This window comes from Salinivibrio sp. IB574, assembly GCF_001996205.1.
GTDB lineage: Bacteria > Pseudomonadota > Gammaproteobacteria > Enterobacterales > Vibrionaceae > Salinivibrio > Salinivibrio proteolyticus.
Genome location: NZ_MUFN01000004.1, coordinates 1 through 115,343, shown reverse-complemented (window position 1 = coordinate 115,343; position 115,343 = coordinate 1). Strand labels below are relative to the sequence as shown.

Annotated in this window: 105 protein-coding genes and 1 pseudogene (1 of these 106 running past the window's edge); 59 read left to right on the top strand and 47 right to left on the bottom strand. The window is 49.3% G+C overall.

What is annotated here, in order from left to right; translation table 11 throughout:
• Positions 1-612: the 3' portion of an L-threonine dehydrogenase gene (gene yiaY / locus BZJ17_RS03275; protein WP_077639758.1), read on the top strand. 537 nt of this gene lie to the left of the window's left edge; 612 of the gene's 1,149 nt are visible here — the last part of the coding sequence; its start codon lies off the left edge, out of view; its stop codon occupies positions 610-612.
• 82 nt (positions 613-694) lie between these two features.
• Here the strand turns inward: yiaY and BZJ17_RS03270 are convergent, their stop codons facing one another.
• Positions 695-1,708, bottom strand: a complete 1,014-nt coding sequence (locus BZJ17_RS03270) for a 2-hydroxyacid dehydrogenase (RefSeq protein ID WP_077454924.1) — start codon at positions 1,706-1,708, stop codon at positions 695-697.
• Positions 1,709-1,877: 169 nt separating this feature from the next.
• Entirely contained in the window at positions 1,878-4,052 is a 2,175-nt protein-coding gene (locus BZJ17_RS03265) for a TonB-dependent receptor (protein WP_198534080.1), read from the bottom strand.
• Positions 4,053-4,205: 153 nt separating this feature from the next.
• On the opposite strand from BZJ17_RS03265, the gene BZJ17_RS03260 reads away from it, so the two are divergent.
• The 4 genes from BZJ17_RS03260 (at position 4,206) to glpD (ending at position 9,540) form a co-directional block, all read left to right on the top strand.
• Positions 4,206-4,928 (top strand): riboflavin synthase, encoded by a 723-nt coding sequence (locus BZJ17_RS03260; RefSeq protein WP_069587489.1) that lies wholly within the window; start codon positions 4,206-4,208, stop codon positions 4,926-4,928.
• A gap of 293 nt (positions 4,929-5,221) precedes the next feature.
• Complete coding sequence (locus BZJ17_RS03255; protein WP_077639756.1) at positions 5,222-6,100, top strand: MIP/aquaporin family protein; 879 nt, start codon at positions 5,222-5,224, stop codon at positions 6,098-6,100.
• Between the two features lie 65 nt (positions 6,101-6,165).
• Positions 6,166-7,686, top strand: a complete 1,521-nt coding sequence (gene glpK / locus BZJ17_RS03250) for a glycerol kinase GlpK (protein WP_069587491.1) — start codon at positions 6,166-6,168, stop codon at positions 7,684-7,686.
• 312 nt (positions 7,687-7,998) lie between these two features.
• Positions 7,999-9,540 (top strand): glycerol-3-phosphate dehydrogenase, encoded by a 1,542-nt coding sequence (glpD, locus tag BZJ17_RS03245; protein WP_077639755.1) that lies wholly within the window; start codon positions 7,999-8,001, stop codon positions 9,538-9,540.
• A gap of 94 nt (positions 9,541-9,634) precedes the next feature.
• Here the strand turns inward: glpD and BZJ17_RS03240 are convergent, their stop codons facing one another.
• From BZJ17_RS03240 to BZJ17_RS03230, 3 genes are all read right to left on the bottom strand, one after another.
• Positions 9,635-10,495 (bottom strand): DMT family transporter, encoded by an 861-nt coding sequence (locus tag BZJ17_RS03240; RefSeq protein WP_069587493.1) that lies wholly within the window; start codon positions 10,493-10,495, stop codon positions 9,635-9,637.
• A gap of 95 nt (positions 10,496-10,590) precedes the next feature.
• Positions 10,591-10,872, bottom strand: a complete 282-nt coding sequence (locus tag BZJ17_RS03235; RefSeq protein ID WP_077639754.1) for a hypothetical protein — start codon at positions 10,870-10,872, stop codon at positions 10,591-10,593.
• Positions 10,873-10,923: 51 nt separating this feature from the next.
• The gene (locus tag BZJ17_RS03230; RefSeq protein ID WP_077454929.1) at positions 10,924-11,499 is read right to left on the bottom strand and encodes a BON domain-containing protein; all 576 of its coding nucleotides are present in this window, start codon (positions 11,497-11,499) and stop codon (positions 10,924-10,926) included.
• A gap of 239 nt (positions 11,500-11,738) precedes the next feature.
• Between BZJ17_RS03230 and BZJ17_RS03225 the strand changes: the two genes are divergently transcribed.
• Positions 11,739-13,121, top strand: a complete 1,383-nt coding sequence (locus tag BZJ17_RS03225; RefSeq protein WP_108743768.1) for a sigma-54 dependent transcriptional regulator — start codon at positions 11,739-11,741, stop codon at positions 13,119-13,121.
• Here the strand turns inward: BZJ17_RS03225 and BZJ17_RS03220 are convergent.
• Both BZJ17_RS03220 and BZJ17_RS03215 read right to left on the bottom strand, forming a co-directional pair.
• The gene (locus BZJ17_RS03220) at positions 13,064-14,704 is read right to left on the bottom strand and encodes a diacylglycerol kinase family protein (protein WP_157893151.1); all 1,641 of its coding nucleotides are present in this window, start codon (positions 14,702-14,704) and stop codon (positions 13,064-13,066) included. The genes BZJ17_RS03225 and BZJ17_RS03220 overlap by 58 nt on opposite strands.
• Before the next feature lie 152 nt (positions 14,705-14,856).
• The gene (locus BZJ17_RS03215; RefSeq protein WP_077639752.1) at positions 14,857-15,837 is read right to left on the bottom strand and encodes a rhodanese-related sulfurtransferase; all 981 of its coding nucleotides are present in this window, start codon (positions 15,835-15,837) and stop codon (positions 14,857-14,859) included.
• 228 nt (positions 15,838-16,065) lie between these two features.
• Between BZJ17_RS03215 and BZJ17_RS03210 the strand changes: the two genes are divergently transcribed.
• Positions 16,066-17,448, top strand: a complete 1,383-nt coding sequence (locus tag BZJ17_RS03210) for an amino acid carrier protein (RefSeq protein WP_198534078.1) — start codon at positions 16,066-16,068, stop codon at positions 17,446-17,448.
• Here BZJ17_RS03210 and BZJ17_RS03205 read toward each other — a convergent pair.
• The 4 genes from BZJ17_RS03205 to BZJ17_RS03190 form a co-directional block, all read right to left on the bottom strand.
• Positions 17,412-18,371, bottom strand: a complete 960-nt coding sequence (locus BZJ17_RS03205) for a chemotaxis protein (RefSeq protein ID WP_077639751.1) — start codon at positions 18,369-18,371, stop codon at positions 17,412-17,414. The genes BZJ17_RS03210 and BZJ17_RS03205 overlap by 37 nt on opposite strands.
• 227 nt (positions 18,372-18,598) lie before the next feature.
• Entirely contained in the window at positions 18,599-19,855 is a 1,257-nt protein-coding gene (locus BZJ17_RS03200; protein WP_077639750.1) for an FAD-dependent oxidoreductase, read from the bottom strand.
• Positions 19,852-21,231, bottom strand: a complete 1,380-nt coding sequence (locus BZJ17_RS03195; protein ID WP_077639749.1) for an NAD(P)/FAD-dependent oxidoreductase — start codon at positions 21,229-21,231, stop codon at positions 19,852-19,854. Before BZJ17_RS03195 ends, BZJ17_RS03200 begins: the two co-directional genes overlap by 4 nt.
• Positions 21,224-21,565 (bottom strand): (2Fe-2S)-binding protein, encoded by a 342-nt coding sequence (locus tag BZJ17_RS03190; RefSeq protein ID WP_077639778.1) that lies wholly within the window; start codon positions 21,563-21,565, stop codon positions 21,224-21,226. Before BZJ17_RS03190 ends, BZJ17_RS03195 begins: the two co-directional genes overlap by 8 nt.
• A gap of 336 nt (positions 21,566-21,901) precedes the next feature.
• On the opposite strand from BZJ17_RS03190, the gene BZJ17_RS03185 reads away from it, so the two are divergent.
• From BZJ17_RS03185 to BZJ17_RS03175, 3 genes are all read left to right on the top strand, one after another.
• Positions 21,902-23,338, top strand: coding sequence for a coniferyl aldehyde dehydrogenase (locus BZJ17_RS03185; RefSeq protein WP_108743767.1), 1,437 nt, complete (start codon positions 21,902-21,904; stop codon positions 23,336-23,338).
• Between the two features lie 149 nt (positions 23,339-23,487).
• Entirely contained in the window at positions 23,488-23,991 is a 504-nt protein-coding gene (locus tag BZJ17_RS03180) for a hypothetical protein (RefSeq protein ID WP_077639747.1), read from the top strand.
• Between the two features lie 376 nt (positions 23,992-24,367).
• Positions 24,368-25,951: a S8 family peptidase gene (locus BZJ17_RS03175; protein WP_077639746.1), complete on the top strand. Its 1,584-nt coding sequence runs from the start codon at positions 24,368-24,370 to the stop codon at positions 25,949-25,951.
• Positions 25,952-26,034: 83 nt separating this feature from the next.
• On the opposite strand, the gene rihA is transcribed toward BZJ17_RS03175, so the two are convergent.
• Positions 26,035-26,973, bottom strand: a complete 939-nt coding sequence (gene rihA / locus BZJ17_RS03170; RefSeq protein WP_077639745.1) for a pyrimidine-specific ribonucleoside hydrolase RihA — start codon at positions 26,971-26,973, stop codon at positions 26,035-26,037.
• 489 nt (positions 26,974-27,462) lie between these two features.
• Here rihA and BZJ17_RS03160 point away from each other — a divergent pair, with 489 nt between their 5' ends.
• The 4 genes from BZJ17_RS03160 (at position 27,463) to BZJ17_RS03145 (ending at position 31,370) form a co-directional block, all read left to right on the top strand.
• The gene (locus BZJ17_RS03160) at positions 27,463-28,710 is read left to right on the top strand and encodes an HAAAP family serine/threonine permease (protein WP_077639743.1); all 1,248 of its coding nucleotides are present in this window, start codon (positions 27,463-27,465) and stop codon (positions 28,708-28,710) included.
• 313 nt (positions 28,711-29,023) lie between these two features.
• A complete protein-coding gene (locus BZJ17_RS03155) occupies positions 29,024-29,761 on the top strand; it encodes a nucleoside recognition domain-containing protein (RefSeq protein ID WP_077639742.1) in 738 nt (245 codons plus the stop codon).
• Positions 29,758-30,225, top strand: a complete 468-nt coding sequence (locus tag BZJ17_RS03150) for a YjiG family protein (RefSeq protein WP_077639741.1) — start codon at positions 29,758-29,760, stop codon at positions 30,223-30,225. Before BZJ17_RS03155 ends, BZJ17_RS03150 begins: the two co-directional genes overlap by 4 nt.
• An 8-nt stretch (positions 30,226-30,233) precedes the next feature.
• Complete coding sequence (locus BZJ17_RS03145; RefSeq protein WP_077639740.1) at positions 30,234-31,370, top strand: M20 family metallopeptidase; 1,137 nt, start codon at positions 30,234-30,236, stop codon at positions 31,368-31,370.
• A gap of 111 nt (positions 31,371-31,481) precedes the next feature.
• On the opposite strand, the gene BZJ17_RS03140 is transcribed toward BZJ17_RS03145, so the two are convergent.
• The 3 genes from BZJ17_RS03140 to BZJ17_RS03130 all read right to left on the bottom strand — a co-directional run bounded on the left by BZJ17_RS03140 (position 31,482) and on the right by BZJ17_RS03130 (position 35,100).
• The gene (locus tag BZJ17_RS03140; RefSeq protein WP_077639739.1) at positions 31,482-32,903 is read right to left on the bottom strand and encodes a sensor domain-containing diguanylate cyclase; all 1,422 of its coding nucleotides are present in this window, start codon (positions 32,901-32,903) and stop codon (positions 31,482-31,484) included.
• A 193-nt stretch (positions 32,904-33,096) separates the two neighbouring features.
• Complete coding sequence (locus BZJ17_RS03135; RefSeq protein ID WP_077639738.1) at positions 33,097-33,711, bottom strand: bifunctional 4-hydroxy-2-oxoglutarate aldolase/2-dehydro-3-deoxy-phosphogluconate aldolase; 615 nt, start codon at positions 33,709-33,711, stop codon at positions 33,097-33,099.
• A gap of 9 nt (positions 33,712-33,720) precedes the next feature.
• Positions 33,721-35,100 (bottom strand): GntP family permease, encoded by a 1,380-nt coding sequence (locus BZJ17_RS03130; RefSeq protein WP_077639737.1) that lies wholly within the window; start codon positions 35,098-35,100, stop codon positions 33,721-33,723.
• 152 nt (positions 35,101-35,252) lie between these two features.
• Between BZJ17_RS03130 and BZJ17_RS03125 the strand changes: the two genes are divergently transcribed.
• Together BZJ17_RS03125 and edd are read left to right on the top strand one after the other, a co-directional pair.
• Positions 35,253-35,774, top strand: a complete 522-nt coding sequence (locus tag BZJ17_RS03125) for a gluconokinase (RefSeq protein ID WP_077639736.1) — start codon at positions 35,253-35,255, stop codon at positions 35,772-35,774.
• Positions 35,771-37,564: a phosphogluconate dehydratase gene (edd, locus tag BZJ17_RS03120; protein ID WP_077639735.1), complete on the top strand. Its 1,794-nt coding sequence runs from the start codon at positions 35,771-35,773 to the stop codon at positions 37,562-37,564. The genes BZJ17_RS03125 and edd overlap by 4 nt, the downstream gene beginning before the upstream one ends.
• A 21-nt stretch (positions 37,565-37,585) precedes the next feature.
• Here edd and BZJ17_RS03115 read toward each other — a convergent pair whose 3' ends face one another.
• From BZJ17_RS03115 to hmpA, 6 genes are all read right to left on the bottom strand, one after another.
• Positions 37,586-38,587, bottom strand: coding sequence for a substrate-binding domain-containing protein (locus tag BZJ17_RS03115; protein WP_077639734.1), 1,002 nt, complete (start codon positions 38,585-38,587; stop codon positions 37,586-37,588).
• A gap of 221 nt (positions 38,588-38,808) precedes the next feature.
• Positions 38,809-39,222 carry an alternative ribosome rescue aminoacyl-tRNA hydrolase ArfB gene (arfB, locus tag BZJ17_RS03110; protein ID WP_077639733.1) on the bottom strand — a complete coding sequence of 138 codons (414 nt, stop codon included), beginning with the start codon at positions 39,220-39,222 and terminating at the stop codon, positions 38,809-38,811.
• Positions 39,223-39,316: 94 nt separating this feature from the next.
• Entirely contained in the window at positions 39,317-40,012 is a 696-nt protein-coding gene (locus BZJ17_RS03105) for a pirin family protein (protein ID WP_077639732.1), read from the bottom strand.
• Positions 40,013-40,164: 152 nt separating this feature from the next.
• Positions 40,165-42,033 carry a DUF4105 domain-containing protein gene (locus tag BZJ17_RS03100; protein WP_077639777.1) on the bottom strand — a complete coding sequence of 623 codons (1,869 nt, stop codon included), beginning with the start codon at positions 42,031-42,033 and terminating at the stop codon, positions 40,165-40,167.
• Between the two features lie 104 nt (positions 42,034-42,137).
• Positions 42,138-42,620, bottom strand: a complete 483-nt coding sequence (locus tag BZJ17_RS03095) for a DUF3015 domain-containing protein (protein ID WP_077578440.1) — start codon at positions 42,618-42,620, stop codon at positions 42,138-42,140.
• A gap of 186 nt (positions 42,621-42,806) precedes the next feature.
• Positions 42,807-43,991: an NO-inducible flavohemoprotein gene (gene hmpA, locus BZJ17_RS03090; RefSeq protein ID WP_077639731.1), complete on the bottom strand. Its 1,185-nt coding sequence runs from the start codon at positions 43,989-43,991 to the stop codon at positions 42,807-42,809.
• Between the two features lie 108 nt (positions 43,992-44,099).
• On the opposite strand from hmpA, the gene nsrR reads away from it, so the two are divergent.
• The gene (gene nsrR, locus BZJ17_RS03085; protein ID WP_077639730.1) at positions 44,100-44,525 is read left to right on the top strand and encodes a nitric oxide-sensing transcriptional repressor NsrR; all 426 of its coding nucleotides are present in this window, start codon (positions 44,100-44,102) and stop codon (positions 44,523-44,525) included.
• A gap of 29 nt (positions 44,526-44,554) precedes the next feature.
• Complete coding sequence (locus BZJ17_RS03080; protein WP_077639729.1) at positions 44,555-46,366, top strand: ABC transporter transmembrane domain-containing protein; 1,812 nt, start codon at positions 44,555-44,557, stop codon at positions 46,364-46,366.
• On the opposite strand, the gene BZJ17_RS17030 is transcribed toward BZJ17_RS03080, so the two are convergent.
• Positions 46,363-46,536 (bottom strand): DUF6435 family protein, encoded by a 174-nt coding sequence (locus BZJ17_RS17030; RefSeq protein WP_106406577.1) that lies wholly within the window; start codon positions 46,534-46,536, stop codon positions 46,363-46,365. The genes BZJ17_RS03080 and BZJ17_RS17030 overlap by 4 nt on opposite strands.
• Before the next feature lie 291 nt (positions 46,537-46,827).
• Here BZJ17_RS17030 and BZJ17_RS03075 point away from each other — a divergent pair, with 291 nt between their 5' ends.
• The gene (locus tag BZJ17_RS03075) at positions 46,828-47,193 is read left to right on the top strand and encodes a diacylglycerol kinase (protein WP_077639728.1); all 366 of its coding nucleotides are present in this window, start codon (positions 46,828-46,830) and stop codon (positions 47,191-47,193) included.
• Entirely contained in the window at positions 47,190-48,842 is a 1,653-nt protein-coding gene (locus BZJ17_RS03070) for a phosphoethanolamine--lipid A transferase (RefSeq protein ID WP_077639727.1), read from the top strand. The genes BZJ17_RS03075 and BZJ17_RS03070 overlap by 4 nt, the downstream gene beginning before the upstream one ends.
• A gap of 86 nt (positions 48,843-48,928) precedes the next feature.
• On the opposite strand, the gene BZJ17_RS03065 is transcribed toward BZJ17_RS03070, so the two are convergent.
• From BZJ17_RS03065 to BZJ17_RS03030, 8 genes are all read right to left on the bottom strand, one after another.
• Positions 48,929-49,336, bottom strand: a complete 408-nt coding sequence (locus BZJ17_RS03065) for a hypothetical protein (protein WP_077639726.1) — start codon at positions 49,334-49,336, stop codon at positions 48,929-48,931.
• Positions 49,337-49,448: 112 nt separating this feature from the next.
• Positions 49,449-50,225, bottom strand: a complete 777-nt coding sequence (locus tag BZJ17_RS03060) for a transporter substrate-binding domain-containing protein (RefSeq protein WP_131826793.1) — start codon at positions 50,223-50,225, stop codon at positions 49,449-49,451.
• Between the two features lie 224 nt (positions 50,226-50,449).
• Entirely contained in the window at positions 50,450-51,187 is a 738-nt protein-coding gene (locus BZJ17_RS03055) for a transporter substrate-binding domain-containing protein (protein WP_077639724.1), read from the bottom strand.
• Positions 51,188-51,548: 361 nt separating this feature from the next.
• The gene (locus tag BZJ17_RS03050) at positions 51,549-52,328 is read right to left on the bottom strand and encodes a transporter substrate-binding domain-containing protein (RefSeq protein WP_131826792.1); all 780 of its coding nucleotides are present in this window, start codon (positions 52,326-52,328) and stop codon (positions 51,549-51,551) included.
• A gap of 217 nt (positions 52,329-52,545) precedes the next feature.
• A complete protein-coding gene (gene gcvP / locus BZJ17_RS03045) occupies positions 52,546-55,410 on the bottom strand; it encodes an aminomethyl-transferring glycine dehydrogenase (protein WP_077639722.1) in 2,865 nt (954 codons plus the stop codon).
• Between the two features lie 15 nt (positions 55,411-55,425).
• Positions 55,426-55,803, bottom strand: coding sequence for a glycine cleavage system protein GcvH (gene gcvH / locus BZJ17_RS03040; RefSeq protein ID WP_077454958.1), 378 nt, complete (start codon positions 55,801-55,803; stop codon positions 55,426-55,428).
• A 97-nt stretch (positions 55,804-55,900) separates the two neighbouring features.
• A complete protein-coding gene (locus tag BZJ17_RS03035) occupies positions 55,901-57,199 on the bottom strand; it encodes a serine hydroxymethyltransferase (RefSeq protein ID WP_077639721.1) in 1,299 nt (432 codons plus the stop codon).
• 28 nt (positions 57,200-57,227) lie between these two features.
• The gene (locus BZJ17_RS03030; protein ID WP_077639720.1) at positions 57,228-58,628 is read right to left on the bottom strand and encodes an L-serine ammonia-lyase; all 1,401 of its coding nucleotides are present in this window, start codon (positions 58,626-58,628) and stop codon (positions 57,228-57,230) included.
• A gap of 654 nt (positions 58,629-59,282) precedes the next feature.
• On the opposite strand from BZJ17_RS03030, the gene BZJ17_RS03025 reads away from it, so the two are divergent.
• Both BZJ17_RS03025 and gcvT read left to right on the top strand, forming a co-directional pair.
• A complete protein-coding gene (locus tag BZJ17_RS03025) occupies positions 59,283-59,885 on the top strand; it encodes an XRE family transcriptional regulator (RefSeq protein ID WP_077454961.1) in 603 nt (200 codons plus the stop codon).
• Positions 59,886-59,967: 82 nt separating this feature from the next.
• Entirely contained in the window at positions 59,968-61,083 is a 1,116-nt protein-coding gene (gcvT, locus tag BZJ17_RS03020) for a glycine cleavage system aminomethyltransferase GcvT (RefSeq protein ID WP_077639719.1), read from the top strand.
• A 70-nt stretch (positions 61,084-61,153) separates the two neighbouring features.
• On the opposite strand, the gene BZJ17_RS03015 is transcribed toward gcvT, so the two are convergent.
• Positions 61,154-61,501, bottom strand: a complete 348-nt coding sequence (locus BZJ17_RS03015; protein WP_077481653.1) for a carboxymuconolactone decarboxylase family protein — start codon at positions 61,499-61,501, stop codon at positions 61,154-61,156.
• 242 nt (positions 61,502-61,743) lie between these two features.
• On the opposite strand from BZJ17_RS03015, the gene BZJ17_RS03010 reads away from it, so the two are divergent.
• A complete protein-coding gene (locus BZJ17_RS03010; protein ID WP_077639718.1) occupies positions 61,744-63,060 on the top strand; it encodes a methyl-accepting chemotaxis protein in 1,317 nt (438 codons plus the stop codon).
• On the top strand, positions 63,060-63,683 hold the full coding sequence (locus tag BZJ17_RS03005; protein WP_157893150.1) for a methyl-accepting chemotaxis protein: 624 nt from the start codon (positions 63,060-63,062) through the stop codon (positions 63,681-63,683). The genes BZJ17_RS03010 and BZJ17_RS03005 overlap by 1 nt, the downstream gene beginning before the upstream one ends.
• 83 nt (positions 63,684-63,766) lie before the next feature.
• Here BZJ17_RS03005 and BZJ17_RS03000 read toward each other — a convergent pair whose 3' ends face one another.
• Complete coding sequence (locus BZJ17_RS03000) at positions 63,767-65,152, bottom strand: multicopper oxidase family protein (protein WP_077639776.1); 1,386 nt, start codon at positions 65,150-65,152, stop codon at positions 63,767-63,769.
• A gap of 149 nt (positions 65,153-65,301) precedes the next feature.
• The gene (locus tag BZJ17_RS02995) at positions 65,302-66,075 is read right to left on the bottom strand and encodes an EAL domain-containing protein (protein ID WP_077639716.1); all 774 of its coding nucleotides are present in this window, start codon (positions 66,073-66,075) and stop codon (positions 65,302-65,304) included.
• 202 nt (positions 66,076-66,277) lie between these two features.
• On the opposite strand from BZJ17_RS02995, the gene BZJ17_RS02990 reads away from it, so the two are divergent.
• Positions 66,278-66,898 carry a DNA-J related domain-containing protein gene (locus BZJ17_RS02990; RefSeq protein WP_077639715.1) on the top strand — a complete coding sequence of 207 codons (621 nt, stop codon included), beginning with the start codon at positions 66,278-66,280 and terminating at the stop codon, positions 66,896-66,898.
• A 55-nt stretch (positions 66,899-66,953) separates the two neighbouring features.
• Here the strand turns inward: BZJ17_RS02990 and BZJ17_RS02985 are convergent, their stop codons facing one another.
• Together BZJ17_RS02985 and BZJ17_RS02980 are read right to left on the bottom strand one after the other, a co-directional pair.
• Positions 66,954-67,250 (bottom strand): DUF406 family protein, encoded by a 297-nt coding sequence (locus tag BZJ17_RS02985; RefSeq protein ID WP_077481948.1) that lies wholly within the window; start codon positions 67,248-67,250, stop codon positions 66,954-66,956.
• 248 nt (positions 67,251-67,498) lie between these two features.
• Complete coding sequence (locus BZJ17_RS02980) at positions 67,499-69,154, bottom strand: AMP-binding protein (protein ID WP_077639714.1); 1,656 nt, start codon at positions 69,152-69,154, stop codon at positions 67,499-67,501.
• Between the two features lie 365 nt (positions 69,155-69,519).
• Here BZJ17_RS02980 and BZJ17_RS02975 point away from each other — a divergent pair, with 365 nt between their 5' ends.
• The 3 genes from BZJ17_RS02975 (at position 69,520) to BZJ17_RS02965 (ending at position 72,593) form a co-directional block, all read left to right on the top strand.
• Positions 69,520-69,984 (top strand): TetR family transcriptional regulator, encoded by a 465-nt coding sequence (locus BZJ17_RS02975; RefSeq protein WP_198534076.1) that lies wholly within the window; start codon positions 69,520-69,522, stop codon positions 69,982-69,984.
• A gap of 347 nt (positions 69,985-70,331) precedes the next feature.
• Complete coding sequence (locus BZJ17_RS02970; protein ID WP_077639712.1) at positions 70,332-71,177, top strand: magnesium transporter; 846 nt, start codon at positions 70,332-70,334, stop codon at positions 71,175-71,177.
• Positions 71,178-71,405: 228 nt separating this feature from the next.
• Entirely contained in the window at positions 71,406-72,593 is a 1,188-nt protein-coding gene (locus BZJ17_RS02965) for an acetate kinase (RefSeq protein ID WP_069586940.1), read from the top strand.
• 32 nt (positions 72,594-72,625) lie between these two features.
• Here the strand turns inward: BZJ17_RS02965 and BZJ17_RS02960 are convergent, their stop codons facing one another.
• Complete coding sequence (locus BZJ17_RS02960) at positions 72,626-74,620, bottom strand: LTA synthase family protein (protein ID WP_077639711.1); 1,995 nt, start codon at positions 74,618-74,620, stop codon at positions 72,626-72,628.
• An 11-nt stretch (positions 74,621-74,631) separates the two neighbouring features.
• A complete protein-coding gene (locus tag BZJ17_RS02955; RefSeq protein WP_077639710.1) occupies positions 74,632-75,141 on the bottom strand; it encodes a cytochrome b/b6 domain-containing protein in 510 nt (169 codons plus the stop codon).
• Between the two features lie 207 nt (positions 75,142-75,348).
• On the opposite strand from BZJ17_RS02955, the gene BZJ17_RS02950 reads away from it, so the two are divergent.
• The 7 genes from BZJ17_RS02950 (at position 75,349) to BZJ17_RS02920 (ending at position 81,712) form a co-directional block, all read left to right on the top strand.
• On the top strand, positions 75,349-75,966 hold the full coding sequence (locus BZJ17_RS02950; protein WP_077639709.1) for a thermostable hemolysin: 618 nt from the start codon (positions 75,349-75,351) through the stop codon (positions 75,964-75,966).
• Positions 75,950-77,455: an AMP-binding protein gene (locus BZJ17_RS02945; protein ID WP_077639708.1), complete on the top strand. Its 1,506-nt coding sequence runs from the start codon at positions 75,950-75,952 to the stop codon at positions 77,453-77,455. The genes BZJ17_RS02950 and BZJ17_RS02945 overlap by 17 nt, the downstream gene beginning before the upstream one ends.
• An 8-nt stretch (positions 77,456-77,463) precedes the next feature.
• Positions 77,464-78,156 carry an iron-containing redox enzyme family protein gene (locus BZJ17_RS02940; RefSeq protein WP_077600536.1) on the top strand — a complete coding sequence of 231 codons (693 nt, stop codon included), beginning with the start codon at positions 77,464-77,466 and terminating at the stop codon, positions 78,154-78,156.
• Between the two features lie 9 nt (positions 78,157-78,165).
• Positions 78,166-79,002: an SDR family oxidoreductase gene (locus BZJ17_RS02935; RefSeq protein WP_077639707.1), complete on the top strand. Its 837-nt coding sequence runs from the start codon at positions 78,166-78,168 to the stop codon at positions 79,000-79,002.
• Entirely contained in the window at positions 78,989-79,633 is a 645-nt protein-coding gene (locus tag BZJ17_RS02930; protein ID WP_077639706.1) for a tetratricopeptide repeat protein, read from the top strand. The genes BZJ17_RS02935 and BZJ17_RS02930 overlap by 14 nt, the downstream gene beginning before the upstream one ends.
• Positions 79,630-80,286 carry a response regulator gene (locus BZJ17_RS02925; protein WP_077639705.1) on the top strand — a complete coding sequence of 219 codons (657 nt, stop codon included), beginning with the start codon at positions 79,630-79,632 and terminating at the stop codon, positions 80,284-80,286. Before BZJ17_RS02930 ends, BZJ17_RS02925 begins: the two co-directional genes overlap by 4 nt.
• A gap of 64 nt (positions 80,287-80,350) precedes the next feature.
• Complete coding sequence (locus tag BZJ17_RS02920) at positions 80,351-81,712, top strand: ATP-binding protein (RefSeq protein ID WP_241836748.1); 1,362 nt, start codon at positions 80,351-80,353, stop codon at positions 81,710-81,712.
• 344 nt (positions 81,713-82,056) lie between these two features.
• Here the strand turns inward: BZJ17_RS02920 and BZJ17_RS02915 are convergent, their stop codons facing one another.
• A complete protein-coding gene (locus BZJ17_RS02915; protein WP_077639703.1) occupies positions 82,057-82,578 on the bottom strand; it encodes an HPP family protein in 522 nt (173 codons plus the stop codon).
• Positions 82,579-82,681: 103 nt separating this feature from the next.
• Between BZJ17_RS02915 and BZJ17_RS02910 the strand changes: the two genes are divergently transcribed.
• The 3 genes from BZJ17_RS02910 to BZJ17_RS02900 all read left to right on the top strand — a co-directional run bounded on the left by BZJ17_RS02910 (position 82,682) and on the right by BZJ17_RS02900 (position 84,963).
• Positions 82,682-83,209: a TetR/AcrR family transcriptional regulator gene (locus BZJ17_RS02910; protein WP_077639702.1), complete on the top strand. Its 528-nt coding sequence runs from the start codon at positions 82,682-82,684 to the stop codon at positions 83,207-83,209.
• A 113-nt stretch (positions 83,210-83,322) separates the two neighbouring features.
• Complete coding sequence (locus BZJ17_RS02905) at positions 83,323-83,991, top strand: transporter substrate-binding domain-containing protein (RefSeq protein WP_077639701.1); 669 nt, start codon at positions 83,323-83,325, stop codon at positions 83,989-83,991.
• Between the two features lie 306 nt (positions 83,992-84,297).
• The gene (locus BZJ17_RS02900; protein ID WP_077639700.1) at positions 84,298-84,963 is read left to right on the top strand and encodes a transporter substrate-binding domain-containing protein; all 666 of its coding nucleotides are present in this window, start codon (positions 84,298-84,300) and stop codon (positions 84,961-84,963) included.
• Here the strand turns inward: BZJ17_RS02900 and clcA are convergent, their stop codons facing one another.
• Both clcA and BZJ17_RS02890 read right to left on the bottom strand, forming a co-directional pair.
• A complete protein-coding gene (gene clcA, locus BZJ17_RS02895) occupies positions 84,964-86,355 on the bottom strand; it encodes a H(+)/Cl(-) exchange transporter ClcA (protein WP_069587953.1) in 1,392 nt (463 codons plus the stop codon).
• Positions 86,356-86,740: 385 nt separating this feature from the next.
• Positions 86,741-88,030: an alpha/beta fold hydrolase gene (locus BZJ17_RS02890; protein ID WP_077639699.1), complete on the bottom strand. Its 1,290-nt coding sequence runs from the start codon at positions 88,028-88,030 to the stop codon at positions 86,741-86,743.
• 33 nt (positions 88,031-88,063) lie between these two features.
• Between BZJ17_RS02890 and BZJ17_RS02885 the strand changes: the two genes are divergently transcribed.
• From BZJ17_RS02885 to BZJ17_RS02870, 4 genes are all read left to right on the top strand, one after another.
• Positions 88,064-88,516, top strand: coding sequence for a MarR family transcriptional regulator (locus tag BZJ17_RS02885; protein WP_241836747.1), 453 nt, complete (start codon positions 88,064-88,066; stop codon positions 88,514-88,516).
• An 18-nt stretch (positions 88,517-88,534) separates the two neighbouring features.
• Positions 88,535-89,593, top strand: a complete 1,059-nt coding sequence (locus BZJ17_RS02880) for an HlyD family secretion protein (protein WP_077457822.1) — start codon at positions 88,535-88,537, stop codon at positions 89,591-89,593.
• A gap of 11 nt (positions 89,594-89,604) precedes the next feature.
• Complete coding sequence (locus BZJ17_RS02875) at positions 89,605-90,642, top strand: DUF2955 domain-containing protein (protein ID WP_077639697.1); 1,038 nt, start codon at positions 89,605-89,607, stop codon at positions 90,640-90,642.
• 262 nt (positions 90,643-90,904) lie between these two features.
• Complete coding sequence (locus tag BZJ17_RS02870; protein WP_077639696.1) at positions 90,905-92,395, top strand: methyl-accepting chemotaxis protein; 1,491 nt, start codon at positions 90,905-90,907, stop codon at positions 92,393-92,395.
• A 75-nt stretch (positions 92,396-92,470) separates the two neighbouring features.
• On the opposite strand, the gene BZJ17_RS02865 is transcribed toward BZJ17_RS02870, so the two are convergent.
• Positions 92,471-93,364 carry a LysR family transcriptional regulator gene (locus tag BZJ17_RS02865; RefSeq protein WP_077639695.1) on the bottom strand — a complete coding sequence of 298 codons (894 nt, stop codon included), beginning with the start codon at positions 93,362-93,364 and terminating at the stop codon, positions 92,471-92,473.
• 146 nt (positions 93,365-93,510) lie between these two features.
• Here BZJ17_RS02865 and BZJ17_RS02860 point away from each other — a divergent pair, with 146 nt between their 5' ends.
• The 12 genes and pseudogenes from BZJ17_RS02860 (at position 93,511) to BZJ17_RS02805 (ending at position 103,422) form a co-directional block, all read left to right on the top strand.
• Positions 93,511-94,659 carry an S-(hydroxymethyl)glutathione dehydrogenase/class III alcohol dehydrogenase gene (locus BZJ17_RS02860; RefSeq protein ID WP_077639694.1) on the top strand — a complete coding sequence of 383 codons (1,149 nt, stop codon included), beginning with the start codon at positions 93,511-93,513 and terminating at the stop codon, positions 94,657-94,659.
• Between the two features lie 38 nt (positions 94,660-94,697).
• Positions 94,698-95,534 (top strand): S-formylglutathione hydrolase, encoded by an 837-nt coding sequence (gene fghA / locus BZJ17_RS02855; RefSeq protein WP_077639693.1) that lies wholly within the window; start codon positions 94,698-94,700, stop codon positions 95,532-95,534.
• Positions 95,535-95,642: 108 nt separating this feature from the next.
• Positions 95,643-96,260: a DJ-1/PfpI family protein gene (locus BZJ17_RS02850; RefSeq protein WP_077639692.1), complete on the top strand. Its 618-nt coding sequence runs from the start codon at positions 95,643-95,645 to the stop codon at positions 96,258-96,260.
• Between the two features lie 542 nt (positions 96,261-96,802).
• Positions 96,803-97,126 (top strand): hypothetical protein, encoded by a 324-nt coding sequence (locus tag BZJ17_RS02845; RefSeq protein WP_077639691.1) that lies wholly within the window; start codon positions 96,803-96,805, stop codon positions 97,124-97,126.
• Positions 97,127-97,299: 173 nt separating this feature from the next.
• The gene (locus BZJ17_RS02840) at positions 97,300-97,800 is read left to right on the top strand and encodes a DUF4365 domain-containing protein (protein WP_077639690.1); all 501 of its coding nucleotides are present in this window, start codon (positions 97,300-97,302) and stop codon (positions 97,798-97,800) included.
• On the top strand, positions 97,797-98,930 hold the full coding sequence (locus tag BZJ17_RS02835) for a hypothetical protein (protein WP_077639689.1): 1,134 nt from the start codon (positions 97,797-97,799) through the stop codon (positions 98,928-98,930). Before BZJ17_RS02840 ends, BZJ17_RS02835 begins: the two co-directional genes overlap by 4 nt.
• Positions 98,931-99,575: 645 nt before the next feature.
• A complete protein-coding gene (locus tag BZJ17_RS02830; RefSeq protein WP_077639688.1) occupies positions 99,576-100,307 on the top strand; it encodes a hypothetical protein in 732 nt (243 codons plus the stop codon).
• Between the two features lie 141 nt (positions 100,308-100,448).
• Positions 100,449-100,910 (top strand): hypothetical protein, encoded by a 462-nt coding sequence (locus tag BZJ17_RS02825; protein WP_241836746.1) that lies wholly within the window; start codon positions 100,449-100,451, stop codon positions 100,908-100,910.
• Positions 100,911-101,089: 179 nt separating this feature from the next.
• Positions 101,090-101,860, top strand: a complete 771-nt coding sequence (locus BZJ17_RS02820; protein WP_077639774.1) for an alpha/beta hydrolase — start codon at positions 101,090-101,092, stop codon at positions 101,858-101,860.
• Between the two features lie 72 nt (positions 101,861-101,932).
• Positions 101,933-102,464 (top strand): annotated as a pseudogene (locus BZJ17_RS02815) (DUF6817 domain-containing protein).
• Positions 102,465-102,608: 144 nt separating this feature from the next.
• A complete protein-coding gene (locus tag BZJ17_RS02810) occupies positions 102,609-103,052 on the top strand; it encodes a nuclear transport factor 2 family protein (protein WP_241836744.1) in 444 nt (147 codons plus the stop codon).
• Positions 103,053-103,206: 154 nt separating this feature from the next.
• The gene (locus tag BZJ17_RS02805; RefSeq protein ID WP_077639772.1) at positions 103,207-103,422 is read left to right on the top strand and encodes a TIGR02450 family Trp-rich protein; all 216 of its coding nucleotides are present in this window, start codon (positions 103,207-103,209) and stop codon (positions 103,420-103,422) included.
• Positions 103,423-103,486: 64 nt separating this feature from the next.
• Here BZJ17_RS02805 and BZJ17_RS02800 read toward each other — a convergent pair whose 3' ends face one another.
• Positions 103,487-104,182: a VC0807 family protein gene (locus BZJ17_RS02800; protein WP_077639687.1), complete on the bottom strand. Its 696-nt coding sequence runs from the start codon at positions 104,180-104,182 to the stop codon at positions 103,487-103,489.
• Between the two features lie 341 nt (positions 104,183-104,523).
• Between BZJ17_RS02800 and pnuC the strand changes: the two genes are divergently transcribed.
• The 3 genes from pnuC to BZJ17_RS02785 all read left to right on the top strand — a co-directional run bounded on the left by pnuC (position 104,524) and on the right by BZJ17_RS02785 (position 106,821).
• Positions 104,524-105,258: a nicotinamide riboside transporter PnuC gene (gene pnuC / locus BZJ17_RS02795; RefSeq protein ID WP_077639686.1), complete on the top strand. Its 735-nt coding sequence runs from the start codon at positions 104,524-104,526 to the stop codon at positions 105,256-105,258.
• A gap of 11 nt (positions 105,259-105,269) precedes the next feature.
• On the top strand, positions 105,270-106,001 hold the full coding sequence (locus BZJ17_RS02790; protein WP_077639685.1) for a nucleoside phosphorylase: 732 nt from the start codon (positions 105,270-105,272) through the stop codon (positions 105,999-106,001).
• 139 nt (positions 106,002-106,140) lie between these two features.
• Positions 106,141-106,821 carry a Crp/Fnr family transcriptional regulator gene (locus tag BZJ17_RS02785; RefSeq protein WP_077639684.1) on the top strand — a complete coding sequence of 227 codons (681 nt, stop codon included), beginning with the start codon at positions 106,141-106,143 and terminating at the stop codon, positions 106,819-106,821.
• Positions 106,822-106,891: 70 nt separating this feature from the next.
• On the opposite strand, the gene BZJ17_RS02780 is transcribed toward BZJ17_RS02785, so the two are convergent.
• The 5 genes from BZJ17_RS02780 to BZJ17_RS02760 form a co-directional block, all read right to left on the bottom strand.
• Positions 106,892-107,860 (bottom strand): calcium/sodium antiporter, encoded by a 969-nt coding sequence (locus BZJ17_RS02780; protein ID WP_077639683.1) that lies wholly within the window; start codon positions 107,858-107,860, stop codon positions 106,892-106,894.
• 229 nt (positions 107,861-108,089) lie between these two features.
• Positions 108,090-110,054 (bottom strand): ATP-binding protein, encoded by a 1,965-nt coding sequence (locus BZJ17_RS02775; protein WP_198534074.1) that lies wholly within the window; start codon positions 110,052-110,054, stop codon positions 108,090-108,092.
• 255 nt (positions 110,055-110,309) lie between these two features.
• Positions 110,310-111,332 carry an NADP-dependent oxidoreductase gene (locus tag BZJ17_RS02770; protein ID WP_077639681.1) on the bottom strand — a complete coding sequence of 341 codons (1,023 nt, stop codon included), beginning with the start codon at positions 111,330-111,332 and terminating at the stop codon, positions 110,310-110,312.
• 70 nt (positions 111,333-111,402) lie between these two features.
• On the bottom strand, positions 111,403-112,560 hold the full coding sequence (locus tag BZJ17_RS02765; protein ID WP_077639680.1) for an iron-containing alcohol dehydrogenase: 1,158 nt from the start codon (positions 112,558-112,560) through the stop codon (positions 111,403-111,405).
• Between the two features lie 191 nt (positions 112,561-112,751).
• A complete protein-coding gene (locus BZJ17_RS02760) occupies positions 112,752-113,357 on the bottom strand; it encodes a TetR/AcrR family transcriptional regulator (RefSeq protein ID WP_077639679.1) in 606 nt (201 codons plus the stop codon).
• A gap of 1,108 nt (positions 113,358-114,465) precedes the next feature.
• On the opposite strand from BZJ17_RS02760, the gene BZJ17_RS02755 reads away from it, so the two are divergent.
• The gene (locus tag BZJ17_RS02755; RefSeq protein WP_069587868.1) at positions 114,466-114,765 is read left to right on the top strand and encodes a hypothetical protein; all 300 of its coding nucleotides are present in this window, start codon (positions 114,466-114,468) and stop codon (positions 114,763-114,765) included.
• A gap of 188 nt (positions 114,766-114,953) precedes the next feature.
• The coding region (locus tag BZJ17_RS02750; RefSeq protein ID WP_077639678.1) for a hypothetical protein at positions 114,954-115,343 on the top strand (390 nt) is incomplete at its 3' end.

The window sequence follows — 115,343 nt, the reverse complement described above, 5'->3', positions numbered from 1 at the left end:
CTGGCTAAACCGGCGTCATTAACGGCGGCAACCGGTATGGATGCATTAACCCATGCGATTGAAGCTTACGTATCGACCGCCGCTACGCCGATCACTGACGCAGTTGCACTGAAAGCAATGACACTGATTCAAGAAAACCTGCGCACTGCAGTGGCTGACGGCCAAAACCTAGAGGCGCGGGAGCAGATGGCCTATGCACAGTTTATGGCTGGTATGGCATTTAACAATGCGTCTTTGGGCTATGTGCATGCGATGGCGCACCAACTGGGTGGATTTTATGATTTGCCGCACGGGGTGTGTAACGCCGTTCTATTACCCCATGTGCAACGCTACAACGCGCAAGTGTGTGCCGAGCGCTTACGAGATGTGGCCACGGCAATGGGCGTCGATACGGAGAGTATGAATGCCGAGGAAGGCGCAAAAGCCGCCATTCAAGCCATTCAAGCATTGGCGACCGATGTTGGGATCCCAGCGGGTTTGCGCGAACTTGGCGCTAAAGAAGAAGACATTGATGTGTTGACCAAAAACGCCTTGAATGACGCGTGTGGTTTCACGAATCCGAAGCAAGCGACGCACGAGGAAATCGCCAAAATTTTTATGGAAGCGATGTAGTTTCCTAGGTATCACAGCAACACTAGAAAGGCCTGATTATTCAGGCCTTTTTTCTTTCTATACGGTAGACGTTTAGAACAAGTTAGTCACTGCGATCTTCGACGTCTGCAATTTGGTTTTCGCAACACTCGCCGTTCAGGACGGTATGAATATTAGTGAGTGTGGTATCTGCGATATTGTGCAGTGCCTCTTTGGTGAGAAACGCTTGGTGTCCGGTAAATAACACGTTATGGCATGCAGAGAGGCGACGGAATACATCATCAACAATTACATCATTAGACTTGTCTTGGAAAAATAGCTCCCGTTCATTGTCATACACGTCAAGACCAAGCGCACCGATACGGCCTTGCTTGAGGGCTTCAATGGCAGCCACTGAATCGAGCAATTCACCGCGGCTGGTATTGATCACCATCACTCCCTTTTTCATTTGAGCAAAAGCACGCTCGCCGAGTAGATGGTAGTTGTCTTTGGACATCGGGCAATGCAGAGAAATCACATCACTTTCGGCAAACAGTGTTTCTTTCGAGACGTATTCGCCACCGAGTTCAATCGCAAGGGGGTTAGGATATGGATCGTGGCACAACAAACGCATACCAAGCCCTTTTAGGATCCGTAGGGTTGCGATCCCAATTTTACCCGTACCAATGATCCCAGCCGTTTTGCCGTGAAAGTTAAACCCGACTAAGCCATCGAGTTCAAAGTTGGCATCGCGTGTGCGTTGGTAGGCTTTATGAAAGCGTCGGTTCAAGCACATCATCATGCCCACCGTGTGCTCCGCGACCGATTCGGGAGAATAGGCAGGCACGCGAACGACGGTGATCCCCAACGATTTTGCGGCCTCCAGATCGACGCGATCGTAGCCAGCGCATCGCAACGCCACCAGTTTGATATTGGCATCACTTAAAATCTCTAGCACTGGGCGGGAAAGATCATCATTAACAAACGCGCAAATCGCCTCCGCCCCTTGAGCCATTTTGGCGGTTTTGGCGGTGAGCTGAAAATCATGAAACTCGAGTGTGTAACCAAACGCTTGGTTAGCATGAGCAAAGGCGGCCTTGTCATAAGATTTGGCACTAAATACGGCAATGGTCGTCATGTGTTGCCTCCGAATAAGTCGGGGGGAGGTAAAGAAGCGTTATAAATACCGTGATTTGGATCCAAAATAAACCATGAGATTTATCAGGTTAAAAGTGTTGATGTTAGTCCAAACGATTAAAAGCCGCGCAGGCGGCTTTTAATCGGCTATCTCGCAGTAGAAGGATAGGCTAGAACTTAATGGTGGCGTTTATGCGTACATCGCGTCCCGCAGCGGGCACACCGGCAGACAGATAGGGTGTGTAATACTGATCGGTCAGGTTAGCGATGGTGGCGCGTAGCGTAAAGTCGTCTCGAGGCGTCCATTCTCCATAGAGGTTTTGGAAGAAGTAGGCGTCGCTCGCCACATTGGCTGTATGCAGTGAGGGGTTCTCTGGAATACGGTCTTGCTCATCCCAGTATTGGCCTTGCCATGCAACTTCAATCGTATCGGTTAGTTGATGACCCACGCCGAGTGAGGCGCTGAGGGGCGGGTTGTCATACCAATACTCGTCGTCGCCGGTACTGTCACGTAGCGAGCCTTTGTGTTTGCCGCGCACCATAGAGACAGAGGCATCTGTAAACCAATCGTTGAGACGATACTGCACTTGCGCATCAAATCCGTAAGTATAGAGTCCGTCGAGATTGGTGTAGTAGCCTTCTTTCTGTTTGGTCGCATTGACCCCACGACGCTGCGCAACGTCATGAATGACATCATTCCAAAACAGTGTCACCTCTGTTGCTAGGTGATCCCCTTCGAACAAGGCATTCTGACGCTTATCAGACACGCCCAATAAATAGGCATTGATACGAGTGACTGAGAGATCGCGGCTGGTGGCAGCGCGCTTGGACGCTCTCGAAAACTGCACTGTATAGAGCTCATCAATGGTCGGTGCCTTTAAACCATAGGCATAAGCCGCTTTTATTTGCGTGGCTGGACTCAGATCGTAGGTCAATGCAATACGCGGCTCCCAACCTTGATGTGAGACCGCACTGTAATCGTGTCCAACGGATGGGTCATTATAGTCTGGCGCGGCGTTTGGTACCCCTTCGGAACGAATATGGCTGTAGCGCAGCGATGCGGTGAGTTCGAGATCTGGGGTAATAAAGTACTTATCTTGAACGAACACACTGGCGGTTTGTTGTTCGCCCGAGGGCTCAAAGGATGGCGTAAAGTAGCCATAGTTCTTTTCTGGCTTTTTGCGATAAGTATGGTTGTAAACGTGCGAGTTTCTGTCTTGGTTCTGGTACTGCGCCCCCACCATGACTTCGTGATCACCGAAGTGACTGGTATTGGTTAGCTCGGCAAACCAGCGCTCATAGGACAACCAGACTTGGTGGCCATATTGGCCTGATGTGATGTAAGACTGATAGGTACTATCCGGGCGTTCCCAATAGCGATGATTCTGTGAGTGTGCAATGACGACACTGGTATCAATGTAATCATTATAAGGCTGGTAGTGGTAATTTAAGGTGCTGGTATATTCGCGATAATGATTATCCACTGAGGCGGCATACAGCGCGGCATCGTAGCTACCATACTTTTTAATTTTGTAGGGCGTTACCGATGGCATGGCTCCCCGTCGGTTTGCCCACGGTTTTCGCCCTTGGTCATCATAGCGCGTATGGCTGAACATCATATTGTGCGCGTCGGATTGGTAGCGAACTTTACCCAGCAAACTGTGTTGACGGTAGCCAGAGAAGGTAAAAACGTCACCGTTGCCTAGCTCGATATCATCGGCATCACGTCGAGAGCCATGCAATAGCACGGACCACCCAGAGTCAGACGCACCATAGGTGGTGACACTGCGCTTCCATTGATGGTTCACACTGTTGAAACCCACTTGCGCCATGGCGCCAATCGACGAATCTGGATCAAGAAAGTCAGTGGCCTCTTTCGTTTCCATCACAAAACTGCCTGCGAAAGCGCCGAGGCTGGCGCGAACGTTATGGTCGCCTTTGATAAGGCGTACCGAACGTAGCAGTTGAGGGTCAAGAAAAAAGCTACCATAGCGATATTGTTGAAAGCCGACGGGGGCGCCATCGACACGGATCGAGAGCGCGGAAGGGTGTGAGAATCCCCAGACATTAATGCGTTCACTACCCGGGCGCGCGCCACCATCAAGTGATACGCCCGGCATTTTCATTACCAGCTCACCGATGTTGTGGGCTTGTTCGCGTTGAATATCATCCAGCTCTAACGTGGATTTTCCCGGGGAGATAAGGGTAATTGGGTGCTTTAGCTGCTCGCCTTGTACTTTGACGGTCTCAATCTCTTTGGGAACAGATGTGCCGTCGGTACTCGCGGCTTGGGCACTCATGGAAAGCGCTGCCAAGATGGCAAAGCGTAAAAGAGGATACTGCATGCTCATAAAACTTTACTGACGCATAAAAGCGCGCACTATACGCCTAACTCGTCAATCTGGCAATGCTAATGATAGTGATTATCACTTATTGAGTGAGTGGCGAATACAGCGACTTCGCAGTATGATGAGCCAAAATTAACGATAGGAACGGCTATGTTTACTGGGATTATTCAAGCGGTCGCGACCATTGAGCGCTGCCGCGATCAGGGTGGATTACGAACTCTGGATATCCGCTTCCCCGCTGGATTTTGCGAGGGGCTTGAAATTGGTGCCAGCATCGCTATCGATGGTGTGTGTTTAACGGTTACTGAGCAGCTTGATGAAACCTTGGTACGGTTTGATGTGATGTTGCAAAGCCTTGCCGTCACCACATTAAAAGCGGTAGACGTGGGCGACACGGTTAATGCTGAACGCGCGGCCAAAGAAGGGGCAGAAGTGGGCGGGCACCCGTTATCTGGCCATATTGATTTCAATACTACCGTTCTAGATGTTCAACAGATTGACGATAACTATCGCATTCGCGTCTCTGTGCCGCATGAATGGATGAAGTACATCTTCCCGAAAGGCTACATTGCGCTCAACGGGGCCAGTTTGACGGTATCTGACGTCAATAAAAACGATGGTTGGTTCGAGGTGTGGCTGATCCCAGAGACGCGCAGGATGACAACATTCGAGGCCAAACAGGCGGGAACAGCGATCAATGTTGAAATTGAACGCGGCACGCAAGTGGTGGTTGATACCGTGCGAGATGCCATTGACGAAAAGATGGGCGCGTTGATGCCTTTGTTTGAGCGATTTTTAGCCGCGCACAACGCCGATATCGATGCGATTGGCCATGCGGCGCAGCAAGCCTTGTCCAAGTCGGACGACCAATAAACCATGGTGTTTTCCGCACCGCTAGTAGGAGAGCCGAGGCTCTCCTTTTCTTTTGGTGAGATGTTGACCGATTTTACGTGGCGTTAACGTTATCCACTCCTCCGATCTGCTCAAATTGTGCGCGAACCTGCTCAAATGATGATGTGCTTAACAAAAATGTCAGCAACAATTCATCGATATATGCTCGAACGCTCATTTTTGTTGTTATTTTGTTTTCGAGATGATGAGAGTATGCAAAATGTTAGTGTGGTTTTGAACGTGTAACCCTACTAACAGTGACAAGGATAATCATCATGAACAAAAAAGCGTCGACTTTATTGGGAGAGTGCGTCGCCGAGTTTATCGGCACGGGCTTGCTCATCTTCTTTGGTGTGGGCTGTGTCGCCGCCCTGGTACTGACAGGCGCCGACTTCGGCCAATGGGAAATCAGTATTGTGTGGGGCTTCGGGGTAGCGATTGCCATTTACTGTACCGCGGGCGTTTCGGGTGCGCACATCAACCCGGCTGTCACCATTGCACTGGCTGCTTTTCACGGCTTTGAAAAAAGCAAGGTCGTGCCTTATATCGTTTCACAAATGCTCGGTGCTTTTGCCTCGGCGGCACTGGTCTACAGCCTTTATAGCAACCTCTTTGTCGAGTATGAACTGGCCAATAACATTGCACGCAGTAGCCCTGAAGCGCTAGCCACCGCGGGGATTTTTTCAACCTATGCGCATCCTGCTATTTCCTTTATGGGCGCGATGGCCGTTGAATTTGTGATTACTGCAGTCCTGATGTTTGGCATCTTGGCGTTAGGTGATGAAAACAACGGTGCCGCGCGTGGGCCAATGAACCCATTGCTGATTGGTATCCTGATTGCGGTTATTGGTGGCTCACTGGGTCCATTGACCGGGTTTGCCATGAACCCCGCACGTGATTTCGGTCCGAAATTCTTTGCTTACCTAGCTGGATGGGATTACGCCCTAACCGGTGCGCGTGATATTCCTTACTTTATTGTTCCCATCGTTGCGCCAATCTTAGGTGCTTGCTTCGGTGGCTGGTTGTATCCAAAAGCGATCGCGCCTTATCTACCTCAAGCGGGTCACGGCTGCACGATTCCAAATCAGTGTGAAGACGATGAAGAAGCACTGGTGCAGGCGAAAGAAACTGACGCACGCGAAGTGAATGCATAAACAATACGGATGGCGCCGATTGGCGCCAAACCGACTAAAATAACAGAGAACAAAAGGATCATATTATGTCTGAGCAAAAGTACATCGTCGCCCTTGATCAAGGCACCACCAGCTCTCGTGCTGTAGTGATGGATCATGATGCGAACATTGTCGGTGTCTCTCAGCGCGAGTTTACCCAAATTTACCCGCAAGCAGGTTGGGTTGAGCACGACCCAATGGAGATCTACGCGACGCAAAGTTCAACGCTGATTGAGGTCTTAGGTAAGACCGGGATCCGCAGTGATGAAATCGCCGGTATCGGTATTACTAACCAGCGTGAGACCACGGTGGTATGGAATAAGGAAACGGGCAAGCCTATCTACAACGCCATTGTTTGGCAGTGTCGTCGTACCGCTGAGATCTGCGAAGAGTTACGTGGTCGTGGGCTTGAGTCCTATATCCGTGATAATACGGGTTTGGTGCTTGACCCTTACTTCTCTGGTACCAAGGTGAAGTGGATCTTGGACAACGTTGAAGGGGCCCGTGAAGACGCTGAAGCCGGTAAGTTATTGTTTGGTACCGTTGATACCTGGCTGGTCTGGAAGATGACACAAGGCCGTGTTCATGTTACCGATTATACCAACGCCTCTCGAACCATGTTGTTTAACATCAACGACATGTGTTGGGACCAAAAAATGTTGGATGAACTGGGTATTCCCGCATCAATGATGCCAGAAGTACGCCGCTCTTCCGAAGTGTACGGTCAAACCAACATCGGGGGTAAAGGCGGCACGCGGATCCCGATTGCAGGTATTGCAGGTGATCAACAAGCGGCCTTGTTTGGTCAGATGTGCGTTGAGGCTGGCCAAGCGAAAAACACCTATGGTACGGGCTGTTTCTTGCTGATGAATACCGGGCAGGAAAAAGTCACTTCTAATCACGGCTTGCTGACGACGGTTGCATGTGGTCCACAAGGCGAACCTGCTTATGCGCTAGAAGGGGCGGTGTTTATGGGCGGCGCCTCGATTCAGTGGCTCCGTGATGAGCTAAAAGTGTTAGAAGACGCTCATGACTCTGAATACTTCGCGACCAAAGTCGATACGTCAAACGGTGTCTATGTTGTGCCTGCCTTCACTGGTCTTGGCGCGCCATACTGGGACGCATATGCTCGAGGAACTATCGTTGGCTTAACACGTGGTGTTAACTCTAACCATATTATCCGTGCCACCTTGGAAAGTATCGCTTATCAAACACGTGATGTGTTGGATGCGATGCAAGCAGATTCGGGTATCAAGCTTGCAGCACTGCGCGTTGATGGCGGTGCGGTGGCGAATGATTTTCTGATGCAATTCCAAGCCGATGTCTTGGATACCGAAGTGCATCGCCCTGAAGTAACCGAAGTCACCGCACTGGGTGCCGCTTACCTTGCCGGTATGGCTGTAGGCTTCTGGGACGGCTTGGACGAGCTAAAAGACAAAGCGAAACTGAATCGAAGCTTTGAGCCTCATCAGGACGAAGAAAAACGTAACCGTCGCTACCGTGGCTGGAAACGCGCGGTGAAATGTGCGCAAGCTTGGGCGTCGCTGCACAACGAAGACGAAGATTAATCCTCGTTACCTCTCCTCAAGGGCGCGCATTCGCGCCCTTTTTTTATCATTCCAGCTGTCGCTTTCATGCATGTCTTAACGTCTACAAAAACAGACTGATATAGACAACCTTCCCGTCAAAACGCGCTCGACGCTACGTAATAAGCCAGTATTTAGTTTACATATCATTCAGGCTGTTAACTATTATTCTACATTAGTCACAGACGATAGGTTTTTTTCGAACATTTTTAGTGACCGAAAACGAAAGTTGATATACAGTTAAACCCATAAATAAATGTTCGTTCGCTCAAAAAGGAACAAGGTCGACTAACAATGACTACGCCAACTACTCATAACGAAACTTTACTCGATATTCTGGTCGTCGGAGGAGGCATCAATGGTGCGGGTATCGCAGCCGATGCAGCAGGCCGTGGTCTGAACGTCGGCCTGTACGACGCAAAAGATTTTGCGTCAGCGACGTCTTCTGCAAGCTCTAAGCTAATCCACGGTGGTTTGCGCTATCTAGAGCACTACGAGTTCCGCCTTGTGTCTGAAGCCTTGGCTGAGCGCGAAGTCTTGATCAACAAAGCGCCGCACATTGCTTTCCCAATGCGCTTTCGTTTGCCGCACCGCTCCTATTTGCGTCCCGCGTGGATGATTCGTTGTGGTCTGTTTCTCTATGACCATCTTGGTAAACGCTCTACGTTGCCCAGCAGCCATAAAGTGAATCTGGCCAAAACTGGCTATATGAAAGACGAAATGAAGATTGGCTTCGAATATTCGGATGCATGGGTGGATGATGCGCGCCTGACATTGCTAAATGCGCAATACACCCGCGAGAAAGGCGGCGAAGTACGTAACTACTGCCAAGTGGTCGCGGCAGAGCGTGAGAATACGATTTGGCGTGTCACCTTGGAAGATACCCACACGGGAGAGCGATTCGAGCGTAAAGCGAAAGCCTTGGTGAATGCGACAGGCCCGTGGGTTAAGCAGTTTTATGATGATAGCCTGCACGAGAAATCACCGCGTGGTATTCGTATGATTAAAGGATCACACATTGTGGTGCCACGCATTCATCAAGACCCACAGGCGTACATCTTGCAGAACAACGATGGTCGCATTGTGTTTGTAATCCCTTATTTGGATAAATTCTCGCTGATTGGCACCACAGACGTGGAACACAAAGCCGATCCGCGTGCGGCGAAAATTGACGATGCCGAAGTGGATTATTTGGTCGATGTGGTTAACCAGCACTTTACCAAACAATTGTCTCGAGACGATGTCGTTTGGAGCTACAGCGGTGTGCGTCCATTGTGTGATGATGAGTCTGATTCACCGCAGGCGATCACACGGGATTACACCATTGAACTGGAGCAACAGGGCAATCAAGCGCCGCTCGTATCGATTTTCGGTGGTAAACTCACCACTTACCGGAAGTTGGCAGAGTCAGCCATGCGTAAACTAGCGCCTTTCTTTGACAAGATGGGTCAGCCTTGGACCGCAAATGGTACGCTACCGGGCGGCGACTTTAGCTGCACACGCGAACAGTTGTCAGCATCGTTTATGCAGCGTTATCCTTGGTTAGCGCAAGTGACGGCACAACGTTTTGCAGATACGTATGGCACACGTACACACCAAATGCTCGCTGGCTGTCAAAGTGAAGCGGACATGGGTCGTCGATTTGCAGACGGTGTGTATCAGGCTGAGCTGAACTATCTGATTAAGTATGAGTTTGTTCAGCATGCCGAAGATGCATTATGGCGTCGTACCAAACTTGGCTTGTATCTCTCCGAAGAACAACAAGCCGCGATTGCGGATTATATTGAGCAACAGCGAGGCAGTGTGCGTACCGTTCCGCTCAGTGAAGCGAGCTAACACGACCGGATTGCAACAAGACTCGAACTAAGATGAAAAAGGTGCCATGACGGCACCTTTTTTAGTTTACCCACCTGTCGGCTTGTCTATTTGTTTAATGGGTGCGTGAGCGTCTTGCAGATAATGTGCTGCCGAGTGATGCGGTAATCACCATACCAATGGCGAGCCACTGACGAAGCGCAAGCTGTTCGTCGAGCACCAACAAGCCCGCCATCGCTGCCACGGCAGGCTCTAAGCTCATCATGACACTAAAAGTTTGCTTGGGCATATTACGAAGGGCAATCATCTCTAACGAATAAGGGATGGCGCTAGAGATCAACGCGACAGCAATCCCTAAAGGCAATAAATGCCATTGCAAAATGGCGCCATCGGTCGCGATATAACCGGCTGGTACCAGATACAAAGCGGCAATACTCATGCCCAATGCCACTGTGCCACCACCGGGCGCAAGGTTGCCTGCTTTTTGGCCAAAAAGGATGTAGCCTGCCCAACAACCTCCCGCAGCAAGCGCGTAGGCGACGCCAATCGGATCAAGTGCATCCACACCAGAAAGATCGGGTAAGAGGGTGATGACTCCGCCCACCGCTAAGATAACCCACAGACTATCACGCGCTCGCCGAATGGACAGCAACGCCACGAGTAACGGGCCAGTAAATTCAAGTGCTACCGCAATGCCAAGCGGGATCCGCTCAATGGCAAGATAGAGCAGTAACATCATGCCGCCAAGACAACTGCCGTAGACGATGATGGCTCGCCAATGTCGGCCTCGCGGCCATTGGCGCCAGGGCCGAAAGACAAGGCAGAGTAGCAATGCCGAAAAGCCGACACGTAATGCTGATGTGCCTACCGGACCTACCAGAGGAAATAGCTGTTTGGCAAACGAAGCGCCAAATTGAATGGCACACATTGCGCCAAATACGCTTAAAATCGCTATGAACAGTGCGGGAGCCTGCATGATTGTTCCTCCTTGCCCTCAACAAGGCTCACCTTAACATAGCGACATAAAAAAGCCGCCCCCGAGGAGCGGCGTTTATTGCTTTCATGGCAGAGTTAGAATTTCTGCTTGGCAGAGTCATAGGCACTTTTTAGTGAACCGAGAGCTTGCTCTGCCCCTTGTTTTATTTCATCCCATGCCTCATCGCTTGCATCTTGCAATTCATCGATGCGCGTTTTTGCTTGTGCTTTGCGGGCGCGTAAATGCTCTATGGTTTCGCGATATTCCGCTTTTGCATGCGCGGAGGCAACATCAGCCTTTGCTTCAAGTTTATCAATTTCTTGGTTCCAGCTGTGTAAGCGTTCATGGAACGTATCAATCATCTCTTGGCGGCGCATAACACCTCCTCGGTTAAGTCAGTGGCATTTGGTGACGCTTAACGTCATTGCTTATGCATTTCCGGTTATCTCAAGCTTATCAACGACACGTTCCACGTCTTGTGCGTTTTCCGCCATTAATATGGCTAAATCGCGGGCCGCATCGCTTTTCACCTCGCCAGAGAGTGTGGCAACGCCATCATCAACAGACACTTCGATGTTGGTGCCGCTGATGTCTGGGTCGAGTAGCAAGCTTGTCTTCAGTGACGCCGCAATTTTGGTATCGACCACGGTCTGGCCGAGATCGGCGGCTTGGCTTGCTTGTTGCGAAACAGTGAGTTCGTTTTTAACCCCGGACACGCCGTCTATTTTTTCGACCAATCCACTGGCCAAGCTTTTATCCAGCTCAGTATCCACTTGACCTGTGAGTATCACCACACCTTGCTCTACATCTGTGTCGATATCGAAATTATTGAGGTTTGTGTTCACCAACAGCATGGTTTCAGCTTTACCGTCAATCCAAGCGTCTTTGGCTTGATCTTGCCATTGATTGTTGCTGCTTGCATGCGCGCTTGTGGCACCCAGTGCAAGTGCAAACCCCATTGCGACAAATAAAGGATGAAATCGACCTTGCGGAGTCGTCTTCATTGAACCCTCCTTATTTGATGAATTTGAGCAACCTCGTGGTGTTGCTGAAAGAATCTATTGCGAAGGCCATGCCAAAATTGCAATTGCCTGAAAAATATATAGTTTTTATTTTTTCTTGCTGAGGGCTAAGTCAAGCGAGCTGTAATTTTTACATATAAACCTGTAAAAATGACTTTCATTGTTGAGAGAGCTGTCCGCCTATGGCACGGTAACGAAACACCCATCAAGGAGGCTCGGTGATGTCTCGGATTTCTGTCGCGCTTTTGTTAAGCGAGCAAGATATAAACTGGATGAGCGACATACTGCGTCAGGCAGATGCCGACACGACACGAGTTACGGACGTGAAGCAGGGACTTCAGGCGTGGCAAGCCGCGCCTGCGGATCTGGTAGTGTGTGATCTTGATGAATTGGGAGACGATGCGGAGCTTATCTGGCAACGGATGGAACAATCACCTGACACCGAGTGGCTTTTACTCAGCCGTGGCGACCCGCATCCCGACTGGAATGCCAAGGCGCAACAATGTGTCGCGACGGTTTTTCGTCGGCCCGTGGATCCCGAGTTGGTTCAAGCGTTTATTGATGACACGCTGATGCAGCAAGGACAATCTTGTAGAGCGAGCAAACCGATATTGACGAGTCAAGCGAACCAGTTCGGATACTTGCTTGGCAGTTCAGCGCCCATGCGGCATTTGTACCGAGTCTTAAAACGGCTGGGTCCGACCGGTGCCAATGTATTGGTTGTCGGCGAGAGCGGGGTGGGTAAAGAGCATGTCGCGAAAACCTTACATCGATTAGGTTGTGACCCTAACGCCCCCTTTATGGCGATTAACTGCGGAGCCCTGAGTCCTGAGTTGATAGAGAGTGAGTTGTTTGGTCATGTGAAAGGCGCATTTACAGGGGCACACCAAGACCACGCGGGTATTTTTCATCAAGCAGAAGGCGGCACCGTCTTTCTTGATGAAATCACCGAAATGCCGCAGGCGCTGCAGGTAAAGTTGCTACGTGTGTTGGAATCCGGAGAATATCGCCCAGTGGGCTCGACACACAATCAACGCGCCAATGTTCGTCTTGTCGCGGCGACTAACCGCGACCCACAACAAGCAATCGCATCCTCACGATTGCGTGAAGATATCTACTATCGCTTAGCTCAGTTTGTGGTCAATGTGCCACCCCTTCGGGAGAGAGAGGGAGACATTGAAGCACTGACGACCCATTTTTTAGCTGAACTCAATCATCAATTCCACACCCAGAAGGGGATCGATCCTCAAACGATAAAACGCTTAAATGCCCACCGTTGGCCCGGCAATGTTCGCGAACTCAAGCATGCGATTGAGCACGGCTATTTGCTTTGTGCTGAGACGATTTTGCCCGATGACTTACCGCAAGCGGTGAGCACGCCTACCAATGCACCGACGGCGATCATGTTACCCGCATCGCTTACGTTAGACGCGCTAGAGCGCTTGGCCATTACCCAAACCTTGGCCCGTTGTGATGGCAATAAAACGCGCACGGCTGAAGTGCTTGGTATTAGCCCTAAAACGCTATACAACAAACTGAATCAGTATCAATCAGTCTCTTCGTCCTCAACAGCGGGAGAAAGGATCGATAGCGACCGTGGCTGAATACGAATGTCGAGCTTACGGTCGCGATAAATTTCCCCATCGATGACATAGTAGGTGGTATGCGGAAAGCGCACGGCGACATGGGTAGCCTGTTGATGATGCGTGAAGCGACCGACGGGTGTGTCGAGTAAGCTGGTAAGGGCGAGCTCAGCGAGAGAGAGAACCGCACCAGTCTTGGTTGCCGATGGAGTCAACCAAGTGACGTCGAGCTTGCCATCCGCGTGATTCGGTTGACCACGGCCTTGGGCAAGTAAGGTTGTCATTGGAGCGGCATTGGCAATGACCATGCTGGTGGTTTCAATGGTTTGAGAGGGCTGCTTATCGATACGAATCGATAAGGTCATTTTGGTATTTTGATTTGCCGCACCCAATAAGCCTTGCAAATAGGCCCATTGCCCACTTTGGTTTTTTTGTTCACGCGCCGCATAACGGATCATTTGTTGCTCAAAGCCAACACCTACAACCAATAACGCGATACGGCCATTGCAACGCGCGGTGTCGATGCGATTAGGGATGCCATCAAGAATCACCTCACAAGCGGCATCAATGCTGAGAAATTTCGATTTTATCCCCCAAAGTGCATGACAAAGCGCATTGGCGGTGCCAAGCGGCAGCACCCCGAGCGGCGTGTCGGTGTTGACCAGCGCACGCGCCACTGCATTGACTGTGCCATCCCCGCCTGCGGCAATCACGACATCGGCATGGTGTGCCACGGCGCGACACGCGAGTTGATAGGTACGCCGATTGTGGCGAGTGTGATGGACCACCACGCGATAGTCTTCGCCTAAATAGTCTTGAATATACTGTTTGTGCTTTTGCCACTTACCACCGCCTGCTGCTGGGTTGGCGATAATCCAAGCAATGGGTCGATCAAGTCTTAGTGCACCGTCTTGCTGGAAGCGCGACAGTGCTCGAAATTGGCGCCGATTAAGCTGTGCTTTGGGACGTATTGAGCGGATACTGTTTAGTACGCTGTTTAGGTTTTTGTCCGGCTCAAGGGCCCATAAATATGCCGCAGCCACCATCACAGAGCGACCACGGCCTAACGCACAGTGCACCACCACGGTCTCGCCACGCATGCGTTGCTGATGAATCCACTGCAACGCTCGCATCAGTTGGCTACGGGAAGGATACGCATGGTCGAGGACAGGCACCGAGAGGTAACTGATTTCACGGGTCTCGCTAAAACTGTTTAAGCTCTCAAATTCAGCAGTAACGTCCAAAATGCCGCCAATGCCTTGAGTTTGAATGTAGTTCAGATCGTGACGAGTCAGCCGCGCGCCAACATAAAGCCCGGATGCAATTTTTTGAATAGCAGGCTCGGTATCACGATGACGTGCCCAGCGATTATAAAGGTGCGTGCAAACGAAAAATGGCGCAAATAGTCCATGGATGAGGGTTGGGAGTTGGCCAGTGTATCGCTTGCGGAAAAGGCGTGGTTGATTACGCCAGTATGCAAAACTGACGGCAATAAAGGCAATGCCACTCCAAAGCAGCAGCACATCGAGAGCAAGCCAAGGTGTCCAAACCGTCACTAAAACGAGCGCAGCGCCGATGAGCGCGTAGAGTGGGCCAACGATCACATGTTCTCCTTGCAGGCCATCCGTGTGCGTATCGGTATGATTCGCTTAGGTATCGTCAATGACGACTATAGCCTAGCAGGAGAGGAGATAGAAACGAAAACGGCACGCTATCATTGCGTGCCGTGTAAAGTCTCGTATCAGTTATGGACTGATTAAACGTCTTTCTTCTGTGCTTGTTTCTTTTGCTTTTTCATCGCACGCCGCGCTTCGATGATATGTTTTGCTTCGCCGCCCACGTGTTGCTCTCCACGCTCGCGAGCCAGTTGCACTTGGCGTTCGCGCTCACGAAAACGCGCTTTCTGCTCCTCGGTATGTTTGTCATAACATTTCGGACAGGATACGCCTTGCTCATAGTGTTCGCTTTTCATATCGGCTTTGGTGATCGGTAGGCGGCATGCATTACACATGGCGTACGATCCTTTCTCGAGCGAATGATTTACCGCCACGCGGCCATCAAACACATAGCACTCGCCATTCCAAAGACTCTTACTCTCAGGCACTTCTTCGAGGTATTTTAGGATCCCACCTTCCAAGTGATAGACCTCGTCAAAGCCTTTTTCCTTCAAAAAGGCCGTTGATTTTTCGCACCGAATGCCACCGGTACAGAACATGGCGACTTTTTTATGCTTGCTTGGATCGAGGTGCTTTTCTACATACTCGGGAAAATCACGGAAGCTTTCGGTGTGAGGGTTAATCGCGCGCTCAAAGGTCCCGATTTCAATTTCGTAGTCGTTCCGTGTATCAATGATCAGTACCTCAGGATCGCTAATCAGATCGTTCCATTCCGTCGCCTTCACGTAGGTACCGACTGTATGGCGAGGATCAATCCCCTCAACACCCATGGTGACGATTTCTTTTTTCAGCTTTACCTTGGTGCGATTGAAAGGTTGGCTGTCTTCAAAAGACTCTTTGTAGTCAATGTCCGCAAGGCGAGCATCGTTTTTAAACCAAGCAAACAGGGCATCAATGCCTTCGCGGCGGGCGGCGACGGTGCCGTTAATCCCTTCTTTAGCGAGCAGTAGCGTGCCGCGCACTTGGTTTTTTTCCATCACCTCTTGCAGCGGGGTACGAAGATCTTGGTAGTCATCAAGGGTGACGAACTTATAAAGCGCACAAATAACGTAGGCGGACATGTTGTTTCCTCTTGCTGGCTGGAGCGTAAATCCAGTGCATGGGTTGTGGGTTCAAAAGACGCGCGAAGTATAGCGAATGGCACTGGGGCTAAACACCGGCGAAAAGTAAGGTTAAACGTTTTGTGCCCGTGTTGCTTTGGTTCAGTGCGGGTCGGTTAATTTATTTGTGTTCAAATCAAAGTGCTGCGGTAATTATTCACCGTAGTGCATTACGAAAGGATGCGAGACATGATTGAAGAATGGATTAAYGCCTTTGTAGGCTTTATCTGGGGAAAACCGATGCTGATCTTACTGGTCGGTGGCGGATTGTTTTTCACCCTATACGGAAAGCTCACACCTTTTCGTTATATGGCGCATAGCGTCAAGCTATTAACCGGTAAAGTGGATGATGGCAGCGGTCATGGTGATTTATCTCATCGCAAAGCCTTAGCGGCAGCACTGTCCGGTACGCTAGGTCTTGGCAATATCGCGGGTGTCGCGCTGGCGCTGAGTGCTGGGGGACCGGGGGCGGTTTTTTGGATGTGGCTTACGGCGTTACTGGGGGTATCGACTAAGTTTTACACCTGCACACTGGGAGTCATGTACCGTCACAAAGACGCCAAGGGAAATGTACACGGTGGCCCCATGTATACGGTTCAGCATGGGTTGGGCCCGAAGTTTAAATGGTTGGCGGTGATGTTTGCCATTGCGGGTCTGATGGGATTTGTGCCGTCATTTCAGATCAACCAACTTGGCGCTGTGGTGCAAACTCAACTGTTTCCGGGGGTCGCTTGGTTAGAGAGCAGTGCCTTCTCGTGGGGAATGGGTATTGTTCTCGCCGTGTTCGTCGGCATGGTGATTTGGGGTGGCCTTAAGCGCGTCGCTGACGTCGCTGGGGCTTTGGTGCCTTTGATGGCGGGAAGCTATATGGTCATGGCGGTAGCCGCGTTGGTGCTTAATGCGGAACGCGTGCCCGGTGTGTTCCAGTCTATATTTGCCAGTGCTTTTTCACCGGATGCGATGTTTGGTGGAGTACTGAGTGTGATCATCATCGGTGTGAGTCGTGGTGCCTTTTCTAATGAGGCAGGGATTGGCACTGAAGTCATGGCACACAGTGCGGCTAAAACCAACGAACCCGTGCGTGAAGGTTTGGTCGCGAGCTTAGGTCCTATCATCGATACCTTAATTGTTTGTAGCTGTACCGCTTTAGTCATTCTCGTGACTGGTGTGCTCGATCAAGCTGAGGGTATGCAAGGCGTAAGTTTGACCATGGCGGCTTTCAAAGCGGCGTTTGGTGCGCCAGGCGCGTGGTTGCTCGCTGCACAAGTGCTGATCCTCTCTTTTACCACCGTCTTTACCTTCTGGTATTACGGCYATAAGTGTTTTGTGTATTTGTTTGGCGAAAAAGCCGGCCAGTACTACAAGTATCTGTATCTCTCACTGGTCGTTCTGGGGGCAGTGGTATCACTGGATGTGGTGTTCTTGTTCTTGATCGGTGCGTACGGATTGATGGCGGTGCCGACCATGGTCTCTGGCCTATTGTTAGCGCCGAAGGTAAACCAAGCCGCAAAGGCCTATTTCAGTGGCCGACGTTATCAGTCGCATAGCGGATCACAAGCCACTAACCTTTGAATTAATTTAACAACCAAAAGGCTGCCTAGACGGGCGCGGTTGTCTTCACTCATGATGGAGGAGAACATCACGATAGGCATGGTTTTGTAGGTGTCATTATCGCGTAAGCGCTTGACCAAGTGCATACCATCCATGCGTGGCATCTCGACATCTGAGATAATGGCATCCACAAATTCAGTGATTGCCACACCTTCTTCTTTCGCAATTTTCTCAAACTCCATCAGCTTCTCGAAGGCTTCGCCACCGTCTTTCGCAGACAAAATATTGTAGCCCGCTGAACGTAGCGTATTTTCGATCAGGCTGCGGATAAAGGCAGAGTCATCAACCACCAATACGGTTTTTGCTTCTCGCTTTTTCGCACTGGTTTCGGAAATATTGACGCTGCGGTCTTGAGTTACATCATATTTCTCCATGCTCAACTCTGGGTTGATGTCGGCGATGATTTTTTCAAAGTCGAGAATCATGATGAGGTTGTTGTTTTTACGAACCACCGCGACCACGCAGTCTTGTTCTCCAGCTTCGAGGAATTGACTGGGTGACTCTACTGCTTCCCATGAGATACGGTGGATGCGACTAATACTGTCGATCAAAAAACCGTTCGTCATGTTGTTAAAGTCGGTGACAATCACAAACTTATTGTCTTTCTCAGGGCGGGTTGGCACCCCTAGCCACCCTGCAAGATCAATCAAGGGAGTGAGTTTTTCACGAGAAGAAAACACGCCAATCATATGAGGCTGTGCATTGGGGTAATCGGTTGTTTCAGGCACTTGAATGACTTCACGGACTTTAGCGACGTTGATGCCGTAGTAACAGGTTTTAGTACTGCCGTCCGGAAGTTGTTTCATAAGGTGAAACTCGATGATCTCGAGCTCGTTAGTGCCACTTTCCGTCAGTATTGCGTTCTTTGATGGCTCGTCGTTCATGCCTACCACATTTCCTATCGATAACAGCGAAGATTGCTGACAAACACAGCGATAAAACCAGTATAAGCCTGTGATCAATAAAGCGACAATATTTGCCAAATAATCGAACGGCGTTCTGTGGTCTATCACGCTAAATTCGGCTTGGAAATCAGCGCTAAGTTACAGCTTAGTAACAAAAAAAGCCTGCACTGAGGCAGGCTTTAGTGATTGGGACCACGTAATAGGAATTAAGGTAACGCAACTTCAAGATGATAGTTACCGATCATTTTTCCTTGGTCGTCCAAAAAGCGCGTGTAGGAGAAGGGCTCGAGATCAATGGTCGTTGGCAGACCACGGACCACTTCATTCATCACCTTTCCGGTGATGGCAGAGGTCAACATACCGGTACGGAAATGCCCGCAAGCATTGAGATAACCGTCAATACCCGGCACTGCACCAAGAATCGGCAGTTCATCCGGTGAGCCCGGGCGCAAGCCTGCCCAGCAGCGCTTGATATTCATCTTTTTCAGCTCGGGGATAGACTTCATAGCGCCTTGTGCCAGCTGCTTGATGTACTTCATGTCTGTGGTGGTATCAAACCCACGCTCTTCGGTGGTTGAGCCAATCAAGACTTCGCCGTTATCTTTTTGGGCGATGTAACAATCACTGGTGGTTAAACAGCCATTTAAAAGCTTGGGTAGCTTCTCGGAGACGATCACTTGGCCTTTGACTGGGAAGACAGGCATTGGCATACCCGTTGCCCACAAGCTGAGTTTTTCCGCCCATGCGCCACCGGCGTTGATCATGGTGCCACAACCTAGCTTACCGTTTTCTGTCTCAACCGCGACAACCCGGTTACCTTGTCTCACCACGCCCGTGACTTTGGTATTGAGATATAGCTCGACACCGTTCTGCCGTGCTGCTTCCAAATAGGCCTCGTTGAGGCGATAGGGGTTGATTTGGTGATCCCCCTCAAACTCCATCGCACCAATTGCAGCGCGCGATACATTAGGCTCTTGGGCATGAAGGTCGTCTTGAGACACCCAGCGTACATGCTCTTGGCGATCAGGAATGGCGGCCGCAATATGTTCGGCATAGAGTTTGTCGTATTTATCAAACATGACAAACTTCAGACCGGTACGCTCAAACTTAAAGTCCACACCGTGATGCGTCATCAGGTCATCATACAATGCCGGATAGAGCTGGTTAGACAGCATCGCCATATCGAAGAACGGCTTGGGCATAATGTGCGGTTTGATCTCTGGTGATCCCCCTTCACCGCTTTCCTGCATCTGCTTAGAAAGGGTTTTAAACAGAATCACACCGCAGCCAAGGCCGGTTGACTCGCCCATCGCCCATAGGCCACCGGCTGACGCACGCGAGGCATTTCCGGGGTATTTATAGTCCACAACGGCGATGGATAAGTCGCGCTCGCGGCTTAAATGGTAAGCCACTGATGCGCCGATCACGCCGCCGCCACAAATTACGATGTCGTACTGTTTCATGCGTCATCCTCCAACGCAGCAAAAGGAATAGGGTCGAGTGGGAATCGAGGGCGAATCAAAGGCTGAGGCGACGTCGTGCTCTCATTGAGCCGATCGTAGCAATAGTGCGCACAGGTTTTTCCTTGGCAGTCACCCATGGTAACGCGGGTACGCATTTTCAACGTAATCACATCCTTGACGCCTTGATTGATGGCGTTATCAATGTCCGCCTTTTTCACTTGTTCGCAGCGACAGATCACTGTGTCTTTTTCCGGCAAACTGAGCAGGCCTGGGCGACGGTAGCCTGCCGTATCAAAGCCTTTACGGAAACGGTAGCTCTTTTCGAGCTGATGACGCAGAGCCTTAAACTCATTGTCAAGATTAGGCATTGAAATATTGCGTGCCTTCAGTGCGGAGTACGCCGCAATCTTTCCTTCCAACATGGCGGCTTCTGCGCCGGCAAATTTTACGGTATCACCTGCGCAGTAAACGTTGTCGACACTGGCTCGTTGCCACTCGTCCACCACGGGGATCGCCCCGCTCATGTGATCGTACTGCATATCTAGTCCCATTAGTTGTGCTAGCTGAGAGCGTGCCGCAAAGCCGTAACCCACACCAAGTACATCAGCATTTATGGTTTCGGCACGGCTAACATCTGGGTGCCAGTCTTTACTGTAGGGGGCTACTGTGACTTGCTCGACCTGAGGGTCACCTGAGGCTTTGACTACGCCCCAACCGTAATGCATCGGGATATGGTGGCGTTTGAGATACATCATCATGGACAGACCATCTAGCGCGAGCTGTGGACGGTTGAGGAGGGCGAGCGTTTCACGTGCCAAGTCTTTGAATGGTGCCGCTTCATAGATACCCGCGATATCACAACCGGCTTTGTGAAGCTGACAAGCAACTAAGACAAGCAAAGGACCTGTCCCCGTGATCACGCAGCGGTGACCGGGACGGACCAAGCCGCTTTTTATTTGAAGTTGGATACCCCCGAGAAGCATTACCCCAGGCATATCCCAGCCGGGAAAGGGAATGCTTCGCTCTTGGCAACCGGTGGCGAGGATCAACTGCTCATAGTCAATCGTTGATAGCGTGTCTTCATGGGCAGTGAGGAGGTGTTGGTCCGCCATTGGCCCCAGTACCCGCGTCAAACTGCGCAGGTCAATCAAATCCTGATGCTGGCGATATTGTTCGCGCAGGGATTGTGACGTGGCCTTCCATTTATCATCCAAATGAGGCAGCGCATCAGTATCCCGCCATGGACCACGGTAGACGACGCCACCGGGTTTGGGCGCTTCATCAACAATAATACTCGCGACCTTGTGCTTGGCCAGTGTGACCGCGGCAGACAGGCCGGCAGGTCCAGCACCAACAATAACAACCGGTTTAGACATGGGTTTCTCCTTGCTCGACGGTACTGCTTTCAAGATCCTTGCTCTCAACTACAATGTTGGCTTCAGTGCGGACATCCATATTGGGTTGCACGGCGACTTGACATGCACGTTGTTTATGGCGGCCGTTGATTTCCAGCGTACAGCAATGGCATACGCCCATGCCGCAGTAGGCACTGGCTAATCGGCCATAATCATTTTTAGATAGCGCACGGATATTGCTCGCAAGCAAGGTGCTGAGCACGCTTTCTCCAGCGATGGCAGGAACCGTCTCGCCATTGACACGGATCGAGAAGGTTTGACCAACTGCATCGGTAATGTCTTGTGATCGTTTCATCGTTTTAATTTGCTCATTGGTATGTTGTCGGGACAGTGATGACACCTACTCCACCTGTTTAAGTGAAGGGACCTTATTGTCTTATTTGTTAGGCGAGGCGTATGTTATAGCTGAGTCGTGAAATGCGTGTTACTTTTTGTTTCGTTTTCGTTATTCCTCACAAAAATTAAGGAAAAATAAAAACTATTGTGATCATTATCATGATATCGATCTGTTTTATTGAGTGATGTGAAAGTGAACACTCGATGTGGGGAAGTACGTGCTATTGCGTGAAAGGATTGGTTATGTCATCAATGAGTGATGAGGAGCAGCAATAGTGATAATCAGGAGACGCGAATGACGGAGTCAGGATCTCAATGGTTGGAAGATGTAAGAACGATGCGCGAAACGTTCGATGCACAGAAAGCGCAAGCCTCTCAGACACCATTTTTAGATTATCCTTATCGGCGAGATGCGCTACTGCGCTTGCGTCAGGCCATCAAGAAAAAGTCATCTGCGTTACAACAAGCTTTGAGTGATGATTACGGTTATCGAGCCCCCGTTGATACTGAAATAGCCGACATTCTTCCTTTACTGCACCAAATTGATTACACCCGTCGTCGATTAAAACGATGGATGAAGCCGCAAAAGCGGCGTACCGGGATAACTCTGCTGGGAACGCAATTAGTGGTGCATCAACAACCCAAAGGTGTAGTTGGGATTATCGTGCCTTGGAATTTTCCGATCATGCTGGCCGTGAGTCCGCTGATTTGCGCGGTGGCGGCCGGCAATCGGGTAATGCTTAAGCTTTCGGAGTTCACGCCTAACACCAATCGAGTATTACACGCGTTAATCGCTGAGGTGTTTAGCCCAACTGAAGTGGCTGTGATTGAAGGGGAAGTTGAAGTATCACGCCGTTTTACCGAGTTAGAGTTCGACCACCTCTTTTTTACCGGCTCAACCCAGGTCGGACGACAAGTCATGCTGTCTGCGGCTGATAATTTGACACCAGTGACCCTCGAATTGGGAGGCAAGTCACCGGTAATTATTGATGATCAGATTGATATAGATATCGCGGTGTCGCGGCTTATTTATGGTAAGTGTTTAAACGCCGGGCAGATATGTGTTGCTCCCGATTATGTGCTTTGCCCTGAGCATCGCCAAGAGGCCTTTATCCACGCCTATCAACGGGCATTTCGAGCTCTATACCCTGACTTTGAAACCAATCCGGATTACAGCCAGATCATTAATCAAACTCAAGCGACACGGCTACAAGAAACACTCCAAGATGCCCTTGATAAGGGGGCGCGTCGCTGGTGTGCACTCGACCAACAAACCATGCCGACCGCAGAAAAAAGACGTTGGCCGACCCAGTTGTTGACCCAAGTCACCGATGATATGCGGGTGATGCAAGAAGAGATTTTTGGCCCGCTTCTGCCTGTGGTTACCTATCAAGATTTCTCTGAGGCGTTGAGTTATATTCAGGCGCGCCCGCGACCGCTCGCTTTGTATTTGATGAGCAATGACGTGAAGATACGCACGCAAGTCACCACACAGCTTCACGCCGGCGGGATGGGGATTAATGAAACCTTGTTTCATGTTGCTGCCGAAGATGCGCCTTTTGGCGGCATTGGCGATTCCGGCATGGGGCATTACCACGGCATTGAAGGCTTTTATACCTTTAGCCACAGTAAAACCGTCCTCACCCGCGATAAATGGGACACCAGCTTTTTAGTCAAACCGCCGTACAACCGCTGGTACAAACGCTTAATGCGCTGGTGGCTGATGCGGTAAGCCTGCAAATTTGCACGATAAGGCGTTGCGACATGAGTACTTTCCCCAGTTACTGAACGCATCACTAAACTTTTCTGAGAAATTGATCTATATCTTTGGTTGTTACATAACTGTTAAAAGTGGTGCGAAGCAACCAAAGGAGCGACACAATGGCGTTTTCAGTACAACCCGATTCCATGTTGCCAGACATTGGCGATCATGAGCGCGCGATGGTTGAGCAAGAGGTAAAGCTCGCAGTGACCGATGTAAACGGACAATCGTTGGGGTATTTGGCGATGGTGCCGGATGCGCAGCGTTTCCTGACTCTGACTCAAGACACCAATGAGGCCTTAAGCTTTATCAAGACGCCCTGCAGTGTTAATGCAGGTTACTATCAATGGTCGTTTTTTTATGATGACATTGAGTATGGGCTGGATTGTTTAATTGATCCGGACAGAAACAAATGTCGACTCTATGCCAATGATCATGCCGCGGCTGCACCATCATGGAAGTTGGGCTATGACAAGGAGCTGGGTCCTCTTATGATGGCAGCTCCTATCTCTGCGATTGGTCCCGGTACACGTGTTGCAGTGACGTCTGAAGACGCAAGTGTCCCCAATGTTCTTGTGGGCGCGCTCGAAGGAGGTGTATTAATTCATGAAGAACCAAACTAACCCTCTCTAAATCAAGTTGTTACCTTTTTCTTCGCCAGCGCTTAGCCGCTGGCTTTTTTGTTGGGTAATGCTCACTGTCTGTATACGAGAATGAATCAGGTTTCATCTCATTTGTGCAACATGTCAAAAATAATAGATCTAATTTGTCTGACATGTGAGACATAAAGATCTGCATCGAGCGTGCGAATTTGCATTGTAAACAAAAGGTTAAATAAATTGTAAATAATAATATAGTCAATAATGCTGATTGATTACTCAAATAAAGCAAATCCCACTGCAGAAAAAATGCTTTTTGATGCATAGCTTTATAAGCGTGCTTGTTGTTTTTTGTAGGCAATTATGACTTTCTACGTTTAACCATTGTAAGGAATACAATATGTTAAAGCATGTTCTTAGCTGCTGTATCGCATCTGCACTCGTGACTGCTTCACCCTCTGTGCTCGCAAAACAAGAGGACGGTAAACAAGCGATTGCTCAGCAGCAAACGCTAGCTCCATTAGTGGTTGCATCAGACAAGCAGGGTATTGAGGACCAATACATTGTGGTGTTTAAGCAACCAATGACACTCAGTGATGATCCACAAGCGTTAAAAACCTTCACACAGCAAACGGTTTCCAGCATGGTCAACCAACACGCGGTTAAGGTTGAGAAAGTGTTTGATCGCTCGCTGAGTGGTTTCGTGGCCAAATTAACACCAGAGCAATTGCGTGCGCTACGCATGGATTCACAAGTTGATTTTATCGAACAAGATAAGACGATTTCCTTGGACCCGGTGATCACCCCAAGCGCCAACCAGAGTAACCCAGTTTGGGGGTTGGATCGCATTGATCAACGTAACCTGCCTTTGGATAACAATTACAGTACCAACTTTGATGGCACAGGTGTGACAGCGTATGTGATTGATACTGGCGTGACAACGTCACATGTTGAGTTTGGCGGTCGTGCTCGCTCTGGCTATGATTTTGTTGATAACGATAATGACGCCTCAGACTGTAACGGTCACGGTACCCACGTGGCCGGTACTATCGGCGGTAGCCAATATGGTGTCGCCAAAAATGTCGACATCGTTGGGGTGAGAGTCCTTAGTTGTAGCGGCTCAGGTTCAACGTCCGGCGTGATTGGCGGTGTTGACTGGGTGGCAGCCAATGCCAGTGGACCGTCAGTGGCAAATATGAGCTTGGGTGGCGGTGTATCAACCGCACTGGATAGAGCGGTTGCCAGTGCCGTGCAATCGGGTGTGAGCTTTATGTTGGCAGCAGGGAATTCCAATGCCGATGCATGTAATAGCTCTCCAGCGCGTGAGCCAAGCGGTGTCACCGTGGGCTCTACCACCAGCAGCGATAGCCGCTCAAGCTTCTCAAACTGGGGAAGCTGTGTCGATGTGTTCGCGCCGGGCTCTCGAATCAAGTCAGCATGGTATGACGGTGGCTATCGCACCATCAGCGGGACATCGATGGCGACCCCTCATGTTGCGGGTGTGGCGGCTTTATATTTGCAAGAAAACAGCAACCTATCTCCTGCGCAAGTAGCAAGCTTGATCAGTAATCGTGCCAGCATGGGTAAGATCAGTGACACGCGTGGAACGGTCAACAAATTGCTCTATAGCCAAGCTGACAGTAGCTGTGAGCCGGATTGCGGCCCGACGCCAGATCCCGAAGGTGAGCTTAAAAATGGTCAGCCGGTTTCGGGCATCTCTGGTGGCCAAGGAGCGCAACGCTTTTTCTACGTGGATGTAGAAGCCGGTCAGCGCCTGAGCGTGAATATCAGCGGTGGGTCGGGTGATGCAGACTTATATGTTCGCTATGGTGCTAAACCTACGCTGTCGAGCTGGGACTGCCGTCCATATAACTATGGCAACAGTGAAGTGTGCACGGTGCAGAGCACCCAGAAGGGACGTTATCATGTCATGTTAAATGGTTATACCGCCTTTAGCGGTGTAAGCGTCACAGCACGATATTAGTAGCTGGTGCGCGCAGTTGGCGCGACCATGATGACTCATACTAATCAGACAGCGCGGCAATCGCCGCGCTTTTTTGTGTACGCCTATTGGCTGTATTGGGTTAAACAATCGCACAGTAACGAGATAAAGCCTTCACGGTTGACCTTCATCGCCACATCAGCGTTAGCGGCATGCCCGGTCACTCGATAGCGATCAACCACAGTCATTCCGGTGGTGAGTTTGCCTTGTGTTTCTATATCTACCCATACGGATTCACAATCGAACAACTCAGGTTTGATAAGCCAAGCAATCGTGCAAGGATCGTGGAGGGGAGAGCCGTCGAGTTGCCACTTAGGATCGCGGTGATAACACATAAAGAATTCCAGCCAGCCTGCGACAGTTTGTGCCACGGGATTATCAATGGCGCGGATCGTGGCGACGTCGGCATCTTTGACCAAGGCTTGGTGGGTCACATCCAAGCCAAACATGGTGATAGGGATCCCTGAGTGGAACACACGGTGAGCGGCTTCAGGGTCAACATAAATATTAAACTCGGCAGCCGGAGTCCAATTCCCCAAGGTGACCCCTCCGCCCATAAGAACGATACGCTTGATGCGATTGGCGAGGTGCGGATAAGTTGCAAGCAATAGCGCGACATTGGTTAGCGGACCGGTGGCGACGACGGTTATCGGTTGATGGCTAGCTTCTAACACGCGTGCCATCACACTGATGGCATTATCGGGTTGAGCGTCCATCGCGGGTGCTGGCAGTTCAGGGCCATCAAGGCCTGATTCACCGTGGACATTATTCGCCACCACAAGGTCGCGCAGCAGAGGCTTATGGGCTCCCCCTGCGACAGGAATGTCGTGGCGATTTAATAAGGTGAGGATCCGTCTGGCGTTGTAAAGCGTCTTATCCAGCGTCTGATTGCCGGCACAGGTGGTAATGGCCTTAATAGTGAGCTGATCGAGTGCACAAGCCATCACCAGCGCGATAGCATCATCGTGTCCCGGATCGCAATCAATGATAATAGGTTCACCCATTGCACACTCCTTTTCATTGTGTGTTCGGTTGCGGCGTTTCGCGGTCTGGCGTTGGCAGTGATTGTGCTGATTGGGGCCAGCCACTCATTTCATGATTTGATCACGCTACGTGTGATTTCGACTGGTGACTGTGAGCTAGCTCGTTCTATTGAGATTGGCTGGTTGAGGTTTGTAACAGATGAAAAAGATATCATCAAAAATGTGATGCCTAGAGTAACATTATGTCAACATGTCATGAACGAAAATGTGGTAGTTACATCATTTTGCAAACAATCCAATCAATCTAAACATTGGTAATAATTTGGTCTGTTAATCCACAATTAAGCCATTAATTAAGAATAATATGTTGGTTATTAAAAATATTGCCAGTTTATGTGACAAGTTTTTAACAAAACAATTAGTACATATATCTATTACATCTATGTGATATATCCGGTCGAACTCGCTACTATGCAACCGCACAAAATATTATAAATAAGAGAGTTTGACGTGAACCAAACTATAGAAGTCTCCGAAAAGAGTGTATCCACTCGCTGGACCCAACATGACACCCACTGGGCGCTCAGCCTATTTGGCACCGCTGTCGGTGCTGGGATCCTGTTCCTTCCCATTAACCTTGGTATGGGTGGGATCTGGCCGTTAATCATCATGGCGGTGCTTGCTTTCCCCATGACCTTTATGGCGCACCGCGGGCTTGCACGTTTTGTGCTCTCCTCTCGCCATAAAGATGCAGATTTTACCGATGTGGTCGCCGAGCATTTTGGTGCCAATGCGGGCCGGATGATCTCGGTGTTGTATTTCCTTTCTATCTTCCCCATTTTATTGATATACGGCGTCGGATTAACCAATACGGTAGACAGCTTTTTAGTCAATCAACTGGGATGGGTATCCCCTAATCGTATCTTATTATCTGGTGTGTTAGTGGCGGGCATGATTGCGATCATGCTGGGTGGAGAGCGCCTCATGCTGCGCGCTTTCGCCGCTATGGTGTACCCCTTGGTGGCTATTTTGGCATTTTTGTCGTTCTATCTTGTACCATCGTGGCAAACGCCTAACTTGACCCTACCGCCGATGAGTGAACTAGGCATGAACCTGTGGCTTGCGGTGCCTGTGGTGATTTTCTCGTTTAGTCATGCAGCGGCGATTTCAAGTTTTGCTAACATTCAGCGTCGCCACTATGGCAATGATGCACAAGGCAAGTCAGAGCAAATTCTTAAGCGCGCGGGCGTGATGTTAGTTGCTTTTGTGCTCTTATTTGTCTTCTCGTGCGTGCTGACACTCACGCCAGCACAAATGGCGGAAGCGAAAGCGCAAAATGTGTCTGTGCTTTCTTACCTTGCTAACGTCACCCACAACCCCTTTATCGGTACGCTGGGCCCGCTTGTCGCATTCATTGCGATCACATCGTCGTTTTTAGGGCATTTCCTTGGCGCGCGTGAAAGCTTGAATGGTTTGGTCACCAAACATAGCAAGTTGACCTACAAGCAAGCTGATAAGCTGGGCGTTGTGGTGATGTTCTTTGCCATCTGGTGGTGTGCGGTGATTAACCCCAGCATACTTGACATGATGGGGGCATTATCAGGCCCTGTGATTGCGATGATCCTCTTTATTATGCCCACTGTCGCGGCTTATAAAGTCAAAGCATTGGCGCATTATCGCGGTAAAGTAGGCACTTACTTTATCTTTGTCACTGGTATGCTGGCAATTTCAGCGCTGCTTTATAACCTGATGGGTTAAAACGGTACGCTGTCGCCCGACGAAAAGCGCCTTAGGGCGCTTTTTTATTAGCTTTACTTATGTATTTCTAGTGAATATCTTATCCGAATCGATATGCGCGCATCCTTTAGTAGTGACAGATAAACCTAATAAAATCAGCCGTTAGTGTCACATTCATCATGATTTAGCTTGGCTTAATTTGTTAGGTTTTGAATCAGCCCATATTATGTAAATCCCATCTCTCTTCTTGCACAATAGGTTGATAATTATCAACTTTCATTTCTGTGTCTGCCTCGATGATAAGCCCAATGTTGATTGAGCATGAGGGCGGTTTATGACACATCCAACTGAAACAGAAAGACAAGTGACATGGGGGTGTTACTTGGCATTGATCTTCGCGGTCGTATTTTTCTCGGGGTTGTTGCAATCCAATCAATGGTACGGCGTGTTTGATTTTACTACCTTGAACGGATCCTTCGGGCAGGTGGCTTATCAAGCGACAGCGGCGGCGGATGGGTCGGTGGAGGTGGCAACGACGTCACTTCGCGGCAAAGGCGGGAGTGGTGCACGAGACGGTTTTATTTTTGCGCTGACCCTTATTCCCACGGTGATGTTCGCACTCGGTATGATCAGTGTGCTTGAGCACTATGGGGCACTTGATGCCGCGCGCAGACTCTTAACCCCACTATTGAAACCCGTATTGGGCATCCCCGGCAACTCAGGATTGGCATTAATTGCCTCTATGCAGAGTACAGATGCGGGGGCGGCGATGACGCGTCAACTCAAAGATGAAGGTTACTTGACCAAACGGGAAACGGATGTGTTCACCATGTTTCAGTTCACGGCTGGGGCAACCATCGTCAACTTTTTCTCATCAGGTGCTGTGCTATTTACGCTGACGTTGTCAGATGGCTCGTTAGCCGTGACCTCGTCGATTGGTCTCGCGATTGGTGTGATCTTCTTGTTTAAGTTCATCGGCGCCAATGTATTTCGTGTCTACCTCAATATCACCGAGGGTAAAGGGCCACAGCGAGACAAGTCTCAATCCTATCAAGAGGAGCACGCGTCATGACTCATTCTTCCAGCAGTAAATCCATGATCACTGACATCTTTGTCGAAGGGGCAAAGAAAGGTTGGCACATTGCGACGACGTCGACGGTTCCTAATGTGGTCATGGCGTTTGTGATTATTAAGGCGCTGCAAATCACCGGGTTATTAGGCTTGATGGGCGAGGTGTTTTCACCTGTGATGGCGGTGTTTGGCTTACCCGGCGAAGCGGCTGCCGTGCTAATGGGAGCATGGATGTCAATGGGAGGCGCGGTTGGTGTGGTGATCACCTTGTTTGACCAAGGCATTCTCACCGGCACCCACATTGCGATTTTGGTCCCCGCTATCTATTTAATGGGCTCACAAGTGCAATACATCGGCCGAGTAATGGGCCCGATTGGTACCGAAGGCCGTTATATCCCCATCATGGTTGGCATTTCGATTCTGAATGCTTTTGGTGCGATGTGGGTAATGAATCTTTTACTTTAGGAGGCATGATGATGTTTTCTTTGCAACGCTACTTGGATGAGTTAGCGCCTCTGGTGAATGTCGACTGTGGCACGTTCCAGCGCGACGGCATTGAGGTGATTGCAGCCTTGATGGCTGATAAGTATGAAAAAATGACAGGCTGGCACATTAAGCGTGTCGATTGTGGTGAGGCAGGGGTGGGATTAGAGATCCGAAACCAGCCCACCGATCCGCATATTGATGTGATGATGATTGGCCATATGGATACTGTGTTTCCAAAAGGGACGGCGGCTGAGCGTCCGATGCATGTGGAAGAGGGCTTTGCCTACGGCCCGGGTGTATCCGATATGAAATCGGGCTTGTTGAATATCGTGTATGCATTGCGCGCATTACCACAAGCAGAACGTGATGCACTCAGCATTTGCATTTGTATGAACCCCGATGAGGAAGTGGGCTCAATACATTCTAGTGACTGGCTGGCGTCCGTTGCACGTGATGCACGTTATGTGCTGGTGGCAGAGGCAGCACGGGCTGATGGTGGTTTAGTGAAAGCGCGTAAAGGCATGGCACGGTATAAAATAGCCATATCAGGCCGTGCGGCGCACGCGGGGAATGAACCAGAGAAAGGACGTAGTGCGATCACAGAGTTGGCTCACTGGCTGGTGACGCTCGATAGTATGAAAGATCTTGAGGCCGGCACCAGTATTAATGCTGGCGTGATTGAAGGCGGAACGGGAGCAAATATTGTGGCCGCGCATGCATCGGCACTGGTTGATATTCGGTTTTGGGATAACACCGCCTATGATGCGCTCGATCAAGCCATTCAAGCCCGCGCCTCTCATCCTTACACGCCTGATGTCACCATTGAATTGGTCCGTGAAGCTTACAAACCGGCAATGGTTCCGACGCCTGAAACAGAGCACTTGATGGGGCTTGTCGAAGCGGCTGCCTTTGATGAAGATGTTCCAATTCATTGGAAAGCGGTAGGTGGCGGATCTGATGCGAATAATACCGCTGCCATTGGGATCCCCAGTTTGGATGGTTTTGGGCCTGTTGGGGCGAATTTCCACAGTGACGACGAATACCTTCAACTGGATTCGGTGGAGCCCAGAATACGTTTACTCACACGTGTATTGTCTCGGCTCGCTGAGCAAAAAAATCACTAGTTACCCCGTCGGCGGCGACAAACAGGTGGCCGCCTTTTGCTCACTGCGTGCAGCGTTATCTCACCGTATGAGGACAATCGTCGTAACGGCTAATCAGAGCCAGTTTTGCGGTTAAATAACATTGAGTACGGCGCAGTGCTTGCCTTGCTTTTTGGCTTGGTACATAGCTTTATCTGCTGCGACGATCTCGCTATCGCTGAGCCCATCAGGATAATAGGCCACGCCTAGGCTGATCGTCACAGGCATGGGATGATTAAAGCGCGCGAGGCTTTGTCGCGCAATTTCATCGCACAATAACCGCGCTTGTGATAGTGCTCGTTCGGCACTGGAAAAGGGATGAAGAATCCCAAATTCCTCACCGCCAATACGTGCAAGGATTGCATCATTGGGCAGCAGACTTTTGGCTGTTTCTGCGACAAAGCAGATCACCTCGTCACCATGTGCGTGACCAAATCCGTCGTTAAAGGCTTTGAAATCATCAATGTCAAAGACCATCAGTGCCATGTTTTTTGGCTCTCCTTGTTTGTCTTTTAAACACTGATAAAAAAAGCGTCGGTTATATAGCTGTGTCAATGAGTCAGTGACGGCTTGTTCTTGAAGCTGGCCATTAGCGATTTGTAGCGCGCGCGTTTTTTGGCGAACATTACGTTTAAGCAGCAAAATATAACTGACCACGATCAAGACGCCGAGAGTGATCAGTGTGGGAAACAGGTAAGCGGGATAAACGGTCTCAACGTCATAGTAAACCCAACGGTTGAGGAGTTGGCGTTTGGTATCATCATCCAGCCAGTTAAATTTATTACTTACTTGATTGAGCAAAGCCGTATTGCCTTTGGCAAACCCTGCATAAAGGGTTTCGGTGTAAAGATGACGAACCGGAATAAAGAGATTTTGATTGGTGGTGGTGTAAAGATGATAATTCGCGACTTGTAAATCAGCGACGAAAGCTTGTAGCTCACCGGATAACGCCGCATCAAGCATTGCTTGGTTGTTGGGGAAAAGGCGTAATGAAACCAAAGGAAATGCCGTTTCCATAAACTCTTGCTCGTACCCACCTTTTACCACGCCAATCACATTATCTGTTTCACCAGCAAGCACATAGTCAGCGGATGTGCCCATCATGGATTGACTGAAAAAAACCTGTGTGTCGATGGCAAAAAGCGGCGTGCCGAAATCCATGAATGTGAGGCGTTCTGGCGACTGCAATAAGCCTGCGTGTACATCGGCCTGTCCAGAGCGCACCAAGTCAATGGAGGTTTGCCAATCGGTCAGTAAAAACTCAATATCATAGCCATTGCGGGTACCGAACTCTTGCCAAAAATCAATCAAAATACCTTTGGGCTCTTGGTTGCGGTCGAGGTACGAAAATGGCCGCCATGAATGAGAGTTAGCCACTTTTAGCGTTGGCTTTTTTGCCTGTTCTGTGTCGCTATGAGCCGCAAAGGACGCTGGGCTCGACAAGATGGCCAAACAGAAGACTAACGTGAAAACGACGCGCTGGGACCACAGCAAATAAGCACCCGGCTTCCACATAGATCCTATCCTTATCTTAAGAAAATCTGATTCACCACAACATGGATGAATGCACTATCAACAGTATATGAACAAAATAAATACTTGGTGGAGAGGATTGGCGTTTATTGGTGTCGCTATTCACAGAAGGAAAAGAGACAGGATGAAATGGAAGCGCGATGGCCCACGCAAACGYGGCGGGCCATCGGTTTATTTAAGCTGCGACGGCTTGGACGAGACGCGCAATCTCGTCCCATTTTTTAGCATCAATGAGCGTCGCGGGCACCATCCAAGTGCCACCGCATGCCAGCACTTTGGGTAAAGCGAGATAATCGCTCACATTCTCTTCACTCACGCCGCCGGTTGGCATAAAACTGACGGGATACACCGCAGAGAGCGCTTTTAACATGGCAATGCCGCCTGACGCTTCCGCGGGGAAAAACTTCACGGTATCCAGCCCAAGCGACATGGCTTGCTCGACTAAACTGGGATTGTTGATCCCAGGGATGATAGGAATACCACGTTGCTGGCAATGTTTGACTGTGATGGGATTCAGTCCAGGGCTAACAATAAAATCCGCTCCCGCATCTATCGCGGCGTCGACTTGCGCTGGAGTAAGCACTGTTCCGGCACCAATTAGCATCTCGGGATACGCATCGCGCATTTGACGGATAGCGTTTGCGGCTGCATCAGTACGAAAAGTAATTTCCGCGCAGGGTAGGCCGTTATCGACCAAGGTTTTGGCGAGCGGTACGGCATCTTCCGCATGATTAATCGCAATTACCGGCACGATGCGTATCGCCTTAAGGCGTTGATTCAGTTCAGTCATGAAGATCCCTTACAGTAAAACGCTTAACAGCGCTACGATAACAAACGCGATGGTTCCGAGCAGGGTTTCCATCACAGTCCAAGTTTTAAGTGTGGTTTTTTCATCCATTTCGAGCAGGCGCGACACCAACCAAAAGCCCGAGTCGTTGAAGTGCGATAAAACGGTTGCTCCACCTGCAATCGCAATGACAATAAAACATAAATCCAATTGAGATAAACCCACAGTATGCGACACGGTGGGCGCAATGAGTGCGGCCGTGGTGGTGAGTGCGACGGTGGCGGAGCCTTGTGCAACGCGCAAGCAGGTGGCAATCACGAATGCGGCCAAAATGATTGGCATACCCGTGTCTGATAGCATGGTGGCAAGTGCTTGACCGATACCGCTCGCGCGCAAGACACCCCCAAACATGCCGCCGGCGCCGGTCACCAAAATGACGGCACAAATTGGCGCTAACGAATCAGAGCACAGCTTTTCCATTTTACTCTTACCCAGCTTTTGGCCGAAGACTAGCAAACAGGTCAATAGGGTGATGAGCAGTGCAACGGGTGTTTTACCCAGCATACGCAAAAAGCCGACCCAAGCACTCTCCCCGTTGACTATACCCGCTACGCTCAGCGCGTTCAGGCCAGTATCAAGGAAAATGAGCAGCACTGGGAGCAATAAAATCATTAATACAGTTGAAAAGGCGGGGTAATCCTTTTTGCTTTTAAACATGACTTCGGTGTTTAAAAACGCTTTCGCGAGGGGGATATTGAATTTCTTACCCGCATACAAGCCAAATAAATACCCCCCTAAATACCAAGTGGGGAGCGAAACCAGTAGCCCGACGACGAGAAGCAGACCCATGTCGGCGCCGAGTAAATCGGAGGCAGCAACCGGACCGGGATGTGGCGGAACGAAGGTATGCATAACCGCAAACGCGCCTGCGACGGGAAGAGCATACTTTATGGGGGAGCCACCTAAGCGTTTCGCGACACTAAACATGATGGGCATCATCACAATTAGCCCAGCGTCAAAAAAGATAGGGAAACCGAACAGTAACGAGGCGATCCCGAGTGCAAAGGGAGCACGCGCTTCGCCAAACCGAGCGATCAGGGTATCGGCGAGCACATTTGCACCACCGGTGACTTCGAGGATCTTCCCGATCATCGCGCCAAGCCCGACCAGTAAAGCGACCGATGCTAGGGTGCCGCCAAAGCCGCTCATCATGGTTGGTACCACCTTATCGACAGGGATCCCTGTGGCCAATGCAGTACCTAAACTGACTAGCGTGAGTGATGCAAACGCATGCACCTTCAGCTTCATTATTAGGAGTAATAACAGTGCGATAGCGCCCAATGCTATCAAGAGTAGGGTAGTGGGTTCAGGGCTTTGTGCGAGTAGTTCCATGGCTCACCTCTTCCGACCAGGATGTTTGTGTCAAACTTCACAAATCTCATAGTTACCGGTAACATGTTACCGGTAACCACACTAAGATAAAGACAATTATTGAATGCGTTATCAAAAATGAGATCTGGTTAAAATCTCGCTAAGGAGTCGGTATGGCAATTGGCAGTGTGATTGTGATGGGCGTCAGTGGCTCGGGAAAAAGCACCCTAGGCGTGAAATTGGCAGCGCGCTTGAAGGCCAAATTCATCGATGGTGATGACCTGCATCCACGGGCAAATATCGAGAAAATGGCAAGTGGGCAGCCGCTTGATGATGATGACCGTACGCCATGGCTATGCCGGATCCGTGACGCTGCTTTTAGTCTCGAACACAAACAAGAATATGGGGTGATTGTATGCTCTGCCTTGAAGCGTCGTTATCGCGATCTCATTCGTGAGGGCAATCAGAACGTCACTTTTTTGTTTCTCGACGGCGATTATGCGCTGATCCTCGCAAGACTCAGAGCGCGCAAAGGGCATTTTATGAAAACCCATATGCTGGATAGCCAGTTTGCGACGTTGGAGGCGCCGGGTGACGATGAGCCTGATGTTGTCCGCGTTGCTATTGATGCAGACATTGATACTGTGGTGACACGTGCCGTGCATGCCTTAGCAGCCATGGAGGATCGGAAATGACACACCCGACTTTAATGGCCGTGACAGAGGCGTTACGCCAGCGCAGCCAACCGACGCGCACCGCGTTTTTGCGTCAGACTCAACAGCAAGCTGATACAGGGAAAGCGCGCACCACCCTATCTTGCGGCAACATGGCTCACGCCGTGGCGGCGTCGTGTCAACAAGATAAACAACACATGCTGGATATGACCACCGCCAATGTGGCGATTATCAGCGCCTATAACGATATGCTTAGCGCGCACGCGCCCTATGCTGACTACCCTGAACAAATCAAAGCGGCGCTTCAACCTTTGGGCCACACGGCGCAAGTCGCAGGCTGTGTGCCCGCGATGTGTGATGGTGTCACACAGGGCCAGCCGGGAATGGAGATGTCCTTGTTTTCACGTGATGTGATTGCTCAGGCAACCGCGATATCGCTAAGTCATAACGTATATGATGCAACATTGCTGCTTGGCGTCTGTGATAAAATTGCCCCCGGGCAATTGATGGGAGCGCTCGCTTATGCCCATTTGCCGACCTTATTTGTACCCTCCGGCCCGATGGCCTCGGGGACAAGTAACGAAGAAAAAGTCGCGGTGCGCCAAGCCTATGCGGCAGGCAATCTTGGCAAAGAAGCTTTATTGACCATGGAATGCCAAGCTTATCATAGCTCGGGAACCTGTACCTTCTATGGCACGGCCAACACCAACCAACTGGTGCTTGAAGCCATGGGATTGATTCTTCCCGGTGCGGCGTTTGTTGCCCCCAACTCATCATTACGCCAAGCGCTGACCCGCTATGCGGCAACAGCGTTAGCTTCCCAATGTGCGGGAAGTGCGAATTACCGACCACTCGCCGATGTGGTGACCGAAAAAAGCGTGGTAAACGGTGTGGTCGCGTTGTTGGCCTCGGGCGGCAGCACCAACCATACGATTCACTTGGTGGCGATGGCGCGTGCCGCTGGCATCATCCTAACCTGGGAAGATATGGATGCACTTTCTCATGTTGTGCCCTTACTGGCTCGGGTCTACCCCAATGGACCCGCTGATATTAATGCCTTTGAGGCGGCAGGGAGCGTGCCCACGCTGATGGCGCATCTGCATTCGCTTGGGTTACTGCATACGGACACTGTGCCTGCTATCGGCCAGTTTAGTGACCAACTGACCACTCCACGATTAGTTCAGGGGCAGCTTGTTTGGGAAACTGCCACCCCATCAACCGATACAGCGGTCATCGCCCAGCCCGGTTCACACTTCAGTGCAACCAGTGGTTTGCGCATGCTGTCTGGCAATATGGGTAATGCAGTGATCAAAGTCTCTGCCGTGGATCCTGCGCATCGTGTGGTTTGTGCGCCCGCGCGGGTGTTTGATTGTCAGCACCAAGTCGAGCAGGCTTATCAGCGTGGTGAGCTCAACCAAGATGTGATTGTGGTGGTGCGTTTTAATGGCCCCGCCGCGAATGGCATGCCAGAGCTGCATAAGCTCATGCCTATTCTTGGCAATGTGCAAAAAATGGGTTATCAGGTCGCATTGGTGACAGATGGTCGGTTGTCGGGCGCATCGGGCAAGGTCCCTGCGGCGTTGCACGTTTGTCCTGAAGCCATGCATGGCGGTGCATTGGCGCGTGTGCAAGACGGCGATCTGATCACATTGGACGCGAAGGCTGGCGAGTTGACTTGCCATGCTGATTTATCTCAGCGTCCCGTAGCAGAGCCGCCTCAAGCGAGCCATACGTGGGGACGTGATTGGTTTGCTGCGGCGCGTCATCAGGTATCACGCGCTGACGAGGGAGCGAGCTATTTATTCTCGTGATCGCCTAGTTAACGGCGATGGTTATAAGCTGCCGCCGCTTGTGATGGTGTGAGGAACAGCTTGTATTTTTTCGGCGATAGTTTCGCCGCTTAACGCTTGAATCAAGAGTGTCGCAGCGCGCTCACCAATCAAATCACGCGGCGTCGCGACGCTCGTCAGTGTAGGACTGACCACAGTGCCAATATCGAGCGCATTGTAACCAACAATACTGAGGATTTGCGGAACAGCAATGCCTTTGGCATGACACGCGAGTAACGCACCAACGGCGAGATCATCATTGGTACAAAACAGCCCGTCACAGTTGGGATACTGAGCCAAGGTTTGGTTAAGTAAGGCTTCGCCCAAGCTAAATGAAGAATGCTCTTCGGTGGCAATACAGCGAGGGGTGAGTCCTGCCTGTATCATCGCGCGTTCGTACCCTTGTTGCCGCAGCTGAGTACGGGTATCTAACCGAGCCGCCAAGTACACGACCTGTGTTTTCCCTTTATTGATCATCGCTTGAACCGCATCATAAGCGGCTTGCCCATGATCAAGCCCAACGGCCATATCAATTGGCTTTTCTGGAAGCTCCATTGTCTCTACCACAGGAACAGCGGCAGTCTTTAGCATTTGTAACGTACGTGGGGTGTGGTTAGTTTCAGTGAGGATCAAACCATCCACTTGATAAGACAGCAAAGAGGCAATTTTCTCTTCCTCGGCCTGTTCGCTATAACCGGCGTGCGTAATCAAAATGTCGTAGCCATGCGCTTTGGTGACGCGTTCAATTCCTTGTACCAAATGAGCAAAGACTTGGTTAGACAGCGAGGGGAGCACAATACCAATGGCTTTACTTGATGATTTAGATAGCATCGCAGGGACGCGATTTTGAATGTACCCCAACTCTTCAATCACCGCCGCAATTTTGTCGCGTGTCGCGGGTGCAACTGACTCAGGATTGCGCGTATAGCGAGAGACTGTCATTTTGGTCATCCCAACGCGATCGGCAATATCTTGTAAAGTAGCGCGATTTCTTTTGTCTTTCATCTCAATGCACTAGCTGAAAATGTTACTTGTAACATTAGAGCAATCCCATGTCGGATAAGCAAGCAAAAAGGCGTCTAAGGGGTTAGATATGCGCGCAAGATGGGTGGGGTCTCGCTGCATTATGAGGCATCCAAAGGTGTCCAAGACATCAACCGTCAAGCGGATGCGAATTTGTATGCGGCGAAAGCGGGTGGTCGGAATAAAGTGGTGGCGTGAAACGGTTAAGGCGCCACCTTGCCACGTAGGGCTTTGGTTTGGCTCTTACGTTTTTTCGCATCCACGCGGCGTCGCTGTGAGGCCTTGGTAGGCTTGGTGGGTTTACGTTTTTTCTGCTCTACCATCGCGCTTTTGATTAACGCTTGTAAGCGCTCTAGCGCATCCTCTCGGTTTAGCTCTTGAGTGCGATAGTTTTGCGCTTTTATTACCACTATGCCCTCTTTGGAGATGCGCGAATCAGACAGAGCCATTAATCTGGCTTTGTACGCATCAGGCAGTGACGAGGCTTGGATATCAAAGCGTAGATGAATGGCGCTCGATACTTTGTTGACGTTTTGCCCGCCTTTCCCTGCGGCGCGGATGGCCGTGAGCTCAATTTCATTGTCGGGAATCGCCACCTTATTCGATAGAGTGAGCATTCAACCTCTCATGCATGAAGAAAGGGCGCAGTGTACACAGAATAAGGCCTGCGGCGCAAATAGGCCGGCAGGCCAGAGCGGCTGAATCCGTGTGTTAGGGGAGATCAAATACCAGTGCTTGGCTGGTTTCATTGCTCTTATTACTGAAGGTTACATGAGGGATATCTTCAATTTTTGCGCCATCACCGGGGGCCAGAGATGTCGTTTCAACGTCGAGCGTGCCCGCGACCTGATGCACATAGGCATGGCGTCCAGCCTCCAATGGCAAGGTGACCGATTCACTGGGCGGTAGAATAAGCTGTAGCAAACGCGCATCTTGTTTGATGTGTAAGGTGCCATCTTCCCCTGTTGGGGTAGCGATAACGGTAAAGCCAGCCTGCTTACCAAAATCTTTTTGCTGATAGCCCGGCTCTCCGCCTTGCTCATTGGGCTCAATCCAGATTTGCAGAAAGCGCAAGGCTTGGGTTGACGAGGCATTATACTCACTATGATAAATACCGCGCCCCGCCGACATCAGCTGGAACTCGCCAGCGGGCAAGGTTTGTCGGTTGCCTTGGCTGTCTTTGTGTTCGATTTCCCCTTCCAGCACCAGACTGATGATTTCCATATCACGGTGTCCGTGGGTATCAAAGCCTGCGGCGGGCGASACGATATCATCATTGATCACACGCAGTGCAGAGAAGCCCATATGTTGGGGATCGTAATAGCTACCAAATGAAAAAGTATGGCGGCTTTGTAGCCAGCCAAAGTTGGCTTGACCGCGATCGCTGGCATGACGGACGGTAATCATAATGTTTCTCCTCACTGATTCGATGTTGAACAGCGGTGACGCTGAACAATAGCTGCAGTGTAGAAACAAAAACGCCGTGCGAACACGGCGTAATATTGAGCATCTTGTTCTAAAAAGCTGAATGATCATGGAGAAAACGGTAAGCGATGAAGCTAGAAGTAGAAGTAGCTAGTAATATGGCCACTGATCTCTTCGCTGTCCCAATGCTGATAGCGTGCTTTACTGCGGATGGACCAATCTGAAGTCACACGCCAGTTCCATGTCATATCCACTTGTGAATGTGACAGTGAATCACGATTAAGCAGGGGAAGGTATTGGGCTTGTAAACCGAGGCGGTGGTCATCAGCAAGCTGCCAAAGCAAGCCAGATTCAATCCCTGTTGAGAGATTTAGTTGGTCATCACTGGCATCGCCATGCGAGAGTGCCGTGGACCACAGAGCGTAAGCATGGAGACCATCGGCCTCGCCCCAAGACTGACCTATACCGCCTTGTGCAAACCAACGACTGGACGGCTCTCGCGCAGTGGGTAGACGATCAAAACCCGCGCGGATATTCCACGACAGGCTAGAAAAAACCGGCTTTTTGGGGGCGATTGTCATGGCATCGATCAGATAGAGCTTATCCAATTGTGTCTCGCCGTCTTCATCATGACTCACTGCCACATCGACAAAACTGATTTGCGCGCCAGGGACAAAGCCATCTTGAGGATCCAATAAATCATGATAAGCAGCGCGCCATTCGAGTGTTAACGCATCTGGACGATACCTCGATGCCCTTGCGCCAATTCCAACGCGTGCAGATCCGTGTCCTCTATTCGGTGCGACACTGGTATTAGCGACGGGTTCAAATGGAGAGACGGCGCTGACTTGGCTCCTTAGTGCGAGTAGCTGAGTAAGACGCTGTGCATAAGGGTCTCGAGGAAGCCCTTGATCATAGAAATCGAAGTTGAGCCATTCGTACGCAAATTCGTAAATTGCCGCCAGCTGGTCCGCACTATATTGCTGGTGGTCGGGAAAATCGCCATTTTTTGCTTTTTGTGCTGCTGCAAACACGATTGGAGACGTTTGCTGCGACATATTTAACAACCGGGTGCCAAATGACGCGCGGAAGTTGGGCGTTTCAATCAAATCATTATTGGCGAGCGTTTTAACCGTATCTGAAGGAATCGCTTGAAAAGGGAAATCATTGACTAATTGCAACTCTTCGCGAGCCAGCTGTAGCAAGGCGAGCAGTTGGTATGAGCAGTTTTCATCGAGAAAGTAGTAATCGAAGGTTGCGCGTTGCATTTCCCATAAGTGCAGGAGTACCCGGTTAACCTCTTGTTCGGAGAGCTTGAGAGCATACTCCCAAATATCGCGAGACTCAATGTCATTGTACTCTCGGACCTTACGGTAATAAGGCATGACGGTAAACTGTCCCGGATAGGCGCCAAACAAGCCTTTTGCGGCATACAAAGCAGCGTTATCGTTTTCGCTTGGTTCGGCAGCAAAGTTGACGGCGAAGGCGACTAATTCTTTGTTGCGGGTCTGATCCTTAGCATCAATTCGTACTAGGGTGTGGCCGAACATGGATGACGGGTTATTCATAAATGCTGTCGGGAACACTAACGTCATGGCCTCGGGGTCAAGCACCTTTTTCCAGCGCTCAAGTTCGGGGCAATCGAGTATGGCAGTACGCCCTGCTTGAGACTCGAGCCACGTATATCGTGCTGGATAACGGCACCGTGTAGCCTGTGCCACAGCCGTGTCGGCATGATAAAGCGCGTCAATGGTCGCCGTGAGCTCTTGTTTTGGCTCCGTCTTTCCGTGAGGAGAAAGGAAGAAGGTTTGAGAATCGATCGTACTCTCATAACCAGAAAATGTTTGGGGTAAATAGTGACCAAGTTTAAGCCAATACGTGTGCTTAGCTAAATTGGGAATGTCAAAGTCACTTTTCTCGGCAAACGTAGGCGCGCTAAACAAACAGAGAATAATGAGACTAATAGAGGAAGATAGAGAGGCGAAAGCGTTGAGAAGTCTCATATCAGTACAACGAGTTATATATGAAAACATGAAAGTGCCCGAGTAGGGCACTTTCGTACTCTATCCTGACCAAGTTGGAGAGGATATTATCAGCGTTTCATCACTTAGATTTTATACGCTGCAAGCTGCTCATTTTGAGCAACAACCGTGTTTAGGTTGGTCAGTACTTCCTGTGAAGTTACTTGCTCTGAGGTCACGATAGACGCAAAGTTTTGCTTAGCAACGTCGTTAAATGCTGCTTTGTCTGCATCTTTGATGCCCCATACTTCAGAAAGCGTTGCCAAGGTTTCACCTTCACCACGTGCGATATCACGAGCTAGGTTGTCCATATTTCCGTCGATGAACATAGCTAGTTTCTGCTGTGAATCAATGGTGCCAGTACCGTCACAGCCCAATGTACCAAAGGTAATACCAAAGGTTTGGTTACCTGAAGTACCGTTAGTGGTGGCGCCGAGAACTTTGTAAACTTTGCCTTGTTGGCCATCAAATACCATTGTACCCAGACCACAACCGATATCAGAGTCTGCCATTGCAGCGCCAGAAAGAGGAAGAGTCGCAAGAGCAGCGATTGCAATTAGTTTTTTCATGGTAATCCTTTTGATTAAAAAATGTTGGTATTCAGCATTTCTCTCCCCGTCTTCGTTCTCAAATGTGAGAATAATAGACAGAGCGACGCCAAAAATTTGGTCTGACGATTCTATTGATTGTTTTGTATAATTTCAACTACACCCAATAAACTTGGGGGTAGCCACCCAAAAATAGAAAAAAACGCACTACAAGGTTTTATGTGGCCCAAAGCACTCATAATGGAACTGTTCGTCAGGCACGCCAAGCTCGCGAAGTTGCGCTTGAATATGGCGCATAAAGCCAACTGGGCCGCAGAGATACACCTGTACCGCGGCTGGGCTGAACGTATTGCTTACCGCAGTGAGATCCATCCATCCGGTATGATCAAAGTCTTGTCCAAGCGTATCCTCGGGTTGAGGTTGGTTATACCAAATGTGCGTCTGAATATGCGCGTGCTGACGCACGAGGGTGCGGACAGAATGATTGAAAGCATGCAGTTTGCCGTTCTCGGTCGCATGCAGCCAAGTGACGGGCGCGTCATGTTCGGTCAGGCTTTCCAGCATCGCCATCATTGGCGTTACGCCCACCCCGCCAGAAATTAATACCACGGGTGCATCTTGATCCACGTTCAGTTTGAGATCGCCGGCCGGTGGCGTGAGCATCACAGTGCCTCCAACGGCCAACTCATCATGTAAGTAATTGGAGACCTGACCTTGTGGCTCCCGTTTTACTGAGATCTGATAATGCTGGCCGTTAGGCGCATGTGACAAACTGTATTGGCGAATTTCTTGATGTTCAAAGCCGGTATGATTCACGACAATGCCAATGTATTGCCCGGCCGTAAAAGGCGCGACGGGCTGACCGTCTTGAGGGGCAAACACAAAACTGGTGACTTGTTCACTCTCGGGGCGTTTTTCAATCAACGTAAATGCTCGCTGCCCTTGCCAGCCACCGATTTGGGCGTGGCTATCGTCATAAAGCTGCTGCTCTTTGGCGATAAATACATCCGCGAGCACTTGATAGGCTTCAGCCCACGCATCGAGCACGGCTTGCCCCGGCGAAAGTAGCTCATCAATGGTGGCCAATAAATGCTGACCGACAATCGGATAGTGCTCAGCTTGGACCAGCAGGCTGGTATGTTTGTGAGCAATCTTCTCTACCGCACCCAATAAAGCAGGCAAGTTGTCAATGTTCTGTGCATAGGCACAAATCGCGTTAAACAGTGCTTCCCGCTGATCGCCATTTTGCTGATGGCGGAGGTTAAAAATGTCCTTTAACTCGGGGTGATGGTGGAACAGCCGTTGGTAAAAGTGGGTCGTCAGCGTCGGACCAGTTTCGGCGAGCACAGGGGCAGTTGATTTAACAATATCAATGGTTTGTTGGCTTAACATTAGCGTCTCTCTAAACATGTATGTTCAATGCATGTTTTAAGTTGTATCTCAAATGTATCTTTTAATCAATAGAAGACTTACAATTTGGCGGAGAAGCAAGAGGCACATATGCAACTAACCAGCTTTACAGATTATGGACTTCGCACGTTGATTTTTCTGGCCTCCTTGCCAGAGGGTGAGCTCACCAACATTACCGAGGTGACACGCTTGTTTGGTGTGTCGCGCAATCATATGGTGAAAGTCATCAACCGTTTAGGGCAGTTGGGGTACATTCAAACGGTGCGCGGAAAGAACGGGGGGATTCGTCTACTGCAAGCGCCGACCGCGATCACGGTGGGGCAAGTCGTACGCGATCTTGAACCGTTGGAACTCGTCAATTGCTCGGTTGAGTTTTGTCATATCACTCCAGCGTGCCGATTAAAAGATCGCTTAGCGAAAGCCAAGCAAGCCTTTTTAAAGGAGTTGGATGCATGCACCATCGATGCGCTTATCAACGACAATCGCGAGTTAATGATCCTGCTTACCCGCCCCTAAATGTGCAAGGACCGCACTAAGTAGAGCTTATGGCCAATTCCGCTTCAACACACTCTGCCTCGACACCATCTGCTTCAAGTCGCAACAGTAAAAATCTGACCGTTTTGTGGGAGCTGATTGCGTTTATTCGTCCTTATCGCTGGCAAGTGAGTGCCGCGTTGCTTGCCTTAGTGTTTACTGCATCACTAACGCTGTCGGTTGGACATGGCGTTCGGCTTTTGATCGACCAAGGCTTTGCGCAGCAATCACTGGTTGAGCTGGGGAACGCGGTACAGTTTATTTTGCTGATCACGGTATTAATCGCGATCGGTACCTTCTTCCGCTTCTATCTGGTGTCATCGGTAGGTGAACGGGTCAGTGCCGATATTCGCCAAGCAGTGTTTGATCATGTGATTGGCCTGCATCCGAGCTATTTTGAAACCCACGGGAGTGGCGAGATCATGTCGCGGATCACCACAGATACCAGCTTGCTGCAAAACATCATCGGCTCTTCCTTTTCCATGGCGATGCGCAGTGCGCTGATGTGTGTGGGCGCCATCATCATGCTGTTTGCCACCAATATTAAACTGACCTTGATTGTGCTGGCCTCCGTGCCTTTTATTTTGGTGCCAATACTTATCTATGGCCGTCGTGTGCGGGCGTTGTCGCGGCAAAGCCAAGATTCGATGGCGGATGTAGGCAGCTATGCCGGTGAAGCCATCACCAATATTAAAACCGTGCAAAGCTTCGCAGTAGAAGATCACGCCAAAGCCGCATTTGGGCAAGAAGTGGAGCGCGCCTATCAGATCGGACGCGAGCGCGTGAAACAACGAGCCATTCTTATTTCTGGCGTGATCGTGATTGTGTTCAGCGCCATTACTGGCATGTTATGGGTCGGCGGTCGCGATGTGATTCAAGGCAGCATGTCAGCAGGCGATTTGGGCGCCTTTGTATTTTTCGCCATCATGGTTGCCTCTTCGATGGCTACCTTGTCGGAAGTGATGGGGGAGTTGCAGCGCGCGGCAGGCGCGACGGAGCGCTTGGTGGAACTGTTGCACGTGCAAAGCCATATTCGCACTCCTTCTACCTCACCGAGTGTCGATGCCCAATCACTGAGCAATGATATTCGCTTTGAAGCGGTGCATTTTCATTATCCCACGCGGCCCCATCAACCGGCGATTGATACGCTGAACCTTGCTATTCAGCCCGGTGAAGTTGTGGCGTTAGTTGGGCCGTCGGGAGCGGGGAAAACCACCGTATTTGAGTTATTGCAACGCTTCTACGATCCGCAGTTAGGCGCGGTTATGTTGGGCGGACAAGATATCCGTAGCTTGTCCCCGCAAGCGTTGCGCCAACAAATGGCTCTGGTGCCACAACAACCTGCCCTGTTCAGCGATGATGTGATAGGTAACATCCGCTACGGCAGGCCAGATGCCAGTGAGCAAGCCGTGAAAGAGGCAGCCATTCAAGCGCACGCTGATGCCTTTATTCAGCAATTACCGGATGGTTATCACAGCTTTTTAGGTGAGCGAGGCGTGCGGCTTTCGGGCGGCCAACGACAGCGAATTGCGATTGCCCGCGCAATTCTTAAGGACCCACGGATTTTATTGCTCGATGAAGCGACCAGTGCCCTTGATAGCGAAAGTGAGCATGCGGTGCAGCAAGGCTTGGCGGCTTTAATGCGGGACCGCACTACCCTGATTATCGCCCACCGCTTATCGACCATTCAGCACGCTGACCGCATTGTCGTCATGGATCAAGGTAAGCTTGTTGATGTAGGCAGCCATACCGACTTGCTGGCACGCTGCCCGCTGTACCAGCGCTTGGTAAAACGGCAATTTAGCCATGTCTCAAATGGCTAAGCGTTGTTTTCCAATTCTTTGATTTGTTGGTCAATCTTTTCCGCTTCTTCGGTAAGCAGTGAATAGCCACGGATATCGCCGTTGCGCTGCGCCTGAAAGGCTTGTTGCTGCTTAGCTTCATACTGTTTTTTAAGCTTTTTAACCGGATTTGGCTTTAAAAATGAGAGCATGTCGTGTCCTTATTTGAGGGTTACGGGTATCACTACGACCTAACCTCTTGATTGGATGACAGCGACTGTGCATTAGTACTTATCGTATCCACTTTTTATCGTGGAATGAACCTGACTAAATAAATAGATATCTTGCCCGTTTATTTAGGTGGCGGGATATTACTCATCTTGCTCACCACGTTTCCCTATGACCGACAAACGATGACACAGCCATACAAAGTATGGACAGAGTGTTTAAGTCTATTTCTATATATTCAATCACTCCTCAAATAGCCAGATAGTAAAAATAATATGAAACCAGGGAAGACCGGCATTTATCGAATGATAGATGCGACCGGTTATTCAGTGATGGGGTTAAAGTCGGCGTGGAAGTCTGAAGCGGAATTCAGGCAAGAGTGTGTGATGGCTTTTGTTCTTATGATTACAGCCTATTTTATTCCAGTTACATCGATCGAACGCATTTTAATGATAGGGAGTTTAGGGCTTGTCCTTATTGTTGAGTTATTGAACTCCGCCATCGAAGCTGCGATAGACCGTATTGGGGATGAGTGGCACGCATATAGTAAGAAAGCGAAAGATATTGGCTCATCTGCCGTGCTTTTTTCAATTGTTCTCACCCTGTTTGTGTGGGTGTCATGTGTGGTGAATATTAAATGATAAAAAGTCAGAATCATACAAGCGGAATAAGCATAACAATGTTTACCACGTTGGTCGCAATCTACTTTTCCGTCGTGATAAATGTTCCCTTTTATAAAGAGTTGCAAAGTATTTTTTCATCGCTTGAAGAGGTGAAGACCGGCTTTGTTATTTCTATCCCTCTGTTCTTATTCTTTGCTTTAAATATTGTGTTCTCATTATTTTCTTGGCCAAAGATTACCAAGCCATTTTTTATTGTCTTAGTGCTTTTATCCAGTATTGTTTGCTATGCAGAATACAATTACGGAGTCATGTTTGATGTTGATATGATAACCAATATTGTAGAAACCGATACCGGAGAGGCAAGGGCGTATTTAAGTTTCTATGCACTTATCTGGGTGTTAGCCATTGGTGTGGCTCCCGTTATCTTTATAATGCGCTGTACCATTCAGCCAGCCGGGAAAATGTGGCTTCCGCTATTACGGGATAAGCTTATATCTATCACTGTATCGCTAATCGCGCTGGCGATTATATTTGTTTTTTATTATCAAGACTATGCATCCGTAGGAAGAAATAATAGCTACCTTAGAAAACTGATTATACCGACACAATATGTCTACAGTCTCTCTGGTTATGTGAAAGAGCAATACTTTTCGTCGCCGATACCTTACGTAAAGCTGGGCGACGATGCGACACAATCAGAACGGGCGATTGATCAGTCCTTGGATAAACCTAGCGTATTCATTTTCGTGGTCGGTGAAACTGCACGGACTCAGAACTATCAGGCCAACGGTTATGATAGGCCAACTAATCCGTATACCGCTGGGCAGGATGTGATTTCCTTCCGTGATGTCACCTCGTGTGGTACAGCAACAGCGGTTTCGGTTCCTTGTATGTTTTCGCTATTGCCTCGACAAGACTTTGATCGTCATCGCGCAGAAAACCAAGACAATGCTTTGGATATATTGCAACGAGCAGGGGTCGATATCTTATGGAAAGAAAATAATGGCGGTGATAAAGGGGTAGCTAAACATGTCAAAAAAATAGAAATCGATAGACGAAGAAAAGACGCATTTTGTAACGGAAGCACATGTTACGACATGGCCCTGATTGAACACATCAATAACGATATCGATGAAATGCAAGGCAATCGAATTATATTCTTGCATCTGATTGGTAGTCATGGTCCAACGTACTTTCAGCGTTACCCTAAAGACATGGCGTATTTTCAACCTGACTGTGCGCGCTCAGATATCGAAAACTGTGAAAGAGAAACTATCATCAACAGCTACGATAACACCATCCGTTATACGGACTATGTGTTGAGCAAAGTGATTGAAACACTTAAAGATAAAAGTGATGAGTATAATACCGCGATGATGTACGTCTCTGATCATGGTGAATCATTGGGTGAAAATGGCGTTTACTTGCATGGCCTTCCCTATCGCTTTGCCCCTGATTACCAGAAGAAAGTACCGTTGATGGTATGGCTCTCCGATGGTTTTAAGCAAGCCAAGTCTATCAACGCCTCGTGTTTACGCGAAAAGGCGATGAATACAGGCCATTACTCTCACGATAATATCTTTCATTCGTTACTTGGCGTGATGGACATAGAAACACGTGTCTATCAGCCCGATAATGACATATTTTCTTCATGCCGGATGCAATAGCTGAATGAGACATCATTCGTAAAAGAGGGCGAGCCTTGATAAGGCTCGCCGATGTGCATGGCTTGGTGTGATGAGAATAGGCTTATCTAAAACGAGTAGGTTACGCCCAGTGCGCCACCAAGTTGCAATTCTGGGCCGCCGTGGAAATTGACCTCTGGGTGCACTTGGCCATAAGCACTGATCTGTTTGTTGATGGCCCAATCGAGTCCAATCGGCAAACGCACGCCATAGTCGTCATCCCACTCGGCCCAGCCACCGGCGCCCACATACCAATCAACCGGGATATCGGGATTATCAAAAGTGCCGTGTTGAAAAAGGTAATCAAATGCGGTGCCGCCATTGCCGAGGGTAAAACGGTATTGATCGTCGACTTCTAGGACTGCGCTCAGTTGTTGGTCAACGGCAAGTCCTGCCGAGATATTGGTTTTTTCTTTCGCCATCGCTTGAGCCGTGAGACTCACTGCAAGTAGGAGACCGAGAGCGATAGGTTTCATAGTGTGCCTTAAAACTGCTTGTTCAGATGGCACAGAATGTAGCGATGTCAGCAGAACAATCTGTCAAGCGTATGTCAGCCGCTTTTAAAACCTTCTGCAGGAATGTCAGCGATTAATCATTAAAAAAGTCGTCAATGATCGCTTGGTACTCTCCGGTGGCTTTCATATCTGCTAATGCATGATCAAATTGGTCGCGTAGGGTCGATAGCTCACGCATTTTAGAAAAGGCAATGTAACTGGGGGTGTCTTCAATCGGGTGGGGGTTGATCTCGACAATACCCTTCATATTAAGCTGGTTAATCAGCGCGCGTGCACCAAAATGGTTGCTGAGCCACAAGCGTGCTCGGCCACTTTCCAACATCCGAAGACATTGTGGCGCGCGAGTCAGGCGGAAAACCTGATCGAATTGATTTTGTGCCAAGGCAGTATCCATTCGGCTGCCGTAGCTGACTTGATTGATCACGCAGACGGAGTAAGCGCTAAAATTGAACGATTGAATAGCGTCTTCAGAGATACTGACATCGGGGCGATGAACAAATCGGATCCCTTGCTGAAATAAAATCTGCTCAGAGTAATCGAGAAAGGCTTCGCGCTCTGACGTTTTGAATATGGTGAATATACCATCCGCTAAGCCGGTTCGGACTTGATAGAGTGCTCGGGCCCATGGCAGCACTTCAATCTCGACGTCATAGCCCAGCTTGGCGAAGGTTCTACTGACCACCCGCACCGCCACACCATCCAGTGAGCTATCCGAGGTTTGAATATAGGGAGGGTATTCTAACGTGACTAACCGCACGGTTGCCGTAGCGGCATTGACCGTTCCGGCCATTCCCAACAGCAGTCCCATCAACAGCACGCGTACAACAGGGCGTCGACATAAACTCAGCAAGGCTTAATCACTCTCAGTAAACGGGTGCATTGCCTTAAGTTTAGCCAGCGAGCAGTAAGACGGGAGAAAATTTTGCTGAGCGAGATATTACGGAGGGCGGTTTTAGCCAAGGCTGGCATTGCAGGCTGTTGAATCGCAATAGTGGATATATAGAGCAATAAAAAAGGCGAACCGAGCGGCTCGCCATTAACATCACTATTTATTATCTAAATTCAGGGAATAACTTATTTCCAGTCTTGAACACCGTATCTAGATAAGATCTCATCTAGCTCGCCGTTTTTACGCAATAATTTAATTCCATCGTCTAATGCTTGTACAATATCTTTTGAATCAGGGTTATTTGGACCACAGGCAATATATAAGTATGCTTCACCAAGTAAACCAGCTGGCACGATACTATCAGTAAGATTCATTTCCTTTAATTTGCTGCCCATCACTACGGTAGACTCTATAATCAAGTCGATTCTTTTTGCTAAAAGTTTTCTTATGTTTTTTTCTAGAGCATCATTCCCCGCTAAGGGCACACTATTTCTATCAAGCCAAGCATCTACTTCTTCATCATAGTAATATCCCAATATGGTTCCAACTCTCTGATTCGATAAAGAGGATAAATCAATATATTGGAAATCATCATCTCTATTTTTATAAAATGCGGCTTGAAATAGACCGTATGGTTCTTTACCAAAAACAAAACCAGGAGCATCTAAATCCCCAGCGCCGACGATACAATGAATACTATTCGCCCTCGCACTTTTAATAGCTCTTTCCCAAGGCATAATTCGATACTCAAGCGTTAATCCTTTATCTTTCAATGCCAATTCAGCGATTTCTATCATAAAACCAGGGTTATCCGCTTTTGGGTCTCCATTCATTGGGTACCATTCGTCACCGGCAACTATGATGGTTTTAGATAACGCACTTAAGGAATAAAAAAAGATCGCCAGAAATAATAATATTTTCATTAGTTAATCTACGATGCCTTAATAAATTTTTCCTTATTATGTATAGTAGGTGATGGCATTATAGTCAAATCGGGTATGCGACATCTAAAGTTTTGCTGGCATTGTTGCTTAATTGATGGAATTAGATCAAGACGCTACGATCTGAAAGGCTACATCTATTAATGTAGTGGCCAACTAAAGCCGGCCGCGGTTTCAGCAACGGTGCAGTGTTGGTCGACGGCAAGATCCTCCGAGAGAGATAGATTTCATAGTGTGTCTTAAAACTGCCTTTTCAGATTGTACAGAGTGCAGCGGTGCTTGGAGAACAATCGGTTAAGCGTTTTTCATCCGCTTCTAAAACCTTGTGCAGGAATGTCAGCGATTAATCATTAAAAAAGTCATCAACGATGGCTTGATATTCTCCGGTCGCTTTCATGTCTGCTAATGCGTGATCAAATTGGTCACGCAGAGTTGAGAGTTCTTTTGCTTTAGAAAACGCAATGTAACTGGGGGTATCTTCGATAGGATGAGGATTGATCGTGACCATATCCTTCATATTGAGCTGGTTAATCAGGGCGCGTGCCCCAAAATAGTTGCTGATCCACAAGCGTGCGCGGCCACTTTCCAACATCCGAAGGCACTGTGGTGCAAGCGTTAGACGCAAAACCTGATCGAATTGATTTTGTGCCAAGGCAGTATCTATTCGGCTGCCGTAACTGAATTGGTTGATCACGCAGACGGAGGAGTAAGCGCCAAAATCGAACGATTGAATGGCGTCTTCAAAGATTCTGACATTGGAGCGGTGAACTACTCGGATCTCTTGTTGAAATAATACCTGCTGAGAATAATCGAGAAAGGTTTCACGCTCTGACGTTTTGAAAATGGTGAATATACCGTCCGCTAGGCCGGTGCGGACTTTATAGAGTGCTCGCGCCCATGGCAGCACTTCAATCTCGACATCGTAGCCCAGCTTTGCGAAGGCTCGACTGACCACCCGCACCGCTACACCATCCACTGAACCATCCGCTGTTTGAATATAAGGTGGATATTCTTGCGTGACTAAACGTACGGTTGACGTAGTAGCATGAACCATTCCGGTCATTCCGAACAGCAGTACCATCAATAGCAAGCGTACAGTAGGACGTCGACATAAATTCAGCAAAGCCTAATCACTCCCAGTACCATGGCGGATTGCCTTCATTTTAGCCTACAAGTATAAGGCGGGGGAAAATTTCGCTGAGTGAGGTGTTGCGGAGAGCGATATTAGACGAGGCTGCCACTATAGGTTGTTGAACCCCAATGATGGATAGCACTCAACAATAACAAAGGCGAACCGAGCGGCTCGCCTTTAACATCACTATTGCCGAAAGCGGAGTCGATTACTCATCCATATAGCTTTCAATGCTAGGGCAAGAGCAAATCAGGTTGCGGTCACCGTAGACGTTATCGACACGGTTGACTGATGGCCAGTATTTGCTTGCCTTGTTATGGGCAGATGGGAAGCAAGCCAACTCACGTGAATAGGCGTGAGACCATTCGTCAGCCATTAGATCCGCTTGGGTGTGGGGTGCATTGACCAATGGGTTGTCTTCCAGCGTCCACTCACCGTCTTGCACCTTGGCAATTTCCTCGCGGATAGCAATCATGGCATCACAGAAGCGATCCAATTCCTCTTGGCTTTCACTTTCGGTCGGCTCAACCATTAGGGTGCCCGCGACCGGGAACGACATGGTCGGCGCGTGGAAGCCATAATCCATCAAGCGTTTGGCAATGTCTTCTTCGCTGATGCCGGATGCCTCTTTGAGCGGGCGAATGTCGATAATACATTCGTGCGCAATGCGTCCGTTTTTGCCGCGATAAAGCACGGGGTAGTAGGGACGCAAACGCTCCATCACATAGTTGGCACTGAGAATCGCCAACTCGGTCGCGCGCGTCAGGCCTTGTTCACCCATCATGGCGATGTACGCCCATGAAATAGGAAGAATCGAGGCGCTACCCATAGGTGCAGCCGAGACGGCAAATTCGTCACCTTGCTCGACATGGCCGGGAAGGAAAGGCGCAAGGTGCGATTTCACGCCAATCGGTCCCATGCCCGGGCCGCCGCCACCGTGGGGAATACAGAAGGTTTTATGCAGGTTGAGATGCGAGACGTCTGAGCCAATGTAGCCCGGCGTGGTCAGCCCTACTTGCGCATTCATGTTGGCGCCATCCAAGTAAACTTGGCCGCCAGCCTCGTGCACCAGCTCGCACACTTGCTGCACGGTTTCTTCGTACACACCATGTGTCGATGGGTAGGTGATCATAATGCATGAGAGCGCATCGCGGTGTTTTTCGATCTTGGCTTTCAGATCGTCAATGTCGATGTTGCCGTCGTTATCACAGCCAACGACAACCACTTTCATTGAGACCATGGCCGCGGAGGCAGGATTGGTGCCGTGCGCGGAGCTTGGGATCAAGCACACGTTGCGGTGACTGTCACCACGACTTTCATGGTAGCGCTGAATCGCGATTAAGCCGGCATACTCCCCTTGCGCGCCTGAGTTCGGCTGCATGGAGATCTCGTCGTAGCCGGTGATTTCACACAGCATGTCACGCAGTGATTTACCCAGTGTTTGATAGCCTTTGGCCTGCTCCAATGGCACAAACGGGTGCAGGGCGCCAAACTCTGGCCAGGTGACGGGGATCATCTCGGCCGCGGCGTTTAGCTTCATGGTACAGCTGCCCAGCGGGATCATACCGTGGGTAAGGGAGAAGTCTTTGTTTTCCAACGCCTTCATATAGCGCATCAGCTTGGTTTCACTGTGATAGCGGTTAAAGACTGGGTGCGTCAGGTACGCGCTACTACGGCGGCATGCGGCAGGGATTGCGGCAAATTCATCGGCTTCAATATCGCTCGCCAAGGCTTCCGCATTGCCTTGACCGGTAAGCGCGGTAAGTAATTGATTGACTTCTGCTAGCGTGCTCGCTTCATCAAAGCTCACGCCGAGCTGGCCATCCAGTTTACGCAGATTAAAACCGGCGTCCTGCGCTTGTTGATACAAGGCATCGGTTTGCTCGCCTGTGTTGAGCGTGACGGTATCAAAGAAGCTGTCGTGAGTAAGGCTCAATCCCGCCGCTTGTAACGATTTGGCAAACAACGCGGTGAGATGATGCACACGGCGGGCAATTTTCTTTAGGCCTTCTGGACCGTGATATACCGCATAAAAAGCAGCCATGTTGGCGAGCAACGCTTGGGCGGTACAAATATTGGAGGTCGCTTTTTCACGGCGAATATGTTGCTCGCGCGTTTGCATCGCCATGCGCAGGGCTTGGTTGCCTTTGCTATCGACCGATACGCCAATCACACGGCCTGGCATGGTGCGCTTGAGCTTGTCACGCGTGGCCATAAAGGCGGCGTGTGGGCCACCGTAACCCATAGGTACACCAAAGCGTTGTGCTGAGCCAATCACCACATCCGCGCCCATTTCACCCGGCGCTTTAAGCAAGGTGAGTGAAAGCAGATCGGTGGCGACGGCGACCAAGGTCTTCTTGCTTTGCGCTTCCGCGATAAGCGCGCTGAGATCGCGCACTTCACCGGTAGTGCCCGGGTACTGGAGCAGGGCGCCAAATACATCGTGCTGGTTCAGTTTGTCGGTGTCATCAACAACGATGTCATAGCCGAGGAAGTTGGCGCGCGTTTTAATCACATCCAAGGTTTGTGGGTGCACATCGCTGGCAACAAAAAAGGCGTTGCCTTTGTGCTTGCCGCCACGCTTACACAGCGTCATGGCTTCCGCGGCTGCGGTAGCTTCGTCGAGCAGTGACGCGTTCGCCAAATCCATCCCCGTTAGGTCCATCACCATCTGCTGGAAGTTCAGCAACGATTCTAACCGGCCTTGTGAGATCTCGGGCTGATAAGGGGTATAAGCCGTGTACCAGCCTGGGTTTTCCAACACATTGCGTAAAATAGGGGGGGGAGTATGCGTGTGGTAGTAGCCTTGACCGATCAGGCTGCGCTTAATGGTGTTTTGCGCGGCAATGTTGCTAAGTTCGGCCAGCATCTGGGTTTCGCTTTTGGGCGCACTCAGGTTTAGCGGTTTTGGCAAGCGAATGTCAGCAGGGACAGTTTCTTCAATTAAGTGCTCAAGGCTGGTGGCATTAATCGCCGCCAGCATCGCATTTTGCTGATTGGTATCGGGACCATTGTGGCGCGCGATAAAATCATTATCGGCCACTAGGCTATCGAGTAAACGAGTTTGCGTCATGGTATTCGTCCTGAATTAGTCTTCAATCGTTGCCGCGTACGCGTCTGCATCCATCAAGTGATCCAAATTGGTATCGTCAGCCAGCTTAATTTTGGCAATCCATCCACCTTCAAAGGGTGCTTCGTTGACCAGCTCTGGACTATCTTCCAAATCTTCATTGATAGCGACGACTTCACCATCTACGGGGGCATAGATATCAGACGCGGCTTTCACTGATTCCACCAAAGAGAAGCTCTCACCTTGTTCAGTACTGTCGCCAACCTCGGGTAGATCGACAAACACGACATCACCAAGCAGTTCTTGGGCATGATCAGTGATCCCCATAGTGACAGTGCCATCGCCGTTGTCTTTAACCCACTCATGGCTTTTCGAAAACTTCAGTGTCGCGTCCATTTGTTACTCTCCTGCTTTAAATACGAGCTGCTCAAACAATGAGCGATTTACAATGTAAAATGAGTTGGCGTTGGTGACGCCAGCTCTTTAATTCAATTTACTGGCGATACACGGGGAAACGTGCGCAAAGTTGCTGCACGTCTTTACGCACGCGCGCCTCGATGTCGGCGTTGCCTTCTGGCGCCTCGACGAGGGCATCCAACACATCGCCTATCCACTCGCCGATTTGACGAAATTCATCGGTACCGAAACCGCGGCTAGTGCCGGCTGGGGTGCCAAGGCGAATGCCGGAGGTGATCATGGGCTTTTCGGTGTCAAAGGGGATGCCGTTTTTATTACAGGTGATCCCAGCACGTTCAAGTGCTTGCTCAGTTTGATTGCCCTTTAAGCCTTTCGGGCGCAAATCAACCAGCATCAAGTGGGTATCGGTGCCGCCGGTAACAATGTCGCAGCCACGGGCTTGGAGCACTTCCGCGAGCGCTTTGGCGTTAGCAACCACTTGATCAATATACAGTTTAAACTCAGGCTCTAATGCCTCACCCAATGCAACGGCTTTGGCCGCAATCACGTGCATCAGTGGACCGCCTTGCAGACCGGGGAACACTGCTGAATTGATCTTTTTGTTGATATCTTCGTGATTGGTCAGGATCATGCCACCGCGTGGGCCACGCAGGGTTTTATGGGTAGTGGTCGTGACCACATGCGCATGCGGCAACGGCGAGGGATGGGCGCCAGTGGCAACCAAGCCAGCGATATGCGCCATATCAACCATCAGGTAGGCGCCTACTTCATCGGCAATCGCGCGGAAACGGGCGAAATCGATATGGCGAGGGATCGCACTGCCGCCGGCGATAATCATCTTGGGTTGATGCTCTCGAGCGAGCACAGCGACTTCATCGTAATCAATTTCCAGACTATCTTTGCTCACGCCATACTGCACGGCGTTAAACCATTTACCGGATAGTGCAGGGCGCGCGCCATGAGTGAGGTGGCCGCCAGCATCGAGTGACATACCTAAAATGGTGTCACCGGGTTGCAGTAGCGCCAGCATTACGGCGCCGTTGGCTTGTGCGCCCGAATGCGGCTGCACATTGACATACTCGCAGTTAAATAGCTGTTTGGCACGAGCTTGAGCGATGGCTTCGACTTCGTCAACGTGCTCGCAGCCGCCATAATAGCGGCGGCCCGGATAACCTTCGGCGTATTTATTGGTTAAGCAGGTACCTTGCGCTTGCATCACGGCTTGCGAAACGATGTTTTCTGACGCAATCAATTCGATTTGTTGCTGCTGGCGTTTATGTTCCGCGTTAATCGCGGCCATCACGGCACCGTCTGATTCAGACAAGTTGGTTGAGAAGAATTGCTCAAGTTCTGCGTTTGGGTAGCTGGGTTTCATTGCTTCATCCTTGTTGACTGGCCGTGGCTTAGCAGGCCACCACATTAATTGGGATCACATTGGTAGCAAGGCCGCCTTGCGAGGTTTCCTTGTACTTGCTCATCATGTCGAGCCCTGTTTCGTGCATGGTTTTTATCACGCTATCGAGTGACACATGGTGTTCACCATCACCGCCCAATGCGAGGCGGGTTGCGTTAATCGCCTTCACTGCGCCCATAGTGTTGCGTTCGATGCAGGGCACCTGCACCAAGCCATTAATGGGATCGCAAGTGAGCCCTAGGTTGTGCTCCATGCCGATCTCTGCTGCGTTTTCAATCTGCGCATTGGTGCCTCCCATCGCTGCAGCCAGCCCCGCTGCTGCCATGGAACAGGCGACTCCGATTTCCCCTTGGCAACCCACTTCGGCCGCCGAGATCGACGCATTGGTTTTATACAAGGAACCAATCGCGGCAGAAGTCGCTAAAAAGGTACGAATACCTTCTGGATTGTTGGGCGAGACAAACTTGTCGTAATACGCCAACACCGCTGGGATCACACCTGCTGCGCCATTGGTCGGCGCGGTAACCACTCGGCCACCGGCGGCATTTTCTTCGTTGACTGCCATGGCAAACAGATTGACCCAATCATTGCTGTCTGTCGGTAATCCATGCGCTTGTTTGTCATGAATGGCGTCGTACATCCCTTTAGCGCGTCGCTTAATGTTTAAACCGCCGGGTAAGATGCCGCCTTGTTGAATACCACGGTCGATGCACTCGCGCATCACTTGCCAAATATGATCGAGCCCTTGATTGACGGTATCCCGCGTCGCACTGGGGTCGGTATACTGAGCTTGCGCAATTTCATTGGTAAACATCAACTCACTGATTGTCATACCCGTTTTTTTGCATTGCTCAAGTAACTCTGCCGCACTTTTGAACGGATAGGGGGGCGTAAAGTCGGAGGCCAGCGCATCCGTTTCACCTTCTTCCACCACAAATCCACCGCCGACCGAAAAATAGGTTTTTCGTGCCAAGCATTTGTCTTTTTTGTCATAAACACTGACGGTCATGCCATTGGGATGGGCGGGTAACACCTGATCGTAGTGAAACACCAAATCCGCATCCCAACTAAACGGGACATAATGACTACCAGCAAAGGGCAGTTCGCCGCCGTTTTTAACCATTTTGGTCATGGTTTCTATGTCGCCTGATTCGATGGTGGCGGGCATTTCGCCCATTAGCCCCATCACACACGCGACGTCCGTGGCGTGGCCCTTTCCGGTTAACGCCAAGGAGCCGTATAAATCGACGCTCACGCGATGAATCGCATCGAGCGAGAGTGTTTGGATCGCGAATTGTGAAAAGCGTGCGCAGGCCAACATTGGCCCAACGGTGTGCGAGCTGGAGGGTCCGACACCGACTTTAAACAGGTCAAACATGCTGTGACTCATGGCATGTCTCCTACACAGGTAAGGTACGTATTGTTGTTGGTAGATGTCTTTGTAGACACCTTGCATTGCTCACTCATCAGCAGTGCTACCTACAGTTTATATCCTTGCCACAGAACGCTACCTGAAACAGGTCGCTGCAAGCGGCGAGAGTGATAACAACCGGCACGCGTTGGTGATGATTTAAACATTTTGTTAACGTACCTAAGCCGTAACTTTTCCGCAAAATAAATTTCCAATAGGAAACCTATGTTGTGATCGCGATGACAGAACGACCGCCTGCAGTGCGATCAACTTCGCAACGCAAACGTTTGCCTTTTTATCCTAAGCTGAGGTAAATTGCAAACAGCGTCAGGTATCTCATCATCATTTTTCGTACAGCAATGACCTGACAGCTTGTCATTCATGGACTTTTATTCTCAAGCGTATTGTCGGCGAACCCATTGGTCCGCGAATTTGAGAGGAACGAGGCGATTGCACCTTGTCCAATAGAGCTATATTTCCAATAGGAAACTTTTTTGTTAAAAGTGTTAACTATGCCGATGCCGTTCGAGGGTGGGATGTGTCAGAATGCGGCATTAATAGAGTTAACAATGTCAGCGCGGAGGCCGCCCAACGGTGTCAACAAACCATTTAACACAGGATGTGTATCCCTCAATGCAGGTAGAAAAAGCACAAAGGGAGGATGAACCGCACGCCCCTATTGCGCCGTTGCGGTTGGGCCCACGATTAAAAGCGATTCGAGTGGGGTTAGGGCTGACGCTCGAAGAAGCAAGTCAACGCACGGGATTAGCGCGTTCGACCTTATCAAAGATAGAGAATGAGCAAATCTCCCCGACCTTCCAAGCGATGCAAAAACTTGCTCACGGCCTAGACATTGATGTGCCTCAGTTGTTTGCGCCACCCAAAAAACGGCAAGCAACAGGGCGCCGTGATATCACACGAGCCGGTCAGGGTAAGGCGCATCCAACCGGTACCTACGAACACGAGCTACTGGCAACGCAACTGAGCAACAAGAAAATGATGCCATTTAAATCGCGTGTCCGTGCCCGCGCTTTTGAAGATTATAGTGACTGGATCCGTCACGACGGTGAAGAGTTTTTGCTGGTGTTGGAAGGCAGCATTCGCTTTTACTCCGAGTTCTATGAAGCGATCACCCTCAATGAGGGAGACAGTGTTTATTACGATGCCACGATGGGACATATGTTGGCATCGGTCAGCGAGGATGACGCACTCATCTTGTGGGTGACCGCATCCTAACGCAATGTCACGAAAACCGGCGACGCGCATCGTCGACTAGCATTACTTTTTATCGCCATTTAGGCAGAACATGGAGTGAACAATGGCAGAGTTACTAACGACCCCACTACACGCATTGCACATTGAGATGGGCGCAAAGATGGTCCCCTTTGCTGGCTATGATATGCCCGTTCAGTATGCGCTCGGTGTTCGCAAAGAGCATCTCCATTGCCGCGAACACGCAGGCCTGTTTGATGTATCGCATATGGGGCAGGTTCGTCTCGAAGGAAAGGATGCAGCCAAAGCGCTAGAAGCCTTAGTGCCTGTTGATGTCATTGATTTACCGGCAGGCAAACAACGTTATGGCGTGTTTACCAATGAACAAGGCGGTATTTTGGATGACCTCATGATTGCCAACCTAGGCGATCATCTCTTTCTGGTCGTCAACGCCGCCTGCAAAGCACAGGACATTCAGCACCTGCGCGATAACTTGAAAGGGGATGTGACCGTCGAGGTGCTTGATGATCGCGCCTTACTGGCACTTCAAGGCCCGAAGGCGGCGCAAGTGTTGGCGACATTCAACCCGAAGGTTAATGACATGGTGTTCATGGACATTCAACCTGTTGAGATTAATGGCATTTACTGCGTGGTGAGTCGTTCCGGTTACACCGGTGAAGATGGGTTTGAAATTTCGGTGCCGGCGGAGCATGCAGAATCGCTCGCCAAAGCGCTGCTTGCCAATGACGACGTGGAATGGATTGGCCTAGGTGCACGTGATTCACTGCGTTTGGAATGTGGTTTGTGCCTGTATGGTCATGATTTGGATACTACTACCACGCCAATCGAGGCGAGCCTTATTTGGGCGATCAGTAAGGTACGTCGTGCGGAGGGTGAGCGCGCCGGAGGCTTCCCCGGTGAGGCGAAAATTCTCGAGCAGATTGCCACTAAAGCGGTCAGCCGTAAGCGAATTGGTCTCTTGGGCCAAAGCAAAGCGCCTGTGCGTGAAGGCAGCAAGTTGTTCGATGCCAACGATAACGAAATTGGTATCGTGACCAGTGGTACCTTTGGTCCCACTAAAGGCATGCCGGTTGCGATGGCGTATGTGTCACCGGAATTTACCGCGGTGGGCACGGAGGTGTTTGCCGAAGTACGTGGCAAAAAGCTGCCCATGACCGTCGAGAAAATGCCCTTTGTACCGCAGCGTTATTATCGCGGCTAACTAGGGCGACGGAGAATAAAAAGCGCAGCGTCAATCAGCTGCGCTTTTTTATGGGCAGTGAGCAATAAGGTTACGCGTTGCTAAGCTGCTCAACCGCCTCTAGGGCTTGCGCACCATAAATCAACGAAGGGCCGCCGCCCATTAAAATAGCGACGTTGATCGCCTCAACACACTCTTGCTTGGTGGCGCCGTGCTTTAATGCGGCGGCAACATGTGCGCCGATACAGCCATCGCAACGCGCGGCAATACCAATCCCTAATGCAATTAGCTCTTTGGTTTTTACATCAAGGTCGCCTTCTGCCATTGCGGCACGATGAAGCTGACCAAATGCCGCCAGAGTCTCACTGCTGTTTGCTTTAAATTGTTTATTTAACGCCAATTGTTGCTCATTGATTTCTTGATAGTTTTTCTTGGTCATAGTCCCACCTTTTATTTTAGCTTTGACTAATGTATTTGCTTTGTGTGTAGGATGCAATCCGTGTCCATGATTTATAATTAATTGCCTAGAAATCTTTCTCTCTCTGTTGGTTTCGGTTTGCCAGAGCCGTTAAATCCGTTTTTTTATGGCTGCCTGAAAATGCCTGTTCTAGTCTCAATAAGTCACTATTGATAGTTGACGTATTAATGCTAAACGGTAGGTAGTCACTGACGGGGGTCAGTATGAGTATTAAAAAACGTATTTTAGCCATTGTGTTGACAGGGGTGGTACTGCCGACGTTGATTATTGCCATTGTTGCCCTGTATCAGTTTCGAACGAGTACCTTAATCAGCTACGAACAAAGCTCATACAAAGAAATGCAGCACATTGGTAATGCGTTTAAGTTCTATCTACAAGGCCTGTCTGCCAACGCGAAAATGTTAGCCAATAGCCAAGCTTTGCAAGAGCTTGATGGCAGTGTCGCCAAATACATGGGCCCGTCAAAGCAAATGACATCGCTTCAGAATAGTCCGGCCGAAGTCCGTGCGTTCAAATTATTGGATGCAATGGGTAACTCGCGTGATGATTTTGCCTATGTCTTTTTGGGCTTAAGCGATGGCGGCTACATTCAGTGGCCACAAGGGGAGTCTGGCAACTACGACCCTCGACAGCGCCCTTGGTTTCAGACGGGGGTAGGAAGTGGTAACAACCCTGTTCGAGTCCCTTCCTACCAAGATATTACAACAGGAGCGCCTTTACTGGATTATGTTATCGAATTTCAGGCGCAAGACGGGTTAACCGGGGTGGTGGGTGTTGATGTTACCTTGGAGGCATTGACCAATATGCTTGGCGAGGTCACGCTCGGCCAGTCAGGTTACATTGTGCTGGTGGAAGATACCGGTACCATCTTGGCCGATCCCAATAACCCAGATAACAACTTTGAATCCGTGGATAGCGTGAATAGCGTCTACAGCGGTCAATCGCTAAGCCGTGCGCTCAAGGCGGTGTCATTTGATGGTGAGTCTTATTTTGTTAACCAGTATCAAGCGCCCGATAGCGGCTGGCGTTTAATTGGTATTGTGCCGCAGCAAGAAGTGTTAGGGCAGGTGAATCAACTGCAAACCGTGATTATTTCGATTGGTGTGCTTTTAGTGGTGATTTTCGGGGTGCTGGGCTTCTTTATGGTCAACCGCATCTCTGCCTCGATCGTAGCGGTGAGTGATGGACTCAGTGATGCGGCAAGCGGTGAAGGTGACTTAACTAAACGTTTGCCAGTAACCAGCAAAGATGAGCTAGGCACGACCGCCACTGCCTTTAACCAGTTTGTGGATGTGATCCAAGAGCTGATTATTGGCATTAAAGATCGCTCGCTGAAACTTACATCTCATGCCGATCATACCACCCAGTTTGCTGAGCAGCTGAGCGCTCAGGGCTCGAGCAGATTGCGACCGCGTTCCATCAAATGGTCGCGACGGCCAATGAGGTATCGCAAAACTGTAATCAGACGGCCGATTCGGCGCAGCAATGCCAATCAGAAGTTGATCGCGGCATGGCCTTGATGAATAACACGCGCGCAGCAGTGCAAGAAATGGCGACCACGCTCAACGAAGCGGATAGCGCCATGGCTGAGCTTACGAAAGAAAACGACAATATCACCGCTATGCTGGATACCATTCGTGGTATTGCCGAGCAAACCAACCTATTGGCGCTGAATGCGGCGATAGAGTCTGCACGTGCGGGGGAGCATGGACGAGGCTTTGCCGTAGTGGCGGATGAGGTTCGGGTGCTGTCGCAAAAGACCACCAAATCGACCGAAGAAATTGACGAGTTGTTACAAGCCTTGACTCAACGGACTAGCCAGCTGTCAGAAAAGCTACAGGGCAGTGTGGAACACTCGCAGACGACCACCGAGGCAACCGAAGAAGCCCTGAGTGTATTTGGTACTATTCAAGAGTTGGTGGGGCAGATCCATGATATGGCCGCGCAAATTGCCACCGCAACAGAAGAACAGCACTCGGTATCGGAAGACATTAATCAGAATGTGACCAACGTATTGGATGGTGCGAATAGTGCTGCTGAAACCGCGGAACAAACTAACGCAACGGCGGCCGAGTTACGTATGGTGGCGACTGAACTCTCAGAGTTGGTAAACCGATTCAAAACCGACAAACCCAGCACATAACGGCGCTATCTTTAAACAGGAGCGCCAAAGAGGAACGGCGAGCAGGTAGGCTCGCCGTTTTATTATGCGCGTGATGTTTATTGCTACACCACTTCAACAAACCCCATTAGACCGGTTTTCATGTGCTCAATGACATGACAATGGTACATCCACCGGCCAGGGTTATCGGCCACAAAGGCTGCCTTGGCGTGGCCATTTTTACCCAATAGCACAGTATCGGTATGGAAAGGTGTCACGGGTTTACCGTCCATTTCCAGCACGGTAAAGGTATGACCATGTAAATGGATTGGGTGGTGGTACTGAGTGACATTCTTTAAATCGAAAATATAGGTTTTGCCCCGTTCGAGCGTTGCGATCGGTTCGGGAATGTTGCCTTTGCTCATTCCCTCCCATGCGCGTTTGTTCATCAGCCAAAATTCGTGCTTCCCTTTGCCTTGCTTATCGGCGGGTGTGATTGCACCGGCCCATTCAAAGACAAAGTGTCGTGTTTCCGCATTCGCCAAGTCAGGAGTGGCCACTGGATTAAGTGGCAGGGCGGGCAATGGTTTTTCGACCAAGGTGGATGGCGTTGTGGTAAAGCTAGCCAGTAGGAAAGGAAAACGGCCTTTCATGTACATGATCTCAACATTGGTTCCGGCTTTGGGGGCGACTAAACCAATATCGAGTCGCATACCGGGGGCGATCTTGTGCTCTTCGAGTCGTCGAGGCGTCGCGATCGGATTACCGTCAATGGCAACAATCCAAGCGTCCGCACCGCGGACTTGAATAGGATAAGTCAGGGTATTATCGACATTGGCTAAACGTAGGCGAGTGGTGGCATTTTCTTGTAGTTCATACTTAGGTTGATGAACACCGTTCACCGTGCCCCATTCACCCGGCGTTCCCATTCGGGCACTGTAACGAGGAATGGCGAGATCTTTCCATTGCCCTTGGGGGTCGAGGTGCCAATGTTTGAGCATGAGTACATGCTCTTCGTCAAACGCGACCGGCGACGCTTCTTCCACCACAATGGTGCCTACCAAGCCTTTGCCCAATTGCACCACAGAGTTCATGTGAGGGTGATACCAAAAGGTGCCAGCGTCAGGCGGTGTAAAGCGATAAGTAAAGGTTTCGCCGGGCTGAATAGGAGCTTGCGATAAAAAGGGTACACCGTCCATTTCAATCGGAATACGGAGTCCATGCCAATGAATGGTGGTGGGTTCATTGAGGTTATTGGTAAAGTGAATCGTCACGGGCTCGCCCTGACGGCAGCGAATCGTGGGTGCAGGGATCTTGCCGTTAAACGCCAATACATCCGTTTGATGGTCGGGCACTAAAGACGCAGTGCTTGGCTCAGCGCTTAGGTGATATTCCCACATGCCATTATCTCGTGATGCGGATACCAGCGAGCAAGCAGGAAGGGCGGACAACGCAGCGAAAGCGGCGGAAGATTGGAGAAAGCGACGTCGAGTGAGGCCATGCGCTGGCATGCCTTGGTCACGGCAAGTCATAAGAACACCTTTCGAATCAAATAATCGACTTACTATACCGTGAACGCGTCAAAGTGAGAAAGATTATCAATTGACCCTGTGAGGCAGTTAAAATAAGCCAGCAACAGACTGCTGGCTCGATAGTCGGATTATTGACGGTGAAAAATGTCGAGGCCAGGTGCTTGATTTATGGCGGGTAATGCTTCGAATTCAGGCTTGGCAATATAATACCCTTGGAAGAAGTCAATGCCTAAATCATGCAAGCAGCGTAATTCTTTCTCAGTTTCTATCCCTTCGGCAATAATTTGACGCCCTAGCTCCTCACACATTGCCACACTGTGGCGAACAATGGCCTGTTTCACTGGGTCAGTATCAATATCTCTCACCAGCGCCATATCGATTTTAATAATATTGGTATCAATATTAGCCAGCGCCGTTAGGCCAGAGTAACCGGCGCCAAAATCATCAATGGCGGTAATAAAGCCTTGCGAGCGGTAATAGCGAATAATGCGTTGAATATGACCATAATCAAGCACTTCTTCCCCTTCGGTAAACTCAAACAAGATGCGATCGAGCGGAAACTGGTGTTCGCGCGCGGCTTTAAGGGTGGTTTGAATACAACGTTCGGGCTCGTAAACAGCATTAGGCATAAAGTTAATGCTCAAAAAGCAGGGGATCTCGAGCTTTGCCGCTAATGACACCGCTTTGATACGGCAGGTCTGATCAAATTGATACTGATTGTCGGCGTTTACATGTTTAAAAACACTGCCCGCACCGCTGCCATCCATGCCTCGTACCAGCGCTTCGTATGCGAAAACACGCCCAGTGGATAATTGAACAATTGGCTGAAAGGCCATTGAAAAGGCAAAAGGGAGCGGTTTTTTGTTTTTGCAGGCATCACATTGGGAGGCGGAATGTGTCATAGATTTAAATATCAATGAAATAAAGGTGTTTAAACAATAATAGATGGTGCGTGTCTTTAATGCGAGTCAAGGTGTCTAATCTCTGCGCCAGTGCTATTTCTCCATAATGGGGAAGTAAGTTGGCACTAGATATGCTTAATAATTAAGCGGCAATATCAGGCGCTTTTTTGACGTCGTGCGATACAAAAAGTATGGCATACGGATGAACAAGCTGCTTTTTGCTGATAATGAAATAGACAACCCCCTGATTTGGCCAATACTCAGTATCTTGGAATCTACGCGACAAAGCTGGAAAGTGCATCACCTTCTCAGTGAGTTGCAAAAAAACACCATCATGGCAGAGCTGGATGCTGACCCGCATCTTGATCTGTTTAAGCGCAATTTTTTGATAATGAATGCGCTATACCAACTGCAAGAGATGTTGCTACCTCAGCAGTGGTTGCAGGTGGAGTCAATGGACATTCAATTGCAGTGGCGTGTCGGCGGTAATGGTTTTGTGGCAAACGAAATCGATTATCAAGATCCACTCCGTGAATATTACATGGATTGGAACAACTACGACGCTAGCCGAGACGATGTCAAAGAGCTGCTATCGTCGTTTTGGAAGCATTATCAACGCCATATTGGTAATGATGCACCGGGCGAAACCATGCTGGAGCGCAAAAAAGCGCTAACCGTACTTGGGTTGGATGAGCACGCTAGTGAGCATGAGATCCGTCGACAGTGGCGTAAAATGGCGTTGAAGTGGCACCCAGACCGCCCTGAAGGCGATGCGACCACGTTTCGTGAAATGTGCGAGGCTTGGCAAAGCCTGCGTCTTTAATTCCGCCCTCAGCAAGCAAATACAGGGTGTGATGACACACCCTGTATAATAGCGATTAGGCGTTGTTGAGTCCGCGGCTGCGCAGCTCAAAAATAAGCTTTTCAGCGCTGCACTCAAATTGCATTTTGATATGTGCACTGTCGCCGCTAATTTGCTCGGCGTTAAAGTCGTGCTTGACGGCAGGGTTAATACTTTGTGCGAGCGAGAGGTACTGCTCAAAGCGCGCCTGCATTGCCTCGACGCTGTCGGCATGAATCGTCACTTCCGCGACTTCATCTCCTTCTGAGATAATATAACCAATTTCCGCGCTTACACCGCACGCGTCACATGCGTCAGTTTGATTCTCTTTCATGGTTGTCCCCTACGAGATAAAGCTGCAGGCGTCAAAATAGACTTATCGCCTGCAATAAAGATGTCATGCTGATCTTTAGCAGAGTCTTGATTGTGGCACATTGAGATAGGTCAGGTTTTGCAGGGGTTTGTAGCACGATGCATCATTGTCAGCAATCACATTGTAAGCAATAGGTGGCGAATAAAAAATCACCCACCATCAGCGTATGCCAATCGTGGGTGATCGTCAGGACATCTTGGTAGAATGCGCTAGACCCAGTCTTCTTCCCATTGGACCAAGGTGCCTTTTGGCCAGTTCGCGCCAACCTCGTGGTACTCTTGCTCCAGCTTATGGCGGCGAATTTTAAGTGTTGGCGTGAGTTTTCCGTTCTCAATGCTCCAAGGCTCTTTGATCATCAACACACCTTTGATTTGCTGGTGGGATTCTAGCTCGCTGTTGATGGTATCAATCACCTTCTTCACGCGGCGCTCATAGCGGGCTCGATCAAAGTGTGGGAAGTGGTGAGGCAGGGCAAGCAAAATAGGCGCAGGCATGCCAGAGCCGATCACACAGAGCATCTCAGCGTTAGACAGCTCAAATAAGCGCTTTTCAATCGGTACAGGGGCGACAAATTTGCCTTTTGCGGTCTTGAAGGTATCGTTTTTACGCCCTGAGATACTCAGGTAGCCTTCACTATCGAGTTCGCCTAAATCCCCCGTGTGTAGCCAACCATCCACCAAAGTTTCGGCCGTTGCTTCCTCATTTTTGTAATAGCCACTAAATAGGCCCTGACTTTTGACTAAGATCTCCTGATCGTCGGCTATCTTGATTTCAACGCCGGGTCCTGCATTGCCGACGGTGCCAATTTTGTCGGCCCTAAATGGATAGTTAAGTGTGCTGTATGCGTAGCTTTCGGTCATTCCCCAGGCTTCGGTGATATGTAGGCCCAGCTTCTCATACCAGCGCAATAGTGCTGGGGCAACTGGTGCTGAGCCACAGCCCAATACGCGCGCTTGATCAAGGCCAAGGTTCTTAGCGATTTTCTTTTTAATCAAACCACCGACAAGAGGAATGCTTAGCAGCAGGTTCAGACGAGCGTCCGGTAATTTCTCTTGAATGCGCTGTTGGAACAGGGTCCACAAGCGAGGGACAGAGATAAATAGTGTCGGGCGATGCATTTTGACATCTTCAATAAAGGTATCGAGCGACTCTGGGAACGCGGTTGGGATCCCACCCATAATGGCCGACCCCATGATGTACACGCGCTCTGTGATATGGGCCAATGGCAGATACGAGAACAAACGATCGTTCGGCTCGATACCAATGTGGTCGATCAGGCGTTGTGCGGACCAACAATAGCCGCCGTAGCTCAAAATGGCCCCTTTGGGGAGCCCAGAGGTGCCAGAGGTATACACCAGTGACATCACATCATTATCGAGATGAACCGGACGCTCTTCGGTGGGTTCGTGACTTGCGACTAACTCCTGCCAGTCATAATGGCAATCCACCGTAGGATATGGAAATGCGATGGTCTTAATGTGTGATAGCGTCTGTAACGACGCTTTTAGCGCTTTAGTGTCATCTAGTTTGCCAATAAACATAGCCTTTGATTCACTGTGCGTCACCACATGTTCAATGGTATCGCTGCCGGCCGTTGGAAAAATGGGCACGCTGATGTAACTGCCCATCATCATCGCCAGGTCGGCAATAAACCATTCCGCACAGTTTTTAGAAATCAGCGCCACCTTGTCACCGGGTTGCAAGCCCATATCACGTAATGCTGTAACCATGCGCATCGCCTGATCAGCGACGTCCGTAAAGGTATAATCAACGAAACGGCGATCGCGAATTTGGCGTAAAAATACGTGGTTAGGGCGTTCGTCGGCCCAGCGTAAAATCTGATCGTGTGGTTTGATGTGTGACATTGGACTTCCTCGTTGTCGCAACGTGATTCATACGTCTAACTGTTATGATAATGTTAACTTACTGACCCTGCCTGCATTTACGCAAGGCAATTGTTTAAACATGTGTTCAAATTATGACTGTCGGCACTATTTACACCAATAAGGCCTCATTTTTTGGGCTGTTTTCACACTTATCTATCAAGGTATTAGCAGAACTTTGATCCGCTTCAGTGAGTCTTTGGTGTGTTTCGTGTCAGGCTTTCTATTGCAGTCTGTACTATCTTTATGGCGAGCCATGGCGCAAATGCATTGCCTGCCAACCCGTTGCAACATGCAGATGATTATTGCCCGCCATGCTGACGGAGACTGGGGAGAACACATTACACATGCCAAAACGCAGTAAGGCCCAAACACAACAGACGATCGAGACCATTCTTGATGCCGCGAAGCAGCAACTCCTGACGTTGGGCTACGAGGGCATGTCGTATACCACCCTCAGTGAAGCGACGGGGGTATCTCGTACTGGGATCAGTCATCACTTTCCGCGCAAACAAGATTTTATGGCCGCGCTCGAACCTGTACTGCTCGATAGTTTGATGAGTACGCTTGAGACGGGCGGAACTGTCAATCAGTTGATGCAAAGTTGGATGCAGGCGATGCATGCTGATGGTGAGTTCAAAGCCATCTTACGACTGTGTTTCTACTTGCTGATCAGCGGTAAAGCCGACAATGGCGTCGCCTTTCGCTGTTTACGTAAATTGCAGACAGATTGTGAAAAGCAGATGAATACTGATCTGACCGTTGCTTTTTCACAGCTGCTAGGCGCCAGTTTATTGATGTGCCGCCAGTAAGCGGCACCGGTCCGTTGAGCCTGCATAATAATTGACATAACACGACGATATCACGCCATTCGCTTACCAAAATTTGACAGACAGGTGTAATGTCTTTTGATAAACTCGCCACGCTTTTATAGCACCAGACTTTTTTGGAGATAACTATGAACAATACCGACCATCCTCCTAGTCGATACGGAGAAAAATAACTGCCGTTGGTATTGTGATCCTTCCTTTTACCAGCGCAGTCGCAGCTGGTTTCCCGCTCTGTTTTTCTCCTTTCTCGATGTAACGCGTAATCACGCCCTTTCAGCGTGAGGTTCGTTGTTGATGGTCGTTACCTGTTGCCAATCGGGAGATTCGCCATGACGGTAATGAACAACACTTTTGACTACGCCACTGCGTTTTCCACTGCAGAAATCGTGGCGGCACGTAATGCGTTTTTACAATACGATATCGACAAGCAAGTCGAGCTGCTTACCGTGATGCCGGTTGAGGAATCGATGGGAATTTTACATCACTGCTCGGTGGCTCATGTACAGCATTTGCTGAATGCGCTGGATGCGCAGGGGTTTGACCGCGAAGCCCGTGAATATGCCAACCATTTAGGCTTTATTCATTCAGAAGCGGAACCAGCGAAAAGCTACCTCTCTACCGGCGTGTTTGCGCACGTTAAGCAGCGGATTGGCTGGATTGTCGGACTGGCGCTGCTTGGTATCGTTTCTGGGATGATCATTGCTCAGTACGAAGATACCTTAAGTCAGCTTGTTCTGCTGGCTGTGTATATGCCAGTAATTGCAGCGGCGGGAGGCAATACCGGCTCCCAAGCGGCAACCTTGGTGGTGAGGGCGCTAGCAACGGGAGAGCTTCGCAAACGTCAGTGGCTCCAAGTGATGTGGAAAGAGGCCCGCGTCGCGGTATTTATTGGTGTGGCGATTGCTGCAGTCATGATGGTGAGGATTTTACTGTTCAACCACAACGCGACGGTAGGCGCGTTTGCACTGCACGATATTGCGGTTGCGATTGCGTTGGCCCTGTTTATTCAGGTGACCATCTCCACAACGCTTGGCGGATTACTGCCGATTGTGGCGCGCGCATGTCATCTTGATCCTGCGGTATTGGTCAGCCCGGTGCTTGCGTCTGTGGTGGATATCTCCGGGATGTGGATTTATTTCACCGTGGTCAATACCTACCTCGGTATTGGTAGCTAGCCCGAAGAGTGGCGCCCATGTGGCGCCATTTTTTATCTACGATGATGGTGAGTGATAGCGAGCTCGTAGGGATTTGCGTACCCGATGCGCACTTAGCTTGATCTTACGCAGTAAATTGCTGGGTAACTGTGCTATCACTATCACAACAGTTGAATTATTAAAAAATATTTTAATAATGGAAAAGGCGGCGTGATGCCGCGATTCAATTTCTGCCAATAAGGTAACCCTATGAGTGATGCACTGGTACTCGTTATAAATTCAGGTAGCTCGTCGTTAAAATTTGCCCTGATGGATGCGCAAACTGGCGATGCTGTGATTTCCGGCGCTGGAGAATGCTTTGGGCGCGATGACGCGCGGATGAGCTGGAAAGTCGACGGTGAAAAAACCGAGAAAACCTTAAGTGCAGGAAGCAACCACCACCAAGAGGCCATGGACATCATTGTGGGCCTTATCGAAAGCAACCAATTGAGTGATAAACTGCAGGCCGTTGGCCACCGTGTGGTACATGGCGGTGAAACCTTCAGCCAAGCCACCTTAATTGACGATGCTGTACTGGCGCAAATTGATGCGCTAAAAGCCTTGGCGCCACTGCATAACCCAGCACATGTGGTGGGCATTAAAGCGGCACGTAAAGCCTTCCCAAGCTTGCCACAAGTGGCGGTTTTCGATACGGCATTCCATCAAACGATGCCAGAAAAAGCTTACCATTACGCGATTTCGCGTCAGCTCTACAACGATTACGGTATTCGCCGCTATGGCTTCCACGGCACTAGCCATTACTACGTAAGCCGTGAAGCGGCAAAATGGCTTAACCAAGCGCCTGAACAAACCAACGTCATCACCGTACACCTTGGTAACGGTGCCTCTTTGTGTGCGGTCAAAGATGGTCAAAGTGTTGATACCAGCATGGGCTTTACGCCTTTAGCCGGTTTGATGATGGGTACACGCTGTGGTGATATCGACCCATCTATTCTAGAGTTTTTGTCGAAAAAAGGGCTCAGCATGGATCAAATCCACCATGAGCTGATCGATAAAGCCGGTTTACTTGGTGTTTCGGAATTAACGAACGATTGCCGAGGCTTGGTCGAGGCGGCAGAGCAGGGCCATAAAGGCGCCCAATTGGCGCTAGAAATGTTCGCTTATCGCGTTGCAAAATTCATCGCAAGTTACATGGTGCCATTATCCCGTCTGGATGCGATTGTTTTCACAGGCGGAATTGGCGAAAACTCACTGCCAGTCCGCGAGATGATCCTCAAAGAGCTGGCCATTTTCGGCTATCAAGCGGATGCCGATGCCAACGCCGCCGCACGTTTTGGTGCCGCAGGGCAAATCACCACCCAAGCGTCGCCGCTTGCATTGGTGATCCCAACCAACGAAGAGCTGGTCATCGCACAACAAGCCATGGCAATGGCCTAACTGTCGCACCGTCTTCGGATATCAAGCGAGCCTCAAGGCTCGCTTTTTTGTGGTTGCTCACCATGGTGTTGAGCGAGCACCGACGTTTCCGTGATATGAGTGGATGGTACGGTATATAAACCTTGTCGATACAGTTTTCCGCCTATTAAAGCGTGTGCCTTAGCGCGCTTTATCATCTCGTCTGTTACAGGTTGAGGGCGTGCAGTCTGATTCTTCACATCATAGTAATAGCCAAGCGGGGCTTTGTTTGGTCGCAGAACAATCACTGAATCATGGGTGAGATAAGCGAAGTTTTTATCAAACTGCATCAAAGCACGCTGATAGTGTTGAGACAATGGGCGAGTTAAATCATGACCTATCATCGGCGATATACTTTCAACGCCAATGAGGGAGAGTAACGTAGGGGGCATATCGATACTACTCGCGAGGCGGTTATCTTCTCTCGGGGGTATGTCTTTACCTAGGATCAATGCTGGGATATGAAAATGTTTAATCGGCACAGGTAACGCGCCGACTGCGCGTGCATCATGATCGGCAATGATTAAGAAGATGGTATCTTTCCAGTAATCGGACTGCTGAGCTTGGTGGATGAAGTCGCCCAATGCTTTGTCAGCATATTTTACGGCATTAAAGCGGGTATGTTTCTCTTGGCTATAAGGCGTGATTTGGCCATCTGGATATTCGTAAGGTGAGTGATTGCTACTGGTAAATACCAAGCTGAAAAAGGGTTTCCCACTTTGGTGTAAACGCCGAAACTGTTTATCAGCCATGGTGTATAGGTCTTGGTCTGAAACTCCCCAAGATCCAACAAAGCGTGGCTGGTCAAACTGAGGGAAATCGATAATATCTTGAAAACCATTACCGAGAAAAAATGATTTCATATTATCGAAGTGGCTTTCTCCACCGTAGATAAACTGAGTGGTATACCCCTTTTGCTGAAGTAATGAGGCGATGGAAAAGAACCCTGTTTGGCTTTTAGACAATTTAACGACGGCGCGAGATGGGGTCGGCGTAAACCCTGTGGTTATAGCCTCAATACCACGCACAGAACGCGTACCTGTTGCGTAAATTTGAGTAAAGTTCCATCCTTCATCCATCAGATTATCCAAATGTGGTGTTAGCGGTAAGCCGCCCAATCTGCCAACAAATTGCGCGCCTAAACTTTCTTGCAATAAGATCACTAAATTCTTTCGTTTCGCCTCGAAAGGATGGCGCACGTTTAGTGTCGGTATGGTGTCAGACGTAATATAGTTGGTGCTGGCCGGCGAGTATCGTTTTATAGTTGTAATGACATCATTCAGCGGCATATCGCCATAGTATTCTTCAGCATTACGCTCGGACGCCATGGATTTGGCGGCAAAAACCAACGAATAAGAAGAGTTGAGTACTAAATCATTTAATAGCGGATTAGTTGAAAAGGCGACAAGTGCTGGGTTCAGTGGACGGTGTTGCAGAGTTGAACGTGCTCCTATGACACCGAAAGCAATCACACACACCGCAAGAATAGGCCGTGTCCACCAGCGTGGCTGGTTTTCTGTCTGGATAAGCTTGCCGCTTAGTCGCCAGCTGAAAAAACCCACGAATAACGTGCCAAAGAGTCCTAGGAATAACGGTAATTTATAGTCCTTCCAAAGCATGGAAAAGACTTCTTTAGGGTACACTAAGTACTCTAGAAATAGTCGATTCGGTCTTAAGTTGTATTCTAAAATAAACGAAGGCGTGACAAGCTCCATGTAAGCTAACACAACTAACCCACAGACCAGCCAACTCCGTAGTATAAAAACAAACCCACGACCCAATTTTCCAGAGGTTGGCAGTAGTGCCAATAAAAAAGCCGGTAGAGTATATAGCCAGCATAAAGTGGCAATATCGACACGTAATCCTTGGAGTAAGATATAGAAGATATCTTGCCATTGGCTCAACTGCTTATGTTGCCAGACAAGCAAGCCGACTCTCGATAGGCTAAGCAGGACGAGCGCAAGAGAAAAGAAAACGATAATAGGTCTGAAGTTGCGAAGGCTTGTCATCTTTGTACCACTTAACGCAGCATGGATTTTATGTAGTTACGCTTACCAAAACGACTCATCAAAATGGCGGCGCTAACATGGATAGTGACGAGGACCAGGGTTGCGTTGGCAGCAAACTCATGGACTTCTTCTAACCATTCGAGCTCTTCACCTGACTGCGTCATTGTCCAGCCAGTCAAAATGGTGACGAGGAGCAATCCCCAAAGACTCCAAATCATAAGTGCTGCGGCAGGGTTATGACCTGAGCTTGTATGATCACGTCCGCGTATAAGGTTGCTAAAGTGAGCACGAGCGGCAAAAAGCGAGGGAATAAAACGGGTTAGTCGTGCTTCTGAATGCGTGAGCATTCCCCAAATCAGACGTAAGACAATGGCCCCAAGGATCACGTACCCAAACCAGCGATGAATGTCACTGCCTTCTTCCGTGACGCTCATATTGGCAAAGAATAATGCAGCAATCAGCCAATGGCTGAACCGGACGACTCTGTCCCATTTAAATGGTCGTGGGGTGTTAGCGGTCATGATAATGTCCTCTCATATGGTGATGTCTTCACTCTATGAGAGGAAACTTAAGAATCACTTAAGAGGTTAAAAAATAAAAAAGTTATATTTTACAATTGGATAGATTTTTGGGGTGCATTTTTTATCGGCAGGAGGAGATTCTTAAGCTTTTCTTAAGTATCGCGCCGTAAGCTCAGTGACAATCAGCCAATAAAGGATGTCACCGCTATGGTTAATTCAGCGAGTCGATTTGACATTGTTACACCAGACTCAGCGAATCGCGCTGAAATAGAGGCGTATATTGCTGAACGCTATCAACAAGCCTTCAACGCGACAATTACCACCTTCATGCCTTATTTGTCCTGCCTGAGAGGACAAGACGATCGCTTATTGTCGGTGTGCGGCTATCGCCCTGCTGCGTATCAGCCGCTTTTTCTCGAACAATACCTTACCGACGATGTGGCTGACGTACTTAGCGCTCACTATCAGCAAGTGATCACGCGTAACTCAGTGATTGAGTTTGGGCAACTGGCCTCATTCTCTTCGGGAACGTCACTACCACATTTCCACGCTTTAGCGAATCGGCTGCTGTCACACGGATACCTATGGTGTGTATTTACCGCCACAGGGCCGCTATATGCACTCATGCGACGATTTGGCCTTGAGCCCCATCTACTGACCGATGCGGAAGCGAGTCGTCTACAGCCCGCCACTGATCAATGGGGCAACTACTACACGCGGATGCCTCGTGTCTGTGCCGGTAACCTTGCTCAAGGTGCTGAGCAATTGGCGCGGATTGTGTCTAAACACTGCCATACGGAGAATGCTAATGCGCGTCTTATTTGAACGTTTGGCTGACTATGCCAGATCCCAACCTGATCAGGTTGCCATTCACGGGTCGGATGCATCCGGCGACTGCCTGATACTGACCTACCAAGCGCTTTGGGGACGGATCAGGGCGCTGAGTGAAACGCTATTGGCGCTCGATACACAGATGATTGGGCTTGCCGGTGACAACAGTGTTAGTTGGGTATTGATCGATCTTGCCGCTGCGTATGCAGGCATCTCAATTGTACCGATCCCGCCCTTTTTTACGGCGGACCAACAACAGCATGTCTTGGAGACTGCGAGGGTCGATTGGGTGATTGGCTCGCTACACCCTGATGTCGCATTAAGCCACGCATCTGTGACTACATTGGCGGGATTACCATGCCATGCACGAGACGTAGACGCACTGCCAGCTTTGCCTCCTGCCGTAAAGGTCACGTTTACTTCAGGCTCGACTGGTTCTCCCAAGGGCGTGGTATTGAGCGCAGCCACGCTGGAGAGCGTTAGTGTATCGCTTGCCAGTACCGTCTCCACCACTGCGGTACCCTCCCGTCATTTAGTCGTCCTTCCCTTGTCCACACTACTGGAGAATATTACGGGTGTTTACGTGCCTCTATTGCTTGGGGTGACGACAGTGATCCCATCCAGCAATGACTTGGGGCTGATCGGCTCAAGCCAGTTAAACCTGAATCAATTGATGAGCGGACTGATTCGTTATCGTCCGCAAAGCTTGGTACTTACCCCTGCGTTATTGCGAGCCGTCATCCATCTTGGTGAACAGCATCCTGGTGCGGTTGCCGATCTCAAGCACGTTGCTGTCGGAGGCGCAAAGGTGGCACCGGCCTTATTGCGCGCAGCAAGCCGGCTTGGCTTATCGGTTTTTGAGGGTTATGGCTTATCGGAGTGCGGATCAGTGGTGAGTTTGAATACCTCCGAGCACCATTGTGTTGGCAGTGTGGGTAAACCGTTACCTCACCATCGTGTTTTTCTGGCTTCAGACGGTGAAATCATGGTAGTGGGCGCGACATTCTCAGGCTATCTGGATCGCGACTTTCACCCTCACCAAGGCGTCGTTGCGACGGGAGATATTGGTGAGTTTGATGATGACGGCTTTTTGTACGTGAAAGGTCGCAAAAAAAATCAACTCATTACGGCTTTTGGTCGCAACATCCATCCAGAATGGATTGAGGCGGAAGCTATGGCCTATTCGGCGCTTAGCAACATGGTGGTATTGGGAGAGGGGAAGGACTACCTGACTGCCATTATTGGTAGCGACTCTCCTGATCAAGCAAAGCAGCAGCTGATCCAGCTTAACCACCAACTGCCCGATTATGCGCAGCTCCGAGCGGTGATATTTACCGCTCCTTTTCATCAGCAACCCCATTTAATTACGGCAAATGGCCGCCCTAAACGCGATGTCTTTTGCCAACAATTTGAGCCGCAACTTAACACGTCGGCCCAATCATTACTGACCGACGAAACCCTGCCACTCACGGCACATTCCTAGGAGGATTTATGGATAATCAAGGTTTTTTCCATGTACTAGAGAAAGAAACCGCTCAGGCGAGAGCCTCAATGCTGAGTGTGCCTGTGATTGAGGCTTGTGACTATAAGGCGATCACGCTGCAAACCTACACGGCCTTCCTTGTTCAGGCTTATCATCATGTGAAGCATACCGTTCCATTACTGATGGCCTGTGGTTCTCGGTTGCCGGAGCACTATGAATGGTTACGCCAAGCGCTCGGCGCATACATTGAGGAAGAGAAAGGTCACCATGAATGGATCTTGGATGACTTGCGCGCATGTGGCTTTGATGCCGAACTAGCGAAGGCTAACTGTGGTGAAGGTCAAGTCGGGTTAGGGATTGAGATGATGGTGGCGTATTTATATCACCAAATTGATCGTAAAAACCCAATGGCCCTATTCGGCATGGTTTGGGTGTTGGAAGGGACGAGTGTATCAATCGGCGGCTCGATGGCCGCACTGATCCAGCAAACGCTTTCTCTACCCGATACAGCGATGCGGTATTTAACGTCACACAGCACCTTGGATGTAGAGCATATTGGCTATTTTGCCGATTTGATGAACAAGGTAACGGAGCCCGCGGACCAACAAGCCATCATTGATAGTGCGAACCGTGTTTATGCGCTGTATGAATCAATGCTGCGAGCGCTTCCCATGACCACGACACAGACCCAAGTGGCATAGGAGGCAGTAATGAAAAACACAATTATATTGCTAACAGGTGCGACAGGAGGCATTGGCCGAGCTCTGGCTGATGCACTGGCAAAAAAAGGCGCAATACTTGTGCTCGTCGGCCGCCATCTCAATGCGTTGCGTGATCTTAAAAACCAGCTTGTGAATGACGAGCATCATCAGATCATCGAAGCAGACATTGGTACAGCAGAGGGCAGAGACAAGGTGAATCAGCATGCACGATGGCTGGCTCAACAAGGTACGCCAATAGAAATACTGATCAATAGTGCGGGGGTAAATGGTTTCAATTATCTATCCATGCGCGCGGATGACAGTATTGAACATGAAATTGCCATCAACCTAACCGCCCCCATTTTGCTTTGCAAACATGCACTTGAGTGGCTCGCACCGACAGGCCTCATTGCCAACATTGGCTCAACCTTTGCTGGTATCGGTTTCCCCGGATATGCCAATTACGGTGCGACGAAATCAGGCCTGTATCGCTTTACCGAAGCGTTAAATCGGGAGCTACATGGCACTCAGCAGTGTGCCATTTATATCGCGCCTCGAGCAACTAAGACGGCGTTAAATGATGCTCGTGCAACGGCGATGAATAAGCAATTGCGAAATCATGTGGACTCACCAGAGTGGGTAGCGAATCACATTATTCGTGCCATCGAAAAGCGTTGCTTTGCGACGTGGCTCGGGTGGCCCGAAAAACTGTTTGTTCGTCTGAATCAACTTTTTCCATCGTTAGTGGGTCATGGAATCGCAAAACAAAAAGACATCATTGATTTTCACGCCAATACGCCACAAGGCTTGCCAGTTGTAGAGGAATCGCACCATGACTATTCGTAAATCATTTTATATTACCGTATGGGCACTCAGTTGTTCTTTGATCAGTGCGACAGCGCTGGCCGACCCTATCTTGGCTAAGATCCAGACACGCTGGGCACAATGTAACTACACTGTCGGAAGTAGTGACGACAAAGTGGCGTGCTTCGACCGTTTAATCGATGACACGCAAATTGCACTCCTTGCTCAACCAGCGCGCCATGATCTGAAAATATGGCTTGCTATCAATAAGAGCTCGTTAGCCGGGGTTGATGGTGGCATGGGAGCATTAGGCTTGGTCAAGGATGCAAAAATTCTACTCGAAGATGTGATAACACAGGCGCCGGAAACGCTGGACGGTTCGGCCCTAACGAGTCTCGCGACGTTGTACCACAAAGTGCCGGGCTGGCCACTCGCCTTTGGTGATGACGATAAGGCTGCTGAGCTGTTTAAAAAAGCACTCGCGATCAACCCAGACGGCATCGATTCGAACTATTTTTATGGCGAATTTCTAGCGGATACCGGAAAAACAAATCTCGCTGTGGCATTCTTGAAGCATGCACAACAAGCCCCTTCGCGGCCGGACCGTCCTCTTGCTGATCAAGGACGCCAACAAGAAATTATCCAAAAACTGAAGGAGCTTAATCAGCAATGAGGCTGCTACTCGTCGAAGATGATTGCATGCTAGGGGAGTCCATGGTGGCGTCGCTGCAGCGTCACGGCTATACCGTTGATTGGTTGCAGCGAGGCGGTGGTGTGGATGCCCTGTTAAATACCGAAAGCTTTACCGCTATTATTCTCGACTTAACCTTGCCAGACACTGATGGACTTCATGTGTTGCGTAAAATTCGCCGCAAACATAGCGATATCCCTGTGATGATTTTGACCGCACGCGATGACATTGATGACCGTGTGAAAGGGTTAGATGGTGGAGCCGACGACTACATGATCAAACCTTTTGCGCTCGAAGAGCTATTGGCGCGTCTGCGCGTCATGATTCGGCGTATTTCCGGTTATGCCGATACCACCATGTCATGCCATGGCGTGACCTTATCGATGGCAACGGGTGAAGTGGATATGGGGGGGGCACCTATTCGGTTAACTCCTAACGAGTTCAAGCTGTTATCCACACTGATGGCACACGCTGGCCGAGTAATGAGCAAAGATCAACTTCAACAAGCGCTTCATGGTATGGATGAGGGAATTAGTCCGAATGCCATTGAAGTCCATATTCACAATTTACGCAAAAAAACGGGTGGAACCTTGATTCAAAACATTCGTGGGGTTGGGTATATCATTGAGAAATAAACAGCGCCCACATTCAATAAAACGCCATCTTACATTCAGCACTGTGTGTGTGGTGGGGGTGTTAATGTTTGTCTCTTGGCTGCTGGTGTATAGCGAAGCTCGTCATGAAATTAATGAAGTCTATGACGCGCGACTGGGGCAATCGGCAAAAACGTTGGCGCTGTCGGTAATGAGCTGGGGAGATCAGCCGCCAGATAACTTTACACAAAGCTATACCCATTGGTTAAACGCGATCACTGCCAACGCAAAAGATGACGATACGACCACACCATTTGGTCACCCCTACGAAGATAATTTGTTTTTTCAGTACCGCGTTAGCGATGCATTAGTTGCCAAAAGTCCGAACGCACCGGCGCAATGGATAGGGACATCGGACAACCCCGGATTTGATATGGTTACCGCAGCAGGTGAACAGTGGCGCACCTTCCTATTAGTATTCACACTGCCGGACAAACGGCAAGCGAGTCTGCTGGTGGCGGAAAAAGAGGCGATTCGCCAAGAGTTGATGACAGAAGTCTCGTTGACCATTGGCTTACCCCAGCTCCTATTGATCCCACTTTTAGCGGTTATTGTTGTGGTGTTAGTTAGCCGCGCATTTAGGCCGCTAGGCGAATTAAAAGAGACGATCGCTGCGCGCAGTGTTGATAATCTCGATCATATTCATGTCTCACAACCCACCGTTGAACTCTCACCACTCGTCAAGCAGATCAATTATTTGTTTTCTCAGTTGAATAATGCCTGGGTGCGTGAAAAGCGTTTGGTCAGCACTGCGGCACACGAGTTAAAAACCCCCCTCGCGGTACTGCGACTCAATGCAGAAAACGCCTTGTCTGCGACCACAGAAGCGGAACGTGATAATGACTTGACCAATATTCTGACTGGCATCGATCGAACTGATCGTGTTATCCAACAGTTGCTCATGCTCTCGCGGGTGGAGCAGCAAAAAAATACCGAAGTCACGCAGGTAGATATTGTTCCATTGTTGCGAGAACAAATCGCTGCGCTCGCACCGATGGCATTGACACAACAACAGTCAATAGAGCTTGAAGGGCAAGAGAGCCTGTGGGTCAAAGGCCATCCTGTGATGTTGTCAGTGTTATTTACTAACCTGATTGATAATGCCATTCGCTATGCAGGAAAAGGCGCATCTATCAGTGTGATCACCAGTCACTCAGCCAATACCGTCGTGGTGGAAGTGATTGATTCTGGCGACGCGATATCGGACGAAATTAAGAGCCGTATTTTTGACAAATTCTTCCGCGGTCATACCGAGAAAGGTGATGGGGCGGGGTTGGGAATGTCGATTGTCAAAGACATTGTGGAACAGCATCACGCGAGTATTATGATTCAAAGTCCGTACTTTTCTGACTATGGCAATGGTTTTACGGTGACTTTTCCAATGGTCTCTGAGCGCGGAAATACGTGAATTGAATTCGGGTAGTGCGAGTTTCACCCTAGCCAAGCTTGGTCCTTCTTTGTAATAACTGTCTTCTAACGTAGACAGCTTATGTTCAGTTTTATGTTGTTATTCTAGCGGCAAAAAAGGTTGGTTAGGTATGAAACTGTATAACGTCATAAGCCGCTACTTTTTAGAAACTCTCGTGCTTGGCGGTGCCTTTGTCATTGGCGCTTGGTTAGTGTTTGCGGGATGATACGGGGCTGACCATTGGTCGCAGCATCGCAATATCGTTGTGCGACACCAAAACAGGCGCAATTTAATCGCGCCTGTTTTGCTAGGTTCTGACTGATTGAAACTAGCAAGGCTCTCGCTTAGCCTCGCTTGATCCCATGCCAATACACAGGCCAATGGTGCGGTTCACCGAGGTTATTGATCACTGCCGCAATGGTTACCAGTGCGACACTGCCTGCGAGCACAGGCGTAAACAAATAATCGATGCCTACCACTTGAGTCCCCGCTAGCATGATTACCAGTGGATTCGCTCCTGCTGGTGGATGGACGGCGCGGCAGGCTTGCATCAGCATAATCGCAAGGCCAACTGCTAGTGCGATCGTCCAGCTTTCATTTCCCACTCCATACAGCATCGCCAACCCCACACTGGCGGTCAGTAAGTGACCCACAATCACATTTCTCGGTTGCGCGAGCGGCGACTGAGGCGCTGCAAATAAAATCACACAGGTTGCGCCAAAGGGAGCCATCAGCCAGGGCACGCCGGTGGTTTGGTTCAGCACGGTTAAGGTGAGAATACCGAAAAATCCACCCAGCAAGCCTTTTGTCAGTTGAATCCAAGTCGGTTTAGGCGGTAACGCACCGCCACCTTTCAGTCGTTTCATGGTCGTTCCTTCTATGGTTAATTAAAGTGTACCGATCTGTACACGTTGTTTTAAAGAGTACAGATCGGTACACTTCATGGCAAGTCTTTTTTTGGAGAGCATGATGAGCAAGCGCGATCACATCTTGGCGGTAGCCGAGTCGTTATTTAATCAGTTTGGTTACACTGCGGTGGGCGTCGACAAAATCCGTGATGAAGCCGCGGTCTCAAAGACCTCGATGTACCGTCACTTTGGTGCTAAATCGGCCTTGATTGAGGCTGTGCTGCAAGCGCGTCATACAAGATTTGAGCATGGACTGCAGCAGGCTATTGATGCGCACCAGGATAAAGATGCCCAATTGACGGCACTCCTCGATTGGTATCTGGCGTGGTTTAAACAAGACGACTTTAAAGGCTGTATGTTTATGCACGCGATTGGCGAATTTAAGAGCAGTACAGATAGCCAAATTGCAGCGATTGCCAAAGCGCACAAAGACAAAATTCACGGCTTAATTGAACAGATTGTTGGCTCAAAGGCGGCTGCTGATGCGGTGATGACGCTGTTAGAGGGGCTGATCGTGCGGGCTGAATTTGAATCACTTCCTGACCGAGCGTCATGCCTTGTTATGTTACGAAGCTTAATAAGACCTTAGGAATAAGCCCAAACGTGACAGCGTCACTAATAAGTGCATAGACGATATGCCGGTGCTCTTCTAATCTTTAATCGTGGCGGTCAGTCTGAGGTGACAATGTGAAACGAGGGTGGATGCTGTGGTTGTTGGGCATAACATTCAGTGTGTCAGCAACAGAAATGACGGTCGCGTATCGAGTGCACACTGATGATATATCTAGAGCAACGAGAGCGATTATTGCAGAAGTAATGAATCGGGTCGATCCACAAATCGAACTACAGTGGATAGAGATGCCGCTAAAGCGCGCAGAGAGATCCATCGAGAAAGGAATCATAGATATAGATATTAATCGTACAAAACTCGCTTATATTGACAGTGATAAGGTGGTATATGCATCTACTCCGCTTTATGAAATAGATTATTATCTCTATGCTCGTACATATGTTTTAGAACCAAGTAACTATCGTCGCGTTGCCATAAAGTTTGGTGATAGTTTTGCTTTACAAGTTGCTGATAAATATCAGTGGCAAGTTAGTTTGGCTCCGACGGAAGTTGCTGCTATGACTATGGTTCAAAACCAGCGTGTACAAGCAATGCTTGGGTTTGGGGCCGGGCTCCTAAATAGTGAGCAAGGTAAGGAACTTACATCGATTCGCCGTAGTCAAGAACCGGTAGAAACTGTGAATTTGTATATGGTTTTTCATCGTCGGCACTCAGCCAAGGCCAATCTAGCAAGCCAAGTCATAAAAAACATGATAGATAGCGGCGACTTTGCTGCTATCTACATAAGAAATCTTCAATAGTTATTGCTGCTGCACAACTTGTAACTGTAGTTTCCGCATTTTATGGCGTAATAGCTCTGTATCAATCGGCTGATCCCCGGCAATTATTACAAACAGCGAGTCAACTTATTCTTATAATCACGCTCATCAAACCTAAGACGCTCCTAAGCGAAAGCGCAATTATAACGCTCTATGGAATCATGGAATCAAACCAGATTACCACCACCAGCGTGCTAGTTATCAATAAGTGCATAGACGATACGCCGGTGCTCTTCTAATCTTTAACCGTGGCGGTCAGTCTGAGGTGACAATGTGAAACGAGGGTGGATGCTGTGGTTGTTGGGCATAACATTCAGTGTGTCAGCAACAGAAATAACGGTCGCGTATCGAGTGCACACTGATGAATCGTGGCAAGCGACTCAAGCTATCATCACACAAGCCATGGCGAGGGTGGATCCTGAGATTGAATTACAATGGATTGCCATGCCGCTTAAACGTGCGGAAATCTCCCTCAACAAAGGCATCATTGATGCCGATACGGCGCGCACTCAGTTTGCGTATCAACACAGTGATGTCGTGACTTACCCTTCGGCGCCGTTTTTTCGTGTTGATTACTACTTATACGGTCGAACGCATGTGCTCTCGCCACAAGACTACAGCCAAGTGGTTGGGTTGTTTGGCGACCAGTTTGCACAAAAAATTGCTCAAAAATACCAATGGAACATGTTATGGGCACGGTCAGAGTCTGCGGCCTTGAGTATGCTACAAAACGAGCGGGCCCAAGCGATGGTGGGGCCCGGTGTGTTTGATGACGAGCTTGGCGGAGAGGCATTATCGCTGATTCGCCAAAGTGAAAAGCCCATTGCCTCTGTCTCACTTTTTATGGTGTTCCATCAGCGTCATGCAGCGCTAGCGAAGCGGGTAGGGGCTGTTTTGCAATCGATGAATGATAGCGGCACGACCGCCGCTATCCTTGCCAAACATGGCTTATGATTATGGCTGCTGTTCAACTTGCAACTTTTGCTGCCGTACTTTTCGGCGTAACAGCTCGGTATAAATCGGTTGGCCACCCAGCAATTGGGCAAACAGCGTGGCTCCCAGCGTGGTGATAATCAGGGGTAAGATCAGGTAGTAATTGTTGGTCATCTCAATCACCAACAAAATACCGGTAATCGGCGCGCGCACGGTCGCGGCAAACAGAGCGCCCATTCCCGCAATCGCAAACATGCCCGGTTCAATGCCCATGTCAGGGTAGAGATTCGCAATCATCAAACCGAAGACGGTTCCCAGCAAGGTGCCAAGGGCTAACATGGGAGCGAAAATGCCGCCCGGTGCGCCGGAACCAAAGCAGATAACCGTCAGCAGCGTGCGCGCCATAAAAATAAACAGCAGTGCACTAATTGAGTAGTTGAGCGTAACAAAATCAGGGACGAGGTTAATGCCGCCGTGCGTGAGTTCAGGCGCATACACCAACAGTAAACCAAACACACCCCCCAAGGTTGATCCCACAATCAACACGCGCTTTTGGCTGTTTTGATATAAGCGTTGAAAGTAATCTTGAAAGCGCATGATCAGGAAGTTAAAAATCACCCCAAACACACCAAAACAGCACCCTAACGCTAAGAAAAACCACAACGAAATCAGTGGCGGTGTCTCGTATTGAGGCAACACAATGACAGCATCTTGGCCATTGATATAGCGAAACACAATGTCAGCAATGATTGCCGCAATGATCACCGCTTTAATGGAGATGAGGGTGTAGCGAAACTGTGGCCGCATTTCTTCAACCACAAACATGATCGCCGCAAGCGGGGCATTAAACGCGGCGGCTAAGCCCGCGGCGGCACCTGATGCGAGTAGGGTTTGATTGGTGTTACGGTCGTGAATGCGGAAGGTATCTGTCACCATTCGGCCGATATTGGCACCGATTTGGACACTCGGCCCTTCTCGGCCCAAAATCATCCCTGAGCCTAGCGCGCCCAAACCACCAAAAAATTTCACTGGGATTACCCGCCACCATCGTGTGGGACGAATACCTTCCATGGCGCCTTCGACTTCAGGAATACCCGATCCCGCGGCTTCAGGCGCAAACCGGTGCACCAGCCAATAGCCAATTAAGGCAAGACCCGCACTGATTAGAAAGGCGAGTAATCCCAATGGAATCATTGAGGTGATATTGCTATCGAGCCACTCGGTACGTGTTTGAGAAAGAGAGTGAATCGCGAGTTCAAAGAAGGTGACCACAATACCCGCGAGCAGGCCAATAACAACCGCTAACAATAAGACGGAAACGGGCGTTTTATCGCGTGACCACAGCTTATCGAAGAAAACGCTAGATTTATAAAATACTGCCCTTTTCTTGCTTGATTTACTTACAATTTTCATCAATGTGAACGCAAAGGTTAAGAAGAAAAAACGACGATGAAGTGAGGGTCTCATGCTCCTGAGCCTACACCGTGCTGGGATACGTCCTGTAACCCGAGGAAACGCAATAATACTACGCCAATTAACATAACATGCAAGCATCGTTAGCCAGTGTGCCTACTTGGCTAGTCTGGGCTGGTGGGGGCGTAGTTTACGCTGATCAGTCAGGCTGCCTTGAAGGCGAGCGGGCGATTTTTATCGCATTTTCCCGAGTTAAATCGGTACTGACAAAGAGCGTAACACGTGTTGAGCGTGGATTTTTTGATTTGAATTAGATCACAGTTTGCAGTGATGAAAAATTCCGCTGCGACAACACACTGTTGGGACGATGCGCAGCGGAGAGTCACTAGCCTTGGCGAGCGGCAAGGCTATCTGCGATGTCGATTAAGCGATCCAAAATACGTTCACCATCGACGCCAATGCCATTGTGCTCGTACTCGTTCGTCATCCACGCTTGACTGTTGGCAATCTGCGCCAAGGTTTGACGGGAATAATCGAACTCAACAAACATGTCATCCACATAGGTGGCACAGGCGAGCGGCACCGTATTGCGCTTGAGTACGTCGAGATCATAAAGCGCCGGCCAATCGCTCTTTTCCGCCAGCAACATGGCGGCGTCTTTGAGCGGTTTAAGGGTAGCCAGTTGATCAAACATCCACGGGTAAACCATTTCGCCGGTAAACCGGAACGGCTGATCGGGCTGATAGTGGAACTGCGGGTATTGATCGCGCACCCGGTGGGCTGACCACTGCGACGCCTGCTGCTGGCAGTAAATTGATTCATGCAAAATAGCGTAAAACGGGTTGGTTAAATACCCTTGGTCAGCCTGCATCGCATTTAAGAACGGGTAGCTTAAGGTACGCTCACCATTCACCTCTATAAAGGCTCGCTCTAGTAGGTAATACAGCGGCAGCCCGGCATGGCCGCGACCGAGATTCAGCCCCAGCGTTTGAAACTGCTCAACGGTAAACGGCTGACCGTTTGGCAGCGTCACCGTATTGTTTTGCAAATACTGGGCAATCTCGTGACAGCGGGCTTGTGCGTCCGGGAATTGTGCGAAAAACTGCTGGTTTTTGTCTTCCACACGCTGATAGGTTTTTTGATACACCGCATCGGCGTGTCCCTCGAGCGGCGGGATACCGCCGGTGACAAAGGCGCGTGATAGCGATTGTGGAAAGAACGACAAATAGGTGAGGGCACAGAACCCACCAAAGCTTTGTCCGAGGATCGCCCATTGCTTAATGCCTAACGCCTCGCGTAAACACTCGGCGTCTTTCACGATGCTGTCGGCTCGAAAATGGCTCAGATACGCTGCTTGCTCGGCAGGCGTGAGGTGGGCGAGAGTTTGGTGATTGACCGGCGAGCTCAAGCCCGTGCCGCGTTGGTCGAGCAACAACACGCGGTAATCGTCTAAGGCACGTTTTAGCCAGCCGCTTGCCCCATTCGGACGAGGAGACTCAAACCCAGGCCCGCCTTGAAAATACACTAACCACGGTAAATCTTGTTCATTTTTGCGCGTATCCACCACTTCACGGGCGAAAACCGAAATCGATGGGCTGGTGGCGTCATGATGATCCAGCGGCACATCAATGCGATGGCTGCGATAACGAATATGGCGATCCCAGAGTTCTTGCATAGTAATCCCTTTACAAAGTCACATCCTGAACACATGTCGATTGCTGAACATTTAGGACGCACGGCGCGATTATGGCGTCGTGTCGCCGATTCTGAGTTGGCGCCATTAGGGCTGAGCTATCCGCGCTGGAGTGCACTTTGGATGTTGCGTCGGTTAGGCGATGGCATCAGCCAAAGTGAATTGGCGCAGGCGCTCGAAATTGAGYTGGGCTCATTAATGCGGACCTTAAAACACCTTGAAACGCAGGGCCTGATCACGCGGCGCTGCTTGCCAGAAGATAAGCGCACCCGAACCGTGCATGTCACTGACAGCGGGTGTGAATTAATGAGCCGCATTGAAGCGCGGGTGTTGCGGGTACGTAAGCATCTGCTGGCGGGCATTGCCGCCGAAGATTTTGACGCTTTGGAGCGGGTGCTGGTCACCATTAATCAAAATGCGATGGACTATACCGCCACCACAAAAGATAACCAGAGCACAGAACAATAACAGAGGTAAGAAGTACGAATGACACCGGATGAAAAATTTGCGCGTTGGGTAAAAGTAGCCGCTCTCAGTTTTGTGTTGCTCTTTGGCTATTTTTTGCTGGCGGATAACGTGATGCCATTAACGCCTCATGCCATGGTGACACGCACCGTGACCAAAGTAGCACCACAGGTGAGCGGGCCGGTCAGTGCCTTGGCGGTGGAAAACAACCAAGGCGTGCATCAAGGGGATGTGTTGTTCCAAATTGATGATACCCCGTATCGGATTGCGGTCGACCAAGCCAAACTCGCCTTAGCTCAAGCCAGACAAACCAATGCTCAACTAGATGCGTCATTGATGGCGGCGCGGCAAGATGTTTCGGCCTTGGCGTCGGTGATGGCGCAAAAAGTGCGTGAAGCGAAACGCTTAAAAGCCTTATTCGCTAAAAATGGTGTCTCTCAGCAGCAGCGTGATGATGCAATCAGTGCGGCCAATACTGCTCGAGCCAATTGGGAAGCGGCCAAAGCGCGTGTCAGTGCGCTGCAAATTCAACGGGGCGGTGACGGTGCCAGTAACATTGCCGAACAAGTGGCATTGAGCAAACTAAAGAAAGCACAATTAAATCAATCCTACACCACAGTAAAAGCCAGCCATGACGGCGTGGTGACTAATCTGCAATTGGACGTGGGAGCCTATGCCAGCGCTGGACAGCCATTGATGGCGTTGGTGTCTGACCGCACCGATGTGATTGCCGATTTTCGTGAAAAAAGTGTCCGCGATGTGCACACCGGCACGCCGGTGAAGGTGGCGTTTGATAGTGAGCCGGGCAAGCTTTATGCGGGACACGTGAGTAGCGTGGATGCGGGCGTCAGTGCTGGACAGATCGATGCCAACGGACAACTGGCATCGCCTTCAAACTCGAACCGTTGGGTGCGTGATGCGCAGCGGATGCGTCTGCACATTCAACTCGATGAATGGCCCCCTCATGCGCTGCCGACCGGCGCCCGTGCCACGGTGCAACTTATGCCAGACAGCGGGATTGGAGCTGTATTCGCCCGCGCCCAAGTCGGCTTTTTAAGCCTGCTGCACTACATCTATTAAGGAGGTGAGCGATGGCTTTATGGCATCACCCCTTAAGTGATAACGATGTGCGCCAGTGTTTGCGGATTGCTACCGGTGCCACATTAGGCTTTACGGTATGCAAGTTTTTTGATTGTAGCTTTGGGGTGTTTTTTACCGTTACCCCCATGCTACTGCTGGGCTTAGTCCCGGTGATGAACGGTCGCGCGGCGCGCCAATTGCTTGCTTCCGCGGTGATCAGTGGCTTAGAAGTGGGTGCGCTCGGTGGCTTATTGGGGGCGCATCCAGGGCTGATGACACCGCTCGTCTTTGTGCTTTTCACCTACAAATTTGCGTGCATGTCTAAAGGGCGCTTTTTTCTGTTTGGTGCCAACAGTGTGTTGAGCCTGAGCATTATGCTGCATTTTGCCAGCTATCCAGACTTGCCACTTAACACGCTGGTTTTTGGTAACTTAGGGGCCAACATCCTCTCGGTATTGATCGCCTACTTGGTGACGTGGCTGATCCCGGATGTGACTGAGCGTCAGCCGCCTGCCATGCCCGCGGGAGGAAAACAGACTCACCGTATGCGCCACGAGGCATTAATGGGAGCCTCGTTAGCGACCATTTCCTTTGTGGTCTTTCAGCTGTTTGATTTGCGCGACTCCATTTCAGCGCAGGCCACGACTGTATTATTGCTGTTTCCCATGCACTGGAACGGCACGTTAAGTTATGCGCGAAAACGCGCGGTAGGCACGGTGCTTGGCGTCGCGTATGGGGTAGCATGCCAAGCAATACTGTATGACTGGTTTGGGGTGTTGATCTTGGTCGCGCCGCTTTTATGGATAGGGACGCTTTTATTCGCTAAAGCCCATGTGAAAGAAGCCAGTGGATCAGGGGTTGGATTTGGCGCGATGGCCACCTTGGGGATCCTGTTTGGGCAATACTTAAGTCCCAGCCAAGATTTTATGTATGATGCGCTTTACCGCGTCAGCAGCAATATTGTGGCGATAGTGATCACCTTAATGCTGTGTTTTGCGCTCCACAAACTGCTTAATTACTTTCCTGCCACGCGATTTGGGACCGCCTAAAATGTCAGAAAAATTGGTGAACGGTATGGCCTTTCATCGTCAATGCAAGCGATATGATTTTGTGCGTAACCGCGCATGATTATTTGACTTTTGCGAGGCGTAACTTGTTTATCAGTTACGCTGTCGCTATTATTTGCACTGACATCCATGTACAGAGAGGAAGTCAGCCGTCTCTCGCCCCTTTTGGCCGAATTAGGCTACCGGCTTATAGCACGCCGACGTTGACGGTTTCCGCCCCTCCCATTGCCAGTAAGGTAGCGTAGTGAAAAAACTCATTTTAATCGTGGTGTGTGCCATGTTTGCGGTGGCGGCAATTGCCAGCATCACCGCCACAACTTTTATCTCACACGATGAAATCGACCACATCATTCTCAAGCGTTCGAAAGCGCAGGCAGAGCTGCTTGCGGATCGCGCCGAATACATCCTGTCGAACTCGTCAACGCCAACCGACGATTTGCAGGAGATGGTCAGCGGTCTCAAAGTACGCAGTGACATCAGCTATGCCGTCGTCATTGATAAAAACGTCAAAGCCATTGCCCACAGTGATATGCAGAAACTGGGCAAAGTCTACACCGACAGCTACACAGTGGCGGGGGCTGGCCAAGGTCAACCACAGCATTCACGCTGGTACGCTGATGTGCAAGATGTGTGGGTGTACGACATCATGATGCCAATCTACGTCGATGGCCGCCTATGGGGCGCGTTTGATGTTGGGATCCCAATTACAGAAGTGGATAGCGCGGCCAATGGTATTGCRATTGCGCAGCTGACCGCGATTGGCTTGATTTTTATTGCCTGTACCCTCGTGCTGGTATGGCTATTGGGCCGACTGTTCGCGCCGCTTAAAGGCCTTGAGCACGCGCTGGCCGATATCTCGAAAGGGGACGGTGACCTGACCGTGCGTTTGCCTGTCACTGGCAACAACGAGATCACCCGTATTTCGGTGGCCTTTAACACCTTCGTCGAAAAAATCGACCTGCTGGTCGTGACCTCGATGAATGAGATGATCGCCACCATCAACGAAATTTCGCAAAGTGCGTCAAACGCCGCAGATTCGGCCTCGTCAGCCAACAGCGAAACCGAAGCCGGTAAGCAAACCTTGACCGAAGCGACCCAGACCATCAACCAACTCGACACCGAGATGGACAACATGTCGACCGTGATCACCTCGCTGGCTGATCGCACCCAGTCGATTGTCTCCATTTTGGACGTGATCCGTGGCATCTCAGAGCAAACGAACTTGCTTGCCTTGAACGCAGCCATTGAAGCGGCTCGTGCTGGCGAAGCGGGACGTGGCTTTGCGGTAGTGGCGGATGAAGTACGCAGTCTGGCGACCAAAACGTCGCAATCAACCGAAGAGATTCAATCGACCATTGATCAGCTTCAGCAAGAAGCGAAAAACGCGGTTGAGGCAATGGACACCAGTAAAGCTCTCACCAGCGAAGGGAACCGCGCGACCGAGCAAGCGCTGACGGCGCTAGAAAGCATCGCGATGCAAGTGAGCACCATCTTGGATATGAACACCCATGTGGCAACGGCGACCGAAGAGCAATCAAGCGTAGCCAATGAAATTAACGTCAACATGGATACGGTTAACCAAGCGGCGCAAGCCGGGCTGGACGATAGCCATAGCCTAGAAGCGAGTAGCCAAGACTTAGCAGGACTCGCGCGCACCCTCGATCACTATGTGGGCGCGTTTAAAGTCTCGGCAATTAACAAAGCGGACACGTCACTGCGCGCGTCGCGTGACTAATCGACCGTTTTGAACACTTCGACCCGATCGCCAGCCTTGTGCTGGCGATTTTTTTAGCGGGTTCCAGAGTGGCGATTAAAAATCGGGGGCGGGTTGAGTGGGCAAGTGTTGGGCTAAATATGCTAATAACGCCGCCACTTTGGGCTGAAGCTGACGTCCGCGTGGATAAAGCGCCCAAATACCTTCTTCTTCTATCCGATAATCCACCAATACTTCTTCTAATGTTCCCTCGGCTAACGCCTCTTGCACGTAATAATGCGGCAACTGCGCGAGGCCAATGCCTTGCTTGGCCGCCTCGAGTAACGCCACGCCAGAATTACAGCGCAGCCGCCCCGAAACCGTGAGGGCGCGGACTTTATTGCCCGCTTGATAATGCCAGTGCTCGTTGGAGCCAACCAAACAAACATGGCGATTTAGATCGCTTGGCGTCAGCGGCCGGCCGTGTGCAGCCAAATACACTGGGCTGGCACAAATAGTGAGTCGTCGAGAACCCAAGCGCTTCGCTTTCAGGCTGGAGTCAGCGAGATGACCAATACGGATCGCCACATCGGTGCCAGTTTCAATTAAATCAATTCGACGATTGGTCAGGTGCAAGTCCACTGACACATGAGGATATTGCCGCAAGAAGGGGGCCAGCAAGGGCGCGATATATTGTTCGCCAAAATTCACCGGCGCCGTCACCCGCACTAATCCGGTGGGAAGCGCTTGTGATTGGGTAATGGTTTGCTCGGCCTCTTGCAAGGCGGCCATCAGCGGACGGCAACGTTGATAATAGTGCTCGCCTTCATCCGTTAGCGTGACTTTACGGGTGGTGCGGTGAAAAAGCTTCACCCCCAAATGGGCTTCCAGCGCCGCAACTCGCCGACTTACCGCCACCACATTGGTGTCGAGCTTATAAGCTGCCTGAGTAAAACTGCCGTGCTCAGCCACCGCTAAAAATTCGTTTAATCCTTCCCAATGGGGAGCCATGACTGTCTATCCTGTCTATATTATCGGACAATGCTTTATTACGTCAGTGAAATAATAATTTTCAATTTTGCTGGATTATAACGAAAAGCAACTTAGCTAGTATAGCGTGACACGAATTACTCCCTTGAACTCAAAAGGATTCTGCAATGGCACTAACCATCAAGCCGGGACAAACCCACATTAAATCCAAAGCCGCCGTCGCATGGGGGCCAGGCCAACCACTGAAAATGGAAGAGGTCGACGTTGAACTGCCCAAGCCGGGCGAGGTGTTGGTCAGAATCGTCGCAACTGGTGTGTGCCATACCGATGCGTTCACCTTATCGGGCGACGATCCTGAAGGGGTATTTCCTTCCATTCTCGGCCATGAAGGCGGCGGGATTGTTGAAATGGTCGGCGAAGGCGTGACCAGTGTGGAAGTGGGCGACCATGTGATCCCACTTTACACCGCCGAATGTGGTGAGTGTAAATTCTGCCGCTCGGGTAAAACCAATCTGTGTGGCGCAGTGCGTGAAACCCAAGGCAAAGGCTTGATGCCAGACGGTACCTCACGCTTTTCGATTAACGGCGAGACCATTTTCCACTACATGGGCTGCTCGACCTTCTCGGAATACACGGTACTGCCCGAGATCTCTTTGGCGAAAGTAAGCAAAGCCGCACCGCTCGAAGAAGTCTGCCTGCTTGGCTGTGGCGTGACCACTGGCATGGGTGCGGTAATGAACACTGCCAAAGTAGAAAAAGGCGACACGGTGGCGATTTTCGGTTTAGGCGGTATTGGCCTATCCGCGGTGATTGGCGCGCGTATGGCCGGCGCGAGTCGCATCATCGGCATTGATATCAATGAGAGCAAATTCACCCTTGCCAAGCAGCTGGGCGCCACCGATGTGATTAACCCAAAAGACTACGACCAGCCAATCCAACAAGTGATTGTGGAGATGACCGACGGCGGCGTTGATTACTCGTTTGAATGTATCGGCAATGTCGATGTGATGCGCCAAGCACTGGAATGCTGCCACAAAGGCTGGGGCGAGTCAGTGATCATTGGGGTTGCTGGCGCAGGCCAAGAGATTTCGACCCGTCCGTTCCAGCTGGTGACAGGGCGCGTCTGGAAAGGCTCGGCGTTTGGTGGCGTAAAAGGCCGCTCAGAGCTGCCCGGTATTGTCGAGCGCTACCTCGATGGTGAGTTTGGTCTACAAGAATTTATTAGCTACACCATGGGCCTTGATGAAGTGAACCGCGCCTTTGAACTGATGCACGAAGGCAAAAGCATTCGCAGCGTGATCCACATGGACCAATAACAGGACGGCCGCCGTGGCAACGCGGCGGTAAGATAACCATGCAACTAGAAAAAATAAGCGAAAACAAAGTCGCAGGCGGTTGGCACCAACGTTGGCAGCATGACTCAAGCACCACCAACGGCAAAATGACCTTTGCGATCTTTCTGCCAGAGCAAGCGAAAGAACAACCTGTGCCGGTGCTTTATTGGCTCTCGGGCCTGACCTGCACCGACGAAAACTTTATGCAAAAGGCCGGCGCGTTTAAACAAGCCGCCACCTTGGGCATGGCGATTGTAGCGCCAGACACCAGCCCACGCGGCGAGGGCGTGGCCGACGCCAATCAATACGATCTCGGTCAAGGGGCGGGGTTTTATGTCAATGCCACCCAAGCGCCGTGGCAGTCGCACTACCAAATGTACGACTACGTCGCTCACGAACTGCCAGAGCTGATTGAATCGCACTTTGAGGTCAACAACCAGCGCGCAATTGCCGGACACAGCATGGGCGGCCACGGCGCGTTAGTGATTGGTTTGCGTAACCCCTCACGCTACAGCAGCATTTCCGCGTTCAGCCCGATTTGTCATCCCACCGAGTGCCCGTGGGGCAAACAGGCCTTTAGCGCCTATTTAGGTGATGACGAACAAACATGGCAAGCCTACGATGCCACCGTGTTACTCGCCCAAGGCCCCACCGCCATGCCGATGCTGGTGGACCAAGGCGACAAAGACGGCTTTTTAGCCGAGCAGCTTAACCCGCAAGCCCTAAAACAAGCGGCCGAGAAACACAACTCTCCGCTCACCTTGCGCATGCAACCCGGCTACGACCACAGCTACTTTTTCATCAGTACTTTTATTGATGAACACCTCGCCTTCCACGCCACCCGCTTTGCGCGGTAGGGTAAATGCTCCTCACCACCGTATACATGTTATGCGGTGGTTTGCTCTCCTTTTATCGTAAAGCATGATATCTTATTGAAATAACTGGTTATAATGTAAAAGGATATTATGTATACCGTTGCGATTGTGCTATTTGATGCGTTTACCGACATCGATTTCTTTCTCATGCGCGATATCTTTGGACGTCTCCCTCAACATTGGAATGTACGTGTACTTGGCACTAAAGCCGAACACACATCGACGCTTGGGCTCTCGGTAACAACAGATGGTGAACTCAGTGAAGCAAGTGAAGCTGATGTTGTATTGATTACCAGTGGCTATAAAGGCGTACCTGCCGCATTAAACGACGATGCGTTTATGAAAGCTCTATCGCTTAATCCCAATCACCAACTTATCGGCTCGATTTGTGCAGGCTCCTTTATTTTGTATCGTTTAGGGTTGTTAGGCGGGCGTCAACTGACCACGCATCCCGATGCTAAACCTGCCCTTGAAGCCATGGGCGCAGAAGTGCAAGACCAGCCGTTAGTGATTGATGGCAATATCGCCACGGCTGGTGGATGTTTATCGGCACTTTATCTAACTGGATGGGTGGCAGAACGCTTATTTGATACAAACGTGCGCCGAGAAATGCATCGTCAATTGCTCCCCGCAGGACAAGCAGCAACATATGAAGCTCTGATTGAAGAAACAATTCAGTCAGCAAAAGTCACTCTTCTTCCTACCTAAAATCTCGTTCAATCAAAATAACTCGCAACGTACAAACCCGAATCAGGCGATTACGACTCGCCTTTTTGGGACCAATCTAACAAAACAAGGCTTGGCTAACACTTTGGACAATAGCGCACGAAAAGCAACACAGCGCTTGATACACTAATCTGCAAAATAGCCAATCAAATGGCGTGTTAGGTGCCGACAACTGATCGGCGGTAGCGTGGTGAGTGGATGGGTGGTTAATCAGCTTATTGGCCAGATACAGCAAATAGCATGCGCGTTTATCCGTAACAGGTTCACACTATCTCGGAATGGGCGATAAAAATAATGGATTATTCATGTGGTTACAGTTTACCGCTTAGGGATAGTGTGAACGTCCGAGAAGGGATAGACGGTATGCACACTATCACCGCTGAGAACTTGATGATAAAGATAGAAATTCCATTAATATCAACGATTTATTAATAAAGCGTGGCGTATAACGGTTTTGATAAATCGAGTATGCACGCTAATACAATGTTATACCTACTGTTAACACATTCGGAAAAGGGGAATTCATGGCTAAATTGAAAGATGTATATAATTTTCAGTGCAAGGTTTTTGAGCCAGAAACGTCAGAATTATCTGCGAAAGAGCTGAAAGTTATGTTGAAGCAATTATATGAATACTTCCCATATACAGACAAAGGCGATGGCAACAAACAGCCTTATGATACTGACAATGACTACTCGAAAAAATGGTTTAAATGCTATGATCATTTGTTAAATATTTTGTCGATGAAAAAACAAGAGTTTCGCTATAAGTTATCACTCACATTATCGATAGTTGCGATTGTAATATCAGTAATAGGTGTTGCAGTAAGAATTACAGTTTCAGGGTAATTAGGTATAACAAGCCAATTCAATTGACGCAATTAAACCACACGATTGTGGTTTAGAGTTTTTCAACGCTTCGGTTGCTTGCAATGCGCAATTGATTGGGGCGTTAGGTTTTTTATAGTAGTTAAGCAAACAAGTGAATATAATAAGAACATCGTTTATGTTGGTTTTAAGCAATGGATAATAATCAAAGAAAAGAGCTCCTAAGTAGGGCTTATGTTAGTGCTATTGCCGCTCAGGTGGGATTTAGATCTGCCATTCCTGATGTCGATGATGACAGCGTGGATCTTATTTTAAAAGGACGTGGTTTTACTTCTGGTATTCGAAACCCTCAGTTAGAAATTCAGTTAAAGTGCACTGCAAAAGATAGTGGTTGTTCTGACTACTTTTCTTATCAGCTTCCGATAAAAAACTACAATGATCTGAGGGCTGAAAACCTGTTGTGTCCTCGCTACCTTTTTGTCTTGGTTGTTCCAAAAGATACTACGGGTTGGTTGGTTCATGAAAATGATCACATGAAGGTTAAACATTGCTGTTACTGGTATTCCTTGAGCGAGCTTCAGCCAACAATCAACGACACCTCAGTTACGGTTAAGATCCCTAGAAAAAATTTACTCACAGCTTCTAGCATGCTTAGTTTAATGGAGTTAGCAAGCCAGAGGGGGGTAGCTGCATGATTACTTCACCACTAAAAAATAAAGCAGTATCTGTTTCTCCTAAAAACCTAGAAGGTTACTTGTCAGCTAAAGGTTGGGTTGTTGAAGGTGAAGTGTTTGGACAGGCTAAAATTTGGCACCGTCCGGAGCATGATTGCTATGAATATGAGGTTATACAGCCTAAATCAATGGAAGTCAGTGGTTACATTCAGCGTGTAGTTGACGCAATTAATGAAATCGCTTCTTTTGAAAGTCGTCAACCTGATATCGTTTTAAAAGAGATCGAAAGTTTCCACTCTGATAGCGTAAAGATACGAGTTGTACACTCTGACGTAGAGGAAGGTACAATTCCCATCGAGGATGGGGTTTTACTTATTGAGAAATCAAGAGACCTTCTAGCAGCAACAACTCTGTCTACATTTAGCAAAAAAGCTTATTTTACGGGGCAAAGAAACACTGAAGCACAAAACTTCATTAAACAACTTCGTCTTGGGCAGACAGAAGTAGGTAGCTTTATCGTAAATTTGATAGCTCCAATTCCTGAAACTATAAACTCTCAACTAGATCAAGATGAGATGTCAGTTACGAGAGCTGTAACTAACAACTTATCGCGAAGTCTTGTTGCTCTTGAGAAAGGTATAGATTTATATAACGCTTCAGAAAGCATATTTGAATTCGAATCAATAATTCAAAATGGTGTAAGCGCTAACTTGTGTGATGCCCTAATTGGGCTTAGTGGCTTCTCTAAAAGTCGTTCTTTCAATATAAGTATTTGCCGTGCTGGCGCTGAAATAGATACTCAAGAGTTACCAACAATATTCAAGTTCTTACCTGAGCATGTTCCAGCACTTGAAGTGGCATCTGCGTTTTATAAAGGTAATTACGTTATTAATGAATATGAGGCATTTGGTTTAGTTAGCAAAATGACGCACCTACCTCAAGATGACTTTGGGGAGATAACGGTACGTTCATCGGTCCGAGGTATTGAAAAGAATGTAGTTATTCAACTATGCATGGAGCACTACTGGCAAGCTGTTCATGCCCATGAAAACGGTGAGTTAGTCAGTTGTAAAGGGGCATTACATGTCACAGCGAAGTCAGCAAAGCTCTTGGAATCACATGGTTTTAAGGTCATAGGTAAATCAGCTTAGGGTTCAGCATTTAAAAAAACCTAACACATATGAGCCCTTCTCTGGTCAATAGGCAATAGCATTTTTTTGGCTGCGCCAGCAGCCAATGCTCTCGAACAACAAAGTCGTCTACTTCGTTCTGTCATTTCCGCCATTAAGTCATTGCTTACGGCAAACACATATAGAAGGTCTCTTACTGCGGTCTCACCGCTGCCTGCCAATCATGTGACAGGGCCATTAGACATTATTCGGTTAACCCAAGCAGGCGCTATTCAAAAAGAAGGCTAAACGTTTTTTTTCCAGTTACCTTGTCTCGTTCCCACGCTCCCGCGTGGGAACGCATATCTAGCTTTTATTCAAATACAAGCAGCTCCATAAACTTTGTAACACTGCGCTCGGTAGGGTATTAATTCTATTTACTTGCTGCTAATGATCTAAAGGTATTAACGTTGTCTGGAGACGAAGAAATACGGAGTTAGTTCAGTTCGGTGATCTTGTGGCGAATCCTGTCTATAATTCAAACTCCATATACGTTCCCACGCAGGAGCGTGAGAACGAGTTAAAGTATGCTTAACAAGTGGCTGCACCGGACAAATTTTCTCGGTAAGCCGGGCGTTATAAAACTCCCAGCTTGGTTAGGGTAATAATTATAAAGAGGTAAGAGATATGGACATAGCTTTTTGTACTATTGATGGGAAAGAATGGTATGCAGATGACTTTTGGGCGCTAGGTGAAAACGCTATTGTAACTATGCGCCGAAATCTGCAATGCACTTCTTGTAATGGTGATGCTTGGTTTAGAAAATCGAGTTATGGGAATAAAGTTCCACATTTCTGTGCGCATCATACAGAGGATTGCACTTATGCTACTAACTATGAAGTTATTGATGATGGCGATGGAGGTGACGGTCAACCAGCAGCTAATCCCGACTCCGGTATAGTCTTAGACCTTGGCTCAGATAAAAACTATGAAGTCGATGTTCAACGTCCAGCACCTAAACCAGACGCACCTGTGGGAGAGCGAAGATCAGGAAACGAGGTTAAAAACGGTGGGGGTAAAGATTACCCAGCTCACCTAACACTTAAAAACACGCTTTATAAGTTAGTTCGTTCCGATAAGCTCTATTCTTCAGACTCAAAAGTAACTATTCCCAATGCTCCAATTCAGGGGTTGCCAGAAAAAGCCAATGAATTGTTCGTAAATTTCAAAGATGTCCATGAGGGCTATGATGGTCTAAATCGAGTGTACTGGGGATTTATCAGCGATGCTGGTTTTACGGCTGATGGTAGGCTTTGGTTAAATGCTGGTAGTCGCAGCGATGGTTTAAGTGTTTCTATCAATCCTGATATCACGGATTATGTTGTGTTGCGCCGCTATAACTTTGACAAAGCTTCATAAAAAATAAGAATAAATGTCGCGCAGCCGACACTTTTCTCGTTCCCTCGCTCCTGCGTGGGAACGAGTTAAACTGAGGGAGTAATTCTTTCTATCTAATTGATTAATATTAAATTCATGAGGGACGTTAGAAAAAGACGTCAAATGTCWATGATCGATCACGATAAATTCCGAACTTTGGTCAAGCAGCTCTATGCCACGGTCAATGAGTTAGAGGCTATGTTCCCGGGCAGGTACTTTACCCCTGATGGTCATATGGTTGGCAGTCTGGGTGAGTGCCTTGTGGCTGATGCTTACAATCTTGAGCTGAAGACAGCGTCTAATAAAGGCTACGATGCTGTCAATGAAGCTGGCGTGGAAGTTGAGATAAAAGCGACGCAATCTAGCTCTGTTGCATTCCGGAGTCAGCCACAGCACGCGATTGTTATTAAAATATTGCGTGACGGTACGTTCGAGGAAATTTATAACGGGCTGGGAGCCCTTGTTTGGGAGCTGTTCAAAGGTAAGCAGCTACCGAGTAATGGTCAGTTTCAAGTGTCTCTCAGCAAGCTCCGGCAACTTCATCAAACAGTGGCTCACTCGGACCGTGTGCCCATGATCATTTAACAAGCTGCGGCAGACGGATCAACTTTCTGGTCCTACTTCGCTACAATTTGCCTGGTGCGATCTCTCGTTCCCACAGGAATACATATATAACCCACCATCATTCAACTCTTATAGATACTTCTACGCGAGAACGAGTGATATACCTGAAATAATAATATTTGAAAATAAGTAAATATAAAATGAAAGAATTAAAACTTGAAAACGATGTAACGCTTCGGTATCACGATTTGCCTGGTGATGAAATACCAATTGTGTTTGTTCATGGACTTGGATGTGCGTCTTCATTTGACTATCCAAAAGTCGTTTCAATAGGCGATTTGACTAACCATAGACGCATACTTGTTGATTTAATTGGCTCTGGATATAGCGATAAGCCGGATATATTCGACTACTCAATTGAAAACCACGCTAAGTGCATTGAGCAATTATTAAAATCCTTGAAGTTAGATAAGGTCGTTATTTTTGGTCATAGTATGGGAGGCGCTATATCTATTACATTAACCGAAATTTTGAAAGATAAAGTTATTTGTCTTATTTTAAGCGAGGCTAATCTAGATTCGGGTGGTGGCTTTTTTAGTCAAAAAATAGCAAGTTATAGTGAAAATGACTTCATTGGCTACGGCTATGAAGACATTATCCAAGAAAGCGTTGCAAATGGTAATACAGAATGGGCTGCAGGACTGTCAAATAGTTCACCCATTGCGGTTTATAGAAATGCGTTATCCTTAATTGATGGACAGACGCCAACTTGGCGAGAAATGTACTACTTACTAAACACTGATAAAACATTTTTATTCGGTAGTGAGAGTTTACCTGAACCTGATTATGAGGAGTTGGTTAGACAAAATATTCGTGTAGACGTCGTAGAAAATGCTGGTCATTCAATGGCATGGGAAAACCCAGAGGGGTTAGCACAAACAATTGAAAAAGCGATGAAAAATATAAAATAGTGGACTGTCTCTCTCTAAAAATACCGAGTTAAACAAACCGTCAACTATGACCTAGTACAGGGAATTTGCTTTATGGACAAATTTATTGCACTTCAACAACTTGGTGCAGGAGACTTTCAACACCTCAATGGGTCATTGGAATCACATTTAAAAGGAACGGCGAGCCTTTTAGCCCGTTGGGAGCGGCGAGTTACTTCAAACGGCAGGTCTCTTTCATGCCGCGTATGGTACGGCGGGCTTCGATGAGAAAATGGTTTCACTGGAACAGCGCCAAGAGATCGCACAGGTGATTGGGCGGGAAGAAGAAGCGTTAGTTTATTTATATTGTTCATGTGATCGAGACTATGTTTTTCCTCAGTTTGGTCAAAGGGCTGAGATAGAGTTTAAAGACAGGTTTAGTGGTTTATGTTTCAAACTTGAAGATAAAATCGCGAGGCTGTTTTGTGAGTTAACTGTCGCTAACGAACTAGAGCTAGTATATAGCAGCAACGACTTTAAACTTCAGCACGGCGCTGAGCTTTGGGCGTTGTTTCAGAGCATGGATAGATTTTTAAGCGATGAGGCTAGAAAAGCGTACAAGTCAGTGTTAGCTTGTGTTGAATAGCAGGTTACAGGGTTCGCTCAGAATTCGCGCCACGAATAGCAGTCTCGAAAGAGCTAGGTTCGCAGGATGCGTGTGATTTTGGTGATAAAAGTCGCATAAAATATAGGTGTTTTTTTAGCTTAACGCCTAGATGCTGGATTATAAATGGATGTAGATGTAGAGATGAATAAAGAAAACTTAGTGCTGCGAGTTATTCTGTACTTCCAGAAAATAGATGCAGGAGACTCTAGCTATTTGGATTTATTTTCTGAGGATGTGGACTTTTATTTCCCTAAATTTGGCCAAGCGAAAGGAAAAAGCGCGCTGGTTGAGTTTGGCAATAGAATTGGTAGCTCGCTCTCAAGTATTTGGCACGATATAGAGGGTTTTCAAATCACAACGGCTGGTAACAAGGTTATTGTCGAAGGGCAAGAAGGCGGTGTGATGAGTGATGGCACCCCTTGGCCGGATAATAAGGTGTCTACGGGGCGCTTTTGTAGTGTATTTGAGTTTAATGAAGAACTCATCAGTCGTATGTATGTGTATGTCGATCCTGACTTCCCGAGTCGGGATTTGGAAAGAATTGCTGTGCTGTCAGACGAAAAGTAACGCAACACCAAAAACTGACTTGAGACGCTTTACTCTCGTTCCCACGCTCTCTCGTGGGAACGAGTTACACCAACCCCAACCACTGAACCAAACCGACCCCCGTTCGTACTAGGTAYCGTTATRTTYAACCGATGYASTATCTAACGGGGTGAGCGTGAATCAAATCAATCCAGCCAARTKAYGCAATAGYARGTGKACGGCGGTCAAACCCATTAATCGTGAGAAGCACTTTTTGGTCTCCGATGTTGAGTATGATGAAGATGGTGTGGTGGTGTTATGCGTGCTCGAGTCGGTGCTGTCGAAAAAAGAGTATCCGATTGACTGGCGTGAGCTCAAAAGTGACGAGAAGTGGCGTCAAGGATGGAAATGATACTAAAGGGAGGAGGCTACCCTCCCTTTTTTGATCCGTTTTTAAACGTCGCGCGTGGCGCTTGTTATTTCAGGTGGAAGATTTGCTCTGTTTCTAGCGCTGTCATCGCGCGTATCTGACGCCAAATGTAGTAAAAAATACCAAACATCATCAACATGCTAGGGATAGCAATCATCGGGTAGCTGTACAGCGTCATCTTGCCTAGCTCTTCATTAAACGCGGGTGTGCCGGCAGGGCTGGTGACAATCCACGTGGCAAGGAAGTAGTTCATCGCTGATGAGAACACAAAGGTGCTGGCGAACAGATAGTTTGACCACATCAAACAACGCTCAAAGGCCGCGGATTGCCCGCTCTCTCTTAAACGCTGATTAATCAACGAGAGGTTGAGCACGGTGTCATTCAGAATTAACTTCTGCATCAGTGGGTAGCGGGTAAAGGTTGACCCTAACACCGCCAAGCCAATAATGCCGGGGATCAGCGCCTCTTTTAAAGCTAACCAACGAGTATCGAGCTCGAGTAGGCCAATCCCACCTGTCAGTAATACGCTGATAAACCCCAGTGCTGCGATAAAATTGAATTTCTGGTTACGGACCAGATCCATCCCGCCGTAAGCGAGAGGGAAGGCCAAAGCGACGACCAGTGCCATGGCTGTACCTAGGTATTCATCGCCGCTCAACTTCATCAGGATGATCGAGGGGATGAAAACGTTGAACAGGATTTCAAACAGGGGACTCGGCTTTTTCGCGGTGGTATTGCTCATAATGTGTGACTAACTCTACGTGATATCGGTGTCATTATACTCTGCCCAGCAGTGTTCATCGACCCGCAATCGATGTAAAGCGCAAACGTGCACCGTTGTGTAACCATGTGTGAAATCAATAGGTGAGGAAGAAGACAGCGATGAGGCCGCGTTGTGCATTACTCCTGGCGCTGCCGCGTTAGGCATCTCATCAGACAAAGTGTCGTGCCCTTTTATAGCAAAAATAATATATTCATCTGAACTATGATCGAGTTCAGCCAAGAGGGGACAAATGTCCTCCTTTTATCTGCTGTTCGCCCCTAAGATAAGCACAATCTCAACAAAATAATAAAGGCCTCACCATGAGTCTATTTGCTTTGCTCGACATTAATAACACCCTCGTCAATATTCCACTCGGAGACGGTTATGCGATGAGTTGGATTGAGGCGTTCGGAACCGTTTTTGGATTACTGTGTATCTGGTTTGCCAGCCAAGAGAAAACGATTAACTATCTGTTTGGTTTGCTCAATGTCACTCTGTTTGCGGTGATATTCTTTCAAATTCAGTTATATGGGTTACTGCTGCTTCAACTGTTTTTCTTTTGTGCCAACATTTATGGTTGGTACGCATGGACCCGTCCTAATGCGCAAGGAGAAACCCTAGAGGTGCGTTGGTTAAGTAAGCAGAAGCTCATTGCGACTGCGGCAGTCAGTGTGATTTCGATAACCTGGCTAACCATCTATATTGATGCATTTTTCTTTTCGCTCGCAAGCTTCACTGTTGATGGTTTAAACCTTTTAGGCGCAAGCTTGGCCTCTCCCGTGCTTGAGCCGGATGCGTTCCCATTCTGGGATGCCACGATGACGGTGCTGTCCGTTGTTGCTCAAGTGCTGATGACACGTAAATACGTGGAAAATTGGATTCTGTGGGTTGTGATTAACGTCATTAGTGTGGGCATTTACGCGACACAAGGTGTTTATGCAATGTCTGCGCAGTATGCGATTTTAATGTTCATTGCTGCCAATGGCACACGAGAATGGGCGCGTAGCGCTAAACGTAACGACGATAAAACATTAACTCAAACTGCGGCAGCGTAAGGATCGTCTTTATGGTCAAACAACCTCATATTGGTGTTGATGAAACACAAGTTGCGCCTCGCGTGATTGTGTGTGGCGAGCCCGATCGTGCCAATCGTATTGCCGCATTATTGGATAATGCAGAAATGATGTCTGAAAATCGCGAATATCGCTTTTTTACAGGCAGATACAAGGGGCAATCGGTTTCTCTATGTAGTACGGGGATCGGTGCGCCATCCATGCTCATTGCGGTTGAAGAGTTAAAGCAATGCGGTGCTCGCCATGTAATACGCGTTGGCTCTGCAGGCTCGATGCAAGCCGGAATTCAGCTTGGAGAGCTGATCGTCGCAGAGGGGGCAGTAAGGGATGAAGGCGGTTCTAAGGCCTATGTGGATGCGGCTTATCCAGCCTATGCGAGCCTTCAATTATTAAAGGAAATGGAACGCTATCTGTCTACGCAAACAACCCGATATCATTTCGGTGTTGTTCGCTCTCATGACAGTTTTTATACTGATAATGAAGAAGCGATATGCCAATACTGGAACCAAAAAGGCGTGTTAGGTGCGGATATGGAAACCTCTGCCCTGTTGGCGGTGGGTCGGTTACGAGGCCTGCAAGTCGCGTCTATCTTAAATAATGTCGTTCTCTATCAACAAGATGTGAAAGAAGGCATTGGGCAGTATGTAGATGAGACTAAGGTGATGATGGAAGGTGAAAGGCTTGCGGCAGTCACGGCGTTAGAAGCGCTCATTGCTCAGGGTTAGTTGTGCTCTAGCCTCAGCTATTTTCTCGTAGCCAATCAATGCATAGCAAAGCGGCAGGTCCATGTCGCTTTTTTACTGGTTGTGACGGGGTACAATCAAAATGACATTGTTGTCATTAGATTTTCTGAGAGAGCAGAGAATGAAAATCGGGCCTTATCCAACCGGTCGCTTCAAAACATACCTTGAGAAAAACAGTGCCGCTTTTCGTGATTTGATTTATCAGTGTCAAATCAGTACGCGTTACTTTGATGTGGGTGAAGCGATTCTTCGCCAAGGTGAGGAACTTCAGCACTTGTACGTTGTGCCGGTGGGCCGAGTCTCGATGAGTATATTGGCGGCGAATGGGCGACGTTTTCAACTCGGTGAGGCAAACTGCGATTACCATATTTATGGTGAAATGGAGTACTTCACTCAATCGCCTTGCCAATGGAGTGTGATAGCAGACGAGCATATGCAGGTTGATGTCATCTGTATTCAAACGCTGACGGAAAAGCTGCAACAGCAGCCTGAAATGATGGTGTTTTTTGCGTCAGCGTTAGCTGAAGATTATCAAGATTCTATGGCTATCTACACCAACCGATTGCTGCATCCTATTACCTACAACATCGCTTATGACCTTTTAATCAGGAGCCAAACCCATACCTTGTTAGGTGGGTTTGACAGAGTCAACCAAGAGGCTGAGCGGTTTGGCACGTCAGGCCGCGTCTACCGACGAGCAGTGAAAGAACTGATTGAAAGGGGACTTATTACCAAAACAGAAAATGGTTTAGAGATCACTGACGAGCGGGCGCTAAAAGCATTTATTGATGCGAATGAATGAGAGACCACACCAATGTCTGCGCACAATGTATTTATGCGCAGACATGTTCTTCGCCGAGCTTGGTAACCTCCTACCGCGCGGCATAAATCAGCAAGCAGGTGTAGCTGACGTAGCATATAAACAGTAATCCCCCTTCGGCGCGGTTGATTTCTCGCGTTTTGCCAAAGCGCATTGAGACCAGCAGCAAGAGTACCGTCACGGCGAGCATCACCATCCAGTCTCGCCAGAAGACTTCTTCGGTGATGTCGCGAATTGGCTCGATGGCGCCGGCAATACCAATTACGGCGAGGGAGTTAAAAATATTGGAGCCGACCACGTTGCCTACGGCAATATCGTGCTCTCCTTTGCGGGCGGCAATGATCGAGGCAGCCAACTCGGGCAGGGAGGTTCCTAATGCGACTATGGTTAAGCCAATAATAAGATCGCTAACGCCCAGCTGTTGGGCGATCTCAACGGCACCCCACACCAAGATGCGTGAGCTAACAACTAATAGTGCGAGCCCGATCACCAGCCACATTATTGCCTTTTTCAGCGAGAGAGTTTGCTGAGTGAGCTCGGCATCCATCTCGATGGCGAGGGTATCTTCTTTGGTTCGCATCCCACGCCACACCGTCCAGCCGATCAGCAGCAAGAAGCCTGCGATCAGCAGCAAGGCTTCGTAAAAGCTAATCGTGAAGTTCCACAACATCACCCCGATAACAAGAGTGATGGCTAACAGAATCGGCAGCTCTGTGCGGACGATGGTGGAATGGACCGCAATGGGCGCAATCAGGGCCGTTACCCCGAGAATTAAGGTAATATTCACGATGTTGGAGCCAAGCGCATTGCCGAGCGCTAATGCAGAGTTACCATCGAACGCGGCCATGGTCGACACTAGAATCTCTGGCAGGGATGTACCAAAGCCCACGACCAGCATGCCAATCAATAAAGGCGGCATTCCCGCATAATGGGCACTCACCGCCGCGCCTTCCACAAACCTTTCTGCACTCCATATCAGAAGTACAAATCCAGCAATAATCGCCAACGTTGCAAGCAGCATATTGTCACCTTAGTTGAAAAGAAAAGTCGTTAAATCGCCTATGTGCTCGCGCCTAGGCCGAACGGATGAAACAACTAAGATTCATTGCGTTAATGCTAGTCGGTGAGTTTTCTACCGCCAACTTGCTGTCGTGTTGAGCCCCGTATTAATGACACAGATTTTTGGCTTTGCAACATAAAAATACGCGATGACGGAACATGTTCTTTTCACGGATCTATACGGTGTTTTGTCACGATACACCCTCATGATCAGGGGCAGTGCTTGGGATAGTAATCGTAAAACGGCTTCCTTTGTCCGGCTCACTTTTCACCTCAATACGGCCGCCAAGTACGCCGGTGACAAGGTTGAAGGTAATATGTAAGCCAAGGCCCGAGCCGCCTTGGCCGAGGCGGGTGGTGAAGAAAGGATCAAAGATGCGTTTTCTCACGTCATAACTCATGCCTGCCCCATTATCACGGACGGTGATGTGTACCAAGTCGGTTGATGTTTGCGTGGCATAGATTTGGATGCGGCCTTGGTCTTTCGTAGCAAAGGCGTGAATAAGTGCGTTATTGATCAAGTTGATTAATATTTGCGAGAGAGCTCCCGGATAGCTGTTAAGCTGCATGTTGTCAGGAATATCGACATCAATTTGGTGTGGTAAACGTTGGAGCGTAGGGCGTAACGACAACAGGACTTCATTGACCAGATGGTGCAAGTCGAATTCTCGTCTCAGATCGCTGGTTTGATCAACGGCAAGCTGCTTAAACGCGCGAATGAGCTCGGACGCGCGCGCCATATTGCGCTCAATAATACGTGTACCTTCATCAACGTGAGTAAGAAATTGGTTGAGGTCATCACGGGTAATGGGCTTTTCGAGCTTGTGCACAAATTCTTGTTTCACCCCCAGAATGGAGGTAGAGGACATCAGCGCGTTGCCGATGGGGGTGTTCAGTTCATGGGCAACCCCAGCCACGAGCGACCCTAAGGACGACAGCTTCTCACTTTGCACTAACTCACCTTGAATCGCTTCGAGACGGGTTAATAGTGATTTGAGTTTATCACCATAGGCATTCACTGCATGGCGCAGCTCTCCTACTTCGTTCATGTTGTCGACCGTCAACTCTTGAGTGGTTTCCCCGTCTATCAACTCCCAAATCTGTGTGGTCGTTTGCTGAATCTTATCCAGTAGATTCCGAGCAGTAATGGCGGCGATAATCCCCACAACAAGCAATAGTCCGCCAATGGCGAACATCAGGAACAGTCCCATGCTGTCAGCCGCCGCGGTCATTTTGCTTTTGGGCACGACAAGACCAATCACCCAATTGGTTTGAGGGTATTTAATAATATGAACGTAGGCGGCTTCGTTTAGCACGCCATCGCTTTCTATCGTAATCAATTGACTATCTTGGAGAGATTGACTTGCTTGCAGTGCTTCTTGGAGCCAAGGGAGATCCTGCTCTAACTCGGTAGCCGTTCGCAGGGTATTTCGATAAGGATTAAATGTTACCGCCGATTCGGGAAAGCTTATCGCCTTGTTATTGGCGTCCAGAGCGAATACATAGCCATCGTTTTCTTTGCCATACCGAGCCAGTATGTCGGCAATGCCATCCAGTCTCATGTCGACCGTTGCCACCCCAACGAAGCGCTCATTTTCTTTCATGGGTACGGTACAGGTAATCATCGGCTCTTTGGTAAAAGGGTCAATATAAGCGTTAGACCAACTGCAGCGATCGATAGGGGCCTGTTTGCCGACTAGGTACCAGCTTTCATTGTGGTAGCCCTTGCCATCAGGAGCGTTGTAATCATCATAGTATTCCATATCGGGCCCTGTGCGGCCCCAAAAAAAACTACGTCGCTCTACACCCGGTGTGAAGGTGTTGGGTTCCGGCCAGATCCCACCACCGGCAATGGTAGGATCGCCATGATTGTTAAAGAGTGGAGGAAAGAGGCTGTGGAATAGCGCTTCGTTTTTGGGAAGGTTGGTGCCCTTTAAGGCGATCGAACTGGTTAAGAGTTCGATCTGTCCGAGTTTGGCATCGAGCAAGTCGATTAATGCATATTGGTTGAGGCTGATCCGCTCTTGTCGCTGCTCAATCAGATCGGGTTTTACTTTCCACTCGAGCACCGCAAAAATAGTTAGTAGCGCCAACACCAGAACCAATGCGAATCCGAGGGTAATCTGATGACGGATCATGAGAGCGGGTTTGGCCATTGTTGATACATCCTCTTTTCTCAGCTGACGCAGGTAAAAACCAAGCACCTGCGACCAGCCCTGCCAAATCATGCTGACGATAGTCGAGTCGTCCCTTTAGTGTAGTTGGCTGCTTAGGCTTTGTGATGATGGCATTTGTAATGCCATAGAAACACACGGGGTCAGCACTGTACTCGGGCATAAAAAACCCCCTTCGCTGTCCATCGCTAAGGGGGAGGCAGGGTTTTCGGTGTTGCGAAATAACGCGTGTGAGCTCTATTTAATATTGACCACCATCTTGCCGAAGTTGCGGCCTTCGAGTACATCAATCAGTGCTTGCGGCGCTTTCTCAAAGCCATCCACCGCGTGTTCACGATAATGGATTTGGCCTTCGCCGACCCATTTAGCCATGTCGTGAGCGAACTCAGGATAACGGTGCGCATAGTCATCAAAAATGATGAAACCTTTCACGGTTAGGCGCTTGACCAAGATGGTGCCCATTAGTTGCGAAAGACGGTCAGGGCCTTCTGGCAGAGCGGTGTTGTTGTATTGAGATACCAAGCCACACACGGGAATACGTGCGCCGGTATTAAGCAGTGGCATCACTGCATCAAATACTTTGCCGCCGACGTTTTCAAAGTACACATCAATGCCTTGCGGGCAGGCTTCGGCAAGCTGCTCGGCAAAGTTGTCCGCTTTATGATCGATACAGGCATCAACACTGAGGTGTTCACGGGCGTACTGGCATTTGTCTTCGCCACCGGCAATCGCGACTACGCGGCAGCCTTTTAGTTTACCAATCTGTGCGACAGTCGCACCGACTGGGCCAGTGGCCGCGGCGACGACAAGGGTATCGCCTTCTTTTGGTTGGCCAATATCTAACAAGCCCATGTAGGCGGTGAAGCCGGGCATCCCCAAGATCCCAAGCGCGTATGAAACCGGTGCGAGGTCAGGGTTAAGTTTAAGCAGGGTATCGCCATCGACCACGGAGTGGGTTTCCCAACCTTTGTAAGCCAATACCCAATCACCCGCCTGGTAATCGGCGTGGTTAGATTCCAACACTTTACCTACGGTGGCACCGACCATTAGGCCATCAATCGCCACGGGTTCTGCGTACGATTTGGCATCACTCATTCGACCTCGCATGTAAGGGTCAATCGATAGGTGATGGTTTTCAATCAGTACATCCTTGTTACCCAGAGCAGGAATGGCGACTTCTTCTAAGCGAAAGTTCTCGGCAGTGGGTGCGCCAACCGGGCGTGATGCGAGAACAAAACGTTGATTTGTTAGTGCTGACATGGATTCCTCCCTTGAAGATGGGAAAAGAGGCGGCTAGATCAGCGCGCCTCATCATGAAATAAAACGGCGATTACAGCGCGGCTTGAAGCACGCGGCGGCAAATGTCCGGCGTCACATCGCCATGTTCACCGAGTTGGGTCATGCCGTGTTGAGTCAGGCTTTCAATCAAGGGCTCAATCGCGGTTTCATCCAGATCGTAATCGCTCATGCGTGTTTTCACGTTCATGCGCTCGAAAAAGTCGCGTGTTTTCTCAATCGCTTGCTGCGCTTTTTCGGCGTCGCTGCCTTGGTCAATATGCCAAACACGTTCAGCAAATTGTGCGAGCTTGGCTTGTTTTTGCTCAAACTTCTCATTGAGCATTGCTGGCAGCACCACGGCAAGGGTTTGTGCGTGATCCAAACCATGCAGGGCGGTCAGTTCGTGACCCAGCATATGGGTTGACCAATCTTGCGGTACACCCACGCCAATCAAGCCGTTAAGCGCTAAGGTGGCCGTCCACATCAAGCTTGCACGCACGTTGTAGTCTTCTGGTGTTTCCAGCGCTTGTGGGCCAAGCTCGACGAGGGTTTGTAGTAGGCCTTCGGCGAATCGGTCTTGTACCGGCGCATTGGCTGGGTAGGTGAGGTATTGCTCCACGACATGAACAAACGCATCGACCACGCCGTTACCCACTTGGCGAATCGGTAGGGTGTAGGTTTTCACCGGATCCAATACCGAGAACTGCGGGAAGACTAGCTCGCTCATAAACGGTAGTTTTGCTTGCATTGACTCGCGCGTCACTACCGAGCCTTTGTTCATCTCAGAGCCGGTTGCCGGCAAGGTGAGTACGGTACCAAATGGCAGGGCCGCTTCTACTTTGCCGCCCATGCTGGTAAGAATGTCCCAGGCGTCGCCGTCATATTTCGCGGCTGCAGCAACGAACTTGGTGCCGTCGATCACTGAGCCACCCCCCACGGCGAGGAGGTAGTCATAACCTTCAGCGTCGACTTTCTCGACCGCTTTCATCAAGGTTTCAAAGCGTGGGTTGGGTTCAATACCACCAAACAGGCCAAACTGACGCTGACCCAATGCTTGTTCTACTTCATCCAAGGTGCCTGTTTTTCGTGCACTTTGGCCGCCGAATAACACGAGTACTTTGGCATCGGCCGGGATGAGCCGATCCAGCTCGGCAATCTTACCTTCGCCAAAAACGATACGTGTGGGATTGTAGAACTCAAAGTTGTTCATTGCTCATCCTTCCTTTTGTTGTGCTTGATGGTATCAAGCGTTTATTTAAATTAGACCGGTCGTCTAGAAGGTGCCGGTTAAAAACCCGCCTTGGCGGGTTTCGGGTTGATGGTGGGTTGGTAACTTGTGTTACCGCCACGCATCAATGTTCAGTTGTTGGTTACTGACGTGCTGTATAGAGCACAACAGGATTAATCGATCAGCCCGAGCTTTTCTTCAGTGGTGGTCATCGCTTGAGTGAGATGACTGTCGTTACGATGCAGCTTGGTCAGTAAGCTTGCGCCGAGCCACAATTGATATAAAGTTGTCGCGGTGGTCAGCGCCGCTTGGCTATTAAACTGATCGCTGGCTTGAGCGAGCGTAGTCGCCAAGCAACCAATCAGTTGATCGGTGCCATCACGCAGTGCCAGCCGCATTGGCTCAGATAAGTCCGCAACTTCTGCACTCAGCTTGACGACCAAACACGTTTGCACCGGATCCAAACTACAGTATTGTGCTTGCCAGCGACTGAAGTAGCTGTGCACACGTGCAATGGGAGAGAGCGAGTTATCTGTCAGTAAGCGATTCACATCCGCAATGTAGCAAGCAAAATAGTGGTCTAACACGGCTTGGCCGAATTGTTCTTTCGACGCAAAGTAGTGATAAAAAGACCCTTTGGGTACGCCCGCTTGTTTGAGGATGGCGCTTAGGCCAACGCCGCTAAAACCAAATTGTGCCATGACACTCACGCCCGTTTCCAACAGGTGCTGGTGGGTCGCGTTATGACTGGTCGTTTCATGAGTGCTGCTCGATTTCATGTCGACTAGCATAATCAAGATTAGACCGGTCGTCTAGTGATGAAGGAACATTTTTATTTTTGGTGTCGAATGGCGGCATAAATTGGGCCGGTATGCTGTGCGAAATCGCAGTTTATGTCGGATTTATTACAGTGTTCACAGTTTATACGTCATGCAGTGGCGCGGGAGCAAAACTGTGCTTTACTCAAAATGTCAGCCGAGCTGACACACAATTTGGTAAATGATCAGCGCGCAGTGACGCGCCAAAAAGAGTGAAGCCCCCGTTGATGTCAGGAACCCATGACGACACCTTGTTTGCCGCCAGCCAGGCATTTGAACACAAGACCATGCGGTTAGGACGCTCAACATAGTGAGCAAGCGGGGCAGTGTAACAACAAGTTTCATTGACCAACGACCAACAAAGGAATCCATCCGCTAAGCCGCTCAATTGAGCGGCTTTTTATTAGGCTGGGCTGCCGAAAGGATGCCCAACTGTTTCGCAAGCACACTTCCTCTCATAGCAAGCTTTCCCGACGTCGCAGTGAGTTATTCTGTTGAGCAAACGTGAACAAGGTTGCTTTCTGCAAGTATTTGTAATAAGAATAGAGATAACGTGATTTTCAACACTTTACGTTTACGACAGAAGGGTGGCGGTGTGTCCATTCCCCATTAAGTAGACGAGCAATGCCCTACAAAGGTGTTCGGGCTGACAGTTGAATCATAGCGCTTCAGCGCTCATCTCGAGTGCTTATTAAGTTCCGCACTGTTCGTGCTATTGCTGAACGAGTGCGATAACCATAGCGATAAATATCGTTCATTAATCTGATAGGAGAGGTGTTCGATGCACAATAAAAGTAGACGTTTGTGGTATTACTACAAATCAAAAACGGATAAAGCACGTAGCGTCAAAACGCGCAGTTAATTTGTCCAACCGTAAGCAACAAGGCAACCATAGGGTTGCCTTTTGTGTTTTTGGGACGGGGTAATGTCTTGAACAGAGGCTTTGCTCGATAAATGTGCAGAAAATTTGCTAAGCTGTTGTGCATTGACGAATTTTTATTCTAACCTTATTTACAGGTAGATAGATAAAGAGACTCACGAACCCTGTCTAGGGTCGCAGGGAGGTGTTATGAATGTACTATCTTGTCAGCACGTTAAAGCGCTTATTGATCAAACCATTACTTTGATTGATGGCACAGACACGGAATATGCGATGACCCTAATCCGCATTGATGAGCATGAGGGCAACGGTGAAACCATTGATGATCAATTGGTGGAAAACTTTAGCTTAGTGTTGAAAGGCCCAGAGGATACCCGCTTCCCACAAGGTAATTACTTGCTCTCGCACCCCGATCTCGGCGAGCAAATCTTGCACATGTTACCGGCGGCAGAGGATACTTATACGATTACCATTAACACCCGCGCGTAGTGAACCGTTCATTCAACAAGAGGGATCCCTCGCGCCCTCCTTTCCCGACTCTTCAATCGTCTATTACTCACTGCGCCTCGCAAAGCTGATTAAATAACGACCAATCAAGGGGTTATTTGCACCTTCCCGTAGCTTAGTAGCACGAAATAAGTAGAATAGAGCCGTTAAGCTAGCAGTATGGAGGTAGCATGTTTGCCTGGCTGAGTGGCTTATTCGAAAAAGAACAACTGCAGTCAGTTGTCTGGGTTCGGGACATCATGGCCAGTAACCGCAAAGGCAGTTACGCCAAGTACAAGAACTATTACGACCGCCACGTTAATCGCATTTTAAAAAATTATCACAAGGATTTTCTCCGCTTTGAAAAGTTTGCGGCACGCAATTATAAGTACAGTGACCAATCTGTGTTTATGGCGATTAAAACCGCAAGTTATGCCTTTCAACTTGGACAGCTCAAGGTTGCAGCCTGTATTACTGCAGCCGTGATATCAAAGTGTAATCGCGAAAAGCAAACCGATACGCAGGTTCACCCCAAGTTGTATCGTGCTGCGGTGACACTGCATAAGAAGATCTTGGAAACC

Coding starts and splice junctions, on each gene's coding strand:
- BZJ17_RS03270 (WP_077454924.1), bottom strand. CDS start 1,708: ATGACGACCATTGCCGTATTTAGTGCCAAATCTTATGACAAGGCCGCC.
- BZJ17_RS03265 (WP_198534080.1), bottom strand. CDS start 4,052: ATGCAGTATCCTCTTTTACGCTTTGCCATCTTGGCAGCGCTTTCCATG.
- BZJ17_RS03260 (WP_069587489.1), top strand. CDS start 4,206: ATGTTTACTGGGATTATTCAAGCGGTCGCGACCATTGAGCGCTGCCGC.
- BZJ17_RS03255 (WP_077639756.1), top strand. CDS start 5,222: ATGAACAAAAAAGCGTCGACTTTATTGGGAGAGTGCGTCGCCGAGTTT.
- glpK (WP_069587491.1), top strand. CDS start 6,166: ATGTCTGAGCAAAAGTACATCGTCGCCCTTGATCAAGGCACCACCAGC.
- glpD (WP_077639755.1), top strand. CDS start 7,999: ATGACTACGCCAACTACTCATAACGAAACTTTACTCGATATTCTGGTC.
- BZJ17_RS03240 (WP_069587493.1), bottom strand. CDS start 10,495: ATGCAGGCTCCCGCACTGTTCATAGCGATTTTAAGCGTATTTGGCGCA.
- BZJ17_RS03235 (WP_077639754.1), bottom strand. CDS start 10,872: ATGCGCCGCCAAGAGATGATTGATACGTTCCATGAACGCTTACACAGC.
- BZJ17_RS03230 (WP_077454929.1), bottom strand. CDS start 11,499: ATGAAGACGACTCCGCAAGGTCGATTTCATCCTTTATTTGTCGCAATG.
- BZJ17_RS03225 (WP_108743768.1), top strand. CDS start 11,739: ATGTCTCGGATTTCTGTCGCGCTTTTGTTAAGCGAGCAAGATATAAAC.
- BZJ17_RS03215 (WP_077639752.1), bottom strand. CDS start 15,837: ATGTCCGCCTACGTTATTTGTGCGCTTTATAAGTTCGTCACCCTTGAT.
- BZJ17_RS03205 (WP_077639751.1), bottom strand. CDS start 18,371: ATGAACGACGAGCCATCAAAGAACGCAATACTGACGGAAAGTGGCACT.
- BZJ17_RS03200 (WP_077639750.1), bottom strand. CDS start 19,855: ATGAAACAGTACGACATCGTAATTTGTGGCGGCGGCGTGATCGGCGCA.
- BZJ17_RS03195 (WP_077639749.1), bottom strand. CDS start 21,231: ATGTCTAAACCGGTTGTTATTGTTGGTGCTGGACCTGCCGGCCTGTCT.
- BZJ17_RS03190 (WP_077639778.1), bottom strand. CDS start 21,565: ATGAAACGATCACAAGACATTACCGATGCAGTTGGTCAAACCTTCTCG.
- BZJ17_RS03185 (WP_108743767.1), top strand. CDS start 21,902: ATGACGGAGTCAGGATCTCAATGGTTGGAAGATGTAAGAACGATGCGC.
- BZJ17_RS03180 (WP_077639747.1), top strand. CDS start 23,488: ATGGCGTTTTCAGTACAACCCGATTCCATGTTGCCAGACATTGGCGAT.
- BZJ17_RS03175 (WP_077639746.1), top strand. CDS start 24,368: ATGTTAAAGCATGTTCTTAGCTGCTGTATCGCATCTGCACTCGTGACT.
- rihA (WP_077639745.1), bottom strand. CDS start 26,973: ATGGGTGAACCTATTATCATTGATTGCGATCCGGGACACGATGATGCT.
- BZJ17_RS03155 (WP_077639742.1), top strand. CDS start 29,024: ATGACACATCCAACTGAAACAGAAAGACAAGTGACATGGGGGTGTTAC.
- BZJ17_RS03150 (WP_077639741.1), top strand. CDS start 29,758: ATGACTCATTCTTCCAGCAGTAAATCCATGATCACTGACATCTTTGTC.
- BZJ17_RS03145 (WP_077639740.1), top strand. CDS start 30,234: ATGATGTTTTCTTTGCAACGCTACTTGGATGAGTTAGCGCCTCTGGTG.
- BZJ17_RS03140 (WP_077639739.1), bottom strand. CDS start 32,903: ATGTGGAAGCCGGGTGCTTATTTGCTGTGGTCCCAGCGCGTCGTTTTC.
- BZJ17_RS03135 (WP_077639738.1), bottom strand. CDS start 33,711: ATGACTGAACTGAATCAACGCCTTAAGGCGATACGCATCGTGCCGGTA.
- BZJ17_RS03130 (WP_077639737.1), bottom strand. CDS start 35,100: ATGGAACTACTCGCACAAAGCCCTGAACCCACTACCCTACTCTTGATA.
- BZJ17_RS03125 (WP_077639736.1), top strand. CDS start 35,253: ATGGCAATTGGCAGTGTGATTGTGATGGGCGTCAGTGGCTCGGGAAAA.
- edd (WP_077639735.1), top strand. CDS start 35,771: ATGACACACCCGACTTTAATGGCCGTGACAGAGGCGTTACGCCAGCGC.
- BZJ17_RS03115 (WP_077639734.1), bottom strand. CDS start 38,587: ATGAAAGACAAAAGAAATCGCGCTACTTTACAAGATATTGCCGATCGC.
- arfB (WP_077639733.1), bottom strand. CDS start 39,222: ATGCTCACTCTATCGAATAAGGTGGCGATTCCCGACAATGAAATTGAG.
- BZJ17_RS03100 (WP_077639777.1), bottom strand. CDS start 42,033: ATGAGACTTCTCAACGCTTTCGCCTCTCTATCTTCCTCTATTAGTCTC.
- BZJ17_RS03095 (WP_077578440.1), bottom strand. CDS start 42,620: ATGAAAAAACTAATTGCAATCGCTGCTCTTGCGACTCTTCCTCTTTCT.
- hmpA (WP_077639731.1), bottom strand. CDS start 43,991: ATGTTAAGCCAACAAACCATTGATATTGTTAAATCAACTGCCCCTGTG.
- nsrR (WP_077639730.1), top strand. CDS start 44,100: ATGCAACTAACCAGCTTTACAGATTATGGACTTCGCACGTTGATTTTT.
- BZJ17_RS03080 (WP_077639729.1), top strand. CDS start 44,555: ATGGCCAATTCCGCTTCAACACACTCTGCCTCGACACCATCTGCTTCA.
- BZJ17_RS17030 (WP_106406577.1), bottom strand. CDS start 46,536: ATGCTCTCATTTTTAAAGCCAAATCCGGTTAAAAAGCTTAAAAAACAG.
- BZJ17_RS03075 (WP_077639728.1), top strand. CDS start 46,828: ATGAAACCAGGGAAGACCGGCATTTATCGAATGATAGATGCGACCGGT.
- BZJ17_RS03070 (WP_077639727.1), top strand. CDS start 47,190: ATGATAAAAAGTCAGAATCATACAAGCGGAATAAGCATAACAATGTTT.
- BZJ17_RS03065 (WP_077639726.1), bottom strand. CDS start 49,336: ATGAAACCTATCGCTCTCGGTCTCCTACTTGCAGTGAGTCTCACGGCT.
- BZJ17_RS03055 (WP_077639724.1), bottom strand. CDS start 51,187: ATGAAAATATTATTATTTCTGGCGATCTTTTTTTATTCCTTAAGTGCG.
- gcvP (WP_077639722.1), bottom strand. CDS start 55,410: ATGACGCAAACTCGTTTACTCGATAGCCTAGTGGCCGATAATGATTTT.
- gcvH (WP_077454958.1), bottom strand. CDS start 55,803: ATGGACGCGACACTGAAGTTTTCGAAAAGCCATGAGTGGGTTAAAGAC.
- BZJ17_RS03035 (WP_077639721.1), bottom strand. CDS start 57,199: ATGAAACCCAGCTACCCAAACGCAGAACTTGAGCAATTCTTCTCAACC.
- BZJ17_RS03030 (WP_077639720.1), bottom strand. CDS start 58,628: ATGAGTCACAGCATGTTTGACCTGTTTAAAGTCGGTGTCGGACCCTCC.
- BZJ17_RS03025 (WP_077454961.1), top strand. CDS start 59,283: ATGCAGGTAGAAAAAGCACAAAGGGAGGATGAACCGCACGCCCCTATT.
- gcvT (WP_077639719.1), top strand. CDS start 59,968: ATGGCAGAGTTACTAACGACCCCACTACACGCATTGCACATTGAGATG.
- BZJ17_RS03015 (WP_077481653.1), bottom strand. CDS start 61,501: ATGACCAAGAAAAACTATCAAGAAATCAATGAGCAACAATTGGCGTTA.
- BZJ17_RS03010 (WP_077639718.1), top strand. CDS start 61,744: ATGAGTATTAAAAAACGTATTTTAGCCATTGTGTTGACAGGGGTGGTA.
- BZJ17_RS03005 (WP_157893150.1), top strand. CDS start 63,060: ATGAATAACACGCGCGCAGCAGTGCAAGAAATGGCGACCACGCTCAAC.
- BZJ17_RS03000 (WP_077639776.1), bottom strand. CDS start 65,152: ATGCCAGCGCATGGCCTCACTCGACGTCGCTTTCTCCAATCTTCCGCC.
- BZJ17_RS02995 (WP_077639716.1), bottom strand. CDS start 66,075: ATGACACATTCCGCCTCCCAATGTGATGCCTGCAAAAACAAAAAACCG.
- BZJ17_RS02990 (WP_077639715.1), top strand. CDS start 66,278: ATGAACAAGCTGCTTTTTGCTGATAATGAAATAGACAACCCCCTGATT.
- BZJ17_RS02985 (WP_077481948.1), bottom strand. CDS start 67,250: ATGAAAGAGAATCAAACTGACGCATGTGACGCGTGCGGTGTAAGCGCG.
- BZJ17_RS02980 (WP_077639714.1), bottom strand. CDS start 69,154: ATGTCACACATCAAACCACACGATCAGATTTTACGCTGGGCCGACGAA.
- BZJ17_RS02975 (WP_198534076.1), top strand. CDS start 69,520: ATGCCAAAACGCAGTAAGGCCCAAACACAACAGACGATCGAGACCATT.
- BZJ17_RS02970 (WP_077639712.1), top strand. CDS start 70,332: ATGACGGTAATGAACAACACTTTTGACTACGCCACTGCGTTTTCCACT.
- BZJ17_RS02965 (WP_069586940.1), top strand. CDS start 71,406: ATGAGTGATGCACTGGTACTCGTTATAAATTCAGGTAGCTCGTCGTTA.
- BZJ17_RS02960 (WP_077639711.1), bottom strand. CDS start 74,620: ATGACAAGCCTTCGCAACTTCAGACCTATTATCGTTTTCTTTTCTCTT.
- BZJ17_RS02955 (WP_077639710.1), bottom strand. CDS start 75,141: ATGACCGCTAACACCCCACGACCATTTAAATGGGACAGAGTCGTCCGG.
- BZJ17_RS02950 (WP_077639709.1), top strand. CDS start 75,349: ATGGTTAATTCAGCGAGTCGATTTGACATTGTTACACCAGACTCAGCG.
- BZJ17_RS02945 (WP_077639708.1), top strand. CDS start 75,950: ATGCGCGTCTTATTTGAACGTTTGGCTGACTATGCCAGATCCCAACCT.
- BZJ17_RS02940 (WP_077600536.1), top strand. CDS start 77,464: ATGGATAATCAAGGTTTTTTCCATGTACTAGAGAAAGAAACCGCTCAG.
- BZJ17_RS02935 (WP_077639707.1), top strand. CDS start 78,166: ATGAAAAACACAATTATATTGCTAACAGGTGCGACAGGAGGCATTGGC.
- BZJ17_RS02930 (WP_077639706.1), top strand. CDS start 78,989: ATGACTATTCGTAAATCATTTTATATTACCGTATGGGCACTCAGTTGT.
- BZJ17_RS02925 (WP_077639705.1), top strand. CDS start 79,630: ATGAGGCTGCTACTCGTCGAAGATGATTGCATGCTAGGGGAGTCCATG.
- BZJ17_RS02920 (WP_241836748.1), top strand. CDS start 80,351: ATGTTTGTCTCTTGGCTGCTGGTGTATAGCGAAGCTCGTCATGAAATT.
- BZJ17_RS02915 (WP_077639703.1), bottom strand. CDS start 82,578: ATGAAACGACTGAAAGGTGGCGGTGCGTTACCGCCTAAACCGACTTGG.
- BZJ17_RS02910 (WP_077639702.1), top strand. CDS start 82,682: ATGAGCAAGCGCGATCACATCTTGGCGGTAGCCGAGTCGTTATTTAAT.
- BZJ17_RS02905 (WP_077639701.1), top strand. CDS start 83,323: ATGCTGTGGTTGTTGGGCATAACATTCAGTGTGTCAGCAACAGAAATG.
- BZJ17_RS02900 (WP_077639700.1), top strand. CDS start 84,298: ATGCTGTGGTTGTTGGGCATAACATTCAGTGTGTCAGCAACAGAAATA.
- clcA (WP_069587953.1), bottom strand. CDS start 86,355: ATGAAAATTGTAAGTAAATCAAGCAAGAAAAGGGCAGTATTTTATAAA.
- BZJ17_RS02890 (WP_077639699.1), bottom strand. CDS start 88,030: ATGCAAGAACTCTGGGATCGCCATATTCGTTATCGCAGCCATCGCATT.
- BZJ17_RS02880 (WP_077457822.1), top strand. CDS start 88,535: ATGACACCGGATGAAAAATTTGCGCGTTGGGTAAAAGTAGCCGCTCTC.
- BZJ17_RS02875 (WP_077639697.1), top strand. CDS start 89,605: ATGGCTTTATGGCATCACCCCTTAAGTGATAACGATGTGCGCCAGTGT.
- BZJ17_RS02865 (WP_077639695.1), bottom strand. CDS start 93,364: ATGGCTCCCCATTGGGAAGGATTAAACGAATTTTTAGCGGTGGCTGAG.
- BZJ17_RS02860 (WP_077639694.1), top strand. CDS start 93,511: ATGGCACTAACCATCAAGCCGGGACAAACCCACATTAAATCCAAAGCC.
- fghA (WP_077639693.1), top strand. CDS start 94,698: ATGCAACTAGAAAAAATAAGCGAAAACAAAGTCGCAGGCGGTTGGCAC.
- BZJ17_RS02850 (WP_077639692.1), top strand. CDS start 95,643: ATGTATACCGTTGCGATTGTGCTATTTGATGCGTTTACCGACATCGAT.
- BZJ17_RS02845 (WP_077639691.1), top strand. CDS start 96,803: ATGGCTAAATTGAAAGATGTATATAATTTTCAGTGCAAGGTTTTTGAG.
- BZJ17_RS02840 (WP_077639690.1), top strand. CDS start 97,300: ATGGATAATAATCAAAGAAAAGAGCTCCTAAGTAGGGCTTATGTTAGT.
- BZJ17_RS02835 (WP_077639689.1), top strand. CDS start 97,797: ATGATTACTTCACCACTAAAAAATAAAGCAGTATCTGTTTCTCCTAAA.
- BZJ17_RS02830 (WP_077639688.1), top strand. CDS start 99,576: ATGGACATAGCTTTTTGTACTATTGATGGGAAAGAATGGTATGCAGAT.
- BZJ17_RS02820 (WP_077639774.1), top strand. CDS start 101,090: ATGAAAGAATTAAAACTTGAAAACGATGTAACGCTTCGGTATCACGAT.
- BZJ17_RS02810 (WP_241836744.1), top strand. CDS start 102,609: ATGGATGTAGATGTAGAGATGAATAAAGAAAACTTAGTGCTGCGAGTT.
- BZJ17_RS02800 (WP_077639687.1), bottom strand. CDS start 104,182: ATGAGCAATACCACCGCGAAAAAGCCGAGTCCCCTGTTTGAAATCCTG.
- pnuC (WP_077639686.1), top strand. CDS start 104,524: ATGAGTCTATTTGCTTTGCTCGACATTAATAACACCCTCGTCAATATT.
- BZJ17_RS02790 (WP_077639685.1), top strand. CDS start 105,270: ATGGTCAAACAACCTCATATTGGTGTTGATGAAACACAAGTTGCGCCT.
- BZJ17_RS02785 (WP_077639684.1), top strand. CDS start 106,141: ATGAAAATCGGGCCTTATCCAACCGGTCGCTTCAAAACATACCTTGAG.
- BZJ17_RS02780 (WP_077639683.1), bottom strand. CDS start 107,860: ATGCTGCTTGCAACGTTGGCGATTATTGCTGGATTTGTACTTCTGATA.
- BZJ17_RS02775 (WP_198534074.1), bottom strand. CDS start 110,054: ATGGCCAAACCCGCTCTCATGATCCGTCATCAGATTACCCTCGGATTC.
- BZJ17_RS02770 (WP_077639681.1), bottom strand. CDS start 111,332: ATGTCAGCACTAACAAATCAACGTTTTGTTCTCGCATCACGCCCGGTT.
- BZJ17_RS02765 (WP_077639680.1), bottom strand. CDS start 112,560: ATGAACAACTTTGAGTTCTACAATCCCACACGTATCGTTTTTGGCGAA.
- BZJ17_RS02760 (WP_077639679.1), bottom strand. CDS start 113,357: ATGAAATCGAGCAGCACTCATGAAACGACCAGTCATAACGCGACCCAC.
- BZJ17_RS02755 (WP_069587868.1), top strand. CDS start 114,466: ATGAATGTACTATCTTGTCAGCACGTTAAAGCGCTTATTGATCAAACC.